Origin of the sequence: Streptomyces spiramyceticus, assembly GCF_028807635.1 — a bacterium.
GTDB lineage: Bacteria > Actinomycetota > Actinomycetes > Streptomycetales > Streptomycetaceae > Streptomyces > Streptomyces spiramyceticus.
Genome location: NZ_JARBAX010000001.1, coordinates 1,975,337 through 2,090,679 on the forward strand (window position 1 = coordinate 1,975,337; position 115,343 = coordinate 2,090,679).

Consider the following 115,343-nt stretch of genomic DNA (forward strand, 5'->3'; position numbering starts at 1 on the left):
CTCGTTCACCTACAACCTGGTGCACTACGTCACCGAAATGGGCGGGCAGCCCGTCGTGTTCCGCAACGACGCCACCACGGTGGAGGAACTCGCCGGGCACGACCTGCTGCTGATCTCCCCCGGCCCCTGTACGCCGTCCGAGGCGGGCATCTCGGTCGAGGCGGTCCGCGCGCTCAGCGGGCGGCTCCCGATCCTCGGCGTCTGCCTCGGCCACCAGTGCATCGCCGAGGCCTTCGGCGGGTCCGTGGTGCGCGGCGAGCCGGTGCACGGCAAGACGTCCCCGGTGCACCACGACGGCAGTGGTGTCCTGGCCGGGCTGCCCGAACCCTTCACCGCCACCCGGTACCACTCGCTGGTGGTCTCCCCCACCGGGCTGCCGGACGAGCTCGTCGTCAACGCCCGCACGGCGGACGGCACGGTGATGGGCCTGCGCCACCAGAGCCGTCCGACGTTCGGTGTGCAGTTCCACCCCGAGTCGGTCCTCAGCCCCGAAGGCAAGCAGCTGATCGCCAACTTCCTGGAGTGCAGCGGTGATTGAACACCTGAGAAAAGCGGCGCGGCGCCGGCTCACCGAAGACGAGTCCGCCACCGCCATGCGCACGATCATGCGCGGGGACGCGACGCCCGCGCAGATCGCCGGATTCGCCATGGCCATCACGGTGCGCGGCGAGTCGGTCGACGAGCTCACCGGAATGGCCCGTACGGCGCAGGAGTTCGCTACGCCGCTTCCGTTCGACGCGGATGTCCTCGACACGTGCGGAACGGGCGGCGACGGGCTCGACACCTTCAACATCTCCACCGCTTCCGCGATCGTCACCGCCGCCTGCGGGGTACGCGTCGCCAAGCACGGCAACCGCAGCGCCTCCTCGGCCTGCGGCAGCGCCGACGTACTCGAAGAGCTCGGGATCCGGATCGACATCGGGCCGTACGCCGTCGCCGAATGCCTGGCCAAGGCGGGGATCACCTTCATGTTCGCCCCGGTGTTCCATCCGGCGTTCAAATACACGGCGAGCCCCCGCAAGGAACTGGGCACCCGCACGGTCTTCAACCTGCTGGGGCCGTTGTGCAACCCGGCGAACGCGCGGCTGCGCACCCTCGGCGTCCCCAGCGCGGACCTGGTCGAGCCGATGGCGGAGGTGCTGGACCGGCTCGGCGTCACCCGCGCCCTGGTCTTCCACAGCGAGGACGGCATGGACGAGCTCAGCACCGGGGCGGCGGCCCGGGTCGTCGAGCTGCGGGACGGGAACCGTACGGCGTACCGGTTCGACCCCTCGAAGCTCGGGCTGCGCCCGTCCCGCCCCGCCGACCTGACCGGCGGCGACCGCACCGTCAACGCCGCGATCATCCGCCGGGTTCTGGACGGCGAGCCCGGCGCGGCGCGCGACGTCGTGGTGCTCAACGCGGCCGCCGCACTACGGGTCGCGGGCGCGGCCGACACGTGGCAGGACGGCCTGCTTCTCGCGGAATCGGCGATCGACAACGGCGAGGGGTCGGCCCTGCTGGAGCGGTGGGCCAAGGTCTCCTGGCAGCACGCGGAACTGGAGGCATCGGCATGAGCGACGTACTGGCCACCCTGGTGGCGGACGCGGAGCGGCAGACGGCCCGACGGCGGCGGGAGCAGCCGGAGTCCGTACTGTCCCACCTCGCCGCCACCGCTCCCCCGCCCCGCGACTTCGCGGCCGCACTGGGCGAACCGGGTCTCGCCGTCATCGCGGAAATGAAGCCGCGCAGCCCCTCCAAGGGCCCGCTCACCGACGACTATCGGCCCGCCGCACTGGCCCGCGCGTACAACAGCGGCGGGGCGAGCGCGATCTCCGTACTCACCCACGAGGAGGGCTTCGGCGGCACCCCCGAGCACCTGACCGTCGCCCGCGCCGAGTCGGAGATCCCCGTCCTGCGCAAGGACTTCATCGTCGACGAGTACCAGGTCCTGGAGGCCCGGGCGCTCGGCGCCGACGCGCTGCTGCTCATCGTGGCGGCCCTCTCCCCGCAGCGGCTGGCCGAGCTTCTCGCGTACACCCGCGAGCTGGGGATGGAGGCGCTCGTCGAGGTGCACGACGCCGACGAGACGGACATCGCGATGGCGGCGGACGCCAGGGTCATCGGCGTGAACCACCGGAATCTGCGGGACTTCACAATCGACCGGACACTGTCCGCCCAGCTGCGCGGCCGCGTCGGCAGGGAGCGGCTGATGGTCGGCGAGAGCGGCATCCGAGGAGCGCAGGACGCGCGTGAACTGGCGCAGGCCGGGGTGGACGCGATCCTCGTGGGCGAGCTGCTCATGCGGTCCGCGAACCCGGGCGCCACCGTCAAGGAACTGACCGGATGATCAGGACGAAGGAATCGGTGAGCGCCGTGCACACGATGGAACTCAAGCCCCCCGTCGGCTCCGCGGTGCACCGGGCGCCGTCGTCCTGGCGTCCCGACTCGTGGCGCGGTCACCGCGCCGAGCAGCAGCCGGACTGGCCCGACCTCCAGGCCCTGGAGCGTGTGGAGAACACCATCGCGCTGCAGCCCCCGCTGGTGCTCCCCGACGAGATTCTCGGCCTGCGGCGTTCGCTGGCCGATGTCGCGGCCGGTGAGGGGTTCCTGCTGCAGGCGGGCGACTGCGCCGAGCGGTTCAGCTCCTGCACGGAGGACGGCGTACGGAGCAAGCTCAGGGTGATCCTCCAGGTGGCCATCCTGCTCACCTACGGCTCGGGCATGCCGGTGGTCAAGGTCGGCAGGATCAGCGGCCAGTTCGCCAAGCCGCGCAGCAGACCCACGGAAGTGGTCGACGCCGTCGAGCTGCCGGCGTACCGGGGCGACATCGTCAACAGCCCGGAGTTCACCGCCGAGGCCCGGCGTGCGGACCCCGAGCGCCTGCTGCGCGCCTACCAGCACTCGTCGGCCTCGCTGAACGTGCTGCGGGCGCTGAGCCGGGGCGGCTTCGCCGACCTCGACCAGGCGCACGCCTGGAACCAGGAGTTCGTCCGGCGCAGCGACGCCGGGCGGCAGTACGAGAAGGCCGCCGACGACATCACCTGGGCGCTGCGCTTCATGTCCGCCTGCGGTGTGGACACGGGGTCGCAGTCTGCGCTGCATCAGATCGAGCTCTTCACCTCGCACGAGGCACTGCTGCCGCACTACGAGCAGGCGCTGACCCGGTACGACGAGAAGCGGGACGCCTGGTTCGACACCAGTGCGCACATGGTGTGGATCGGCGACCGGACCCGGCAGCTCGACGGTGCGCATGTGGAGCTGCTGTCCGGAATCACCAACCCGATCGGCATCAAGGTCGGCCCGTCCACCACCCCGGCGCAGCTCCGCGCGCTGTGTGAGCGCCTCGACCCGGAGCGCGCGCCCGGAAGGCTGGTGATGATCAGCCGGCTCGGCGCGGGGAAGGCCGCGGAGCTGCTGCCGCCGCTGCTGCGGGCCGTGAAGTCCACCGGTCACCACGTGGTGTGGGCGTGCGATCCCATGCACGGCAACACCTTTGTGTCCGAAAGCGGCTACAAGACGCGTCGGCTGTCCGACATCACCGCCGAAGTGGCCGAGTTCTTCGCCGTACACAAAGAGGAGGGCGTGCATCCCGGCGGAATTCATCTTGAGCTCACCGGGGACGACGTCACAGAATGCCTGGGCGGCGGCATGGACGAGATTCTCGACACCCATCTGGGAACGCGTTACGAGACGGCCTGCGACCCGCGTCTCAACGCTGGCCAGTCCATCGAACTCGCCTTCCGCGTCGCGGAGTTGTTGCGCGAGCACCACAGCGCCCGATGATGCCTGATCTGGGGTGCCGCGCGGTGAACAGCACTATTCGGCGCGGCCTTAATGACCTGGTGACGTAATTCCGCGAGTGAAAAAATTCAGTCCGAGGGACGTTGGTACGACCGGAAGGGACCGCTCCCATGTCGCTAGCGATCGAAGCCGAGGGACTGGTCAAACGGTACCGGGAGACGACCGCTCTGCGGGATGTCGACCTGGCCGTGCCCGCCGGTACGGTGCACGGCGTACTCGGGCCGAACGGAGCCGGTAAAACCACGGCGGTGCGCATCCTCGCCACGCTGCTGACCCCGGACGCGGGCCGTGCGACGGTCGGCGGCTTCGACCTGGTCCGCGATCCGGTGTCGGTGCGCCGCGTGATCGGGCTCACCGGCCAGTACGCCGCGCTCGACGAGGAGCTCAGCGCCCTGGAGAACCTGGCGCTGATCGGCCGCCTGCTGAAGATGTCCTCGTCCGAAGCGCGGTCGCGCGGCAAGGAGTTGCTGGCGAACTTCGGCCTCACCGACGCGGAGAACCGCCCGGTGAAGACGTACTCGGGCGGCATGAGGCGGCGGGCCGACCTGGCGGCCAGCCTGGTCGGCCGGCCCTCCGTGCTGTACCTGGACGAGCCGACCACCGGCCTCGACCCCCACAGTCGCAACGAGGTCTGGGAGACGGTCCGCAAGCTCGTCGCGGACGGCGTCACCGTGCTGCTCACCACGCAGTACCTGGAGGAGGCCGACCAACTCGCCGACGGAATCACCGTGTTCAACCACGGCACGGTGGTGGCCGAGGGCAAACCGGACGAGCTCAAACGCCGTGCGGGCGGTCAGACCCTGGAGGTACGCGCGGCGCTCGGGCACCAGGTGAACACGGTCGCGCAGATCATGCAGGCGCTGACCGGCCAGACGCCCGCGCGCGACGAGGACACCGGCCGGCTCACCGTGCCGGTGCACGACCCGATGATGCTGTCCGCCCTGGTCCACAAGCTGGACGAGGCGGCCGTGCCGTTCGACGAACTGGGCCTGCGGCTCCCCACGATGGACGAGGCGTTCCTCGCGATCACCAGGCCGGAAGAACAGGATCGACTCACGGAAGAGGCTGTGGGATGACGGGTACGGGGATGGCGGGGATGACGACTCCTGCGCGGGCGAGCCGGAAGATCGGCCCGATCGAGGCCATCGGGCAGGCGCTCTCACTGGCGTCCCGGAACATCACGAAGATCAAGAAGAACCCCGACGCCCTGATCGACGTGACGCTGCAGCCGCTGCTGATGCTGTTCATGTTCACGTTCCTCTTCAGCGGCGCCATCGCCGACGGGGACAGCGACAGCTACCTCCAGCAACTGGTGCCGGGACTCATGGTCTTCAGCCCCCTGTTCGTCACCATCGGAACCGGCGTCGCGCTGTGCTCGGACATCCAGAAAGGGGTGTTCGACCGGTTCCGCAGCCTTCCGATCGCACGCTCGGCCCCGCTGGCCGGAACCGTCATCGGCGATGTGGTGCGCTATCTCATCTCGGTGTCCGTGGTGCTCGGTGTCGGCATGCTGATGGGCTTCCGCGTCCATACCGATCCGCTCTCCGTGCTGCTCTCCATGGGGCTGATGATCGCGTTCGGGCTGTGCCTGTGCTGGATGGCCATCCTCGCCGGCATCATCGTGCGTACGCCCGCCGCCGTACCGGGAATGCTCATCGGCGCGGTCATGCCGCTCAGCTTCGGCAGCAACATTTTCGCCCCGGCGGAGACGATGCCGGGCTGGCTGCAGACCTGGGTGAATATCAACCCCGTGACGCTGATGACAGACGTCAACCGCAGCCTGCTGCTGGACCAGGGCTCCATCGGAACGCCGCTGATGGGCGGGGTGGCCTGGATGGTCGGATTCGTCGCGGTCTTTTTCCCGCTCGCCATGGTGGCCTACCGTCGTCGGCTGGGGAAATAGATACGCCCGGGTGAACAAGACGCCCGGACGCCCAGTAAAGGGGCCGATTCCGCATTTCCGGCCGGAAACTTCATACGGGGTGTTGAGTTCTTCATGCAACGCGTGCACTTGAATGGCCAGGATTTAGCCCGCACGATGGTGGGGGTCACTGCGAGGCCGGTGGCGGAGACTCTTTTCGCACTGGAATTGCTCGCCCGTCAGGGTGGCGGTGACCAGTTCGCCACCTGGCGCAGCCGGACCAAGAACCGGCTGGGCCGGCGTGCCCGTTCGCTGCTCACTCTGGCGCGCACGATCCGGCCGATCCCCGACCTTCTCAGCATGGTCGAGAGCCCGGCCGAGCTCGACTCCCACGGAGAGGCCGGCCTGAGCCTCGTCGGCTCCCGGCGGCAGAACGTGGCAGGCATGATCGAGGAGTTCCACAAGGTGGCGCTCGCGCCCTACTGGGAGCGCGTCTCCGCGCGCCTGGAGGCGGACTGCTCGGCCCGCGGCCGCCTGATCCTCAACGGGGGCATCGAGCGGCTGCTGTCCACGCTGCACCCGTCGGTCCGGTGGAGTTCGGGCGTACTGGAAATCCCGAGCCACCGCTCCCAGGACATCGACCCGGCCAGCCGCGGTCTGCTGCTGACCCCGTCGCTGTTCCTGTTCGACAAGCCCATCCTGATCGACAGCGCCAGCAGGGCCCGGCCGCCCGTCCTGGCGTATCCGGTGTCGCTCGACCGCGCCGCGGCGGCCACGCTGTGGTCGGCGCCGAGCGATCAGGACGCCGCCGACGCGCTCGGCGCACTGGTCGGACGGACCAGGGCGGCCATCATGAAGAGCCTCACCGTCAGCTGCAATACGAGCGAACTCGGCCGGCGGATCGGCATTTCGGCGGCGTCGGCCAGCCAGCACACCTCGGTGCTCCGCTCCGCCGGGCTCATCACGACTCAGCGCCGGCTCAACACCGCGCTGCACTCGCTGACCCCGCTCGGTGTGGCACTGCTGAACGGCCACCAGCACCAGGACCTGGCGCGAGGCGCCGCCGCGAGCCTGCGGCTGGCTCCCGAGTAGGCCCGGCTCCCAGAGGCCCGGCTCCCCGGGTGGGCCCAGAGCTGCGCGGTCAGGACGTCAGCCGGGCCAGGTGCTCCGCGATGTGCTCGGCCGGCATGCCGCACATCGCGTCGACCAGCCGCCCGCCGACCAGGAACAGCGTTACGTCGGCGGCGGCCGCGACGGCCGGGTCCGAGGTGGTCACGAGCATCGTCCTGCTGTCCTGATAGCCGATCGCCGCACACAGGTCCTCGGCCGATTCCAGGTCGTCGGCGACGAGCAGTTCGGGATGCGTCGCGGATGCGGGCGCCAGGGTGCCCCACGTCCGCGGATCCGGCATGGTGACGCGGTCATGTGTGCAGACGGTGCCCGTCGTCGGCGTTTCGCTGCCGGTGGCGCACGCGATCAGGGTGCTCTTCCCCGAGCCGGGGAGGCCGATCACGGCGGTTACGCTGCCCCGGACGAGCCCGACCGTCACCTCACGCAGCGCATTGACGGCTTCGTGGCCCGCGCCGTACCACTTCGTCACGGCGTCCATTTCCAGGGCGTACGGAGAGACTGGCTCGGCCGAAGAGCTGCCGTTCGTCGTGGCGTTCATCCAGGACATCTCCGGCGATGTGGTGTCGGGCAGGGCCGGAGCCGGCGCCTCGACACGGTTATCCATCACAGCTTCTTCAGTCCGCATTTCCGTGGCCTCCATGGCTCGCCGATACACAGAAGCTACCGATACGCCAGAGCTTCGGGAAGTACCCCAAGGTCACTTTCGGGGTATGGCCCACTGCACCAGGAATTGGGGAGTACACCGGAATGCGGCCCACCGCCCGGGCTGGGTAGCCTGTCATCAGGCGAAACGGAAAACCCCGAGTAGCCGGGCCTGTTGGTCCGGCTCCCCCATTCCCCCCGGCCCGTGGTGCGCAGAATCCCCCGATGCGCCCGCGGGCCGGGGCCGTTGTTTTTCCGTGCCCTTCCGTACGGCCCTTCCGTACGCGGCAATGCAAAGAAGACACCGCCCACACCCGAGGTGATGGCCCGGGTGTGGACGGTGTCGGGGGTCGCAATCAGCTGCGGGTGGCGCTGATTGCGACGATCTCCTGGAGCCGGCCGCGAAGCATGTCCGCCAGCCGCTCCATGTCTGTGCGGTCGTGGAGGGCCGTCGAGAAGGACAGCCCGACCGTCAGCCGCTCGTCCTGAACGCCGCAGACGACGTCAAGGAGATGGGCGCGCTCGCCGCTCTCGCCGTGGGTGCGCGAACGGTCGTCGAGCCGGCTCCGGTAGAAGCCCTGGTCGAAACCGTCGGACTTCCCCACGTAGTTGAAGCTGACGTCCGGTGCGTTCTGGTTGAGCGGGGCGTCCTCGTGCAGGTAGCGCAGAACGCCGTAGCCCAGGCCCTTGTTGGGAACGGCCCGCAGTGTCCGCTTCACGCTCGTGATGCGGCTCCGCCAGTCGGTGTCGATGGCCCGCTGTACGTCCCAGGCGACGGGGAACATCGTGGTGAACCAGCCGACCGTACGAGACAGGTCGACGCCGTCGACCAGCTCCTCCCGGCCGTGGCCCTCCATCGCCACCGCCACCCGGTCCTGGCCGCTCCACTCCGCCAGCGCGTCGCCGAGTGCGGCGAGTACCACCTCGTTGGGCCGTGCACGGTAGACACCGGGGACGGTCTGGAGGAGCACCTGGGTGTCGGCGCGGCCCAGCTGGAGCGAGACCGTCTCCTCCGACGCCACGGTGTTGGCGGGCGACCCGGATCCGGGCAGCCGGGGCACGCTCTCCGCGGCCCGCCAGTAGTCGATCTCGTCGTCGAACCGCCCCGAGCGCAACAGGGTGGTCAACTGCGCGGCCCACTCCTGGAACGAGGTGGTCCTGGCGCCCAGGTCCGGCTTCTCCCCCGCTTCGATCTGCCGGTACGCACGGGCCAGGTCCGGCAGCAGGATGCTCCACGAGACGACGTCCGTCACCAAGTGGTGGGCCACCAGGGCCAGTCGGACCGGAGCCTCCGCCCCCATGTCGAACACCAGGACCTTGATCAGCGGCCCTGTGCCGATGTCCAGACCGGCGTGCGCCTCGGCGAGGCGGCGGTCCATCTCGGCCTCCCGCGCCTCGGCTTCGGACTGGAAGAGGTTGTGCCAGGTGAACCAGTTCCCCGTCTCCCGCTCCACGACGTGCTGGCTCCACCGGTCTCCCGCGAGGGTGTACCTGGAACGCAGCCCGTCGTGGTGTTCGAGCAGGGCTTCCACGGCCCGGTTCAGGCTGTCGGGGTCGGGCCGGTCGGTCAGCTCCACGTAGGCCGACATGGCGAAGCGGTTCACCGAGGCGGCCTTGCGGGTCTCGAAGAACCACCGCTGGATCGGGGTGAGCAGAACCTCGCCCGTCACCGGCCCCTCGGCCACCTTGCCCTCGGTGACCTCCGTGCCCAGCTCGGCCAGGCCCGCGACCGTCGGCGCCTTGAAGAGGTCCTTCGACGAGATGCCCAGACCCGCTTCCCTGGCCCGGGACACCACCTGGATGCTGAGGATCGAATCGCCGCCGAGCTCGAAGAAGTTGTGGTGTACGCCGACCCGCTCCAGGCCCAGTACCTCGGCCCACACCCCGGCGAGCGTCTCCTCGCGCGGGGTGCGCGGTGCGACGTACTCCTGGCCGGTCGCCGCCTCCATGTCCGGTGCGGGCAGTGCCCTGCGGTCCACCTTGCCGTTCGCGGTCAGGGGGATCGCGTCGAGTGTGACCCACGCCGCCGGGACCATGTAGTCGGGCAGCGACCGCCCGGCGAACTCGCGCAGCGCGTCGATGCCGAGGCCGTCCCCGGGGCCGCCCCCGGTGACGTACGCCACCAGGCGCTTCACGCCGGGCTGGTCCTCGCGCACCACGACGACGGCCTGGCCGACCTCGGGGTGGCTCTCCAGTACGCCCTCGATCTCGCCCGGTTCGATGCGCAGGCCACGGAGCTTGACCTGGTCGTCCGCACGGCCCACGAAGTCCAGCTGCCCGTCCGGCAGCCACCGGACGACGTCCCCGGTGCGGTACATCCGCTCCCCGGAGAAGCCGGCCACGAACCTGCTCGCGGTGAGCCCGGGACGGCCCGGATAGCCGCGGGCCACACCCTCCCCGGTGACGTACAGCTCACCGGGAACACCGACGGGCACCGGACGCAGCCACGCGTCCAGTACGAAGACCCGCGTGCCGTAGTTCGGCCTGCCGATCGGCGGGACCGACCCCGGCGTGAGGCGCTCGCTGATCGTCGCGGACACGGTGATCTCCGTCGGGCCGTACGCGTTGAACATCTCGCGGCCCGGCGCCCACCGGCTCACCAGCTCCGCCGAGCACGCCTCGCCGCCGACGACCAGCGTGCGCAGTGCGGGCAGTTCGGCCTCGCCGGCGCTGGCCAGAGTCGCCGGGGGGATGATCGCGTGCGTGACGCCTTGCCGGGCCATGACCTCGACCAGTTCATCTCCTACGACGCGGCCCGCGGGCGGCAGTACGAGAGCGGCGCCTGAGCCCCAGGCCATGAGGATTTCCATGACGGAGGCGTCGAAGTTTGACGACGCCGCCTGGAGCACCCGCGAATCCGGCCGCAGCGTGAACCGGTCCACCTGGGTGGCCGCGAAGGCCGCCACACCCCGGTGGGTCACCCACACGCCCTTGGGCGTACCGGTCGAACCGGAGGTGTAGATCAGGTACGCGCCCGCGTCCGGGGACAGCGGCCCCGGCAGCGCGCCGGACGCCGTCGGCCAGGTCTCGGGAGCACCATCCACCGGCACCGTGCGTACGGGGGTGCCTTCCAGCACCTCGGCATGCTCGGCGTCCGTCACCACGAGCCGCGCGCCCGAGTCGGCGAGCATGAACGCCCTCCGGTCGGCCGGGTGTTCGGGGTCGAGCGGCAGGTACACACCGCCCGCCTTCAGGATCGCGAGCAGCCCGGTGAGCCACTCCACTCCTCGGGGCAGGCAGACGCCGACGACGACGTCGGGCCCCACACCGTTCGCGACGAGCCGACGGGCCAGGGCGTTGGCGCGGTCGTCCAACTCAGCGTACGACCAGGTGGAATCGGCGGATACGACGGCGGGTGCCCCGGGCCGGATCGCGACGTGCTTCTCGAAGATCGCGGACATCGAGAGCGGTGAAAGATCGTCCTGGCCGCTTTCGACGTCCGTGTCGTTCCAGTCGTCGAGAACCTGGCGCCGCTCGGCCGCGGACAGCAGTTCCATGTCCCGGAGCGGGAGCCGGCTCTCGGTGCCGATGGCCTCCATCACCGTGACCAGGTGCGACGCCATCCGGCGGATCGTCGCCGCGTCGAACAGGTCGGTGTTGTAGACGATCTGGCCGTGCATCTCGCCCTCGACCTCACCGAAGTCCATCGTGAGGTCGAACTGCGCGGTCGCGGACCGCATCGCGTAGTCCTGCCACCGCAGGCCGCCCGGAGTCTGCGGTGCGTCCGAGAGGTTCTCGTAACTGATCACTGCCTGGACCAGCGGGCTGCGGCTGGGGTCCCGTTCGGTGACGACCGCGTCCACGACCCGGTCGAAGGGAACGTCCGCATGGGCGAAAGCGTCCAGCACGGTCGCCCGTACGGAAGCCAGCAGTTCGGCGGCCGAGGCCCGCTCGTCGATCCGGGTCCGCAGGGCCAGCGTATTGACGAAGAACCCGACCACGTCTTCGAGTTCCGGACGCTCGCGGCCGGAGGTGACCGTGCCGACCACCACGTCGGCCTGTCCGCTGTAGCGCGACAGGAGCAATTGCACCGCCGCTGTGAGCCCCATGAACAGCGTCGCGCCCTGTGCCTTGCAGGCGTCCGCGAGCCGGTCCAGCACCTCGGCCGGGATCACCACGTCCTCGGTGGCGCCCGCGGTGGTGCGCTCCGCCGGGCGCGGGCGGTCGGTGGGCAGCTCCAGTACGGGGGCGTCCGCCAGCTGTTCGCGCCAGTAGCCGAGTCCACTCTCCAGTACTTCGGGCGTCAGGCGGTCGCGCTGCCATGCGGCGTAGTCGGCGTACTGGACGGGGAGTCCGGCCAGCGCCTCACCCTCATACAGCGTGCTCAGCTCGCGTGTGATCAGGTTCATCGACCAGCCGTCGGTCACGATGTGGTGCATCGACAGCGCCAGAACGTGCTCGTCCGGGGCGATCCGCACCAGGCTCGGACGCAGCAGCGGACCGGTGCGGAGGTCGAAGACCTGGCCCATCAGCCCGGCCACCACATCGGCGACGGGCCGCCCGGCCGGGTCGATCACCGGCAGTTCGACGGGGGCCGGCGGGTGGATCACCTGGACGCCCTGGCCGTCGACCGTGTCGAAGGTGGTACGCAGCGACTCGTGCCGGGCCACCAGCGCGTCCAGCGCGCCGCGCAGGGCGTCGATCCGGAGCTTGCCGCACAGCAGGAGTGCCGCGCCCGAGTTGTACTCCGTACTGTCCGGCTCGAACTGCGTGGCGAACCAGAGCCGTTGCTGTGCGAAGGACAGTGCCAGGTCGCCTTCGCGCCCGACCGGAACCACCGGCAGGTCGGTGTCCGACGTGGCCTTCACCAGTGCGGCGAGCCCCGCGACCGTGGGCTCGTTGAACAGCTCGCGCACGGACGTCTCGAAGCCCGCCGCCCGCATCCGGGCCACGGCGCGGATGCTGAGGATCGAGTCGCCGCCGATGTCGAAGAAGTTGTCGTACGCCCCGACGCGCTCGACGCCGAGCACCTCGGCCCACGCGGCGGCGACGGTCTCCTCCGCCTTGTTGCGCGGCGCGGTGTAGGCGGCCACCAGCCCGGTCATGTCCGGCACGGGAAGGGCTCGCCGGTCGACCTTGCCGCTCGAATTCAGCGGGAAGCCGTCCATCACGACCCATGCGGCCGGAACCATGTAGTCCGGCAGGGCGTCGGCGGCGAAGGCGCGCAGCTCTGCGGTCTCGATGGGCTCGATGCCGCTGCCCGCGCCGCTGCCCTGGACGTACGCCACCAGCCGCTTCACGCCCGGCTGGTCTTCGCGGGCCAGCACCACGGCCTGGGTGACCTCCGGGTGCCTGGACAGTACGTTCTCGATCTCGCCGAGCTCGATGCGGAAGCCGCGCACCTTCACCTGGTCGTCGCGGCGCCCGAGGAATTCGACCGTGCCGTCGCGCTGCCACCGCACCAGGTCACCGGTCCGGTACATCCGCGTACCGGTGAAGGGGCAGGCGACGAAGCGGCCGGCTGTCAGCGCGGGCTTGTCCACATAGCCGCGCGCCAGACCCGCGCCCTCGATGTACAGCTCGCCCGCCACACCCACCGGCACCGGTCGCAGCCACGGGTCGAGCACGAAGGCCCGCGCGTTCGTGACGGGCCGGCCGATGCGCGGCTGCTCGCTGCCGTCGGCCGTCCAGGTCAGGGAGTCGCAGGTGCACTCCGTCGGCCCGTACAGGTTGTAGGAGGCGACGTCGGTGTGTGCGCGCAGGGTCTCCCAGATCTGTCCGTCGACCGCCTCGCCGCCGAACACGACCACATCGGGCACGTGGACGTCGTTGTCCAGCAGGCCGTCGGCGATCATCTCCCGCAGGTAGGTGGGGGGTTCGTCGATGACGTTGATGCGGTGCTGTGTCAGATAGTCGCGGAAGGCGTTGAGGTCGATGTGGGTCTCGTGGTCGATGGCGTGCAACTGGTGTCCCGCGACCATCCACATGGTGGCGACGCAGGACGCGTCGAAGGAGATGGACGCGGTCTGCGCCACCCGCATCTGACGCCCGCGCGACGTCGGCCCGAACATCGCCGCCTGGTGGTGGGCGAACAGGTTGGAGAAGGCTCCGTGCCTGATCAGGGTGCCCTTGGGCCGCCCTGTCGACCCGGAGGTGTAGATGACGTAGGCGAGGCTGTCGGGGCCGAGTCCGGTGTCCGGGGCGGTCACCGGCCACTGGGACGCCGGCACCCGGTCGACATACAGCAGCGTGCCGTCGTACGAGTCGAACCGGTCGGCCAGGTGCCCCTGCGTCAGCACGATCGCCGTGCGCGAGTCGTCCAGCATGTGCTGTACGCGCTCGGCCGGATGTGCGGGGTCGATCGGCATGCAGGCGCCGCCGGCCTTGAGGATGCCCAGGATGGCGACCATCACGTCCAGGCCCCGGTCCGCGCAGATCCCGACGATGCTGTCCGGACCGACTCCCTGCGAGCGGAGGCTGTGGGCCAGCTGGTTGGCCTCCATGTCCAGGCGGGCGAAGGTCAGCCGCTCGTCGCCGTGTACGAGCGCGATCGCGTCCGGGGTGCTCGCGGCCCGGTCGGCGAAGAGGTCGGTGAGGAGGTCGGCCGGGACGTCACGGGCGGTGTCGTTCCAGCCGTGCGTGAGCCGGTGTTCTTCCTCGGCGGTGAGCATCCGGACCGCCGACAGGGCGGTGTCCGGGTCGGAGATCCCGGCCATCTCGGCCAGGACGGTCCGCAGGTGTGCGGCGAGCTGCTGGATGGTGGCCGCGTCGAAGAGGTCGGTGTTGTAGTTGATCAGGCCCGACAGCTCACCGCCCCGCTCGCTGAAGTCGACCGCCAGCTCGAACTGCGCGGTGTCGACCTCGAACGGGTAGTCCTGCCACGTCAGTCCCTCACCCTCCGTGGCTTGGGGCGTGTTCTCCATGCTGACCAGGGCCTGCACCAGCGGGCTGCGGCTCGGGTCCCGCTCGGTGACGACCGCGTCCACGACCCGGTCGAAGGGGATCTCGTCGTGGGCGAAGGCGCCGAGGACCGTCTCCCGTACGTCGCCGAGCAGTTCGGCGACGCTGCGCCGCTCGTCGATGCGGGTGCGCAGCGCCACCGTATTGACGAAGAATCCGACCAGGTCTTCCAGCTCCGTGCGGTCGCGCCCCGAGGTGACGGTGCCGACGACGACGTCCGGCTGGCCGCTGTAGCGGGACAGCACCAGTTGCACGGCGGCGACCAGGCCCATGAAGAGCGTGGCGCCCTGTGCCTTGCAGGTGTCCGCGAAGCGCGCCAGCACGTCCGCGGGTATCAGCAGCTCCTCGGTGTCACCGGCCCAGGTCCGCTCGGCGGGACGGGGCCGGTCGGTGGGCAGTTCGAGCACGGGGGCGCCGGCCAGCCGGTCGCGCCAGTACGCCAGGCCGTCCTCCATCGCCTCCGGCGACAGCCGGTGCCGCTGCCACACCGCGTAGTCGGCGTACTGGACCGACAGCTCGGGCAGATCGGCTCCCCTGTACAGCGAGGAGAGTTCGCGCATGATGACGCCCATCGACCACCCGTCGGTGACGATGTGGTGCATCGACAGGACGAGCACGTGCTCGTCGTCCGTGACGCGGAGCAGCGTGGGGCGCAGCAGCGGCCCCTCGCTCAGGTCGAACACGCGGCCCAGTTCGGCGCGTACCCGCCCGGGGAGCTCGGCGGCGTCGCAGTCGACGACCGGCAGCGCGACCGGTGACGCGGGGTGGATGACCTGGGCGGCTTCGCCGTCGACGGATTCGAAGGTCGTACGCAGCGACTCGTGCCGCGCCACCAGCGTGTCCAGTGCGCTCCGGAGCACGTCGACGCGCAGCTCGCCCCGCAGCAGCAGGGCGCCGCCGGAGTTGTATTCGTTGCTCTCCGGTTCGAGCTCCGCGGCGAACCACAGCCGCCGTTGCGCGAACGACAGCGGCACGTCCCCGTCTCGGCCGACGGGCACCACCGGGGCCGTGCGGTCGACGGTGGCCTCGATCCGCTCGGCGAGGCGCGCGACGGTCGGGTGGTCGAAGACGGTACGTACCGACAGCTCGTATCCCGCGCGGCGCAGCCGGGAGACGGCCTGGATGCTCAGCAGCGACTCGGCGCCCAGCTCGAAGAAGTTGTCGTACGCGCCGACCCGCTCCACCGCGAGTACCTCGGCGAAGACTTCGGCGACGGTCCGCTCGGCGGCCGTCGCGGGGGCGACGTACGCCTGGATCAGCGCCGACATGTCCGGTGCGGGCAGCGCCCTGCGGTCCACCTTGCCGTTCGCGGTGAGGGGGAACGCGTCGAGGCGGACGCACACGGCCGGGACCATGTACTCCGGCAGCGAGGCCGCCACGAACTCCCGCAGTGCGGCGGGGGTCACGTCACCGGCGACGACGTAGCCTACGAGCCGCTTGAGTCCCGGCTGGTCCTCACGTACGACGGCGACGGCCTGCGTCACCTCGGGGTGGCGGGCCAGCGTGGCCTCGACCTCGCCGAGTTCGATGCGGAATCCGCGCAGCTTGACCTGGTCGTCCACGCGGCCGAGGAACTCCAGCTGGCCGTCGGGCAGGCGGCGCACCATGTCTCCGGTCCGGTACATCCGGTCCCGGGTGAAGGGGTTCGCCACGAACCGCTCGGCCGTGAGACCGGGGCGTCCCGCGTAGCCACGGGCGACGCCGGAACCGGCGATGTACAGCTCACCGTGGACGCCGGGCGGCACCGGGCGCAGCCAGCCGTCCAGTACGAAGGTCTGCGTGCTCTCGATGGCCCTGCCGATGGGGGGCGCGGTCGCGGTCACGGCAAGCGGCTCGCTGATCGTGGCCGCCACGGTGGTCTCGGTCGGCCCGTAGGCGTTGACGAGTGTACGGCCGCCCGCCCACCTGGCCGGAACCTCGGCGGGCATCGCCTCGCCGCCGGAAACCAGGGCGCGCAGCTCGGGCAGCTCCACATCGGGCAGCGTCGACAGGGCCGCGAGCGGCAGCATGGCGTGGGTGATGTGCTGCGCCTTCAGTACCTGGGCCAGTTGGTCGCCGACGGTCTGCTCCGGGCCTGCGAGGACCAGGGTGGCGCCGGAGTACCAGGCGTTGACGAGGTCGCCGACCGCCACGTCGAAGCCGACGGAGACGCTCTGGAGGACGCGGGAGTTCTCGTCGAGTCCCAGTGCCCGCTGGTGGGCCGATCCCAGGGCTTCCAGGCCGCGGTGGGGCACGAGGACGCCCTTGGGGGTGCCGGTCGAGCCGGAGGTGTAGATCATGTACGCGGCTGCGTCGGGGGACGCGGTCCGGGCGGGCGGAGCGTCGGCCTGCGGGCTCAGGCCGCTGATGTCCTGCGCGGGCAGGCTCTGTGCGGTCTCGGTGTTCGCCAGGACGATGCTTGCGCCCGAGTTGTCGATCATGAAGGTCAGCCGGTCGACGGGGTGGCTCGGGTCGAGCGGCAGGTACACGCCCTGCGCCTTCATGACCGCGAGCAGCGTGACCAGCCAGTCCACCCCGCGCGGCAGGCATACGCCCACCACGACCTCGGGGCCCACGCCGTGCTCGACGAGCCAGTGCGCGAGGCCGTTGGCCCGCCGGTCCACTTCTCCGTACGAGAGCTCGACGCCTTCCGACACGACCGCGATCGCGCCGGGGCGACGTACCACCTGGGCCTCGAACAGGCCGGGCATGCTCAGCGTCGAAGCCATGTCGTTCTCGCCCCAGTCCCCGGTGATCCGGGTGCGCTCGTCGTTGGTGAGGAGCGGGATCTGCGCCAGGAGGTCCTGTGTGAGCATCGACCGCAGCAGCTCCGCGAGGCGGCCGGCGATGTCGCGCGCGGTGCTGTCCTCGAAGAGCGCCGGGTCGTAGGCCATGCGCAGGGAGACACCGGGGTCGTTGCCGCCGACGAGCTGGCGGCCGGTGAAGGCGGTCAGCGACAGCGGGTAGTTGCCGCCCTCCTCCTTCGCCCGGGTGTCGGTGATGGTGAGCCCGTGGCGGGCGGCAAGGTCGTCGTCGACGGGGTAGTTTTCGAAGACCAGCAGGCTTTCGAACAGGGCGGTTCCGGCCGGGAGGTCGGCGAGCGCGGTGAGCTGCGGCAGCGACAGGTACTCGTACGCGCGCGACTCCCACTGCTCGGACTGGAGTTCCTGGAGCCACTGGACGACGGGCGTCGACGGCTGGAGGCGGGTGCGTACGGGGACGGTGTTGATGAAGAGGCCGAGCACCGATTCGGCGTCCAGCAGGTCCGCCGGGCGGCCGGAGGTGGTGGCGCCGAAGACGACGTCGCTCTGCCCCGAGTACGCCGACAGCAGCAGCGCCCACGCGCCCTGCACGACCGCGTTCACCGTGAGCCTGTGGCGCCGCGCGAAGTCGGCCACGTCGGTCGGCAGCGAACCGGGGAGCTCCACGTCCAGGTGCCGCATCGGCTGGGGTTCGCGCCGGGACGACGTGTCGACGGGGAGGGCGACGGGCGTGTCGAAGCCGGAGAGTACGGAACGCCAGTACTCCAGGCCCGCTTCGGTGTCCTGGGAGGCCAGCCATTCGAGGTAGTCGCGGTAGGGGCGGCGCACGCCCGGACGGCCACCGGCGTACCGGGTGAAGACGTCCTCCAGCAGCTGCGGCGTGCTCCAGCCGTCGAGCAGCAGGTGGTGGAAGGTCCATACGACCTGAACGCGACCGCCGCCCAGGCCGGCCAGCGACACCCTCAGCAGAGGCGCCGTGTCGAGCCGGATTCCGGCGTGGTCCGCGTGCCGCAGGTGCTCCAGGCGCTCCGCGCGCTCGGCGTCGGTCAGCGCGGTCCAGTCCTCGGTGTGCACGGGCACGTCGACCTGCTGGTGCACCAGCGCGACCGGCTCGTCGACCTGCTCCCACACCACCGACATGCGCAGGGCGTCGGAGGCGTTCACCGCCTCGCGCCAGGCATCGGCCAGCCGCTCCAGGTCGTCCGCGCCTTCCAGCACGAACGACATCTGCTGTACGTACGCCTCGCCGGAGGCGTCCTCCAGGGAGTGGAACAGCATGCCCTGCTGCATCGGCGAAAGCGGATACACGTCCGCGACGCTCTCGCCCGTACCGACCACGCGGTCGACGGTCGCCCGGTCCCAGTCGACCAGCGGGAAGTCGGAGGGCGTACGGCCGCCCACACCGGGCGTGAGGCAGTACCGCACGGCCTCCTTCAGGGCGTCGCGGTAGCGGGTGGCAATTCCGCGGATTTCCGCGGTCGCGTGCACCGCCGTCGAATAGTGCACATCGACGTGCAACTGGCCGTCCTGAACGCGGCTCACCACATCCAGTACGTGAGGGCGTTCTTCGGCGGGCCCGTGATCTCCGGTCACCGGAAGCATTCCGGTGAATACGTCCGGATAGCCGCCCGCGTCGTAGCGGCCGAGATAGTTGAAGCTCACCTGCGCCGGATCGACGAGATTCGCACGTCCGAGATAACGCAGCGCCCCAAAGCCAATGCCCCGGTCGGGAATTGACCGCAGATTCTCCTTCGTCGAGCTGATCAATTCGCCCCAGCCGGCGCCGCCGCCCGATTCGAGGGCGACCGGATAGATGGAGGTGAACCACCCCACCGTCCGGGACACGTCCGCGCCCAGTACGGCCTCTTCGCGGCCGTGTCCCTCCACGTCCACCCACACGCGGTCGCGGCCCGACCACTCGCCGAGCACCCGGCCCAGTACGGCAAGCAGGACGTCATTGACCTGCGTCCGGAATACGCCCGGGACCTGCTGGAGCAGCGCTTCCGTGTCCTCGCGCGCCAGCACCACCGACACCACATCGGCGGAGCCCACGGTGTTCAGCCCGTCCGGCACCTCGCACAGCGGCTCGGCGTCCTCGACGACCGACGCCCAGTACGGGGCCTGATCGGCGAAACCGCCGCCGTCGACGAACTCGGCCAGCCGCGCCGTCCACGCCGGGAACGGCAGGGACACGGGGTCGAGCGACACCTCACCGCCGACCGTCAACCGGCGGTAGGCCACGGCGAGGTCTTCGAGCAGGATCCGCCAGGACACCCCGTCCACCACCATGTGGTGGACGGCCATCAGGAGCCGCACTCGGCCGTCGGTCTCGTCCTCGGAGATCACGCACCGCACCAGCGGCCCGCCCTCCAGACGGAACCCTTCCTGTACGCCCTCGAACCGGCCCGTCACCCGCTCGACGCTCACTTCGCCCGGCGCACCGGCGAACTGCCGCCACCCCTCGGCGCCCCGCTCGAACCGCACCCACAGACCCTCGTGGTGCGAGAACACCGCCGACACCGCGGCCGCCAATACGTCCACGTCCACGTCCGGCGCCATCTCGACACACATCGACATGCCGAAGTGATCGGGCTCGACCGTATGCGTCTGTACGAACCACTCCTGCACCGGTGACAGGACGACGGGGCCTTCCACCGTTCCCTCATCGGCGCCCGCAGAGTCCGCGGCCTCTTCACGGGCGACCGCCGCTACCCCCGCGACCGTCTGCCGTACCAGCACGTCCTGCGGCGACACCACCAGCCCCGCGCGCCGCAGCCGCGACACGACCTGAATGCTCAGGATCGAGTCGCCGCCGAGCTCGAAGAAGTTGTCGTGCACGCCGACCTGTTCCACGGCGAGCACATCGGCCCACACCTCGGCCACCAAGCGCTCGACCCGTGTCCTGGGGGCCACCATCTCGGAGTCGCGCTGGGACAGGTCCGGCTCGGGCAGCGCCCGCCGGTCGACCTTGCCGTTCGCGGTCAGCGGCAGAGTGCCCAGCACCACGAAGGCCGCCGGAATCATGTAGTCCGGCAGAGACTTGCCCACGAACTCGCGCAACCCGGCATGGTCCACACCCGACCCCACGACATAACCCACCAGCCGCTTCACCCCGGGACGCACCTCACGTACCGAGACCACTGCCTGCGTGACGTCCGGATGAGCCGCCAGAGCGGACTCGATCTCCCCGACCTCAATACGGAAGCCACGGACCTTCACCTGGTTGTCGGCCCGGCCCACGAACTCCAGCCGCCCGCCCGGCAGCCAGCGCACCACGTCCCCGGTGCGGTACATCCGGTCGCCGGAGAAGGGGCCGGCCACGAACCGGCTCGCGGTCATCCCGGGGTGCCCGGCGTACCCACGCGTCACGCCTTCACCGGCGACGTACAGCTCACCCGCGACTCCCACCGGCACCGGGCGCAGCCAGGAGTCCAGCACGTAGGCGCGGGTCCGCCCGATCGGTGAACCGATCGGCACCGTCGCCCCGAGCGACTCGGCGTCGACGGTGTGCACGGCGGCGAAGATGGTCGTCTCCGTCGGCCCGTAACCGTTGACGAGCCGGACACCGGGCAGCTGCTCGACCACGGTCCGGCAGTGCTGCGGCGCCAGCGCGTCGCCGCCCGCCATGAGCAGCCGCAGCCCGGAAAGCATCTGCACGTCGGTGTCGACGATCTCGTGGAACAGTCCCGCTGTCAGCCACACCACCGTCACGCCGTGCGCGCGCAGGAGCGAGCCGAGCTCCTCGACCGACATCACTCGGGCCGTCGAGACCACCAGCGTGGCCCCGTTGGCGAAGGCGCTCCAGATCTCCAGCGCGCTGGCGTCGAACGACAGCGTCGCGAACTGCCCGACCACATCGCCCGCCGTGCACCCGAGCCGCGCGTCCCGCGCCACCCGCAGCACCCCGGCGTGGGGCAGCACGATGCCCTTGGGGCGGCCGGTGGAACCCGAGGTGTAGAAGACGTACGCGGCGCTCTGCGGCAGCAGGGACACCGGGGGCGCGCTGTCCGCCCCCTCGGCGTTTGCAGGGTTCTCGGGGTTCTCGGGCTTCTCAAGGTCTTCGAGGAGTACGAGCGGTACGCCCGCGTCCGGCACCGTCCCGACCGTCGACGGCGAGGCCAGCAGCAGCTCGATGCCGGAGTCGTTCATCATGAACGACAGCCGCTCTGCCGGGTAGTTGGTGTCCAGCGGCACATACACGCCACCCGCCTTGAACACGGCGAGCAGCGCCACGATCGGGTCCATGCCCCGGGGCAGGCACACCCCGACCCGGACCTCGGGCCCCACTCCCCGGTCGCGCAGCGCGTGTGCGAGGCGGTTCGCCCGTACGTCCAGCTCGCCGTACGTCACCCGCTCTTCGCCGCACACCAGCGCGACAGCGTCCGGTGTGCGCGCCACCTGCTCGGCGAACACGTCGGTGAGCACCGCACCGGCGGGCCCGCAGTCGCCCTCGGACCAGTCGCCCAGCACCAGGGCGCGCTCGGGCTCCGAGAGCCTCGGCATCTGTGACAGCGGCCGGTCCGGGCGTTCGGCCATGACTGCGAGGACGGTCAGCAGGTGGTCGGCCATCCGCCGGATCGTGGCGGCGTCGAACAGGTCGGTGTTGTAGTTCAGCGACATCCGCATGCCCTGGGGCTTCTCCCAGAACTCCAGCGTCAGCTCGAACTGCGCGTCCTGGCGCGGCAGGTCCGATGCCGCGACCCGCAGGCCCGTGGCGTCGGCGTCCTTCTGCCACGGCATCGTCTGCAGCACCATCATGGCCTGGACCAGCGGCGTACGAGCGGGGTCCCGCTCGGTGACGACCGCGTCGACCACCCGGTCGAACGGCACCTCGGCGTGCGCGAAGGCGTCCAGCACGGTCTCGCGCACCGAGCCCAGCAGCTCGGCGCCGGTCGCTGCCTCGTCGATCCGGGTCCGCAGCGCCAGCGTATTGACGAAGAAGCCCAGCACATCTTCGAGTTCCGCCCGGTCACGACCGGTGGTGGCAGTGCCCAGGACCACGTCGGTCTGGACGCTGTACCGGGACAGCATCAGCTGCACGGCGGCCGTCAGCCCCATGAACAGCGTCGCGCCGTGGGCCTTGCAGACCTCGGTCAGCCGGTCGAGCAGGTCCGGGGAGATGTCGAAGTCGCAGGTGCTGCCGGCCCGGGTGCGCACGGCGGGACGCGGCCGGTCGGTGGGCAGGTCCAGGACGGGGGCGCCCGCCAGCTGGTCGCGCCAGTACCCCAGGGCGTCGTCGAGTGCCTCGGGGGTCATCGTTTCCCGCTGCCATATCGCGTAGTCCGCGTACTGGACCGGAAGGGCGGGCAATGTCTCGCCCGCGTACAGCGCTTCCAGTTCCCGCGCGATGACGTTCACCGACCAGCCGTCGGTGACGATGTGGTGCATCGAGAGGACGAGCACGTGCTCGTCGGGAGCCGTCCGGAGCAGGGTGGGGCGCATCAGCGGGCCGGTGCGCAGGTCAAAGACTGTTTCGAGCTCGGCCCGCATGAAGTCGGCCACTCGGTCGGACGGGCAGTCGATCAGCGGGAGTTCGACCGGGGTGGCCGGGTGGATGATCTGTACGCCCTGGCCGTCGACGGTGTCGAAGGTCGTACGCAGCGATTCGTGCCGCGCCACCAGTGCGTTCAGGGCGTCCCGCAGGGCCTGGACCTGCAACGAGCCGCGCAGCCACACCGCACCACCCGTGTTGTACTCCGTACCGCTGGGATCGAACTCGGCCGCGAACCACATCCGCTGCTGGGCGTACGACAGCGGCGACGTCTCACCCCTGCGCACCAGCACCAGCGGCGCCTCGACGGCCGCACTGCCCAGCTCGGCAGCGGCCAGGCTTTCGACCGTGGGGTGGTCGAAGAGGGTCCGTACCGGGATCTCCAGGCCCGCCCGGCGCAGCCGGGACACCGCCTGAATGGCCAGGATCGAGTCACCACCAAGGCGGAAGAAGCCGTCGTGCACGCCGATCCGGTCCGCACCCAGAACCCCGGCGAACACCTCCGCGATCGCCTGCTCCCGCGCAGTACGCGGAGCGACATACGCCTCCCCCAGAACCGAAAGATCCGGCTCCGGAAGCGCCTTGCGGTCCACCTTCCCGTTCGCCGTCAACGGAAGAGAATCCAGCACCACACACACCGCCGGAACCATGTACTCCGGCAGCCCCGCCGCCACAAACGCCCGCAGCCCGCCCGGGTCCACATCCGTACCGGCATCCACATCCGCATCCGCCACGACATACGCAACCAGCTGCTTCACACCACGCTGGTCCGCCCGTACCACCACCACCGCCTGCGCGACCGCCGGGTGGCCCGTCAGGACCGCCTCGACCTCACCCAACTCAATACGGAAACCACGCACCTTGACCTGATTGTCCGCACGGCCGACGAAGTCGAGCACTCCCTCGGGCAGCCACCGCACCACGTCCCCGGTGCGGTACATCCGCTCGCCCGCGCCGCCGAAGGGAGACGCGACGAAGCGCCCCGCCGTGAGGCCCGGCCGCCGGGCGTATCCGTGGGCGAGGCCGGTGCCCGAGATGTACAGCTCTCCGGGGGTGCCGACGGGCACGGGCCGCAGCCACGCGTCCAGCACGTACAGCCGCGTGTCCGGTGCCGGGCCGCCCAGCCGCACCGGGCTCTCCGCCGAGTGCGAACCGTTGAGGACATGGGTGGAGGCGGTGATCGACGTTTCCGTCGGCCCGTACGCGTTCACCAGACGCACGCCGGGGACTTCGTCCAGCACCTTCTGGCAGTGGCGCGGCGACAGTACGTCGCCACCCGACATCAGCATCCGGACGCCCGCGAGTATCTGCACATCGGCGTCGACGACCTCGTGGAACAGCCCGGCCGTCAGCCACAGCGCCGTCACACCATGGGTACGCAGCAGCGCACCCAGCTCCTCCACCGACAGCATCCGCTCCGGCGAAATCGCCAGCGTGCCGCCATTGAGCAGCGCACTCCACATCTCCAGCGCACCCGCATCGAACGACAGCGTGCTCAACTGCGAGACCACATCGGCGGAGGTGAGAGCGAAGCGAGGGTCGCGGACGACGCGCAGGAAGCCCTCGTGCGGCAGCACCGTCCCCTTCGGACGGCCCGTCGAACCCGAGGTGTAGAAGATGTACGCCGCGCTCTGCGGCAGCACCCCGGCCTCGGGCGCCGACTCCGGCCGGCCGGACATCTCCTCGGCGACTTCGTCCAGCAGCAGCACATGGGCGTCCGGGAGCGCGGACACCGTGGAGGAGTCGGCCAGCACCACCGCCACACGCGAGTCGGCGACCATGAATTCCAGCCGGTCCGCCGGGTATTCGGGGTCCAGCGGTACCGCCGTACCGCCCGACTTCAGAACCGCCAGCAGCGCGACGATCGGCTCGATACCGCGCGGCAGGCACACCCCGACCGGGACCCCCAGGCCGACGCCACGGTCTCGCAGCACATGCGCCAGCCGGTTCGCCCGTACGTCCAACTCCCCGTAGGTGAGGCTCTCTTCGCCGCAGACCAGAGCCACCGCCTCCGGCGCCCGCGCCACCTGCTCGGCGAAAACCCCCGGCAGCGTCACACCACCGAAGCCGCCGATCCCCGAAGCCCACTCCCCCAGCATCAGCCCCCGCTCGGAGGCCGACACCGACGGCAGCTCGGCCAGCGGCAGTTCCGTGTCCCGCGCGACCAGGTCGGCCGTCCTCCGCAACTCGCCCGCCATCGCCTCCGGCAGCGGGCCGAACGCATCGGGTCCGTACGCCAGCCGCACCTGCCGCCCGTCCACCAGAAGGTCGAACGCCGTCGGCTCCACACCTTCCGGCGCCGCGCCGTCAACCGCCCCGAAGACAACCTGCCCGTCGAACAACGACGCCTCGGCAGGCACCCCCGCCAGCTCCCGCAGCGCATCGACCGGCAGCGCCTCCTGCCGCTCGGAGGCAGCCATCTGCTCCCCGAGCCGCCGCAGCCACGCGCCCACCGGCTCACCGGGAAGCAGCAGCGCCCGCACCGGACGCACCACTCCCGCACCATCGGTCACGCCGACCAGCACATCGCGCCGCCCCCGCACATGCGAAAGCGTCAGGCACCACAGCCCGGCAGCGGCCACCTCGAACGGAACCCCGGCCCGCTCCGCGACCTCGGCAAGCGCCGGCACCTCACCGTCCACGACCGGCCCGTCCGCCCGGTCCTCCCGTACCGTCCCCGCGCCCTCGAATCCGGACAGGATCTCTTCCCAGTACGCCACCACAGCAGCCTCATACATCCCAGACACGTAAGTCACTCCCCCATACTGAGAATTCGAACCCATGCAGATCGCGGATCACAGATCACCTACGACAGATCACCGAGAGGGCGCAAAAGGAATTGACGAAATAGACCCGTGGACTCATCGGGAATCGGATGGATTCCGTCACCAATTCCGCCCAGGGACCAGGACGATCGCCCCTCAAGGCTAGCCAGCGGCCGATGGCGCCCACAACGAACTAAAGCCCCAGATAAAATCGCCAGGTGAAAAGGCGAACCTCATTCCGGCTCAGCTTCCGTCGATGATCTCGCTCAGTGCGGAGACGAAGTCCTCGGCGAGCGCGGTGACCGTCTCGGGGCGGTACGTGTCCGTCGCGTACATGAACTGGACCACGAGCCTGCCCGAGGAGACGATCGCCACGATGTCCAGCAGGTGGTGACGCTCCTCGGTGGCCGGGGCCGCCGGCGCGGTGTACGGGACCGGCGGGCCGTAGAAGCCCTGGGTGCTGTCCGCCGCGTCGTACTGGCCCAGGTAGTTGAAGCTGACCTGCGGTTCGGGCCCTTCCGCGATCGCACCCTTGACGTAGCGCAAAAGGCCGTATCCGATACCGCGCTGCGGGACGGCCCGCAGCTGTCGCTTCACCGTATTGATCTGCGGGCGCCATTCCCACGTGGTCGGAGCCGCGAGCCGCACCGGGAACTGCGTGGTGAACCAGCCGACCGTGCGTGACACGTCGACTCCGTCGATGATTTCCTCCCGGCCGTGGCCTTCCAGATTCACCAGGACTTCGGGCTGTCCGGACCAGTCGGTGAGCGTCCGGCCGAGAGCGGAGAGCAGTACGTCGTTGATCTGTGTCCGGTAGCGGCCGGGTACCTCCTGGAGGAGCAACTTGGTGGCGGCTTCGTCGAGTTCGGCACTGGCGACCGCACGGAAGCGGTCCAGGTTGGCGCCGTCGAGGTCGACGGGCAGGGCGGACCCTTCCGCCGGGGCGCCCGACGCGACCTCGTTCCAGTACGCGATCTCCTCGTCCAGCGCGCCGGCTTCCGTGTGGGCGGCCAGCGCCCGGGACCAGGACTGGAAGGACGTCGTCTTGGCGCCGAGGTCGACGGCCCTGCCGCGCCGCGCCTGTTCGTAGGCGGTCGCGAGGTCGGAGAGCAGGATGCGCCAGGACACGCCGTCGACAACCAAGTGGTGGATGGCTACGAAGAGTTGAGGCGCCCGGTCGTCGGACTCGAACAGGACGACCTTGATCATCGGCCCGTCCACCGGACTGAGCCCCGTCTGCGCCTCGGCCACGGCCCGCGCGACCACGGCTTCGCGGTCCGTCGCACCCGACAGGTCGTGCCAGGTGAGCACGTCAAGGGACTCCTCGCCCCTGACGTACTGCCGCCAGCCGCCCTCCTCCGGTACGTACCGCATCCGCAGGGCGTCGTGCCGGCGCAGAAGTGCCGCGACCGCCGCTTCGAGTGCCGTCCGGTCGACGTCCGCGAAGCCCAGTTCGACGAACGTCGCCATGATGAGGTTCTCGGGCGCGGTGAAGCTGTCGAAGAACCAGCGCTGGATCGGCGTGAGCGGTACGTCGCCCGTCACCGGCTGCTGCACCTCGGTCTCGGACTCCTCCTCGGTGACCAGTTCGGCCAGCCCGGCGATGGTCGGGGCTTTGAACAGGTTCTTCGGAGATATCCGAAGGCCTGCCTCCCTGGCCCGTGACACCACCTGGATGCTGAGGATCGAATCCCCGCCCAGCTCGAAGAAGTTGTCGTGCACGCCGACCTGCTCCAGGCCCAGCACCTCGGCCCACACCTCGGCGAGCGCCCGCTCGCGCTGCGTGCCCGGTGCCGCGTACTCCTGGCCGGTCGCCGCCTCCATGTCCGGTTCGGGCAGTGCCTTGCGGTCCACCTTCCCGTTCGCGTTCAGCGGGAGAGCGTCCAGCACCACGAAGGCGGTCGGCATCATGTAGTCCGGCAGCGACGCGCGGACGTACTCCCGCAGACCGGCCTGGTCGACACCGGTGCCGGCCGCGTAGGCGACCAGCCGCTTCACCCCGGGGCGTATTTCCCGTACGGCGACCACGGCCTGCGCGACGTCCGGATGGCTCGCCAGGGCGATCTCGATCTCGCCCAGCTCGATGCGGAAGCCGCGGATCTTGACCTGGTTGTCCGCACGGCCCACGAAGTCCAGCTGCCCGTCGGGCAGCCATCGGACCACGTCGCCCGAGCGGTACATCCGCTCCCCCGTGAAGGGGCAGGCCACGTACCGGCTCGCGGTCAGGCCGGGGTGTCCCGCATAGCCTCGGGTCACGCCCTCACCGGCGAGATACAGCTCGCCAGCGACGCCCACCGGCACCGGGCGCAGCCAGGAGTCGAGCACATAGGCGCGGGTCCGCCCGATGGGACGGCCGATCGGCATGGTCGGCCCCACGGTGTCGCCCTCGACGAGGTGCACCGTCGCGAAGATGCTGGTCTCCGTCGGACCGTACGCCGCAACCAACTGCACGTCAGGGGCCTGCTCCACCACCTTCTGGAAGTGCCGGGGCGACAGCACGTCACCGCCGGTCATCACCATGCGCAGGCCCGAGAGCATCCGCACATCGGCGTCGACCACCTCGTGGAACAGGCCGGTCGTCACCCACAGCACGGTCACGCCGTGGGCCCGTACCAGCGCGCCCATCTCCTCCACGGACAGCACGCGCGCGGTGGACACCGCGAGTGTGGCCCCGTTGGCGAAGGCGCTCCAGATCTCCAGGGCGCTGGCGTCGAACGACAGCGTGGCGGTCTGGCTGATCACATCGTCCGAGGTGAAGGCGAGCCGCGCGTCCCTCGCCACCCGCAGCACACCGGCGTGCGGCACGACGATGCCCTTCGGGCGGCCCGTGGACCCCGAGGTGTAGAAGACGTACGCCGCGTTCTGGGGCACGAGTGACACCGCGGGCGGGTCCTGACGGCCGGAGGTGGCGTCTGCCTCGCTCGCGAGATCCTCGATGAGGACGACCGGCACGCCGGCGTCCGGCACGGCATCCACGGCCGAGGCCGTGGTGAGCAGCAGCTCGATGCCCGAGTCGGCCGCCATGAACGACAGGCGCTCGGCCGGGTATTCGGGGTCGAGCGGCACATACACACCACCTGCCTTGAACACCGCGAGCAGCACCACGATCGGCTCGACACCGCGCGGCAGACACACCCCGACCCGTACCTCCGGACCCACACCGTGGTCCCGCAGGGTGTGCGCGAGGCGGTTCGCCCGTACGTCCAGACCGGCGTACGTCAGACGGTCGTCGCCGCACGCCAGCGCGACGGACTCCGGGGCGCGCGCCACCTGCTCGGCGAACACCTCGGTGAGCACCGCACCGGCGGGCCCGGCGTCACCCTCGGCCCACTCGCCCAGCACCCGGTCGCGCTCCGGCGCCGAAAGCCGCGGCATCTGCGACAGCGGCCGCTCGGCGCCGTCGGCGAGGGCCTCCAGCACGATCAGCAGGTGGCCGGCCATCCGACGGATGGTGCTCGCGTCGAACAGGTCGGTGTTGTAGACGATGTAGCCGCGCATTTCGCCCTCGACCTCACCGAAGTCCATCGTGAGGTCGAACTGCGCCGTCGTGGACCGCATGGCGTAGTCCTGCCAGCGCAGACCGGCCCGCGCCGTCTCCGGGGCGCCCGAGAGGTTCTCGTAGCTGACCGCTGCCTGGACGAGCGGGCTGCGGCTCGGGTCGCGCTCGGTGACGACCGCGTCCACGACCCGGTCGAAGGGCACGTCCGCGTGGGCGAAGGCGTCGAGGACGGTGCCCCGCACCGCGCCCAGCAGCTCGGCTCCGGTGGAGGCCTCGTCGATCCGGGTGCGCAGCGCCAGCGTGTTGACGAAGAACCCGACGACGTCCTCCAGCTCCTCGCGCTCACGGCCCGAGGTGACGGTGGCGACAACGACGTCGGACTGTCCGCTGTAGCGCGACAGCAGCAGCTGCACCGCTGCCGTGAGCCCCATGAACAGCGTGGCGCCCTGCGCCCGGCACATGTCGGCCAGCCGCTCCAGCACGTCGGCCGGGATCACCACATGCTCGCTGGCACCGGCCGTGGTCCGCTCGGCGGGACGCGGGCGGTCGGTGGGCAGCTCCAGGACGGGGGCGCCCGCCAGCTGTTCGCGCCAGTAGCCGAGTCCGCTCTCCAGTACTTCGGGCGTCAGCCGGTCGCGTTGCCATGCCGCGTAGTCGGCGTACTGGACGGGGAGTCCGGCCAGCGCCTCACCCTCATACAGCGCGCTCAGCTCGCGCTGGATCACGCCGAGCGACCAGCCGTCGGTGATGATGTGGTGCATCGCCAGCACGAGGACGTGCGCGTCGGGAGCCACCCGGAGCAGGGTCGGCCGCAGCAGCGGGCCGGTGCGCAGGTCGTACACGTCCATGAGGAGGGTGTGCACGGCGTCGTCCAGACCGGCGGGGTCGCAGTCGACCACCGGCAGGTCGACCAGGGCGGGCGGGTGGATGACCTGTACGCCCTGGCCGTCGACCGTGTCGAAGGTGGTACGCAGCGACTCGTGCCGGGCCACCAGCGCGTCCAGCGCGCTGCGGAGCGCGTCGGTCCGCAGCGCGCCACGCAGCCAAACCACACGGCCCGAGTTGTACTCGGTGCTCTCCGGCGCGTGCTCGGCGGCGAACCACATGCGCCGCTGGGCGGAGGAGAGCGGCATGGCGGCTTCGCGCGGTGCGAGCGGAATGCCCTCGACGCTGCCCCCGCTGTCTCCGCTGTCTCCGCTGTCTCCGCTGCTTCCGCCTCCGCCGACCACCCGCGGGCTCAGGCCGGCGACGGTCGGGTGGTCGAAGATCTCCCGCACGGACACCTCAAGACCTGCCCGGCGCAGCCGGGACACGATCTGGATGCTGACGATCGAGTCGCCGCCCAGCTGGAAGAAGTTGTCGTGTACGCCGATGCGTTCCAGGCCGAGCACCGCGCCGAACGCGTCGGCGATCATCTGCTCCTGCGGGGTGCGTGGAGCGACGTACGTCTCGCTCAGGCCCGACAGGTCCGGGGCCGGAAGCACCCGCCGGTCCAGCTTGCCGTTCGCGTTGAGCGGCAGCGCGTCGAGCACCGTCATGGTCGCGGGCACCATGTACTCCGGCAGCACCTCGGCGATCTCCGAGCGGACCGCGTCCACCGCCGGGGAGGCTCCGGCGGCCGGGACGATGTAGGCGGCGAGCCGCTTCACCCCGGGCTGGTCCTCGCGCGCGACCACCGCCGCCTGTGCCACGCCCGCACAGCGCGTCAACGCGGCTTCGATCTCGGCGAGTTCGATCCGGAATCCCCGGATCTTGACCTGGTCGTCGCTGCGACCCGCGTACTCCAGTACGCCGTCGGGCCGCCAACGTACGACGTCTCCGCTGCGGTAGAGCCGCTGACCAGGGGTGAACGGGTCGGCGACGAACCGCTCGGACGTGAGCCCGGGCCGGTTGTGGTAGCCGCGGGCCACGCCCTGGCCGCCGATGTACAGCTCGCCCCACACACCCGCTGGAACGGGCCGCAGCCACGCGTCGAGCACGCGCAGCGCCTTGCCCGCGACCGGACGCCCGATCGGCACCGAGCCCGCGGCGGGCGGCTGCTCCTGGTCGGAGAACCAGCCTGTCGCGTACACGGTCGCCTCGGTCGGACCGTAGATGTTCGCCACGACCGCGTCCGGCATGACCTCGCCGATGCGGTCGTACAGCGCGGTCGGGAACGCCTCACCGGCCAGCACCACATGCCCGGCCGAGACTCCGAGACCGTCCTCCGCGAGGACCGCGCCCAGCGCGGAAGGCACCGCAGAGATGAGACTGCCGGACCAGCCCTGCGTACGCTCAGCCAGCTCCAGGACGTCCCGCGCGATGTCGAGGGTGCCGCCCGCCGCCAGCGCACCGAACAACTCGAAGACCGACACGTCGAAGTTCAGCGACGTGGAGAACCACACCCGGGAGAACTTCTCCTCGCCCAGCGACACGGCCCACTGCACCAGTGAGGCCATCGCCCCGCGCGAGACCACGACGCCCTTCGGCCGTCCCGTCGACCCGGACGTGTAGATGACGTACGCCGCCGCCTCCGGGGAGGGCTGCGGGAAGGACGGGCCGGCGGGCGCGTCGGCCTGCACCGGCATCTCGTCCAGCAGCAGCTGCCGCACACCGTCGGCGTACGGCACGCGCCCGGACAGCGAACCGTGCGTCAGCACGACTTCGATGCCCGAGTCCGCGACCATGAACTCCAGCCGGTCCGACGGGTACTCCGGGTCCAGCGGCACATAGGCGCCACCGGCCTTCAGCACCGCCAGCACGGCCACGACCAGGTCAACCGACCGGGGCAGACACACGCCGACCCGCGACTCCACTCCGACACCGCTTGCCGTCAGCACGCGGGCGAGCGAATCGACCCGGGCGCCGAGCTCGGCGTACGAGAGCGCCTCCTCGCCACAGACCACGGCGAGCGCGTCGGGCTGCTCGGCGACGCGCGCCGCGAACAGCTCCGTGACGGACACGCCGGCAGGCGCTGCGACCCCCTCGGACCACTCGCCCGTGACCTGCGCGAGCTCGGATTCCGAGAGCCGAGGCAGCTGCGACAGTGGACGCTCCGGGGCGTCGGCCATCGCGGCCAGGGTGGTGGCCAGGTATGCGCCGAGCCGCTCGATCGTCGTACGGGTGAAGAGCTCGGGGCTGTACGTGAGCCGCAGCGCGATGTCTGCCGCCGTGCCGCCCAGGGCAACCAACTGGCGTCCCGTGTACGCGCTCAGGGTGAGCGGGTAGTTGGTCGCGAGAGCGCCCTGGGTGTCGGTGATGGAGAGCCCGTGGCGAGCGGCGAGGTCGTCGTCGACGGGGTAGTTCTCGAAGACGAGGAGGCTCTCGAACAGGGCGGTGCCGGACGGCACTTCGGTGACCTGGTTGATCTGGGTGAGTGACAGGTATTCGTGCGGGCGGGATTCCCACTGCTCGGACTGGAGCTGCTGGAGCCACTGCACGACGGGGGCCGACGGCCGGAGGCGGGAGCGTACGGGGACGGTGTTTATGAACAGGCCCAGCACCGCCTCGGCTTCCGGCAGGTCCGCCGGGCGGCCCGAGGTCGTCGCGCCGAACACGACGTCGGTCTGCCCCGAGTACGCGGACAGCAGCAGCGCCCACGCGCCCTGGATCACCGCGTTCACCGTCAGCCTGTTCCGCCGCGCGAACTCCCCGATGCGCGCGGACACTTCGGGGTCGAGCGGCACCTCGATGTCCTGCGGTGCCCAGGTCTGCCGGGTCGCGGAGGGGGTCGTGGGGAGGGCTACGGGCGTGTCGAAGCCGGCTAGTGCGGAGCGCCAGTACGCGAGTCCGGCCTCGTTGTCCCGGGAGGCCAGCCATTCGAGGTAGTCGCGGTAGGGGCGACGTATCTCCGGCGCTCCGCCCGCGTAACGGGTGAAGACGTCCTCCAGCAGCCTGGGCGTGCTCCAGCCATCCATGAGGAGGTGGTGGAAGGTCCATACGACCTGTATCCGGCCGCCGCCCAGGCCGGCCAGGGACAGCCGCAGGAGGGGCGCCGTATCGAGCCGGATGCCGGCCCGGTCTTCGTGCCGGCGGGCTTCGAGGCGCTCGGCGCGCTGCGCGTCGGTGAGCGCGGTCCAGTCCTCGCGGGAGACGGGGACGTCGACGCGCTGGTGCACGAGGGCGACGGGCTCGTCGACCTGCTCCCAGACGACGGATACGCTCAGGGCGTCCGAGGCGTTGATGGCTTCGCGCCAGGCCTTGGCCAGCCGCTCCGTGTCGTCCGCGCCTTCCAGCACGAACGACATCTGCTCCACGTATGCCCCCGGGTCCTCCAGGGAGTGGAAGAGCATGCCCTGCTGCATCGGCGACAGCGGATACACGTCCGCAATGCCCTCACCCGTGCCGACGACCCGGTCGACCGTCGCCCGGTCCCAGTCGACCAGCGGGAAGTCGGAGGGAGTACGGCCGCCCACACCAGGTGTCAGGCAGTACGCCACCGCTTCCCGCAGGGCGTCCCGGTACCGCTCGGCAAGGCCTCGTACTTCCTCGGTGTCGTGCAGCTCCTTCGAGTACTGCCACTGGATCTCCAGCCGACCGTCCACCACCCGGCTCAGGACGTCCAGGACGTGGGGCCGGTCTTCTTCCGGGCTGCGGTCGTTCTCCACGGGGAGCATTCCGGCGAATACGTCAGGGGCGCCGTCCGCGTCGTACCGGCCGAGGTAGTTGAAGCTGACCTGCGCGGGATCGGCCAGATCGGCGCCGCCCAGGTAGCGCAGCGCACCGAAGCCGATGCCCCGGTCCGGAATCCCGCGCAGGACTTCCTTCGTGGCGCGAATCAGCTCGCCCCAGTCGGAGCCGCCCGATTCCACCACCACGGGGTAGATGGAGGTGAACCAGCCGACCGTCCGGGACACGTCCGCGTCCAGCACGGCCTCTTCGCGGCCGTGCCCCTCGACGTCGACCCACACCCGGTCGCGGCCGGACCACTCACCCAGGACACGGCCCAGTACGGCGAGAAGCACGTCATTGACCTGGGTCCGGAACACGCCGGGCACCTGCTGGAGCAGAGCTTCGGTGTCCTCGCGGGGCAGCACGACGGACACGAGATCCGCCGATCCCACGGTGTTCTGCCCTGCGCCCACTTCGCACAGCGGCTCGGCGTTCTCGACGACCGAGGCCCAGTACGCGGCCTGATCGGCGAATCCGCCCTGCTGCACGTACTCCGCCAGCTTGGCCGTCCACGCCGGGAACGACATCGAGACCGGGTCGAGAGTCACCTGCCTGCCGGCCCTCAACTGCCGGTAAGCGACGGCAAGGTCTTCGAGCAGGATCCGCCAGGACACCCCGTCCACCACCATGTGGTGCACCGCCAACAGCAGCCGCACTCGGCCGCCGGTCCCGGCCTCGGAGATCACACACCGCACCAGCGGCCCGCCCTCCAGACGGAACCCCTCCTGCACCACAGGATCAAAGTCGCCCGTCACCCGCTCGACAACCACATCACCCGCCACACCGGCAAACTGCGCCCACCCCTCCGCGCCCCGCTCGAACCGCACCCACAGACCCTCGTGATGCCGAACCACCGCCGACACCGCAGCCGCGAGCACGTCCACGTCCACATCCGGCGCCATCTCGACACACATCGACATACCGAAGTGATCCGGAGCCACCGGATGCGTCCGTACGAACCACTCCTGCACCGGCGAAAGGACCACAGGCCCCTCCACCACGCCCACAGACGCACCAGCACCGACCTCCGCGTCGCGCGCGACAGCAGCCACACCCGCCACCGTCTGCCGCACCAGCACGTCCTGCGGCGACACCACCAACCCCGCACGCCGCAGCCGCGACACGACCTGAATGCTCAGGATCGAGTCGCCGCCCAGCTCAAAGAAGTTGTCGGACAGGCCCACACGCTCCACGCCGAGGACATCACTCCACACCTCGGCCACCAGCCGCTCGGCCTCATTGCGCGGCGCGACGTAGTCCTTCAGCAGGGCGGCCATGTCCGGCTCGGGCAGTGCACGCCGGTCGACCTTGCCGTTCGACGTCACCGGCAGGCTGTCGAGCACCACGCACATCGCCGGAACCATGTACTCCGGCAGCGACTCGCCCACGAACTCGCGCAGCCCAGCCTGGTCCACACCCGTACCCACGACATAGCCGACCAGCCGCTTCACGCCCGGCTGGTCCTCCCGTACGACGACCACCGCCTGCTCGACCGCGGGATGACTCGCGAGCGCCGCCTCGACCTCGCCGAGCTCGATACGGAAGCCGCGGACCTTCACCTGGTCGTCGGCGCGTCCGGCGAACTCCAGCACGCCGCCCGGCAGCCACCGCACCACGTCCCCGGTGCGGTACATCCGCTCCCCGGCGCCCCCGAACGGCGAGGCCACGAACCGCGCCGCCGTCAGGTCCTGGCGCCCCGCGTATCCCCGCGCGAGCTGCACACCGGTGACGTACAGCTCGCCCGCGACACCCACCGGCACCGGGCGCAGCCACGCGTCCAGCACGTACAGCCGGGTGTTCCACACCGGCCGGCCGATCGGCACGGTGGCGGTGTCCGGCTCGGCGTGGAAGGACGTGACGTCGACGGCAGCTTCCGCCGGGCCGTACAGGTTGGACAGCGTGGCCTGGGGCAGCACCTCCGCGATCTGGTCGCGCAGGGCGCCCTGCAGCATTTCGCCGCCGCTGAAGACGGTCCGCAGCCCGACGCAGTCACGCGTCGCCGGTTCGGCGACCAGCGCGCGCAGCATGGAGGGGACGAAGTGCACGGTCGTGACGCCGTACTCGCGGATCGTCTCGGCCAGGTACTGCGGGTCGCGGTGCCCGTCCGGGCGGGGCAGGACGAGCCCGGCGCCCGCGACGAGAGGACCGAAGAACTCCCATACGGCGACGTCGAAGCTCGACGAGGTCTTCTGGAGCACCCGGTCCTCGGGCGTCAGCGGGTACTCGGACTGCATCCAGAGCAGCCGGTTCGAGATCGCCGCGTGCGAGACGAGCACGCCCTTGGGGCGGCCGGTCGAGCCGGAGGTGTAGATCATGTACGCCGCGTGGTCGACCCGGGTGTCGATGCGCGGGGCGGACACGGGCTGCGACTCGGTCCCGTTGCCGGCACTGGCCGGGATCACCTCGATGTCCGTGTACGTCGCGTACGCCGACTCGTCGGCGGCGATCAGCAGGGCGGCTCCTGAGTCGGTGAGCATGTAGGTGATGCGGTCGGCCGGGTACTCCGGGTCGACCGGAACGTACGCGCCGCCCGCCTTGACGACGGCGAGCAGGCTGACGACGAGTTCGACCGAGCGCGGCAGGCTCACGGCCACCACGACGTCGGGCGCGACACCGCGCTGTTTCAACAGGTGCGCGAACTGATTGGCGCGCTCGTCGAGTTCGCGGTACGTCAGGGACTCGCCCTCGGAGACGACCGCGATCCCGTCCGGGGTCCTGGCGGCCTGCTCGGCGAACAGGTCGGGCAGCAGGCGGGGCGGGCAGACCTGGTCGGTGTCGTTCCACTCCTGCGTGATCCGCATCTGCTCGTCGTCGGCGAGAAGCGGGATCTGCGCAAGAAGCTCTGCTCTGAGCATCCACTGGAGCAGTTCCCCCAACCGGCCCCCGATGCTCCGCGCGGTGCTGTCCTCGAACAGCACCGGGTCGTACGACATCCGCAGTGACACTCCGGGGTCGGTGTCTCCCACCAGCCGCCCACCGGTGTACGCGGTGAGGGACAGCGGGTAGTTGCTGCCGCCCTCGCCGTACGTGTCCTTGACGCTCAGCCCGTGGCGCGTGCCCATCTCGTCGTCGACGGGGTAGTTCTCGAAGACCAGAAGACTCTCGAACAGGCCGGTGCCGTAGGGGACTTCACTGACCGAGTTGATCCGGGTGAGTGACAGGTACTCGTGCGGGCGGGATTCCCACTGCTCGGACTGGAGGTTCTGGAGCCACTGCACGACGGGCGTGGACGGGTCGAGACGGGTCCTGACCGGAACCGTGTTGATGAACAGGCCCAGTACCGACTCCGCCTCCGGCAGGTCCGCCGGGCGGCCCGAGGTCGTCGCGCCGAACACGACGTCGGTCTGCCCCGAGTACGCGGACAGCAGCAGCGCCCACGCACCCTGGATCACCGCGTTCACCGTCAGCCGGTGGCGTCGCGCGAACTCGCCCACGTCGGTGGACAGTGACCCCGGAAGGTCCACTTCGAGGTGCCGGGTCGCCCAGCGCTGGTGGTCGTGCGCGGGCAGGTGGTCGGTGGGGAGGGCGAGCGGGGTGTCGAAGCCGGCGAGTGCGGTACGCCAGTAGTCCAGGCCCGCTTCGGTGTCCTGGGAGGCCAGCCATTCCAGGTAGTCGCGGTAGGGGCGGCGTACCTCCGGCCGTCCACCGGCGTACCGGGTGAAGACGTCCTCAAGCAGCTGCGGCGTGCTCCAGCCGTCCATGAGGAGGTGGTGGAAGGTCCATACGACCTGTATTCGGCCGCCGCCCAGGTCGGCCAGGGACACGCGCAGGAGAGGCGCGGTGTCGAGCCGTACACCCACGGTGTCCGCCCGCCGGCGCTCTTCCAGACGCTCGGCGCGCTGCGCGTCGGTGAACGTGGACCAGTCCTCGCACGTCAGCGGAACTTCGACGCGCTGGTGCACCAGGGCGACGGGCTCGTCGACCTGCTCCCAGACGATCGAAACGCGCAGGGCGTCCGAGGCGTTGATCGCCTCACGCCAGGCGTCCGCCAGCCGCTCCATGTCGTCCGCGCCTTCCAGCACGAACGACATCTGCTCCACATACGCCCCACCCTCCGGGTCCTCCAGCGAGTGGAACAACATCCCCTGCTGCATCGGCGACAGCGGATACACATCCGCGATCTCCTCGCCCCTGCCGACCACACGGTCGACCGTCTCCTGGTCCCAGTCGACCAGCGAGAAGTCGGAGGGACTACGGCCGCCCACACCAGGCGTCAGGCAGTACGCCACCGCCTCCCGCAGGAGGTCCCGGTACCGCTCGGCGAGCTGCTGGGCTTCCTCGGCGGCGTGCACAGCGGTCGAGTAGTGCACGTCCACGTGCAGGCGGCCGTCCTGGACGCGGCTGACCACGTCCCAGACGTACGGGCGCTCCTCGGCGGGGCCGTGATCCCCGGCCACGGGCAGCATTCCGGCGAATACGTCCGGGTAGCCGTCGGCGTCGTAGCGGCCGAGGTAGTTGAAGCTGACCTGCGCGGGATCGGCCAGATCGGCGCCGCCCAGGTAGCGCAGCGCACCGAAGCCGATGCCCCGGTCCGGAATCCCGCGCAGGACTTCCTTCGTCGAGCGGATCAACCGGCGCCAGCTGCCGCTCGATTCGAGCGCCACGGGATAGATGGAGGTGAACCAGCCGACCGTCCGGGACACGTCCGCGCCCAGTACGGCCTCTTCGCGGCCGTGCCCCTCGACATCGACCCACACCCGCTCATGGCCCGACTTCTCCCCCAGAACCCTGCCGAGGACGGCCAGCAGTACGTCGTTCACCTGGGTCCGGAACACGCCCGGGACACGCTGGAGCAGGGCTTCCGTGTCCTCGCGGGACAGGGCCACGGACACCACGTCGGCGGAGCCCACGGTGTTCAGGTCGGCCTCCACCTCGCACAGCGGCTCGGCGTTCTCGACGACCGAGGCCCAGTACGCGGCCTGATCGGCGAATCCGCCCTGCTGCACGTACTCCGCCAGCTTGGCCGTCCACGCCGGAAACGACATCGAGACCGGGTCGAGAGTCACCTGCCTGCCGGCCCTCAACTGCCGATAAGCGACGGCAAGATCTTCGAGCAAGATCCGCCAGGACACCCCGTCCACCACCATGTGATGGACGGCCAACAGCAGCCGCACTCGGCCGCCGGTCCCGGCCTCGGAGATCACACACCGCACCAGCGGCCCGCCCTCCAGACGGAACCCCTCCTGCACCACAGGATCAAAGTCGCCCGTCACTCGCTCGACGACCACATCACCCGCCACACCGGCAAACTGCGCCCACCCCTCTACGCCCCGCTCGAACCGCACCCACAGACCCTCGTGATGCCGAACCACCGCCGACACCGCCGCCGCCAGTGCGTCCACGTCCACATCCGGCGCCATCTCGACACACATCGACATGCCGAAGTGGTCAGGCGCGACCGGGTGCGTCCGTACGAACCACTCCTGCACCGGCGAAAGGACCACAGGCCCCTCCACCACGCCCACAGACGCACCAGCACCGACCTCCGCGTCGCGCGCGACAGCAGCCACACCCGCCACCGTCTGCCGCACCAGCACGTCCTGCGGCGACACCACCAACCCCGCACGCCGCAGCCGCGACACGACCTGAATGCTCAGGATCGAGTCGCCGCCCAGCTCGAAGAAGTTGTCGTGCACGCCGACCCGGTCCACGCCCAGCGCCGCACCCCAGGCGTCGGCCACCAGCCGCTCGACCCGCGTCCTCGGCGCCACAAAGCCGCCGTCGCGCTGGGACAGGTCCGGCTCGGGCAGCGCCCGCCGGTCGACCTTGCCGTTCGCGGTCAGCGGCAGAGTGCCCAGCACCACGAAGGCCGCCGGAATCATGTAGTCCGGCAGAGACTTGCACACGAACTCGCGCAACCCGGCGTGATCCACACCCGACCCCACGACATAACCCACCAGCCGCTTCACCCCGGGACGCACCTCGCGCACCGAAACCACTGCCTGCGTGACGTCCGGGTGAGCCGCCAGAGCGGACTCGATCTCCCCGACCTCGATACGGAAGCCACGGACCTTCACCTGGTTGTCCGCGCGCCCCACGAACTCCAGCTGGCCGTCGGCCAGCCACCGCACCACATCGCCGGTGCGGTACATCCGCTCCCCGGCGTCACCGAACGGCGAGGCCACGAACCGCTCGGCCGTAAGTCCCGCCCGGTTCACATAGCCACGGGCCACACCGGAACCCGTGACATAGAGCTCGCCCGCGACCCCCTCCGGGACCGGGCGCAGCCACGCGTCCAGCACGTACACCCTGGCGTTCACGACGGGCTTGCCGATGGGCATGCTCTCGACGTCCGGGTCCGTCACCGGGTCGCTCGCGGTCACCGTCACGGTCGTCTCGGTCGGCCCGTAGACGTTACGCAGCCGACGGCCGGGCGCCCAGCGGGAGATGAACTCGGCGGTCATCGCTTCGCCGCCGCTCAACAGGCCTTGGAGGTCGGGGAGTTCCATGTCCGGCATCGTCATCAGGGCGGCCGGCGGAATCTCCAGGTGCGTGATCCGCTGCTCGTGCAGGACGTGTCCCAGCGCCTCGCCCGCGAGCGGGCCGGGCTCGGGCAGCACCAGGGTGGCACCGGCGTACCAGGAGACCATCACGTCGGCCATCGCCACGTCGAAGTTGGGCGACACGCCCTGCAGCATCCGGGAGCCTGCCGTGAGGCCGAGGGCACGCTGGTGCGCGGCGGCCATGCTGACGATGCCCCGGTGGGAGACCATGACGCCCTTGGGGCGGCCGGTCGATCCGGAGGTGTAGATCACGTACGCACCGGCGTCCAACGACTGGGTGCGGTCGCGCCGTACGGGCCGTACGGGGTCGTCCGCCCCGGGCTGTGCCGCATCAGCGTCGACCCTCATCAGGGGTACGTCCCCGCCCGGGATGCGCTCCACGGAAGCCGCGTCGGTCAGGACCAGAGCCATTCCGGCGTCGGCGACCATGAAGTTCAGGCGCTCCGACGGGTACTGCGGGTCCAGCGGCACGTACACGCCGCCCGCCTTCGCCACCGCCAGCAGGGATGTCAGCCACTCGACGCCGCGAGGCAGGCAGACCCCCACCACGACGTCCGTGCCGACGCCGTGCAGCGTCAGGCGGTGCGCCAGCTGCTCGGCTCGCGCGTCCAGTTCGGCGTACGTCAGCGTGACGTCGCCACTGGCCACGGCCGGCATGTCGGGGCGGCGCTCGGCCTGCGCCTCGAACAGCCCCGCCATGGTCAGCTCCGGCAGGTCCTCGCCGGTGTCGTTCCACGCCCACAGGACGCGCTCGCGGTCGTCGGCCGTCAGCATCGGGACGGCGGTGAGGGGCCGCTCGGCGGCTTCGGCCAACTCCGCGAGCACGACGACGAGATGGCTCGCGAGGCGGTCCATCGTGTCCGGGTCGAACAGGTCCGAGTTGTAGTTGATCATTCCGGCGAGTTCACCGTGGCCCTCTTCGAAGGCCACCAGCAGATCGAACTGGGCCGACTCGACGTCCAGCGGGTACTCGCGCCACTGGAGGCCGCCCCGGTCGCTGATGCCGCCCGGCATGCTCTGCAGCACCGTCATGGCCTGCACCAGCGGGCTGCGGCTGGGGTCCCGCTCGGTGACGACCGCGTCGACGACCTGGTCGAACGGCACCTGGGCGTGCGCGAAGGCGTCCAGCACGGTCTCGCGCACCGAGGCGAGCAGCTCGGCCCCGGTCACGCTCTCGTCGATGCGGGTCCGCAGCGCCAGCGTATTGACGAAGAAACCGACCTGGCTCTCCAGTTCCAGCCGCCCGCGACCGGAGTCTGCGGTGCCGACCACCACGTCCTTCTGGCCGCTGTAGCGGGACAGCACCAGCTGTACGGCGGCCACCAGGCCCATGAACAGCGTCACGCCCTGCGCCTCGCACATCTCCGCGAAACGCGACTGCACGGCTGCCGGGATCTCGAACCGCCGTGTGCCGCCGGCGGAGGTGCGTACGGCGGGGCGGGGACGGTCGGTGGGCAGTTCGAGAGCCGGGGCTCCGGCCAGCTGGTCGTGCCAGTACCCCAGTCCCTCCGAGAGGGCCTGGGGCGTCATCGTCTCCCGCTGCCAGACCGCGTAATCCGCGTACTGGACCGGCAGATCGGCGAGCTTTCTCCCCTCGTACAGCTCTCCCAGCTCACCTAGGAGTACGCCCATGGACCAGCCGTCGGTGACGATGTGGTGCATCGACAGGACGAGCAGGTGTTCCTCGTCGGAGACCCGCAGGAGGAGGGGCCGCATCAGCGGACCGATGCTCAGGTCGAAAGCCTCACCCTGGTGCGCACGCACCGTCCGGGCGACGTCGCCGGACGGGCAGTCGGTCACTGGGAGATCCACCGGGGTGGCCGGGTGGATGATCTGTACGCCCTGGCCGTCGACGGTGTCGAAGGTCGTACGCAGCGACTCGTGCCGCGCCACCAGTGCGTCCAGGGCATCCCGCAGCGCCTGGACCTGCAACGAGCCGCGCAGCCACACGCCGCCACCGGTGTTGTACTCCGTACCGCTCGGGTCGATCTGGGCCGCGAACCACACGCGCTGCTGGGCGTACGACAGGGGCAGCACCTCGCCCCGGGCCACCGGCACCAGCGGCGCCTCGACGGCCGCACTGCCCAGCTCGGCAGCTGCGAGACTCTCGACGGTGGGGTGGTCGAAGAGGGTCCGTACCGGGATCTCCAGGCCCGTCCGGCGCAGCCGGGACACCGCCTGAATGGCCAGGATCGAGTCACCACCCAGGCGGAAGAAGCCGTCGTGCACGCCGATCCGGTCCGCACCCAGAACCTCGGCGAAGACGTCGGCAATGGCCTGCTCCCGCGCAGTACGCGGAGCGACATACTCCTCCCCCAGAACCGAAAGATCCGGCTCCGGAAGCGCCTTACGATCCACCTTCCCGTTCGCCGTCAACGGAAGAGAATCCAGCACCACACACACCGCCGGAACCATGTACTCCGGCAGCCCCGCCGCCACAAACGCCCGCAGCTCCGCCGCGTCCGTATCCGCCTCCGCCACGACGTACGCAACCAGCTGCTTCACACCGCGCTGGTCCGCCCGTACCACCGCCACCGCCTGCGCGACCGCCGGGTGGCCCGTCAGGACCGCCTCGACCTCGCCCAACTCAATACGGAAACCACGCACCTTGACCTGGTTGTCCGCACGGCCGACAAAGTCCAGTACACCGTCCGGAAGCCAGCGCACCACATCGCCGGTGCGATACATCCGCTCCCCGGCGCCACCGAACGGGCACGCCACAAAACGCCCCGCCGTAAGCCCGGAACGCCCCGCATAGCCATGAGCCAGGCCGATACCCGCGACATAGAGCTCTCCCGGAGTACCCACGGGAACGGGCCGCAGCCACGCGTCCAGGACCATCACCCCGGTGTCCGGCGCGGGCCCGCCGAGACGTACCGGATTTTCTTCGGCAGGGGAGCCATTCAGTACGTGCGTGGAAGCGGTAATCGATACTTCCGTCGGCCCATAGGCATTGACCAAACGCACACCGGGTGCTTCCTCAAGTACCTTCTGGCAATGCTTCGGTGACAGAGCATCACCGCCCGACATCACCATGCGCAGCCCGGAAAGCAGCCGTACGTCGGCGTCGACGACCTCGTGGAACAGCCCGGCCGTCAGCCACAGCGCCGTCACACCATGGGTACGCAACAACGCACCCAGCTCCTCCACCGACAGCATCCGCTCCGGCGAAATCGCCAGCGTGCCGCCATTGAGCAGCGCACTCCACATCTCCAGCGCACCCGCATCGAACGACAGCGTGCTCAACTGCGAGACCACATCGGCAGAGGTGAGAGCGAAGCTGGGGTCGCGCGCCACGCGCAGGAAGCCCTCGTGCGGCAGCACCGTCCCCTTCGGACGGCCCGTCGAACCCGAGGTGTAGAAGATGTACGCCGCGCTCTGCGGCAGCAGCGGCACCTCCAGCGCGGGGGCGGACTCCGGCCGGCCGGACATCTCCTCGGACGCCTCGTCCACGAGCAGCACATGGGTGTCGGGCAGCGCCGAAACGGTCGAAGCCTCAGCCAGCACCACGGCCAGGCCCGAGTCGGCGACCATGAATTCCAGCCGTTCTGCCGGGTACGCGGGGTCCAGCGGTACCGCCACGCCACCCGACTTCAGGACCGCCAGCAGCGCAACGATCGGCTCAACACCGCGCGGCAGGCACACCCCCACAGGGACGCCGAGACCGACGCCACGGTCTCGCAGCACATGGGCCAGCCGGTTCGCCCGTACGTCCAACTCCCCGTACGTGAGGCTCTCTTCGCCGCAGACCAGAGCCACCGCCTCCGGTGCCCGCGCCACCTGCTCGGCAAATACCCCCGGCAGCGTCACACCACCGAAGCCGCGCTCGGCAAAAGCCCACTCGTCCAGAATCAGGGCTCGCTCGGCGTCGGACAGGGACGGCAAACCGGCCAACGGCAGTTCCACATCGGCCGCCACCGCCTCCGCCAGCCGGCCCATCTCCGCCGTCAGCGCTTCGTCGAACTCGTCAGCAAAAGCAGTAAGCCGCGCAGTACGCCGCGCTCCGTCAACCGCCGCAAAGGAAATCTCCCCGTCGAACAGCGCCGCGTCCGCAGGCACCCCCGCCAGCTCCCGCAGCGCCTCAACGGTCAGCGCCTCCCGAGCCCCGGAGGCGGCCATCTGCTCCTCAAGTCCCCGCAGCCACGCGCCCACCGGCTCGCCGGGAAGCAGCAGCGCCCGCACCGGACGCCGCGCCCCATCGCCACCGGTCACGCCGACCAGCACATCGCGCCGCCCGCGCGCGTGCGAAAGCGCCAGCGACCACACCCCGGTGACCGCGGCCTCGAACGAAACCCGCGCCCGCTCCGCAACCTCGGCAAACGCCGGCACATCGCAACTCAGCTCGCGCCCGGCCCCCCGGCCCGACGGCGCCGTCCCCTCGCTCTCGTACCCGGACAGGATCTCTTCCCAGTACGCCACGACAGCAGCCTCATACATCCCAGACACCTAATTCACTCCCCCATACTGAGAATTCGAACCCATCAAGATCACCGAGAGGACGGAAAGAGAACCCGCCGAAATGCATCAGCCCAGCAGGCCGATACCCTCCCTCACCTGCAAACGCCCCCCACTCAAATACATACCGCCGACCCGGCCCGACCCGGAATCGCGGACGAAGCAGTAAAGGTCCTTGGATTCGTCACTGCCATATCCGCCTTCCGGTGCGGAAAGGCTCTTCAAGCGGAAGGCGAGGTCGGAATAGAGTTCCAGACGAACCGGAACCAATTGGGCCCGTTCCATCAGCACACCTGCATCGGCCGCCCAGCGCACGGTGACGGTGTCCGGACCCGCGCGATACACCCCGCACACCTCGTCGGCGGCAATCCGCAGCTCTTCCCCCGAAAGCGGCTTTCCCAGGTCCGGCTCCTGATTGCGGCCCACGTCCCAGCCGAGCGAGGAAAGTTCCTCGAAGAACTGGTTTCCCATCTGGCGGCCCGAGGTGGCGTTCGTCATCAGCACCATGGCAATGCCGCGCTCGGGGTCCATGCGCATCGCGCACGTCGCGCCACCCGTGTTGCCCTCGTGCCCCAGCCACATCCGGCCGGCGCCGTCCGCATAGGCGGCAAGCCCGAGTCCCCAGCCGTCGGCCAGGCCGAAGGCGTGCGAGCCCTTCACCGGGCGGCGCATCTCCTCCAGCTGCTCCCGCTCCAGTACGCCGTGCCCGCCCGTCCCCACATGCAGCGCCGCGATGCGCAGCAGATCGGACGCGCTGGTCATCAGCGCCCCCGCCGGAACCAGCGCACGCGGCAGCCCCGGCTCTTCGACGACATGCACGGTGGCCGTCGGCAGGTGCACCGCGTGCTGGCCGGCGACCGCGAGGCCGGGCGCGGCACTGCCGAGGAATCCCGGCTCGACCCCGAGCGGATTCAGTACGAACGAGCGCGCCGCTTCCCACCACGTCATGAGGGTGACGGCCTCCAGCACCCGGCCCGCAAGGACGTAACCCAGGTTTGAGTACGAGAAGACCTGGCCGGGCTCGCACAGCGGCCGGGCGCCCGCCGACGCGGCCACGCACTCACGCAGGGGCAGGTCACCCTCGACGTCGGGCATGTCGGGCAGACCGGCGGTGTGGCTCAGCAGGCCGCGCACCGTCGCCGTGTACAGCGGGCTCGACGGCGTGCCCGCCAGCTCCGGCAGCAACGGGCCGACGGGCGCGTCGAGGTCCACGTCACCGTCGCTGACGAGCTGCATCAGCAGCGTCGCGGTGACGAACTTCGTCACGGAACCGAGCGGGAAGAGCGTGGACGGTCCGACCCGCGTCCCCGACCCGTGGACCTCTTCGCCGTGCGTGTACGACGTCACCTCGCCCCGGTCGTACACAGCGAACTGCACCCCGGGAATCAGGTATTCGCGCGCGAGCTTCTGCAACAGACCGGCCACATCACCCGGTGCGGGCAGTTCTCCGTGAAAGGAAACGGATTCCGTCATCAAGTCCACCCAAGTCTATGAACCCGCCCGATCCAATACGGCCACTGAACCGACGACCAGGACGATCGAACTGCAAGGCTATCCAGCACCCGTTGACACCCACAACGAACTAAAGCCCCAGATTAAATCGCCTGGTGAACGAAGGTATAGCCAGCCATACCTTGAATGCGGCACACAGGGGGTTCGCCGTACGCCGATGCTTCCCATACTGTGGTTCCGCTAACGACGGGAAGGGGCAAGAAGAATGACATCGGTATGGGACCGGTCCGCGGCCACCACCGGCACGGTGTCGCCTGCTATGCGGTTGGAGTCGGTGACCAAGACGTACGGCAAGGGCGACAACGCCGTCACCGCTCTGAGAGGCGTCTCCATCAGCGTGCCGCGCGGTACTTTCACCGCTGTCATGGGGCCGTCGGGCTCCGGCAAGAGCACGTTCCTGCACTGCATCGCGGGTCTCGACCGCCCGACGTCAGGCCAGGTCTTCCTCGGTGACACCGAACTGTCCGGCCTCAAGGAAGCCCCGCTGACCGCGGTTCGCCGCGAACGGATCGGCTATGTTTTCCAGGCGTACAACCTCATGTCGGCGCTGACCGTCGAGCAGAACGTGACACTGGTGCCCCGGCTTGCCAACACCCCTGTCGACAAGGCGTGGTTGCGGGAGGTCCTCGAACGCGTGGGGATGAGCGAGCACGTCAACCGCCGCCCGAACCAGCTGTCCGGCGGCCAGCAGCAGCGGGTGGCCATCGCCCGCGCGCTGGTGACCCGCCCCGACGCGCTGCTGGCCGACGAACCGACCGGCGCCCTGGACACCCGTACCAGCCAGGAAGTCCTGAAGCTGTTCCGGCAGATCGTCGACGAGACGGGCCAGACCGTGCTGATGGTGACCCACGACCCGGTAGCCGCGTCGTACGCGGACTCGGTGGTGTTCCTGGCGGACGGTGAGCTGGCGGGCCGGCTCGACCAGCCGACGCCCGAGCAGGTGGCCGACCGTATGACGCACCTCGGTAACTGGTGAGGTGAGCCATGTTCGACATCGCGTGGAGCACCATCAAGAACCGCAAGGGCGGTTTCATCGCAGCGTTCATCGCGCTGTTCTGCGGATCCGCGGTCGTCACGGCCTGCGGTGTCCTGTTCGTGTCCGGGCTGGAGTCCGGCGTATCGCCCGAGCGTTACGCGGCCGCGACCGTGATGGTCGGCGGCAAGCAGTCCAAGGACGTGCGGGAGAACTTCGACCCGCACTACGCGGAGCGGGTCACCCTGCCCGCCGGCCTGACCGGCACGGTCGCCAAGGTCCCGGGCGTCAAGACGGTGGTCGCCGACCGCTCGGTCGAAATGAGCATCGCGGACACCAAGGGCCGTACGGTCGCCCTGGACAATCCGCTGTACGGGCACGGGTGGTCGTCGGCTCCGCTGGCGCCGTTCCGGCTGGCCGAGGGGCGTGAGCCGCGCAGCGCCCAAGAGGCCGTACTGGACGGCGAGTTGGCCCGCCGGTCAGGTCTCGGGCTCGGAGACACGGCGCGCATCGCTACCGGCACAACTCCCGCCTCGTACAAGGTCGTCGGCATCGCCTCGCCCCCGCCGTCGGGCCTGGACCGGCAGTCGGCCGCTTTCTTCACCGACCAGCGGGCCGCGGAGCTCTCCCAGCGTCCCGACCGGCTCACGACGATCGGCGTCATCGGGGAGCCCGGCACGAGCGCCGGTGACCTGGCCGGGCGTATCGACGAGGCGCTGTCCGGCGCCAAGGACGGCACCGAGGTCGCCGTCTACACCGGTACGCAGATCGGTGACGTGGAGTTCCTCGACATGGGGCAGTCGCGCGGCTTCCTCATCGGCCTTTCCGCGTCCTTCGGCGGTACCGCGCTCGCCGTCGTGATCTTCGTGGTGTCGTCCACGCTGGGCCTCGCGATCCACCAGCGCCGGCGCGAGCTCGCGATGCTCCGCGCCATCGCGGCCACCCCGCGGCAGATCCACTCCCTCATCGGCAGCGAGATCCTGCTGGTCGCCACGGTCGGCGCCGTTCTCGGTGCCGCGCCCGGTTTTCTGGTGGCGGGCGAGCTGCGCGACGCGTTCGCCAAGATCGGTGTGCTGCCTCCGGACTTCGAGCTGTCGCTCAAGCCGTATCCGGCCATCGCTTCGGTGATTCTGTGCGTGCTCGGTGCGCGTCTGGCCGGATTCATCGCGGCGTACCGCACGGCCAGGATCAAGCCGGTGGAGGCACTGAGCGAGTCCCAGGTCGAGCCTCCGGCGCTCGGCCGCGTACGGATGAACATCGGCCGGGGCCTGATCCTTCTCGGCCTCTGCGCGGCCATCGTGACGCCGATGACCATCCCCGGTCAGCTGGCGATCGCGGGCGCCGCCGGTTCGCTGCTGATCCTGATGGTCGGCATGGCGCTGCTCGGGCCGAAGCTGGTGCAGCTCGCCACGGCCGTCATGAGCCCGGTCCTCAGATGGTCGCGGGTGAGCGGCTACCTGGCCGCCGCCAACACCAACGCGAACTCGCGCCGGCTCAGCAGCGCGGTCGTCCCGCTGGCCCTCGGCGCCGCCATGGCGCTGATGCAGCTGTCCACCCTGTCCACGGTCGAGGCCACCGCGAAGCAGCAGGCGGCGACCGGGGTTGTCTCGGACTACGTGCTGACCAGCGATGCGACGGGGCTCTCCCCGCAGCTCACCGCTTCGGTGCGCGAAGTGCCCGAGGTCGGGACGGCCACTCCGGTGGTGCGCTCGCAGGTGCTGATCAACCACATCGAGGTCGACAAGCCCGCGGCCGCACCCTTCGCCGCGCAGGGCGTCGACGCGTTGGATCTCGGCCGGACGCTCGATCTGGACGTACAGGAAGGCAGCCTGAACGAGCTGCGCGGCGACACGGTGGCACTCAGCTGGATGGCCGCCGGTACGGCGGGCCTCGGCGTCGGCGACAGTACGGAGATCAACCTGGGTGACGGGACGCTGAAGAAGTTCACGGTGGTGGCGATCTACGGAAACGGCCTGGGCTTCGGCGACGTCACACTGCCCCACGACGTCCTGTCCCGGCACACCACCAACCAGCTCGACACCGCGCTCCTGGTGACCGCCAAGAACCCGGGTGCGCGGGCACAGGTGCAGTCGGCCCTGGACAAGCTGGCCAAGGAGACACCGACGCTCCAGGTGCAGAGCCCGTCCGACTTCGCCGCCGTACAGCAGGGCCAGTTCGCCAAGCAGTCGTGGACGAACCTGATTGCCAACGCGCTGCTGCTCCTGTACGTGCTGATCGCCGTCGTGAACACGCTGGTGATGGCGACGACGGCGCGCAGCAGGGAGTTCGCCATGCTGCGGCTGATCGGAACGAGCAAGCGGCAGACCCGGCGGATGATGTTCATGGAGTCCTGGGTCGTGGTGGTCACTGCGATCGTCGTGGGCGCCATCATCGCCATTCCGCCCACGATCGGCAGCAGCCTGGCGATGACGGGCCAGCCCGTGCCCGCGCTCACCACGCTGCACTGGGTCGGCATCGCCGCCTTCACCGCGGTCCTGGGGTGGCTGTCCATCAGCATCCCCACCCGTTCTGCACTGCGTACCCGCCCGATCGAAGCGGTGTACACGGGTGAATGACGATGAATAACCTCGCGCCGGGCGGGAAGGCTGGGGCCGACATGAGCACGCCCAACGTCGCCCCGGAAGACGACCGGTACCCGTGGCTCAGGAAGCTGTTCGACGGGTACCGGTATCTGTTCATCGGCGGCGCCACCGGCATCGCGTCCCTGCTGACCGGTCTTGCCTGGCTCCTGGTGTGCATCGCGACCGTGCCCAAGCTGGGCCTGGCGGCGTGGAAGCCGCTGGCCGACTGGACCAAGCGGCTCACCGCGCACGAACGCGAGCGGGCCGGCGCCCTCCTCGGTGAGCCGGTCCAGGGGGCGTTCGACCCGGTCACCGACGGCGGGCGGATGTACCGGTTCCGGCTGAACTTCACCAGCCCGGGATTCCGGCGCACCCTAGCGTGGCTTCCCGCTCACGGCTTCGCCGCGCCCATCACCCTGATGCTGACGGCGGGGCATCCGTGGAGCACCCTGTGGTCGGTGGTGCTGTCGGTCAAGTGGCTGTTCACGGACGGCGGCGAGCCCTACAGCTCGTCGTTCTTCTACACGGTCGACTCGGCGCCGCTGGCGATCACCACGATCGTCCTGACGCTCGCGGTCACCGCCGTCATCGTGGCGGCGGTGCCGTGGTTCGCCCGGCTGCAGGCCCGGCTGACGAAGGTGCTGCTGTCCCCCCTCTCCTCGCCACGGCTGGCTCAGCGCGTGGTCGAACTGACCGCGACGAGAGCCGCCGCACTGGAGGCGCACGGCGCGGAACTGCGGCGCATCGAGCGGGACTTGCACGACGGTACGCAGGCGCGGATGGTCGCCGTGGTGATGCAGCTGGGCATCGCGGAACGCTCCATGCACAGCGACCCCACCCGTGCCCTGGAGCTGATCCGGCAGGCCAGGGACTCGGCGACCAGCTCGATCTCCGAACTGCGTGAGGTCGTACGCAGCATCTATCCGCCCATCCTGGACGACCGCGGCCTGGACGGCGCGGTGTCCGCCCTGGCCGCCCGCTGCCCCATCCCGTGCACCGTGCAGGTCGACGACATCCGGCGGGCCCCCGCAGCGGTCGAGGCGGCGGCGTACTTCGTCATCGCGGAATCCCTGACCAACGCGGCGAAGCACAGCTCCGCCAACGAGGTCCACGTACGCCTGCGCACCGAGAACGGCTCGCTGCTGATCGAGATCAGCGACGACGGCAAGGGCGGTGCGGAGGAGGGCGCGGGCACGGGGCTCATGGGGATCCGGCGTCGCGCCGAAGCGTTCGACGGGCGCGTCCACCTGTCCAGCCCGGTCGGCGGACCGACCACGATCACCACGGAGCTGCCATGCGAGTCGTAATCGTCGAGGACGATGCCCTCCTGCGCCAGGGACTCGTACTCCTGCTGGAGACCGAGGGCATCGAGGTGCTCGCCGCGGTCGACAACGCGGACGACTTCCTCGCGGCCATCAGTGACGTACGCCCCGACGTGGCGGTGATGGACGTCCGGCTGCCCCCCACTTTCCGGCACGAGGGGCTGCGCGCGGCGGTCGAGGCACGCAGGCTGTACGAGAACCTGCCGATCCTCGTCATCTCGTCGTACGTCGAGGACAGTTACGCCTCGGAGCTGCTGTCCGACGGCAGCGGGGCCATCGGTTACCTCCTGAAGGAGCGCGTCGGGAAGGTCGAGGACTTCATGGACGCGCTGCGCCGGGTGGCCGACGGCGGGACGGCGATGGACCCGGAGGTCATCGCGCAGTTGCTGGTACGGCGCAAGGCGAACGACCCGCTGCGGACCCTCACCGCCCGGGAGAAGGAAGTGCTGGGGCTGATGGCGGAGGGCCACAGCAACGGGACGATCGCGGAGCTGTGCTTCATCACCGAAACGGCGGTCAGCAAGCACATCCGCAACATCTTCAACAAGCTGGATCTGCCGCCCGCCGACACCGGACACCGGCGGGTCCTCGCCGTCCTCGCGCACCTGCGCAAACACGAGTCCTGACGCGCCGCACCCTCCCGGAGTGTGAAGCACCTGGCCGCCCCCGCGAAGACGCGGGGGCGGCCAGGTCCGTTCTTGTGTGCGTGCTGCCCCTGTCAGGCCGCGGCGGCCATCTCCGTCAGCGGGTCCGAGAACGTCGTACGCGTCACCGCAGGGACCGTCGCCTTGGCCAGTCCGGTCAGCGTCTTGCCCGGGCCGATCTCCAGCAGATGATCACAGGCCAGGTCCGCGGTGAGCGTCCGGAGGCTGTCCGACCAGCGGACCGGGGCGGTGATCTGCCGGCGCAGCAACGACGCCCACTCCGGGCCGCCCCGGTGGGCCGTGGCATCCACATTGGAGACGACCGGGGTACGTCCGGGCATGAAGCGGACCGAGGCGAGCGCCTCCTCGAAGCGTTCGGCCGCCGGGATCATCAGCGGGGTGTGGAAGGCCCCGCCGACCGGCAGCCGCACCACCTTTGCCGCACCCGCCCGTTCCGCCGCCTCGGCGCAGCGCTCCAGGCCCTGCTCCTCTCCGGCGATCACGGTCTGCTGCGGCGAGTTGACGTTGGCGACCCAGACGCGGGCGCCCGAGGCGCGGAGCCCGACGGCCAGTTCCTCCAGGCGTCCGGCATCGAGGCCGAGCACGGCGGCCATGGCTCCCGGTGACTGGACGCAGGCGGCGTGCATGGCCTCGCCGCGCGCCACGATCAGGCGTACGGCGTCCTCCGTGTCGAGGATTCCGGCGGCCACGAGCGCGGTGTACTCGCCCAGGCTGTGTCCGGCGCAAGCGCCGGGGAACGTGGCCAGCGGGTATGCGGTACGCAGTTCCGTGAGCGCCACCAGCGCGAGGGCGAACGTGGCGAGCTGCGCGTTGTCGGTACGCCGCAGCGTCGCCGCGTCGGCGTCGAGGAGCAGGGTGGCGATGTCGCGGCCTGCCGCCTCCGAGGTCTGTTCCACGACCGCCCACCCCGGGCGGCGCACCCAGGGCAGTCCCATTCCCGGGCGCTGACTCCCCTGTCCCGGGAACATCAGGGCCAATCGGGGACTTGTCATCTGGTCTCTTCTCCTTTCTTCGCTGTTCTCAGCAGCCGACGCCGCCGCCGCCGGTCACCGGGACATTGGCGCCGGTGACGTAGCTCGACCCGTCGCTCGCCAGGAAGCGCACCACCGCGGCGACCTCCTCCGGGGTGCCGACCCGCTTGAGGGAGGTCTCGCTGAGGAGCTGGTCCATCCGGTTGCCGGTGACGCCCTCGGCCATGTCGGTGGCGATGATCCCGGGGGAGACGGCGTTCGCGGTGATGTTGCGGGGTCCGAGCTCCTTGGCGAGCGAACGAGCAAGGCCGATCAGAGCGGCCTTGGAGGCCGCGTAGTTGGTCTGCCCCGGCGCTCCCGCCGTGCCGGTGGTGGAGGAAATGAAGATCAGCCGGCCCCAGCGGGCCTTCAGCATCCCGGGGATCACCTGCTGGGCGACGCGTACGGCGCCGAGCAGATTGGTGTCGATGACGGAGCTGAAGTCCTCCTCCGCCATGGAGAGCAGCAGACCGTCCCGGGTGATGCCGGCGTTGGAGACCAGCACCTCGACCGGGCCCTGCTGGACGGCGACCTCCTCGACGGCGGCGGCGACCGCGGCCGAGTCGGTGACGTCGCAGCGTACGCCGAAGAGACCTGCGGGCGGCTCGCCGGAGCGGTAGGTGACGGCGACCTTGTCGCCGGCCTCGGCGAGGGCGCGGGCGACGGCGAGGCCGATTCCGCGGTTGCCACCGGTGACCAGTACGGAGCGACTCATGCGAACTCCCTTGTAGGGCTTGCGGAGAGGGGTGCGATCAGGGCGTCCAGGCGTGCGCTCGCCTCGGCCGTGTCGGTGAAGTGAATGGCCTGCCAGCCGGCGGCCCGGGCGCCGGCGCAGTTGACCTCGATGTCGTCGACGAGCAGGCAGTGCTCGGCGGGGACTCCCGCACGGGCCGCGGCCAGTTCGAACATGGCGGCCGACGGCTTGCGGTGACCGACTTCGAAGGAGAGCAGTACGTCGTCGAAGAGTTCGTCCGGGTCGGTCATCCGGCGCCAGTGGGTGTCCCAGGTGGGCACCATGTTGGAGATCAGGCCGACGAAGACGCCCCGGCGGCGTGCGCCGAGTAGGGCCCGTACCCAGTCGTGGTTGGTCTCACGGCCGTCGAACCAGTCGTCGGCGAGGGTGGTCAGGCCGAGTGCGATGCCGTACTCCTGGGTGAGGACGGCGTCGATCCGGCGCAGCCACTCCGCCTCGGTGATCAGCGGGGTGTCGATGGGCTCCATGACGTCGTCGGTGCCGAAGGACGCGGTGACCTTGCCGATGGCGTGGCTCAGCCGGTCGACGGCGATGCCCTTGCGTGCGCAGAAAGAGCTGAGGGTGTGGCTGATCGGCGGTGTGAGCACGCCGCCGAAGTCTGTCCAGACGGCTCGTACGGTCATCGGGTCTCCTCCGCTGCGTGCAGGGTGGTGGCGATCTGCGCGACAGGTGAACCGCCCTGCGAGAAGGCGACGTCCACCATCTGTGCGTCGACCTGTGTCGCGGTGGCGGTCAGTGGCTCGTCGAGCTCGGCGTACCGCTGGAAGGAGGCGTCGATACCGACGAGCCGGGTCGTCTCGGGGCGCTTCGCCAGGGTGAGCAGGGCCAGTTGGTGCGCGGCCTCGGTGAGCAGCATGGCCGGGAGGTGGTCGTAGGCGTGGTCGAAGAGCGAGCGGTTGCCGAAGCGCGGGGTGACCTGGGCGCAGACGCTGTCCTCGGCTCGTACGGGCTGGGAGAGCAGTACGTTCAACGGGTGCACGCGGCCCACCGATCCGGGTTCGACCTGCTGGCTGTCGGGGGTGTCGGCGCAGTCGGCGCTGGACGGCGCGGGGGTGCCGCGCTGGGCGTGCCGGAGCGCCTCGTGGGAGTGGTGGGTGAGAAAGGCGGCGTACATGGTGTGTGTGCCGACGTGCTCGCCGCCGAGGTGGAAGTCCTGGGTGACACTGCCGCGGCGCCAGACGCCGGTGCGGGTGGGACGCCCCTCGAAGCGGCTGTCGATCACCAGCTCGCCGGGGCGGTCCCCGACCAGCAGGGCCGCCGAATCGGTCAGCTCCAGACGGAAGTTGTCCACGATCATCGCGGTGTCGGACCGCACGCCCAGATGGGTGTGGGAGCCGTGGATCGCGGCCTGCCGTGCCGCTTCGAGCAGCAGAAGCGGGTCGTGCCGGGCGGGCTTGTGGGTGTGGTCGTTGTAGTAGGCGTGCGAGAGCGGCAACTGGGCCGCGGCGAGCACCCGCTTCAGCCCCAGGGGGCGTACGTCCGTGAGGAACACCTCGGAGACGGCGGCGCGGTGCACGAGGGAACGCTCCACCGTGCGCCCGAAATCGAGTTCTGTGCCTCCTGCGTGGTCTGCGAGTTCTACGGGTTCTACGGGTTCTTCAAGGGCGACATCTTCCACGTCTGCCCGCATAAGCCATCCTCCCCGTTCTGATTTCCGGAATCGGGTTTCGATCCGGACCCTGCCAGCGATGAAAACACCAGAAGTGCCGGAAAGAGCAGGAACATTGCACGTCAGTGGTGCTCCGATACGCCTTTGGAAAGGGGGCGTACCCCTTTCGTGCATTCCCCCTTGTTGCCCGGCGCGAGCCCTGCCTACGTTTACGCCGGGCCACCGAACGTGGCGCAACCAGAAGGGGATTCAGGAAATGACGCAGCAGCAGAACGCCGGTTACGACGCTTCGTACTACGAGGAGAAGATCTCCGAGATCGTCACCGAGGAGCTGGAGCTGGAGCCCGGCGACCTGACCGTCTCCGGGGAGTTCATAGAGGACTACGACAGCGACTCGCTCGCCCTCATCACCGTCGTTTCCCGGATCGAGAAGGAGCTGGGCGTTGCGCTGCCCAAGGAGGGCCTGGAGGAGCTGAAGACCCTCGGTGACCTCCTCGCCGCGGTGCACACCAAGCTCACGGAGGCACTGCAGGATGCCTGAGCGAAGCCCTGGGCGCCGAGTCGTCATCACCGGCCTGGGCGCCGTGAGCAGTGTCGGCATCGGGGTGGAGGCGTTCACCGCCGCCATCAGGGCCGGCGCGAGTGGCATCAGTCCCATCCAGTCCTTCGACACCACCGGCTTCCCGTACGTACGGGCGGGTGAGGTCCACGACTTCGAGCCCCGGGACATCCTGCTCAACCTCGACCCGGGGCAGTGGGGGCGCAGCAGTCTGCTGGCCGCCGCCGCGTCCCGGCTGGCTGTGCGGGACGCGGGGATCGACCCGGCCGTGCTGGCCCGCAGCCGGGCCGGGTCGGTCATGGGCACCACCAGCGGTGAGTCGGTCGTACTGCAGGAGCTGAGCGAACAGTGGGTCGGTGACGGGCTGAAGAGCCTCGACCCTTCGCTGGTGGCGCAGCTGCCCGCGAGCCGCATCGCGGCCGCCGTCAACAGCGAACTGCTGCTGACCGGTGACGCGTTGACCATTCCGACGGCCTGTTCGGCGAGCAATTACGCACTGGGCCACGCCTTCGACCTGGTGCGCAGCGGCGAGGCGGACGTCATGCTCGCGGGCGGCGCCGACGCCGTGAACCGGCTGACACACGCCGGCTTCTACCAGCTGGGCGCGATGGCCGAGGAGACTCCGCGGCCGTTCGACACCAACCGAGAGGGCATCCTCGCGGGCGAGGGCGGCGCCGCGCTGCTGCTCGAACCGCTGGACGACGCCCTGGACCGGGGGGCCCGTATCTATGCCGAGGTGCTCGGTTCGTGGGCCAACTGCGATGCGCACCACATGGTTCACCCCGACTCGGGCTCCATCGCCGAGTGCATCAGGGCGGCTCACGAGGCGGCGGGTGTGACGCCCGGGCAGATCGACTACGTCTGCGCGCACGGCACCGGCACCCCGACCAATGACGCGACCGAGGTACAGGCCGTGCGAGAGGTCTTCGGGGACCGGCTGCCGCCCGTCAGCTCCATCAAGTCGATGATCGGCCACACCATGGGCGCGGCCAGCGGCTTCGGCGCGGTCATCTGCTGCAAGGCCATCGAGGAGGGCTTTCTGCCGCCGACCGCCAATGTGGTCGAGGTGGATCCCGCTCTCGGGCCCGGCCTCGACCCCGTACCGGGGAAGGCCCGTCCGGCGCGCGTGGACATCGTGCAGAACCACGGGTTCGCGTTCGGCGGCAACAACGTCATCACCATCCTGGGGAGGGTCTCGTGACGACAGCGCAGGCACCGGCGCAGCCACTCGCGCGGGCGGCCACCGCCGTACGGCCGCTGGTGATCACCGGCCATGGTGTGGTGTCGGCGGCCGGACTCGGCCTGGGCCCGCTCGGCGAGCTGCTGGCCGCCGGCGGACCGGGCCATACGGGACCGCAGGGCGACGACGCGGCGGACTACCCGCCGCGCGCGGTGCGTACGGTGCCCGATTTCAAGGCTGCCGACCATCTCGGGCGCAAGGGCACCCGCCATCTCGACCGGCTCACCGGCCTCGGCCTGGTGGCCTGCAAGCAGGCGCTGGACGGCCTCGGCGCATCCGGCGCCGCGGTCACCGATGCGGACAGCAGGCGTACGGGTGTGGTGATGGCGACCAGCACAGGGTCGATCCAGAGCCTGAGCGAACTGGCCAGGGACACCCTGGTGCAGGACGCGCCGTACATGGTCAACCCCAGCCGCTTTCCCAATACGGTGATGAACTGCTGCGCGGGCCAGATCGCCATCCGCAACGGACTGCGCGGCCTGAACGCCACCGTCGCCGGCGGCCGTCTTTCGGGGCTCTTCGCCTTCCGGCACGCCAGGGTCGCCCTCTCCCAGGGGCGCGCGGAGCGGCTCCTTGTCGGAGGTACGGAGGAACTGAGCGCCCCCGCCGCCTGGGCCTGGCACCGTACGGGCGTACTGCGGGAGCAGGCCGCCGTCGGTGAAGGCAGCGCCGTCTTCATGGTCGAGGACGCCGAGCGCGCGGCGGGACGCGGGCACACCGCGCTCGCCGAACTGCTGGCCTGCGAGGTCGGGTTCTACGGTGCGACGGCCGAGCGGCACAGCCTCGCCACCGGCCTCGCCGAGTGTGTGGAGCGTGCGCTGGTACGCAGCCGGGTGGCCGTGGAGGAGATCACCACGGTGGCTCTGGGCGCCACCCATCACGTCGGCCTGGACCGCGTCGAGGAGCTGGCAGTGGAATCGGCGCTCGGCGGGCTGCCGGGGGCGGTACGGATCGCCGAGGCGCTCGGAGAGACGTACAGCGCGGCCGGTGCCTTCCAGGTCGCGGCGGTGCTCGCCCAGTGGCACCGCGATCCGGCGCCTTCCGGGTCCGTACGTACCGCTCTGATCACCTCGGTCGGCCAGGACGGCAACGCGGGCGCCCTGGTGCTCCGCGACGTCGCGGGCCACTGAGGCCTACGGGCCGACGCTCCCCACAGACGTGCCTCCGGCCGAATCCCCCGCGGGCCGGGGCACAACAGGAGGCCGGCCGGTCAGCTCCCCCGCGACCGGCCGGCCGACTGGCTCCCTCGACACACAGAACCTCGACACACAGAACCTCGACACACAGAGCCTCGACGCTCAGAACCGCGACGCTCAGAACGCCGTCTGGCCGAGCAGCGAGACATGAGCGAGGTGCTGGGTGACCATGAACATCCGGTACGGGCGACGGCGTACCGCACGCGAGGCGCCCGGCCGCTGCCCGAGGGTCACCACGGCAACCCCCGCGCCGCCCACCAGCACCACCACGGCAGCCGGAGCCAGATCCGGTGCCCACAGCGCGGCCGCAGCGGCGAACCCGCAGCCGACGGCGAGAGCTCCGGCCGCGATCAGCGCACGGGTGCGCCTCTCGCCCAGCGTGACGGCCCAGGTGCGGCGGCCGACCGCGGCGTCTCCGGCGATGTCGGAGAGGTCCTTGGCGACCGCGCCGACGAGTGCCATCCACAGGGACATGGCCACGCTGAGGACGATCAGGTCGGCCGGGCGGCCCGTGGCGCCGAGCGCCACCGGGCCCGCGCAATAGGTGAGGATGCCGGAGACGAGCACCACGGCCATCGCCGCGGACGTGCGGTTCTTCAGGGCGAGGCCCGGCGCGGAATAGGCATGTCCGAGCAACAGCAGCGCGGAGACGAGCAGCAGCATGCCCTGGCCGACCAGTGCGCCCGCCAGCAGCGCGACGCCGAATGAACAACGGGCGATGAAGAGCGCCGTACGCTCCGGGAGCGCTCCGACGGCTATGGGCCGGAGCGAACCGTTGAGCCGGTCCTCGCGGGAATCCGTACAGCCGTTGTAGAGATACGTGTAGAAGATCGCGCAGAACCATGCGAGTGTGCCGAGACCGACCGTCCCTAAAAGCTGCGTACCGCTGAAGGAAACAGTGGAAGCCGCAAGCCCGACCCCCGCCAGAAAACGCAGCTGAAATGCTGCCTGAACTGCTGGACGCGATTCTTTGAGACTCAGCAGGAGGAGTCGAGGCGCGCTCTTTTCGGGAGAACCGGCGGGGACAGTACCAGTGGACGGAATTACGGACCGAGATCGCGTCGTCACATTCGGCATGTCCGGATTGTAGGCAGGCTCAACCGGCACTGGCTGCACTGCCAATGAGTCACTCATGGCACTAAAGGAGTATGGAAAAAGGGGCGGTTGAGCCCCATGGGGCCGCTGGGCCGCCGTCCGCCTCGAATCGGCGCGACGGCGGCCCTTTTCGCGTGGCACGTGGCCTGGTCCGTAGCGCGTTACGCCGCCCGGCCGGTCGCGTGGTACGTCGCACCGCGCCCCAAGTGGACCACTGCCCCGGGCCCCCTCTGCGATTGAGTTTCCGCAGGCGGGCGCCGCTTCCGGCACCCCGCTTCCCGTGAAGGGCCGTTGGCAGCCCTGGTCCGTTTCCGACCTCCGGGAAGCCTCATGCGCACCCCTGTCCTGGATCCTGAAGAGATCCATGTCTGGTTCGTGGCCCTCGACCGCATACGCGTCACCGAGGCCACCGACATCCTCGACGACTCCGAGCTCCGCCGGGCGACGGGCATCCGTCACCGGGCCGGCCGGTTCCGCTATCTCTCCGCGCACCTCGCGCTGCGCACCCTGCTCGCCGGGTATCTCGGCGTCGCCCCACAGCTCCCGCGCTTCGAGCGCCGCTGCCCCGACCCGGACGAGTGCGGCGGGTGCGGCACCGGCAAACCCGCGCTGCGGGCAGGCCCTTGGCCCGAGTTCGACATCAACCTCTCGCACTCCGGCTCCGCCGCCCTGCTGGCGCTGTGCCGTGCGCCCGGCGCGGTCGGTGTGGACATCGAACGGATACGCAGCCACTTCGACTGGAGCCGGGTGCCGGCGGTCGGACCGAGTGCCCGGGTGGCCGGATTCCGTACCTGGACCGGGATCGAGGCGGTCGGCAAAGCCGCCGGTACGGGACTGCGCGACATGGCCGCCATCGGCCCGCCCGGGCCCGGTGGAATTCGGCGGGCCCGCCTCCCCGGCGACGTATCCGACTGGTACGTGTCCGAGGTCGAATGCCCGGACGGATATGTCGGTTCTCTCGCAACCAATCGACCCGGAGTAACCGTGAGGACATACCACTGGCCGCCCATTGATCCATAGGCGTATACGAACAGCCACGCACGGTAGTTCAATATGTGGGACATCGGGCTCATCGCGTTGACACTGGTCACAGACCCGGCCATGATCCCCGAGGACGAGCTCGGGGGGAGTGGGGTGAGCTCCGATGACACACCAAATAGATGCCACGGATGCAACGTTCGGACCGACAGCGTCGACGGCCGAAAAGTTCTTGAGCCGTAAACCACAATTGCTGAAGCAGTACCGGCTCCGGCTGGAGCAGATCAAGAGCCCGCTGGTGACCGACGAAGGCGCTTGGAAAGGCTGTGCGCTGCAGGCCGAGCGGATCATCACCGACTGCGCGGACAGCCTTCTGCACGACAAGGCGCAGGTTCGCGGTTCCCTGATCCAGCAGGTGCAGGGACTGGGGATGGAACGCGCCACCCAGGGTATTTACGGCGTCCATTCCATCCGAGCGGGCGTCATCCTCTTCGAACTCGCCTTTGACGCACTGGCCGAGGTCGTCACGGACAGTCCCGGTGACCTCGGGCGGTTCGGCGCGGCGGTCCGGTCCCTGCAAATGGGCATCGGAGAGCGGCTGGAGGCCGGGGCTCTCGGCCACGACATCTACCTGCTCAATACCGTACGAGAGGTGAATGCGGCCGGACACCGGCAGCTCGCCCGCGAGATCCACGACCATCTCGGCAACAACGTCAGCCTCGCGCTGCGGCAGTTGGAGCTGTACGAGATCGCCAGGGACAAGCGGCCCGAGCACACCGAAGCCCGCATCGCCGCAGTCAAGGCCACTCTTACCGAATCGCTCGGCATCATCCGCGATCTCGTCGGACAGCTGCGCAGATCGGAGAGCGAGGGCACGCTGCAAGGTGCCTTCACCGCCTTCCTGGAGTCCATGGCGATCACCCGTCCCGAGGTGCGCGTCCAGGTCAACGGCAGCGAGGAGTGGGCCCCGCAGCAGGTGCTCGACGAGATCTTCCTCGTGGTACGGGAGTGCCTGCGCAACGCACTCGCCCACGCGGACGCGCAGCAGGTCCTCGCGGTCGTCGACATCGCGCCGTTCGGCGTGCACGCGCTGATCGAGGACGACGGGTGCGGCTTCGACCTCGCGGCGGTCGGGGACGCCGGCCTTGCCAACGGCATCACGTCGGCCACCGAGCGGGTCGAACTCCTCGGCGGAACCATCCTGATCTCCAGCAATCCCAGGGCCGGCGGAACCCGCGTCACGGTCTCCATCCCACTGTCGGAGCACTCAGGTGACACTGAATCCGGGTCCTGAAACGATCCGCATACTCGCCGCGGACGACCACACACTGTTGCGTACGGCGCTGTGCGAACTGCTGCGGGCCGAGGACGACTTCGAGGTGGTCGCGGAGGCGAGCAGCGGCCGTGACCTCCTCGCACTCGTCGAGAAGAACCGGCCGCATGTGGTGCTTCTCGATGTCGAGATGCCGCACAACCATCCCAAGACGACGGTCCGCAGACTGCTGGAGCACTTCCCCGACCTGCGCGTCATCATCCTGTCGATGTTCGACGACCCGCCCCTGGTCCAGGAGTTGCTCCAACTGGGGGCGCGCGGCTTTCTGCACAAGAGCGTGCCGCGCGAGGCGCTCCTGTCAGCCATCCGCAATGCCGCCCAGGACGACCAGCAGGTCACCATCTCCGTCTCCCGGCAGAGCTTCACCGGGGGCGTGGAGCGGGGCCGGGAGCACTCGTCCGGGGCGGTGTCGCCGCGCGAGCGCGAGGTGCTGGTCTGCGTCTCGGAGGCGCTGAGCAACCGGCAGATCGCGGTAAGGCTGGGCATCACCGAGGGTACGGTCAAGCGCCACCTGCGCAATATCTTCGACAAGCTGGGCGCGGTCTCCAGGATCGACGCCGTGAACAAGGCGATGGCTCTGTCGCTGATCGCCGCGCCGCGGGGCCGTTCCGTGCGCTAGGGGGTGTCCGGTCGATCTCCGTGGGAGAAGGAGCGGGGCTTGGTGCGTGCAGCTGCAAGGCGGAGGAGGGAGTCGACGCGATGGGGGTCCCCCCTGTTCGAGCGCAGTCGAGAACTTGGGGGAGTCAGCGACCGACGACAACGCCGCAGATGTGCGTGCCAAGCCCCGCGACGCCGCGGAGATCGACCGGACACCCCCTAGGCGCCTGCGACCGAACGCCCCGCCCCGCCCGGGGCCCGTGCCGGCCGCCTCAGCGCAGTTCGTCGTACGCCTCGCCGATCGCGGCGACGGCCTCCGAGATCCCGCTCAGCGGCAGTGATCCGTAACCCAGCAGCAGGGCGGGGCGGCCGGCCGGGCCGCCGAACCTGAACTGCTGGCCGCCGCGCACCAGTACCGACCGGCGCAACGCCCCCTGTACCAGGGCCGCTTCGTCGGTGCCCTGCGGCAGCAGCGCATAGCTGTGCAGACCGGCCGCCGAACCGCTCATCCTGGCGTCCGGCAGATGCTCCCGTACGGCCGCGGCCATCGCCTCGCTGCGGGAGCGGTACCGGGAGCGGACCCGGCGCAGGTGGCGGTCGAGCAGGCCGCCGTGCATCAGGTCGGCGAACGCCAGCTGGGTGAGGGTGTCCGAGCCCTGGTCCTGGCGGGAACGGACCCGGTCCATCAGCGGGAACAGCTTGGGCGGGATCGCCAGCCAGCCGAGCCGCAGGCCTGGCACCAGCACCTTGCTGGTGGTCCCGGCGTAGATGACGCGCTCCGGGTCGCCGTCCTGCACCGCGGGCGGTCTGGCCTGGCGGTCGAACCAGAACTCGCCGTCGTAGTCGTCCTCGATGATCCAGCCGTCCACCTCCTCCGCCCAGCGCAGCAGCTCCTCCTTGCGCTTGGCCGACATGGTGACGCCCGTCGGGAACTGATGGGCCGGGGTGACGAGGACGGCCCGTACACCGGTACGGGCCAGTTCCTCGACGACCAGGCCCTCCTCGTCGACCGGCACCGGGAGCGGGCGTATGCCGGTGTCCAGGATGAAGCGGCGCTGGCTGTTGTGGCCCGGCTCCTCGATGGCCAGCTCGTGGATGCCCAGATGCTGGAACGAGGAGCAGAGCAGAGCGAGGCCCTGGGCGAAGCCCGCCGTCACCATCACATGGGCCGGCTCGGTACGGACCGAACGCACCCGCCCCAGGTAGCCGGAGAGTTCATTGCGCAGCTCGGGGATGCCTGCGACCGGCGGATAGTCCACGCCTTCGCGGCCCACGTTCTGCAGCACCTTCGTATAGGAGCTGAGCCACTCCTGCCGTGGGAAGTTGGACAGGTTGGCGATGCCGACGCGCAGATCCCAGCGGACCGCCGGGGCCGGCCGGGGGTCCAGGAGCGAGGGCGAACCGGCGCCCTCGGGCAGCTGGCGGGTGACATGGGTGCCCGATCCGCGTACCGCGTCGAGATACCCCTCGGCGATCAGCTGCTCGTACGCCTCGACCACCACGCTGCGGGAAAGCCCCAGGTCCTGGGCGAGCTGACGGCTCGAAGGCAGCCGGGTGCCGGGGTGCAGCACCCGGTCCTCGACCATGCCCTTGATGGCGTCCTGGAGCTGCGTCGTGAGCGACACCGCCGAGTCCCGGTCCACTTGGACCGCCAAGTGCCAAGCCATCTGGTCTGCTCCATCCCCCACTTAGTGGTCTGGGTGCTCCCCCTTGCCGACTGGCCTACTTGATCACGCCAACGGCCCTTATTTATAGCAACTTGAGGGGAGAACACGATGACTGACGTACTCGTTCCCGCACTGGTCCGCCGGCCCGGTACCGACACCTTCGACGGCCTGGTGGAGAGCCGAACGCTGCGGGTGGGGATCGTCGGACTCGGCTACACCGGGCTGCCGCTCGGCCTCGGTTTCGCCGCCGCCGGATTCCCGGTGCGCGGTCTGGACACGGACGCGGCCCGTGCGGCGCAGGTGATGCGCGGCGAGTCGTACCTGCCGGATGTGAGCGACGCCGAACTGGCCTCGGTCAACAGCCGGCTGAGCGCCACCACCGAGCCCGGCGAGCTGGCCGGTTCGGACGTACTGATGATCTGCGTGCCCACCCCGGTCACCGGCTCCCAGCAGGCGAACCTCGACTACGTCGACGCCGCGCTCGCCTCGGTGGCGCCGCTGCTGCGCCGCGGGATGCTGCTGGTCGTCCAGTCCACGGTGCCGCCGGGCGCGACGGCGGCCGCTGTCGCGGCGGCCGTGGCCGGCACCGGCCTGGAGCCGGGCATCGACTTCCATGTGGCGATGGCGCCGGAGCGCGTCGACCCGGCCAACACCGACGGCTGGAACCTCGCCAACACCCCGAAGGTGGTCGGCGGGCTCACCCCCGAGTGCACCCGGCGCGCGGCCCTGCTGTTCGGGCAGGTCTGCCGGACGGTGGTGCCGGTGTCCAGCCTGGAGGTCGCCGAGCTGGCCAAGGTCTTCGAGAACACCTTCCGGCTGGTCAACATCGGCCTGACCCTCGAACTCTCCGACCTCTGCCAGGAGCTGGGGATTCCGGTACGGGAGGTCATCGACGCCGCCGCCACCAAGCCGTACGGCTTCCTCGCCCACTACCCCGGCCCGGGCGTCGGCGGCGAGTGCATACCGGTCGACCCGCTCTTCCTGCGCGAGGCCGCGGCCCGCGCCGGTACGGACATGGAACTGGTCGCCGCCGCCCACCGGCGCATCGAGCAGCGGCCGCAGCAGGTCGTCGAGCGCCTCGGCGCTCTGCTCGACCGGCGCGGGCGGTCTCTGCGGGGCGCGAAGGTGCTGCTCGTCGGGGTGAGTTACAAGACCGGCGTCGCCGATCTGCGCAACGCCCCCGCCCTGGACATCGTGCGCGGACTGCGCGCGGCCGGCGCCCAGGTCTCGTACCACGACCCGCTGGTGCCCGAGCTGGAGATCGACGGCGCGGCGGTGCCCGCGGCCGGCTGGACGGCTGTCGAGCTGGCGCAGCAGGACGCTGCGGTCCTCGTCACGCCGGTGCGCGGGCTTGAGGACGATGTGCTGTGGGGTGTGCCGCCGGTGGTCCTGGACACCCACAACCGGCTCTCCGCCGCGAGCAATGTGGCGGTGCTCTGATGGGCACCGGGGTGCTGACCGCCGCGACGCGTGACGTCGTCGCGGGCCGGGAGCTGCCGGAGGAGGCAGCCACGCAAGCGGTCGCCGCGCTGCTCGACGCGTCGACGGACCCGGTCGACGCGGCGGCCTTCCTCACCGCGCTGGCGACCGGCGGCGTCTCCGCCCAGCTGGTGGCGGCAGCGGTACGGGCCGTGGTCGCGGCTGCCCGGCCGGTCGCCTGGAGCGGGCCCGCCGTCGACGTGGTCGGCACCGGCGGGGACGGCAGCAACTCGGTGAACATCTCGACGCTGGCCGGGCTGATCGCCGCCGCCGCCGGGGCCACGGTCGCCAAGACCGGCAACCGGGCCGCGACCTCGCGGTGCGGCAGCGCGGATCTGCTGGAGGCACTCGGCATCGACATCGACGCCGGCGAGCGCATCCCCGCGCTGCTGGCCGAGCACCGCTTCGCCTTCCTCTTCGCGCCGTCGATGCACCCGGCGCTGCGCCGCATCGCACCGCTGCGCCGCCGGCTGGGATTCCGCACCCTGTTCAACCTGTCGGGGCCGCTCGCCAGCCCCGTACCGCTGAACGGCCGGCTGATCGGCACCGCCGACCGGCGCGACCAGGAAGTCCTGGCCGAGGCGGCGTCCCTGCTCGGGTACCGGAAGACCTGGGTCGTCCTGGGCGCCGAAGGACTGGACGAGCTGACGACCCGGGGCGCGAGCAGCGTACTCGCGGTCGACGACGGCCGGGTCGCCTCCTTCGACGTCGACCCCGCCCACCTGCTGGTCCGCCCCGCAGGACGCACCGACTTGGCAGGCGGCGACCCGCGCCGCAACGAGACACTCGCCCGCCAGGTCCTGGCAGGCGCGGCAGCGGGCCCCCTGCTCGACACGGTCCTGCTCAACGCGGCTGCGGCGCTCCATCTGGCCGGTCGGGCCGAGGACTTGGGCGCCGGCCTGACCCTGGCCCGCGAGGCCGTCTCGGACGGCAGGGCGCAGGCCCTGGCGACGCGCCTGGCAGCGGCAACGACAGCGGGCCGCCTTCAGCCGGCGGCGCTGTAACCCGCACGCCCACACGCCCGTACGCCCCGAACCACCGCAACTGAAAGGAGTGACCACCATGCACCTCGACGAGATCATCACCGCCAAGCGCGCCGCCTGGAGCGCCCCCCGGGCCGCCGATGCCGCCGCGCGCGGCCGCCGCCACGCCGTCGAGCCCGGCAGCTTCGCCGCCGCGCTGAGCGGCCCGGACGTGTCGGTCATCGCCGAGATCAAGCCCAAGTCCCCGTCCAAGGGAGACCTGCTGGATCCGGTACTGGCTGTCCCGACCGCCCGGCAGTACGTCGCCGGGGGCGCCGCCGCCGTCTCCGTGCTCGCCGACACCCCCTACTTCGGCGGCTCGCCAGAGCTGGTCCGTACCGTCGCCGAACACCCCGACGTCACGGTCCCCGTCCTCTTCAAGGACTTCCTGGTCGACATCCGCCAGGTCCAGCTCGCCCACGACAGCGGCGCGGACGCCGTCCTCGTCATCGTCAGGGCCGTCGACGACGCCCTGCTGCGCGACCTCGTACAGACCGCCCACGGCCTCGGCCTCGGCGCCCTCGTCGAGACCTTCACCCAGCACGAGGTGGACCGCGCGCTGAGCGCCGGTGCCCGGATCGTCGGGATCAACAACCGCGATCTGGCGACCTTCTCGGTCGACCTCGACAACTCCGCGCGGCTGCGCCGCGACATCCCCCGCGGTGTCCTCACCGTCAGCGAGAGCGGCCTCTCGGGCCGCCCCGACATCGAACGCATCGCCGCCCACGGCTTCGACGCCGCACTGATCGGCGAATCCCTGCTCAGCAGCCCGACCCCCGCCCGCCAGGTGCGGTCCTACACCGGGGTTCCCATTCTGGAGGTGGCATCGTGAACGGCCGATTCGGAGAGTACGGCGGTCAGTTCGTCGCGGAGACCCTGGTCGGTCCCCTGGAGGAGCTGGAGGCCGAGTACGAGAAGGCGCTCGCCGACCCGGAGTTCCTCGCCGAACTCGACCGGCTGCTCAAGATGTTCGTCGGGCGGCCCACCCCGATCACTCCGATGCAGCGGCTGGGAGCCACTGAGAACGGCGTGCAGCTGTGGCTCAAGCGCGAGGACCTCACCCACACCGGCGCCCACAAGATCAACAACTCGATCGGGCAGGCGCTGCTCGCCCGCCGCCTCGGCAAGAAGCGCATCATCGCCGAGACCGGCGCCGGCCAGCACGGTGTCGCCGTCGCCGCCGCCTGCGCGTACCTCGGCCTCGACGCCACCGTCTACATGGGCCGGGTCGACGCCGAGCGGCAGGCCCCCAACGTCCAGCGCATGAAGCTCCTCGGGGCCAAGGTCCGCCTCGTCGACCTCGGTACGGCCACCCTCAAGGACGCCATCAACGAGGCGATCCGCGAGTGGATCGCCCACCCCGACACCACCCACTATCTGCTCGGCTCGGTCGTCGGACCGCATCCCTTCCCGACGATCGTGCGCGGCTTCCAGTCGGTCATCGGGCGCGAGGCCCGCGCCCAGTTCCTCGACGAGAACGGCGCGCTGCCCGACGCGGTCGTCGCCTGCGTCGGCGGCGGCTCCAACGCGGCCGGTATGTTCAGCGCCTTCCTCGACGACCCGGTCCGCCTGGTCGGCGTACAGGCGGCGGGCGAGGGCAAGGGCGGCCAGGGCGGCCATGCCGCGCCGCTGCTCTACGGCGACCCCGGGGTCCTCCAGGGCACCCGGACGTACCTCCTCCAGGACGACGACGGGCAGATCCAGCTCACCCACTCCATCGCGCCGGGCCTCGACTACGCCGGAGTCGGCCCCGAGCACAGCCACTTCAAGGACACCGGCAAGGTCGAGTACATCTCCGCCTCCGACGACGAGGCACTCGACGCCTTCGCCGCGCTCAGCGCCCAGGAGGGCATCGTCCCGGCCCTGGAGTCCGCGCACGCGGTCGCGGGAGCGCTGAAGGTCGCCCGCGAGTACGGGCCCGGTTCCACCATCCTCGTCAACCTCTCCGGCCGCGGCGACAAGGACCTGACGTCCGCCATGGCCGCCCTCCAGCAGCGTGAGGAGCTCCGCAATGAAGCGGCTTGAGCAGACCTTCGCGGACAACCGCATCAAGGGCGAGACCACCCTGGTCGCCTATCTGACCTCCGGCTACCCGAACCTCGGCGAGACGGTCGGCCTGATCTCCGCGGCCGCCGAGGCCGGCGCCGATGTGATCGAGCTGGGTGTGCCGTTCTCGGACCCGCTGGGCGACGGCCCGGTCATCCAGGCGACCGGACAGATCGCGCTGGACACCGGCACGACCGCCGCCGCCACACTCGACATCGTCGCCGAGGCCCGCGCCGCGGGTGTCGAGGTGCCGATCGTGCTGATGGGCTACTGCAACCCCTTCCTGCGCTACGGACTGGCGCAGCTGTACGACGACGCCAAGTCCGCCGGGGCCGACGGCTTCGTCGTCCCCGACCTGCCGGCCCGCGAGGGCGCGGAGTGGGTGAAGAACGCCGAGGCCGCCGAGCTGGGCCAGGTCTTCTTCGCGGCGCCCGGCAGCTCCACCGAGCGGATCGCCGAGTCCGCCGCCGCCTCCCGCGGCTTCCTGTACGTACTGGCCGCCAACGGCGTCACGGGCGTACGGGCCGAACTCGATCCGGGCGTGCCCGCCTATCTGGACCGGGTCAGGTCGGTGTGCGAGGTCCCGATGGCCGTCGGTTTCGGCATCTCCCGCCCCGAGCACGTCGCCGCGCTGCACGGCAGGGCCGACGGCGTGATCGTCGGCAGCGCGCTGCTGCAGCGGATCGGCGAGGCGAAGGATGCCGCGGGGCGGCTCCGGGCCACCACCGGGCTGATCGCGTCCCTGAAGGCGGCCACCCGATGAATGCCACGACCGCCCCCATCCCCTTCTTCAGCGGCGCACAGTCGGTACGCCGCGACTGGCCCCGGCTTGAGGCCCGGATCCGCGAGGTCGCCGCATCGGGACAGTTCACGTCGGGCCCGGTGACGGCGGAGCTGGAGGCCGCCGTCGCGGAGCGGACCGGCGCACGGCACGCGATCGCCGTCGCCAACGGCACGGACGCCCTGGTGATCCTGCTCAGGGCGGCGGGGATCGGCCCCGGCGACGAGGTGATCGTTCCGGCGTACACCTTCTTCGCGACCGCGTCCGCGGTGCTGCACGTGGGTGCCGAGCCGGTACTGGTCGACGTACTGCCCGGGTCGTACGCCATGGACCCGGAGCGCGCCGAGGCCGCCGTCACCGAGCGCACCAAGGCGATCATGCCGGTGCATCTCTTCTCGCAGATGGCCGACATGGAGACGCTGCGGGAGCTCTCCGACCGCCGCGGTCTGCTGCTCCTGGAGGACAGCGCCGAGGGCATCGACATGCGGGCCGGCGGCATCCACGCGGGGCTGTGGGGAAGCGGGGGCGTGCTCTCCTTCTTCCCGACCAAGACACTGGGCTCGCTCGGCGACGCCGGGATGCTGCTGACGAACGACGACGACATCGCGGGGCACGCACGCCGGCTGCGGTGCCACGGGCAGGACACTGACGGCGAGTACCTCTACCACGAGATCGGCTACAACAGCCGCTGCGACGAGCTCCAGTCGGCGTTCCTGCTGCACAGGCTGGAGCGGCTGAGCGAGGAGATCGAGCGGCGCTCGGAGCTGGCCGCCCGTTACGACCGGGCGCTCGCCCCGCTCGCACCGCAGGTGACGACGCCCTGGATGGCGCCCGCCAAGACCCCGAGCAACCAGGTCTATTACGTCTATCTCATCGAGTGCGACCGGCGCGACGAGCTGGTGGCCTTCCTGGACGCGCACGGGGTGGGCACCGAGGCGTACTACCCGCGCCCGCTCACCGAGCAGCCCGTACTCGCCCCCCTGGACGGCGCCCGCCACCCGGTCCCGGTGGCGGCCGCCGCGAGCCGGCGGGCCCTGGCCCTGCCGCTCTACCCGGACCTGGCCGACGAGCAGGCCGACCGGGTCTGCGCACTCCTTCACGCCTTCTACGGAGACCAGTCGTGACCGCCAACTCAGCCCAGACCGTCCCCTACTTCGACTGGTCGTCCCGGTTCGACAACTGGGCCGACGACATCGTCGAGGTGTTCCGCGAGGTCGCCGAGAGCGACGAGTTCATCCTCAAGTCCCGGGTGGAAGAGCTGGAGACCCTGGTCGCGCGCCGCACCGGAGCGGCCCACGCCGTCGCCGTCGCCAGCGGCACCGGCGCCCTGACGGTGATCCTCACCGCGATGGGAATCGGCGCCGGCGACGAGGTCGTCACCCCGGCCTTCTCCTTCATCTCCACCGCTTCCACCGTCGCCCTGCGCGGCGCCACTCCGGTCTTCGCCGATGTGGACTACGAGACCGGGCTGCTCGACGCGGCCGCCGCCGAGGCCGCCGTCACGGACCGCACCCGGGCCCTGCTGCCCGCGTACCTCTTCGCCAACTCCCCCGAGATGGCCGCCTTCACGGAGCTGGCCGGCCGCCGCGGTCTGCGCGTGGTCGAGGACAGTGCCGTCGCCCTCGGCGCGAGCGTCGACGGCCGACCGGCCGGCCGCCACGGAGACGCCGGTGTCTACTCCTTCTTCCCCGCCAAGCCGTCGGGCGGCATCGGTGACGCCGGAATGATCGTCACGGACGACGACGAGCTCGCCCGCACCGCCCGGATGCTCCGCAACCACGGCCAGCCCGCCGGCAAGCGCTTCTACCACGAGCTGGTCGGCTTCAACTGCCGGATGGACGAGCTCACGGCCGGCTTCCTGCTGCGCAAGCTGCCGCACCTCGACCGCCTCCAGGCCGAGCGCCGCCGCATCGCCGACATCTACGAGGCCGGTCTGCGGCCGCTGGCTCCCGCGCTGCTGCCGCCGCCCGCCGGATTCGACGGCCGCTCCGTCTATACGTACGTCGTCCGCGCCCAGGAGCGCGACGCGCTCCGCGCCCACCTCGCCGCCGAGGGCATCGAGACCACCGTCTACTACCCGCGCCCGCTCCACCTCCAGCCCGCCTTCGCCCACCTCGGCCACGGCCCCGGCGACTTCCCGGTCGCCGAACGCCTGAGCCGCGAAGCCCTGGCCCTGCCGCTGCACCCCGAGATGGCGCCCGGCGCGGCCGAGCGGGTCGTGGACGCGGTCACCCGGTTCTACGCGGCCGGGCGGTGAGCGCCGTGACCACCGGGACTGTCGAGTACGCCCGGCTGTGCGGCATCGGCGACGAGGCCGCCCCCGGCCTCACCGAGCAGCTCACCATCCACCACGAACTCGGCCTGACCGGGCTTGAGCTGCGTACCGTCGACGGCGGTCGCGCACTGCACGAGCTGCCGCCGGGCGAGGCCGCCGACGTGGCCCGCAGGACCATCGTCGCCGGGCTGACGGTGCCGGTCGTGGACACCCCGGTCGGCAGCTGGTCCACGACCGTCGCCACCTCCCTGGATGCCGAACTGGCCGTGCTCGAAGGCTCGGCGCACGCCGCCGCCCTCCTCGGGTGCGACCGGCTGCGCGTGATGTCGTACCCGAGTGACGGGCGCCCCGCCGCCGAGTGGCGTGCGGAGTCGCTGCGCCGGATGCGGGTCCTCGCCCGCGAGGCCGAGCGCCTCGGGGTGACTTTGCTGCACGAGAACTGCCAGGGCTGGGCGGGCCAGGGCGCCGAGGAGACCGTACAGATGCTGGAGGAGGTCGGCAGCCCGCGGCTGCGGCTGCTCTTCGACACCGGCAATGGTCTGGCGTACGGCTACGACGCGGTGGAATTCCTGGAGCGGGTGCTGCCCTGGGTGGACCACGTGCACATCAAGGACGGGTTCGTACGGGCGGACGGCGCCGCCGAGTTCACCCTGCCCGGCCGGGGCACGGTCCGGCTCACCGAGTGCGTACGGCTGCTGGAGGAGTACGGCTACCGCGGCTGGTACAGCCTCGAACCCCATCTGGCCCGCATTCCGCACCTCGGCGTGGCCGGCGACCCGGCCGAACTGGCCGCCGGATACCGGGCCTACGCCCGGGCCCTCACCCAGCTCCTCGGAATTCAGAAGGAGGCTTCCCATGTCTGAGCGGACCAGGGCCGCCGAGCCCGCCACCACTCTCACCCGGGACGACCTGGGGTGGCTGACCGAGCTGATGGACGTCGACTCCGTCTCCCCGCTGGAGGGCGGTCCGCTCGACGGCGCGGCCCGCGCCCAGCGGGTGTTCGTGGCGGGCGCCGAGGCCCGCGGTTTCAAGGCCGTGCTCCACGAGGCCCCGCAGCCCGAGCTCCTGGAGCGCCCCGAGGTGCCCGCACCGGTGCGCGAGGCGGCCCGCAGGGATCTGGCGGGCTTCCTGGCCGGCCAGCCGTCGGCCGTCGTGGCGCTCGGAGCCCCGCAGCCCGAGGAGCGCCGGCTCGTCATCAACTTCCACATGGACACCGTAGGACCGCACGTGGCACCCCGTCTGGACGGCCGGGTGCTGTACGGCCGGGGCGCCGTCGACGACAAGGGGCCCGGCATCGCGGCGCTGGCCGGAGTCGCCGCCGCCTTCGCCGAGGACCCGTCGCTGGCCCACCGGATCGAGGTGCAGATCGCCTCGGTGCCCGGCGAGGAGGGCGGGGCGATGGGAACGTACGGCACCCGCGCCCTGGTCGACGCCGGATACACCGGGCGGCTGATGGTCTTCGCCGAGCCCACCGGCGGCCGCTTCATGGACGCGTGCACGGCGGCGATGACGCCTCGGATCACCGTGACGGGCGAGGACTCCACCGACGACCACCCGGGCGACGGCCACAACGCCACCGTGGCTCTCGGCTTCCTCGCGGACTTCCTGGCCCGCAGGCTCGGCCCGCTGGCGCACGGCATGGGCGCGAAGCTGTGCGTCGCGGGTCTGCACACCGGCCATGCGCACAACCGGGTGTACGGCGGCGGGGAGCTGCTCCTCAACATCGCCTACCCCTCCGCCGAACAGGCCGAGCTGCTCGCCGCCTCGCTGGAGGTGCTGCTGGAGGAGGCGCGCAGCGAGTTCACCGCCGCCCACGCCCAGGACCCGTTCAACCGGCGCACGGTACGGGACTGGCGGCGGACGGTACGGCTGGACTGGCTCAAGCGGGGCCTGCCGACCCTCGACAACCGTGACGCCGAGGCCGAACTCCTGCTGGGCCGGGCCGGGTTCGTACGCCACGACGGGATGGCCGACGGTTCTGCCTTCACCTGCGACGCCATCTGGGCCCCGGCGCCCGGCCGTTACGTGGCGGTGTGCGGCCCCGGGCGGCTCGACGCGAACGGCGCGCACACCCCCGGCGAGCACGTCCACCTCGACGACCTCGACGACTACGCACACCGCATCAAAGCGCTGGTCCACGCCTTCGCGACCAGCACTGACTGACGGACTGACCGACACCATCGAACGAGAGAGAAGGACCGACCATGACTGTCACCGTTCCGCTCACCGACCTCACCGAGTTCGTCCAGCAGATACTCCTGGAGTGCGGACTCGACGGGGACTCCGCCCGTACGGCAGCCGACGTCATCACCTACGCCGACGCGAACGGCTTCACCACACACGGCACGAACGGGCTGGTGAACATCTACGCGCCACGCCTCCTCGACGGCCGTATCTCCGCCTCCGCAGAGCCCCGCATCGTCCGGGAGACCGCCGCGACCGCCCTCCTCGACGGCGACCGCGGACTCGGCCTGGTCACCATGGACCGGGCCATGGACATCGCCATGGACAAGGCCCGCCAGACCGGCATCGGCATGGTCGCCGTGCGCAACAGCACCCACTTCGGCAGCGCCGGCTACTACACGCAGCGGGCCGCGGCCGCCGGGCTGATCGGTATCGCCATGACCAACTGCGGGGCGCAAGGCGTCGCACCGCCACTGGGCGGCACCGTCAGGATGCTGGGTACGAACCCACTCAGCGCGGCGGTCCCCGTCACGCACGGTGCGCCCTTCGTACTGGACATGAGCACCACGGTGGTCGCCACCGGCAAAATCAAGGCAGCCCACAAGCAGGGCCGTCCGGTGCCCGAGGAATGGCTGGTACGCCACGACGGCACCCCGACAACCGATCCCGGTGCCTTCATGGACGAGGAGGCGGACGTCGCCTGGCTGGGCGGCCCCGCCGCCACCGGTGGGGCCAAGGGCTTCGGGCTGGCGCTGCTGGTCGACCTGCTGTGCGGGCCGCTGTCGGGGGCATCGTACGGACCGCGCCCGGGGGTGCTCAACGGCGAGCCGGCGGGCGACGACAACGTGGGCCACACGGCGATCGTGATCGACCCGGCCGCCTTCGGGTCGGCCCCGCACATCGCCGCCGAGAACCGCACGCTGCTCGACACGGTGGCCAACTCACCCGTAGCGGCGTACGCGAACGGCGTCACCTATCCGGGTGCGCCGGAGGCCGCCCGCTACGAGCGCTCCGTCCTGCACGGAGTCGAACTGCCCGACCCGGTCGCCGAAGGCCTCGTGAGGCTGGCCGAGCAGCTGTCCACCGAGGCCCCCGTCGAGCTGACCGAGCGTGTCCTGGAGGTGGCGGCATGAGCACCGTGCGACCCATGCGTATCGGAGTGATCGGTCTGGGTGTGATCGCGCCATTCTTCTACCGGGCTGTCGACGACGACCCCTCGCTGACCCTGACGGCGGTCTGCGACCTCGACACCGCCAAGCTCGACGGCTTCGCCCCCGGCGTCGCCACCTTCACCGACCACCGCGAGCTGCTCGCATCGGGCCTGGTGGACGGTGTGGTGGTCACTTTGCCCAACCATGCGCACGCGCCGGTCGTCGCCGACGTCCTGCGGGCCGGCATCCATGTCTGCTGCGAGAAGCCGCTCACGGTCGCGTCCAGCGACGCCCGCGAACTGACGGCGCTCGCCGAGGAGTACGGCGCGACCCTCTTCACCGCGTTCCACCGCCGCTACAACTCCCACGTGCGGCGGCTGGCCGCCGAACTGCCCGACCCGGCCGGGATCGAGCGCGTCACCAGCCGCTATCAGGAGCGCATCGAGGAGCACACGGGCAGCGACCGCTGGTATCTCGACATCGACCGCTGCGGCGGCGGCTGCATCATCGACAACGGACCCAACGCACTGGACGCCCTGGAGACCGTGCTCGGCCCGCTGACGCTGCTGGACGCGACGATCGGGGACGTACGGGCGGGAGTGGAGTTCTGCGCCACCCTGGAGCTGGCCACCGCCGACGGCATTCCGGTCGGTGTGGACCTCGACTGGGCGCTGGAGACCGGGGAGCGGAAGGACATCACCGTCCATCTCAAGGACGGGCGTGTGCTGCACGCCGACATGCTCGACGGCTACACGGCGTTCAAGTCGTCCCTCGACCACGAGTACGCGGGCATCATGGCCGACTTCTTCGCGACGGTACGCGGTGGCAGGGACGAGCCGGACCGGGGCCCGCACATCGTGGACCTGGTCGAGGAGGCGTACGCCGTCGGGCGCACCAAGGAGAGCCGGATGCGGATGGCCGCGAAGGATCCCGTGACGGCCCGGATGGTGAAGCTGCTCTTCCACCGCAGGACCGACCGTGGCATGACGCTCTCCCCGTGGCAGTCGCGCTGTGTGCGCGCCGGCGACGTTCATGAACTGGTGACCACCACCAACCGTCCGGCCACTCCCGGCGACCGGGTCGACCGGGTCGGCTTCCTCGGCTTCGCCGAGTTCCCGGTGGGCGCGGTGATCGAACGCGGCGACCGCGTCCACGGACCGGACGGCCTGATCGGAGTGGTGGCCGGATTCGACGAGAGCCACGCGCCCAACCACTACAACATCCTTGTCGACACAGACCGGGTCGTCTCCGCGGAGGATCTCGACCTGCGGACCACCGACCGGCTCACCTTCTCCGGAGGCACCCAGTGACCACGACTCCCCCAGGCACCACCTTCCGCCGCATCACGGTGTCGCCCGCCGCCCGTGACCTGATGCCGGGCGTCGAAGTACTGACTCTGGCGGCCGACATCACCGCCGGCACCGCGTCGCTGGCCGCCTCCACCGAGCGGCTGTGGAGCGAGGCGCACGCCGTATGGCACCGGGCGAGCCGCAGCGAGGTCAGGAACGCCCCGCACACCGCCGCCTACCGCGACCTCTCCCGGATGCTGGGCGCCCACCCCGACAAGCAGCCCCCGTCCGTCCAGGCCCTGGTCGACCGGGGACTGCGCGGCAAGCCGCTGGGCGCCTGGCCTCGGATCAACCCGGCGGTCGACGCGGTGAATGCCGTGGCGGTCAGCTCTCTGGTGGCGCTCGGCGTCTTCGACCGGGACAAGCTGGACGGGGACGTGCGGCTCGAACTGACCGTAGGGGACGAGGAGTTCACGGCCCTGGGCGCGGACGGTCCCGTGCCCCTGGAAGCGGGACGCCCCGTCCTCGCCGACGACGGGCGTGTCCTCTCCCTCTTCGCCCACCGCGACGGCGTGCACCAGGCCGTCACAGCGGAGACCAGGCGGGTGCTGCTGCTGGCCTGCTCGGTCCCGGGCGTGGACGCGGACACCTGCAGGGACGCCCTGGTGGCGGCGCAGCGGCTGCTCACCGGCCAGGAGTAAGTGGTCCGGCCGTCACACCGGTTGGTGGTCTGGGCCGGGTACGGGCGTCGTTGATTGGCTTGCGGTACGCCGCCGGTCGAGGTGCGGCGACATACCGATCCGTACCGGAAGAAGGACCACCGACGATGACCGTGACTGCCCCGGCTCCGGCCCCGGCGCCGGCCGCCACGCTGATGCGGGTGCGCGTGGCACGTGACGAACTGCCGCCGCACGAACCGCTCGCGCTCTATGCGGATCTGCGCGAACGCCTAGGCTCCGACCAGGTGTTCCTCTTCGAGAGCCTCGCCGGACCGGACCAGGACTGCCGCGCCGCGGTGGTCGGCGCGGACGTGCTGGCACGGATCACCGTGCGGGACGGGCGGGTCTCCTTCGACGGGCTGCCGGAGCTGGTGCGGCACCTGGAGACGGTGGCGGCCCAGCACCCGGACGTGTGGGATCTACTGCGGGCCGTCGACGCCTCCTTCGCGGTGGAGAGCGAGGTGGGCCCCGGGACGTACGCCTTCGGTTTCCTGGCCACTTTCGGCTATGAGGCCGCCTGGTACATGGAGGAGCTGCCGCCGCGCAGACCCGGCGCGGCGCCCGAGATCACACTGACGGCCTTCCGGCACACCGTCTGGTACGACGTGCTGGGCGGCGGCGCCCGCCATCTGCGGGCGGAGGCGGCGGAGTTCGGTGGCAGCGGCCCGCTCGGCAGCGGACTGGACGTCCTGGTACGGGGGCTGCCCGCCCGCCGGTACGCCGCCGTGCCGACCGCGCCGCGCCCTCGCGCCGTGCGCCGCACCGTCGGCCGGAAGACCTTCGCCCAGCGGGTGAAGCGATGCCTCGCGCACATCAGGGCCGGTGACGTCTACCAGATCCAGATCGGCCACCGCATCGAGGTGCGCACCCCGCTGGGGGTCCTCGACGCCTACCGCCGGCTGCGGCACCGCAATCCGTCGCCGTACATGTACCTCGCGCCGTGGGCGGGCCGTACCCTGATCGGCGCCAGCCCCGAGCTGCTGTTCCGCATCGAGGACGGCAGGCTCACCATGCGGCCCATCGCGGGCACGGCGGCCCGGTCCTCGGACGGGGGAGAGGAAGACGCCCGGCGCGTCGAGGCACTGCGCGCCAGCGAGAAGGAGCGCGCCGAGCACGTCATGCTCGTCGACCTGTGCCGCAACGACGTGGCGAGGGTGACACGGCCCGGCACACTCTCGGTCGATTCGATGATGAGCGTCGAGGCCTTCTCCCATGTGCACCACCTGGTCTCCACGGTCGGCGGACAGCTGGCACAGGGCGAGGACGTCTGGTCCGCACTGCGTGCCGTCTTCCCCGCCGGGACCATGACCGGTGCGCCGAAACTGCGGGCGATGGAGCTGATCGACGAGATCGAGCGGCAACCACGCGGCGCCTACGCCGGGGCCATCGGACTGATCGATGTGCGGGGCTTCGCGGTGCTCGCGCTGTGCATCCGTACCGCCGTGCACGAGGGCGACACCTACGCGCTCCAGGCCTCCGCCGGGATCGTCGCCGACTCGTCGGCGGACGGCGAGTGGCGCGAGACGCTGATCAAGATGAGTGCGGTGTACGGCGCCGTGACCGGTGAGGAGCTCACCGCATGAAGGTCCTGCTCATCGACGCGTACGACAGCTTCGTCCACATCATCGACCACTATTTGCGGCAGCAGGGCGCCGAGACCGAGGTCGTCAGGTCACGCACCCGCACCCCGGCCGAGCTGGCCGCGGCCCGCCCCGATGCGCTGGTGCTCGGCCCGGGGCCCGGTCACCCGGCCGACTCGGGCCACGTCGAGCTCGTACGCCGCTTCGCCGGCCGGGTGCCCATCCTGGGCGTCTGCCTGGGTCATCAGGCCATCGGCCTGGCGTACGGCGGGCGCATCGAGACGGCGGCCCGGACCGTGCACGGCAAGACCAGCCGGATCGATCACGACTCCACGGGCGTCTTCGCCGGGCTGCCGGACGGGGCGGAAGTCACCCGGTACCACTCGCTGGCCGTCTCCGAGCCGCTCCCCGACGGGCTCACCGTGACTGCGCGGGCGCGCGAGGACGGCTGTGTGATGGGTCTGCGCCACCGCGAACTGCCCGTCGAGGGCGTGCAGTTCCACCCCGAAAGCATCACGACGCAGCACGGGCTGCGCTTCATCGACAACTTCCTTGGAGGTACGAAGAGATGGACAGAAACGGCGACAGCCCCGGCCACTGGGCGACGATAGCGGCGCTGAACGGATCGGAGCGCCCGGACGGACTGACCGCCCGCGTGCTGCGGATGCTCGGCGAGGCGGCGGCCGAGCACGGGGTGCATCTGGACGTGATCCCGCTCCGGGAGTACGAGATCACCCCCTGCGGGCCCTGCGGGGACTGCAACATCCGTCCGGTCCCGTGCGGGATGCCGGACGACACGGCCTCCCTGGTGGACCGGCTGATCCGGGCGGACGGGGTGCTGTACGCGGCGCCCGTGCACGGCTTCGGGCTCTCCAGCGTGATGCAGACCTTCATCGAGCGGGCCGGGGTGGGCCACCTGCGCTTCGAGCGGCCGCTCGCCAACAAGGTGGCGGGGGTGGTGGTCACGGGCCGCCGCTACAGCCACGACCGGGTGTACGGGCAGCTGGTCGACAATGTGCTGCTCAACCGGATGATCCTGGCGGGCAGCGGCTTCCCCGCCTTTGTGCACGACCAGTTCGCGCCGGAGGAGGACCGGGAGGGGCTGGCGGCGGCGCGCGGCCTGATCGACCGGATGATCGACATGCTCCGGGTCCTGCTGCTCCCCCACGGCGGACGCGAGGACACAGCCCGTCTGCTGGCCTCGCTCCCCCGTAACGAACGCGCCGCCCTCCTCACCCCGGCGGCGGCCTGAGCCGTCCCCGGGCCCCGGGCCCCGCGCGTCAGGCGGTGGGCGGGGCCGCCGGGCCCGCCACGTGGCGGCCGCCCAGCAGGACCGTGCGCAGCGCCGTGCGGTCCTGGAGGACCGTGAGATCGGCGGCCGGGTCGCGGTCCAGGACGACCAGGTCGGCGAGGCGCCCCGGCTCGACCGTGCCCGCGTCGTCGCCACGCCCCGCGAGGGCGGCCCCGTTCGCGCAGGCCCACTTGAGGACCGTCGCGGGGGAGATGCCGGCCCGCTCGACGTACATCACCAGCTCGTCGGCGTACGTGCCGTGCGGGGTCCAGGCGAAGCCGAAGTCGTCGCCCGGCACGATCCGCAGGCCCAGCTCCTCCGCCTTCGGCAGGAAGCGCAGGGTGTTGGCGATCTCGTCCTTGAAGTCGAGCGCCTCCAGGTAGTCGGGGGCCTTGCCGAACTTCTCGCCCAGTTCGAGGAGCTGGGTGGGCTGGAAGAGGCTCGGCACGACGAAGATCCCTCGCTCGGCGATCTGATCGAGAGCGGCGTCGTCGGCGTACGTCGCGTGATCGATGACGTCGACCCCCGCGGCCAGTGCGTTGCGGATGCCGCCGAGGCCGCGCGAGTGGGCCCGTACCCGCGCACCGCGGGCATGGGCGACGCGTACGACCGTCGCCAGCTCCTCCCGGGTGAAGAGGAGTTCTTCGGAGCGGGCGTTGGGGAAGGTGTCGTCGCCGGACGAGAAGACCTTGATGATCTCCGCGCCCTGGTCGATCTCCTCCTCCGTGTACGTCACCAGATCCCCCAGCTCGTCCACGACCGGCATCAGCTCGCGCGGCATGCGCTGCTTGAGCCCGGGATTGCGGCGGCCCTCGGGCCCCGACACCATCAGATCGCGGCTGCACGGGGTGACGCGGGGCCCGGCGATGACCCCGGCCTCGATGGCATTCTTGAGCGCCATGTCGATTCCGGCCACCGAACCGGCCCCGACGAAGGCGGTGTAGCCGCAGGTGAGCAGGTCGGCCGCGTGCCGGGCGGCGTGCAGCGCAACCTCGGGGACGCGGTACTTGAAGAGCGTCTCGCGGCCGTTGGTGACGTTGACGTACGCGATGTGGGTGTGGCCGAGGGTCATGCCCGGCATGACCGTGGCACCGCCTTTGCCGCCACCTTCGCCCGGTTCCCAGCGGACGAAGTCGCCCTCCACCGGGGCCTCGGCGGCCGGCAGTACGGCTTCGATACGGTCCCCGTCGATCAGCACCGATCGCGCGGGCAGGGAGGCATACCCCTTGCCCTCCTGGACCGTGACGTCGTGCAGCAGCAGACGGGGTCGGTGGGCGGTGGTCACTGGTGCGCTCCTGTCGGTCGTGCGTGGGCGGCGGGGCCGAAGATCATCCAGACCATGGGGACCCCAGGTCTGGACACGTGGAACCTCAACCGGTACGTCGCGCGCCCCGGTTCATTGGTGATGGCAGCGTCCGCGCGCCCCGCAGCCGCGAGCTGCGCCGCGTGCATCGTCGACTCGGCGGGGACCCAGTCGATGTCGTAGCCGTCCCTGCCGCCCGCAGTCCCGTCGAGCAGCTCGGCAAGGCGCTGCGTCTCGTGCAGTGTGGCGAGCCGCAGCCGCCCCTCGGGCAGCCGGGGCGCGCGCGAGGCGATCCCGTACTCCGGTGTGGGTGTGGAGAAGGATGCCTCCAGACGCAGCTCGGGCGACCAGAAGAAGCGGGTGGCGCACTCGGCTGCGCCCGGTACGAGCGCGTACGACGGGCCACCGCGCCGGCCGACCGCTGCGAGGAGCTCCTCGAAGGAGTCGCAGGGCACCGGCCGTACGTCCGGTCCGCCCAGATGTGCCAGCCGGTGCCCGAGCCGCTCCAGGGCGACCATCGATGTGGTGCCGCCGGGGCCGAGCGTGCCGATGCGCATCGTGCCGGGCCGCAGCAGTGGCGATCCCGGTATGCGGTCGGGCTCCCAGAGCAGCGGAAACGGCGTCGGGTCGACCTCGGCCGTACCGGCCGCCGGTGTGTGCAGCAGGCTCTCGGTCATGACTGGTGCCCCCGGGCTCCGGCGAGACGGCGGGCCGCCTCGGTCTCGTGGTCGGCGGCGGTGCGCCGGTCGTGGATGCGGGCGGCCTTCCAGCTGACGAAGGCGCCGGTGGTGGTCACCGGGTCGAGCTCGTCGAGGAACTCGACGTCGCAGCGCACGCCGAGGGCCGCCGCGACCCGCCCCGCATGGGCCTGCCGGAGCTCCCGGCCGGGCTCGCCCGGCAGGTCGAGCCGTACGGTCACCCGGTCCTCGCCGGCCTCGTCGCAGTCGATGACGACCTGGTATCCGAGGCTTCCGTCGATGCCCCGCAGTACGGCCTGCTCGATCTCCCAGGCCTGGAACGAGCGTCCGCCGAGCCGCAGCCGGTCGCGGGTCCGCCCGACGACCTTGAGCACCGGGCCCTGGATGCCGCAGCCGCAGTCGTTGCGGCGCAGATCCACCAGATCGCCGGTGCGGTAGCGGATGAGCGGCTTGATCCCGTCGATCAGCATGGTGATGACGAGTTCACCGGTGCCGTACCGACCGAGCTCCTCGCCCGTGTCCGGATCGACCACCTGGGCCGCATAGTTGGGCCGCGCCAGATGCAGTTGCCCACGGGCGCAGGCGGATGCGATGACCAGCGACTCCTGTGCTCCGTACAGCGCGTTGTAGGTACGTACTCCCCAGGCCTGGTCGATCTGCCTCGCCAGGTCGGGGGTACACATCTCGCCGGTGACGAGGAAGACCTTGACGGCGAAGTCCCGGCGCGGGTCGAGGCCCTGGGCGCGGGCGGCCTTGGCGAGGGAGAGCGCCACGTTGGGCGTGCAGAACACCACGTCCAGGGCGAGGTCGCGCATCAGCTGGAGCGCCTTCGGGAAGCCGATGACCGGGGAGTACGGCCAGATCTTGGCGACGGCGGAGCCCAGGTTGCGGGCCACGTCGCCCAGTGTGTCGCCGAGCGAGTGCACCTCGGTGGGCCCCATGATGCCGACGCGCGGGGACCGCTCGGGGAAGTGCTCGGCGAAGATGTTCCGCCAGCCCTCCGTGACATGGGCGTTGGAGGCGATCACCTCGCGCTGGTCGCGCGGGCAGGGTGTGGCGGGCCCGGTCGTTCCCGTCGTCTCGTAGAAGAAGCACGCCTCGTCGAGATCACGGCTGAGGATGGCGTGCATGGCCTCCCGGAGGTCGTTCTTCGTGGTGAAGGGGAGGTCCGGGAGGGCGGCGAGGGTGAGCGATGCGGGGTCGACCCCTTCGAGGCGGCGGGCGTAGAAGGGCGAGCCGGACTGCGCGAGCGCGACGACGCGCCGCAGCTGCCCCTCAGCCCACAACTCCCATTCGCCCTCGGTGAGTTCACCGGCGACATAACGGGCATGGAGTGGCAGGTACCGGTCCAGGAACTCTCGGTACTTCTCGGATGTGGGCAGCCACATGGATCCTCCACGACGTATCGGGTGCGAGTGCGCAGTGCGCCCGTACGTGTCCGGGCACCGGGCAGTCCGATGCTGCTATCCGCCCGGTGGCCGCCTCAATCCGCCTTTGGAGGCAGGGGGCCTGTTCCCTTCGCGGCAGCGATGAACCTTTCGATCAACCCGATGTCCTTCACGCCCCGGCTGATCTCCACCCCGCTGGACACATCCACGCCCCAGGGCCGCAGGCCGGTGACGGCGTCGGCGACATTGTCCGGGGCGAGCCCGCCGGCGAGCATCCAGGAGCCGGTGGGGCGGGTGCCGAGCGCGGCCGGGTCCCACCGCTCGCCGGAGCCGGGCCGGGGCGAGTCGACGATGAGCAGGTCCTCGCCGTACGCACCGGTCTCCAGCGGAGCGCCGGTCGCGGGCGAGGTGGCGCGGATCAGCCGCAGCCCCTCGGCGCGGAGGGCCGCGAAGGCCTCCGGCTCCTCCTCGCCGTGCAGCTGGACGGTGTCGACGCCGGCCAGGGCCGTCGCGCGGCGCACCTCGTCCAGCGGCTCACCGCGGAAGACGGCGACGGTCGCGGCGGTTCCGGACGGGACCAGGGCAGCGAGTTCGCGGACCGCCTGCGGGGTCAGCTGCCGGGGGCTGGGGGTCAGTACGAAACCGATGGCGTCGGCTCCGGCGGCGACCGCCGCCTCCACCTCGGCGGCCTTCCGTAGACCGCAGACCTTGACGTACACACGTACTCCTCGGGAACTCGGGGACTCGAAAACTCGGGGACTCGGGGGACTCGGGGACTCGGGGACTCGGGGGACTTGGTGATCAGGACTGCTTGGCGGTGCGCGACAGTACGAAGGCAACCGCGCCCACGCCCAGTCCGACGCCCGTCACCAGCAGCGCCGTGCGCGGCCCGAAGACCGTCGCCAGGAGACCGCCGAGCAGCCCGCCCGCCGGGATCACCGCCCAGGTGACGAACCGGAAGGTCGCGCTGACCCGGCCGATGAGATGGCCGGGGACGGTCGCCTGGCGCAGCGTAATGGAGTGGATGTTGAAGACGGCGATACCGAAGCCGTTCAGCACATAGCCGGCGACGAGTACGGCGATCCCGGTGGCGCCCGGCCCCGGCGCGAGCGGCAGCAGCAGGGTCGCCGCCGAGGCCACCGCCATCCCGGACACCATCGCCCGCCCGACTCCGAGCCTCGCCCCGAGGCGGCCGGCGGCAAGTGAACCGCCCAGAGCGCCGATGCTGCCCGCCGCGACGACCCCGCCGAGGCCTGCCGGGCCCAGGCCCAGGACCCGGATCCCGTACAGCGGGAAGACGACGAGCACCACGTCCCACAGCAGGTTGTACCAGGAGGCATGGAACATGATCACGCGCAGCAGTCTGCTGCGCAGTGTCACCCGCAGCCCCTCCGCCACGTCTTTGCGGACCGAGGTGCGCCCCGCCCTGACCGGACGTACCTCCGGAGTACGGATCCGCAGCAGCGCCGCGGCCGCGACCAGATACCCGAGACAGTCGACCAGGATCGCGACGGGCGCGGTGAGCCACTGGATCAACGCCCCGCCGAGCCCCTGCCCGGCGGTCTCGGCCACCGAACGGCTGGCCTGGAGCTTGCTGTTGCCCTCGACCAGCTGTTCCTTGGGGACGAGGGCGGGCAGGTACGCCTGGTACGCGACGTCGAACTGCGCGGTGAGCACGCCCGTGAGGAAGGCGATGACGCACAGCGCGCCGATGCTGAGCCCCTGGGTCCAGGCGAGCAGCGGTACGAGTGTCAGTACGGCGGCCCGGCCCAGATTGGCGCCGATGAGCAGCGGCCTGCGGCGGGCCCGGTCCGCGATCACCCCGGCCAGCAGGGTGACGCAGAGCACCGGCAGATACTGCGCGGCGTTGAGGAGTCCGAGCTGCGCCGGGGAGGCGTCGAGCAGCACGATCGCGGTGAGCGGCAGGGCGAGTTCGGTGACCCGGGAGCCGAGCAGGGAGACGGTCTGGCCGCCCCACAGCCTGCGGAAGTCCCGGTTGCGCCACAGGCCGGGGACTTCCTCGGCCTTGGTCAGCAGGTCAGACGAGGACATCGTGGTCCTCCCTGAGCGGACTCCACTCGATGCGGTACGCGGCGAGGGTCTGCCGGATCGCGGTCTCGACCAGCTCCGCACCGGTCGCGCTGAAGCGGAAGGTTCCCGCAGTGTGGACGGCACCGCCGTGGCCCTGGAGGACCGTGCCGCGCGGCGGCAGCGTCTCGGCGTACATCGCCGGAATCCGTGCCACCAGCGACTCCACGCTGTCGACGACACAGGGCCGTACCGGCGGCTCGGGCATCATCAGATAGCCGGCGACAGGGCCGTTCAGGTCCATCGGCTCGATCTTCGGTACGTCGCCGAGCTGGACCTGTGCGGATGCGGCGACCAGGTCGACTCCGTACACCTCTTCCCAGACGAAACGGACCTGGCCGCCGCCCGCACGGGCGCCGATCTCCAGGAAGACAATGTCGTCGTCGGCGGGGTCCGCCGTGCGGAACACCTCCAGGTGGAAGACGTCGTCGGTGATCCCGAGTGCCTCGCAGACCCGTTCGGCGAAGACCGTGACGCGGCGCTCGAAGTCCGGGTCGTCATTGGCGACGGAGCTGAAGGCGGTGCCGGTGGCGAAGTCCAGGCAGTTGCCGCCGCACCGCCAGCTGCGTACGACGAGCAGCTTTCCGCGGGCCATCACCCCGTCGACCTGGTACAGCGTCCCGTCGATGAACTCCTCGCACTGCGCCTCGCTCAGGTCGGCCCCGTTCAGCAGCGCCTCCAGCTGCCCGGCGCCGCGCACCACATGCACGCCCTGGCTGTCGGCGCCGGCCCGCGGCTTCAGTACGAACGGGAAGCCCGACCCGGCGGCGAAGGCCCGGACGTCCGTTGCGGTGGGAGTGGCCCGGAAGCCGGGCACCCGCAGACCGGCATCGGCGACCTTGCCCTTCATCACCACCTTGTCGCGGACTGCGGCGACCTCCTCGGGGCCACGGCCGGGGACCGAGAAGCGGCGGCGCAGCTCACCGGCGAGCTCCAGGTCGAACTCGGAGAGCGCCAGGATGTGGGTGAACCGGCCGTGGTGGTCGATGAGTTCGGCGGTGACGCGGACGGCGTCCTCGGTGTCGGAGAGGTCGGGCAGGACCCGGATCTCCTCGGCGAGCGCCGCGTCCAGCGGACCGCTGCCGCTTTCGGTGGTCAGGTACGAGACCCGGTCGGCGGTGTGGTCGACGTAGCGGTGGTACTCGGCGAAGGCGTTGGTCCAGCGGTTGATGACAAGGACGTGGCGGTTCACGGTGGCTCCTGGTGGTCCGGTTCGGGTCAGCTGAAGGTCACGGAGGTGTCGGCGAGCCGCAGCAGCCCCGCCGTCTCGTCGTACGAATCACCGGCGGCGAGCACGTAGCCGAGCCGTCCCGCCGAGCTGCCCGGGTCCGGCAGCTCGGTGCCGGGCGGCAGCAGTACGCCGATCTCCCTGACCCGCGGATCGGACTCCAGCAGCGGGTCGACGCGGAAGTCCTGATAGCCGCGCAGTCCCGGCCGCAGGAAGTAGCGGATTCCGGCGCGGCCGCCGCCGGGGGCGGGCCGCGGCTGCGGGTTGGGCTGCCCGAGGTGGGCGCGGAGCATGATCTCGTACAGATCCACTCCCTTGGCCAGCCGCAGCAGATCGGGGATGCGGTCGCCGGGCAGCCGGGCGGCGATCTCCATCAGCAGCGGGCCGCGTTCGGTCATCCTCAACTCGGCGTGGAACGGCCCGAGTCCGAGCCCGAGTACCCGGGCGACACCGGTGATGTACTCCTCGATCTCGCGGGCCGGGGACGGCGGCAGCTGCGCGGGGACGATGTGGCCGACCTCGACGAAGTGCGGTTCCAGCCCCAGGACTTTCTCGGTGATCGCGAGGACGTGGATCCGGTCGCCCTCGGCGTACCCCTCGACGCTGTACTCGGGCCCCTGGACGTACTCCTCGACGACGGCCAGGCGCAGCCCGCCCGGTCCGGACCGGGCGGCGGGGCGCAGGGCGTGGCGGAAGGCTGCCAGCGCTTCGGCGGCCGTCGACACCTTCCGTACGCCGAGGCTGCCCGACTGGTCGACGGGCTTGACGACGCAGTGCGGGCCCAGTTCGGCGTACGCGGCGGCGAGCGCCCGTTCGCTGGAGGCGGCGCGGAAGGCGGGCTGGTCCAGGCCGGCGGTGGCGACCGCCCGGCGCATCAGATGCTTGTACCGCAGGCCGTCGACGGACCGCGGATCGATGCCGGGCAGCCCGAGGGCAGCGGCGGCCCGGGCGGCGATCGGCACGTAGTGCTCGAAGCCGGGGAGTATGGCGTTCAGCGGCTGTTCCTGGTGGAGCGCGCCCAGCAGTGTGGTGACGGCGGCCGGGTCGTCGGTGTCGGTCCGCACAACCCGGTGGGCGTGGGCGAGTTGGCGCTCCGGGATGGCCCGCGCCCCTGATCCGCCGGTCAGTACGAGGACGGTGTGGCCCAGTTCGCGGGCCCGCACGATCAGCTCCGCACCGGACGAACGCGGTTCGATGATTGCTACGACGCTCATGCCGCCTCCGTGGCGAGCGCGGGCACGAGCGGGGGGACGAGCGCGGGCGAGATCCCCGCGGCAGCCGCGGCGCGGGCCGCCTCCAGGAGTTCCATCGACTCCAGGTGCAGGGCGAGATCGCCCTGAGGGGCGGGCCCCGCGCCGTCGAAGTGGGCGTACGCCTGCTCGATGAACCGGGTGAGCGGGGCGTCGGCGACCACCGTGTGCGTGCTCCGCCCGGCGATCCTGACCTGGCCGAAGTCGTCGTCGCCGCTGACCGGGTAGTCGGCGACGAGCGTTCCCTCGGTGCCGCTGATGTGCAGGCGTCTGCGACGGACGGGCGATGCGAGGTCGGTGAGGAGGGTGGTGACCGCGCCCGAGCTGTGGCGCATCCGCACTTCGGCGCCGCCCATCCGGGGCAGCCGCCCGACGGGCAGCGGCATGTCCCAGCCGCGCGACCCGGTCAACTCCGCGACAGGGCCCGCGAGATGGAGGGCGAGCAGAAGCTGGTGCGGCAGCTCCACCTCGAAGGCACTGCCGTGGCCGCGGGTGTCCACGGAGCGGCGGAAACGCGGCTTGCTCTGTTCCATGTGGAAGCTGACCGGCTCACCGATCGCACCCGAGGCCACCAGCTCCTCCGCGACCTCGGTGACCCGGCTGGCCAGCCAGACGCTCATCGGCAGCACCGAACTGCCGGTCACATCGGCCACGTCGGCGATGTGCCTGGCCTCGGCGGCCGAAGGAGCGAGCGGCTTCTCCAGGATGAAACGACGCGCCCCGGCAGACACGAGCCGCTCCATGCAGTCGAGGTGTACGTCCGGCGGCACCGCGACGTGGAAGACCGCGGCGGACACCTCCTGCCCCTCGGCCCGCAGCACTGCGACGGCGTCCTCCACCGTGGCCGCCCAGCGCCCGCCGGGGACGTCGGCCGGCCGCGGGTCGACAGCCAGAACCGGCCGCTGCGGGCGGACCGCGTCCCGCAGGGCGCGGTGATGCAGTCCGCTGCCCGCTCTCCCGTATCCGACGATCACCGAATACGATTCACCTGCGCTTTCCGAATTCTTCATGGCACGAGCGTCACCCATGGCCGTACAACTCTCCAGACCATTCACCGGATCCTGCGGCAGTCCACTTTCCCGCAGCCATTTGTAGGCAATCCACTGGCCTGAAGAGCCATTCCGTACCTCTAAAGTGACACTCCTTCACTTGCCCTCGGGATTGAAATTCTCGCTACCGTTGAGCGGTGCACTGCAATTAATTCAATCCCCTTTGGAGGCGGAACGGAATGTCGCAACGCGTAAGCCCGTTGTGGGCGGTCGTGGTGACTGCGGTCCCGATGTTCATGGTGTCGCTGGACAACCTGGTGGTGACCAATGCCCTGACCGACATCAGCGAGACCTTCGACGTCGGCCAGGCGGATCTGCAGTGGGTGGTCAACGGCTACGTGCTGGCCTTCGCCGGTCTGCTGCTGGCGGCCTCCGCGCTCGGCGACCGCTTCGGCCGGCGCCGGGTCTTCGCCTGGGGCGTCGCCCTGTTCACCGTGGCCTCGGTGGCCTGCGCGCTCGCCGACTCGGCCGCTCTGCTCGTCGCCGCCCGCATCGTCCAGGGCGCGGGCGCCGCCGCCATCCTGCCGCTCTCCCTGACTCTGTCGGCGGCCGCCGTACCCGAGGAGCGGCGCTCCATGGCCATCGGCATCTGGGGCGGCGTCAACGGCCTCGGCATCGCGGTGGGACCGCTGGTCGGCGGGGCGGTCACCCAGGGCATGGACTGGCACTGGATCTTCTGGCTCAATCTGCCGATCGGCGTGCTGGCGCTGCCCGCGCTGCTGTGGGCGGTGAAGGAGAGCCGCGGCCAGGACAGCAAGGTGGATGTGGTCGGCGCCGTGCTGGTGTCGGCGTCCGTGGTCGCTGCCGTCTGGGCCATTGTGCAGGCGGCGGAAGGCGGTTGGGGACAGACGTCCGTACTGGGATCCCTCGCCTTCACCGTGGTGACCATGATTGCCTTCGTGGCCCGGGAACAGCGCACGGATTCCCCGCTCGTGCCACTGCGGTTCTTCCGTAACCCTGCCTTCGCCCTTTCGAATCTGATTTCGCTGACGATGTACTTCGGCGTATTCGGCTCGATCTACTACCTGGTGCAGTTCATCCAGGGCCCGATGGGATACACACCCGTCGAGGCCGGGCTCGCCACCCTTCCGTGGACCTTCGCCCCCATGGTCGTCGTGCCGCTGGCCAGCGCCTTCGTCGACCGGATCGGCGGCGGGCGGCTGATGGCCGCGGGTTCGCTGCTGCAGGGCGCGGCGCTGGGCTGGATCGCCTTTGTCGCGGAGCCCGGGATGTCGTACGGCCCGCTCGCCCCGGCCATGGTCGCCGCCGGCATCGGCATGGGCCTGGTCTTCGCCTCCAATCCGGTGGTCGTCCTGGCATCGGTCGCCGAGCACGAGCAGGGCAAGGCGTCCGGAATCAACAACACGGTGCGGGAGTTCAGCGGCGCGCTCGGTGTTGCCGTACTGACCACGGTCTTCCTCTTCGCGGCGGGCGACGGCGTCGGCACGGGCGGCGCCGCGTCCGCGCAGGCGTTCGTGGACGGGATGCGACCGGCGATCTGGACCGGTGTGGCGGTGGTCCTCGTAGGAGCGGTGGGCGCGCTGTTCATCAAGCACCCGCAGCGGCCGGCGCCGACCGCGGACCCGGCCCCCGCACAGACCCCGGCCGGCGCCGAGCCGGTGGCGGTGTCCGCCGCCAACTGACCGCACGGGCCCCGCCCACAGCCCCGTCCACCGGAAGGCCCACCAGCCCCGTCCCCGGAAGGAACCCCGTTCATGACCACCGAGAACACCAGCCGCCCCGCGCGGGAGTCGTACGGCCCCGTCCCCGGCGGCCGCCCCGGCGACACCCACCGCCCGCATGTCCTGCGGGTCGGCCCCGACGACGCCTCCACCGTGCTCGTCCTGCTGGGCGGGCGGGAGGGCTCCGCCGGGGTGTTCCGCCCGGCCGCCCGTCACCTCGCCGCCCGGATACCCGGCCTCCAGGTGTGGGCCGTCGACCGGCGCGAGCAGACGCTCTCCGACCTGAGCGGATTCACCCTCACGCCGGAGGCCGCCCGCGCGTACTACCTGGGCGGCACCTACCAGCAGCAGAGCGCCGAGACCGCCCCCGAAGCCGGCGAGTGGGGCCTGGCCGTACTCCTCGACGACGTCCGTGACACCGTGCGCGCCGCGTCCGACGGCGGCCGCCGCAAGGTGGTGCTCGGCGGGCACTCGCTGGGCGCCGCCGAGGCCCTCCTCTACGCTGCCTGGGACTTCGACGGCCACCCCGGCCACCAGGACATCGACGGCCTCGTCGCCATCGACGGCGGCGTCCACCACGCCTTCACCGGCGCCGGATTCTCCTTCGAGCTGTCCCTGGAGAACGCCAAGGGCTGGCTCCAGCAGACGAAGTCCGGCGCCTACTTCGAGAACGCGTCCAGTACGGGCGCGGGATTCGGTGAGCTGCCGGAGCTCGCCGCGCTGTGGTTCCAGCTCGCCGCGGTGCACGCGGTGGAGGAGCCCGACGCCCTCTCGCCCCTGGCTGCCGTCGCCCCCGAGCCGTACCGCAGCGGCGAACCGCTCACCAACCGCGGCTTCTTCGGCCACCTCGTCGACGCGTCGATGCACCACCCCGGCTTCAAAATCAACTCCGGCCGCCCGGACGGCAGCGGCGGCTGGACCGACGACGGGCCGACCCCGCTGGACCGGGCCGCGCGCGCCTTCGCCGCCACCCAGCCGGGCAGCTGGGTCTGGTACACCCTGAACCGCCTGATGATCGACCTCGTCGGGGCCGTCGACTTCACCAGCGACGGCGACCTCGCACAGCTCCTGGGCCTGCGGGTGCAGCACGGCCAGGAGATCCAGCTCCCCTTCTACGCCGTCCAGTCGGGCTTCTCCAACGGTACGGTCGGCCAGGCCGCGGCCAAGGTCGCCGCCGAGTCCCGGATCGGCGAGTTCGAGCTGCACACCGACACGGCAATCTCCCACCAGGACCTGCTGCTCGCCGAGCCGGACAGCAACATCCTGCTGCGTACGCTCCCGTCCTTCCTGCGCCGCATCGCCTCCGGGGAGCCCCGATGAGCGCCCTGATCGTCGGAGCGGGCCCGGTCGGCCTGACGGCCGGTATCGAGCTCCTGCGCAGAGACGTACCGGCGCGGATCGTCGACCGCGTGGACCACCCGCACCCCCACTCGAAGTCCATCGTGCTGTGGCCGCGGGCCATAGAGGCGTTCGCCCGCTTCGGCGCGGCCGACGAGATCCTCGACCGCGGCCTCAGGCTGACCGCCCAGAACTACTACTCGGGCGGCCGCCGCAAACTCCGCCTGGGCTTCGGCCGGGTACGCGGTACGAGCTACCCGTACGCCGTCTCGCTCCCCCAGCAGGACACCGAGGACGTACTGCGCGGAGCGCTCCGGCGCTTCGGCGGCAAGATCGAGTTCGGTGTGCGGCTGACCGCCCTGAGCCAGGACGCGGACGGCGTACGCGCGGAACTGGCCACGAGCGACACCACTTCCACCTTCGGCGCCCCGTGGCTCATCGGCGCGGACGGCTCACGTTCCACCGTGCGCGAGCAGCTCGGCGTCCCCTTCGACGGCGCCACCTACCCCCAGCAGTTCCTGCTGGCCGACGGCGAGTGCGACACCCCGCTCGCGCACGACGAGGCGCACTACTTCATGACCCCCAAGGGGGTGCTCGTCGTCGTCGGCCTGCCCGGCGGCCTCTACCGGGTCTTCGTCAGCGTCGCACCCGGCGTGGACACCACCGACGCCCGCGAGGTGATCCAGGCGGCCGCGACAGAACGCTCGCCCGTGCCTGTGCGACTGGTGGGCGAGCAGCGCACCGGCCTGTTCCAGGTGCAGCGGCGGATGGCGGGCCGGTTCCGCGAGGGCAGGGTGCTGCTGGCCGGCGACGCCGCGCACATCCACAGCCCGGCCGGTGCGCAGGGCCTCAACACCGGTATCGAGGACGCCTCGGCCCTGGCGTGGCGGCTCGCCCGCACCGGAGAGGGCCCGGCCGCCGCCGCTCTCGACGTCTGGGAGCGCGAGCGTATGCACATCGCCGAGCGCGTCGTCACCGACACCGACCGGCAGACCAGGATGTGGATGCTGTCCGGCTGGCGCCGTACGGCCCGTGACCTGGCCCTCGCCGCCGGACAGCGCACGGGCTTCACGGACCGGGTCGTCGCTCCGCGTCAGGCCCAGCTGGACCTGACGCTGCCCGGCCGCGCGGAACGCCTGGGCAAGCTGGCCGCGGGCGCCCGCGTGCCCGATCACCCGCTGGGCAGCGGCGGCACCCTCCACGACGAACTCCGTTTCGGCGAGCCGGTGCTGCTGGTCCTCACCGCCGCGTCCGCCCACCCGTCGGCCCCGGAGCGCGCCCGCCGTTTCCTCGCCACGGCCCGGGTCCCGGACGGCGTACGGACGGCGGTGATCGGCCAGGCCGAGGACCCGGACGGCCGCCTCCACAAGGAATTCGGCATCCGCGAGCCGAGTACCGTACTCGTCCGCCCGGACGGCGTGATCGACTTCCTCGCGCCGCTGTCCGAGGAGCCCCGGATCACGGCGGCGCTGCGCAGCTGGTCGACGGGGGCCTGATCCGTAAAGCCCGCAGGGCCGCACGAGGCGGCGGGTGTCCCGGACAGCTGTCTGTCCGGGCACCCGCCGTTTGGGCACATCCCGACATCACGTCAGGCGGCGTCGGCCTCGGCCTCCATGGCCTTGATGAGGCTCGCGGGCCGCATGTCGGTCCAGTTCTTCTCGACATAGTCGAGGCACGCCTGGCGGCTGTCCTCGCCGAAGACGACCGTCCAGCCCGCCGGCACCTCCGCGAATACGGGCCACAGCGAATGCTGGTTCTCGCTGTTGACCAGTACGTAGAAGGTGCCGTTCTCGTCGTCGAACGGATTGTCCATGAGTTTCCCCTTCGCTCATGTGCGGGTCCGGAACCCTTCTCCGGGCCCCTGGGGATGCTCTCCCGGCCGCTTCGGCCCGTACAGCCCTTTTACCGAGGACTGAATGACCTGGGCGGGCTGTGGCCGGTGAATTGCCGCTGCAGCTATCTTGCGAACCAGTCGACGGAGAGAGAGCCGGCCGTGCCGATCAGCAAAGTCAACGGGATCAACATCAGTTTCGACGTCACAGGCCGGGGAGAACCCGTCGTCATGGTGATGGGATCCGGATCGAGCGGCCGGGCGTGGCACCTGCACCAGGTTCCGGCGCTGGTCTCGGCCGGATATCAGGTCGTCACCTTCAACAACCGTGGCATTGCCCCCACCGACGCCTGCGCCGACGGATTCACCGTCGACGACATGGTGGCGGACACGGCCGGACTCGCCGAACATCTGGGGCTCGGCCCCTGCCGCTTCGTGGGCACCTCGATGGGCGCCCACGTCGTACAGGAACTGTGTCTGGCACGACCGGAATTGGTGAGCCAGGCGGTCCTGATCGCGACCCGGGGACGAAGTGACGTCATGCGCAGGACCCGTTCACAAGCGGAACGGGAATTCCACGACAGTGGCCACAAGATACCGCCGCTGTACGCGGCGACCCAGCGTGCCATGGAATATCTCTCACCCGCGACTCTCAATGAGGACAAGGAGATTCAGAACTGGCTCGACATCTTCGAGGTCGCGCCGGTCGCACGGACACCCGGATACCGTGCCCAGATGAATGTGGGCATCACCGCAAGCCGCTTGGACGCCTACAGAAGAATCCGTTCGGAGTGCCTCGTCATCGGATTCGCCGACGACTTGGTGCTGCCGCCGCATCTCAGCCGTGAGGTCGCCGACGCGATCCCCGATTCCCGCTACACGGAAATCGGGGACGCGGGTCATTACGGCTACTTGGAGCGGCCCGACCAGGTCAACGCCGCACTGCTGGAATTCTTCGCATCCACGACCGCGGTGTAGCCGAGCTTGTTCTTCACCTGGGAAGCGTCTCCGACTGTGGCAGGAACAAGGACCTCGACAATCCTCATTCTTGCTGGTCATAGGCACTTTTTACGTTCGTGATCACGATCCGGACAGCCCGCCACGCGAAAGCCCGAGACCAGAGCCCGGTGTCGGGATCGGTCAGTTGTCGCGGGGTTTGCCGAACTCTTCAATCAGCACGGGATACTGCTCCCCACCGTGTCCGGCGGCGATCGAGCGGTCGGCCATCGCCTTGATCAACTTCGGCAGTTCGGCGTTGACGCCCGCCGCCTCGCTCTCCTCGATCAAGTGTGCCATCGCCCGTGCGTCGGTCTCCAGGGCCGACACCTCGGCCGGGAAGGAGCCGCTGTCGATCTGCTCGGCATACCCCGGCAGCCATGCGGCCACACCGGCAGCGATCTGCTGCGCAAACGGCGCATACGTTGCGGCGTCAACACCGGCCGTCCTGAGCAGGGCAGTGCCCTGGAGCCAGGCGTTCAGGACGCTCCACATCATGGCCAGGCCGGCCACGTCGTACAGAGACGCCAGCCCATGGTCCGCGCCAAGGTAGGTGACGGTACCGAGCGCATCGAGTGCTGACTTGTGTGCCTCGAAGTCCGACTGCGGCCCGCTGTGCAGGATCACCGCCTCGGCGGTCCCGATCGCCGGCGGGATGGCCATGATGGCGCCGTCCAGGTAATGGGCGCCGCGCTGCTCGGCCCATTGGGCGGCTTCCCGGGCCTGGGCCGAGTCGCCGAGGTCAGATTGATCAACATCGTGCCGCCCAGCTCGACATCGCTCGCGCCGAACAGCTCGTGCATGGCCTGGTAGTCGCTGACGCAGATGATCGTAAGAGAACCTGCCTTGAGCGCGTCGCCAACCGTTGTCGCCAGCCGTGCGCCCTCGGCCACCAACTGGTCGGCCTTGGAGGCCGTACGGTTCCACACGGTTGTGGGATGCCCGGCTTTCAGGAACGCGCCGGCGAGTGCCTGGCCCATCAGTCCGAGTCCGATGACTGTCACGGGTGTATCGGTTTTGTTGTTCATGGCAGCATCGTCAACGTTGATACCGGTGTGAAGGTCAAGCGAGGTTTCGATGCGTATCGGGGAACTGAGTCGCCGGACGGGCGTCAACGCCCATCAGTTGCGCTACTACGAGGCCCAGGGCCTGCTGGAGGCAGACCGCGGCGCGAACGGTTACCGCGAGTACGACGAAAACGCCGTGCTGCGGGTGAAGCAGATCCGGCACCTGCTTGGTGCCGGTTTGTCCTCCGAGGACATCGCGTACCTGCTGCCCTGTGCGGTCGGAGAGGCCCCGGAGCTGCCCGGGTGTTCCGAATTGCTGGCCGCGATGCGGTCACGGCTGCGGCGACTGGACGATCAGATGGACAGGCTCGCTCAATCCCGCGACGCTCTTGCCGACTACATCGATGCGGCCGAGCGAATGGGCAACGAGAGCTATCCACCCTTTGACGATGCTGACGTGGAGCCCGTCCCCGCCTGAGCAGCCGGGGTGCCCCGTCTTGCGGAACCGTCTCGACCAGCGGCACCCGCCGGCCTGCGAGACCACCGCCGACGCCCCGGCCGGGACGGCATCCGGGACGCCCAACACCGTGAAAGCCCCAGCTTGGGCCCGGATCACCCTGCCGAGCCGAACTTGCATCCATCTTTCATCGCTCCAACGTCGAACCCGGACGCCTGCTGCTGGTTGCGTGGACAGGCACGTGACGACCGATCAGAGGTGCGCACTGTGGCGAAGGCAGCCGCCGTTCCCACGTGGCACAAGCTCGCACAGCCGACCGCACTTCGGCGGGCCGCGTGGGCCCGAGGCGATGACCGCACCGCTGGGCCCTCCTGCTCCCCGGTTCCGGCCGCCCCTTGGTCGGCAGCCCCATGAGCCGACAGTGCCCCGCCGCGCATCCCCCGCGGCGGGGCACTGCCTTTTCCCGTGGAGGGTCAGCGGTTGAACTGAACGATGCGGGAGCAGTCAGCTCCGTACACGCCTCACCAGACACCCGGCCCCGCCAAATGGTTGCCCTCGGGTTAATTCCCGCCGACGACACCGGAACTGGCGACAAGGACGAACCCGGCGGTGACGAGCAGTGTCCGTACGAGGTGCAGCCGGTTCCACCGCACCTCGAACGGTTCACGCACCTGGCGATCCCCGGTCCCGGCCTGCTCGGATGCGGCGAGGGCGTTGTTGAGGGGAATGTTCCCGGCGACGGTGACGAGGTGATTGACCAGCACGCACGCGAGCCCGGCCCCGAGCAGTCCCCATTGCGCAGCGGACCGGTCGTCGCCGGGTACGGCGAGGGCGGCGACCGGAAAGACCACCGAGGCGAGCATGACGCTTACGAACACCGCACCCGGTACTTCCTCGTTGATGCGCCGCATGGCAGCCACGAACTGCTCGTCCGTGAGCCGCGCGAGGGCGGGCATGATCCCGGTGAGGAAGATCAGCATGAATCCGGCGTAGAGCCCGGTGGCAACGACGGCAAGGACGAGCAGCAGAGTGGCCATGGCGCACATCATGGCGCGTTCGGCCCCCACGGTGGCTCAATTCAGTCCGTGGGGGTCCCCCCTGGACGCAGTCCTTTGGGTGAGTTTGAGGACCGCACCGTTTGAGAACCGCACCCGCAGCCGCACCGCCACCGGCCTCAGGACACAACGTCCTTACGCCCGAACCCCCTGAACGCGAGAGCGAAAAGCACCACCGCATACGTAACCGAAACCGCCGCCCCCTTGAGCATCCCGCCCCACTCCAGCTCCGGCTGAAGCGCATCCGCCCAAGCGAACTGCCAGTGCGCCGGCAAGAAGTCACGCCAGGCCCCGAGCGCCGTCACCGCATCGAGCACGTTCCCGACGATCGTCAGACCCACAGCGCCACCGACCGCCCCCAGCGGGGCATCGGTCTTCGTGGACAGCCAGAACGCCAGCCCAGCAGTGACCAGTTGCGAGACAAAAATGAACGCGACAACGAGCGCGAGCCGAGGCACCGCATCCCCCGCAGCCAGCGACCCGCCGGTCGGCAGTTCCAGCGCCCCCCACCCGTACGCGATGGACCCCGCAGCCAGCGCCACGACCGGCAGCAGCACCATCGCCGCCAGGCTGAAGCCCAGCGCCACCGCGAGCTTGCTCCACAGCAGCCGGGCGCGCGGCACGGGCGCCGCCAGCAGGTAGCGCAGCGACGACCAGTTGGCCTCGGAAGCCACCGTGTCGCCGCAGAACAGCGCCACCGGCACCACCAGCAGGAACCCCGCCGACACGAAGAGGCACGTCGCCGCGAAATTGGCACCCGACGCCGTCGCGGTGTCCATCAGAGTCACCCGGCCGCTGTCCGCACTGGGCGTGCCGCCGATCGCGAACGCCGCGATCAGGACGAGGGGCAGGGCGCCCAGCACGAGGGCCATCACCATCGTGCGCCGCCTGCGCCACTGCCGCATCGCTTCGACGCGCAGCGGCAGGGTGCGCCCTGCCCGGTAACCGGACGCGGCCTCAACGACGTTAGTGCTCATGCGGAAGAGCCTCCGATCAGAGTGAGGAACGCATCCTCCAGGCGACGGTTCGGCCCGACACCCGTCAACGGGACGTCCAGCCGGACCAGTTCGCCAATGAGCTCGGCCGGCGACGCGCCTTCCAGCCGTACCAGCAGGCCTTCCTCCGTCCGTACGGCGGACCCGATGCCCGGCAGCGCGCCGACCTTCTCGGCCAGCGCCTCCGACACCTCGCTCTCCGTCGTCACGAGCAGGGTGTCTCCCCCGCCGGTGATCTCGTCGACGGGACCGGCCTGCATCAGCCGCCCACGGTCCATGACCACCAGATGGGTGCAGGACTGCTCGACCTCCGAGAGGAGGTGACTGGAGACGATGACGGTCCGGCCTGCGGCGGCGTATCGGATCATCACGTCCCGCATCTCGCGGATCTGTGGCGGGTCGAGACCGTTCGTCGGCTCGTCGAGTATGAGCAGGTCCGGCAGCCCGAGCATGGCCTGGGCGATGGCGAGGCGCTGCCTCATGCCCTGCGAGTACGTCCGTACGGCCCGCTCCAGAGCATCGCCGAGCCCCGCGATCTCCAGGGCCTCCTCCAGATGGGAGTCCTCGACGGGCCTTCCGGTCGCCTGCCAGTACAGGTCGAGGTTGGCCCGCCCGCTGAGGTGCGGCAGAAAGCCCGCGCCCTCGACGAACGAACCGACACGCGACAGCACGGGGGATCCCGGCCTGATGGCGTGCCCGAAGACCCGGATCTCGCCGCTGTCGGGCGTGATGAGGCCCATCAGCATGCGCAGGGTGGTGGTCTTGCCCGCGCCGTTCGGCCCGAGCAGCCCCAGAACCTGCCCCTTCTCCACCCGGAACGAAAGGTCCCGTACGGCATACCGGTCGGCGGACTTGGCGTACCGCTTCGTCAGGTCCGTGATCTGCAGCGGCACCTCGGCGAGCGCCGGATCCGGCGCGGGCGCGGCGGCCCGCCGTCGTGCGGTGAGCAGCAGCACGGCGGCCAGGGCCGCGCCACCGGCCGGGAGCCCCCAGACCCACCAGGGCAGCGCGGCCGCCTGGGTCTTCACGCCGGGCGCGGTCGGCACGGTGAGCGCCCCGTCCCCTTCGAGGGAGACGGTGTACGCCGCCGGGTCGGCCGGGGACGCGTACCCGAGGTCGGTGGCGGCGAGGACGAGGCGGAGCCGGTGCCCAGCCCTGACCTCGTGGTCGACGGCCGGAAGCTTCAGCTCGACGGTGGCGCCGTCCTTGGCACCGGCACCGGTGACACGGACGGGTACGACGAGCTGCGAGGGCAGCACCTGCCGGCGCCCGTCCGCACTCACGTCGTACACCTTGCCGAACAGCACGGCATCGCCCCGGTCCGACCGCACCTTGACCCGTACGGTCGGTGAGCCGGTGATGCGCAGATCGGAGGCAAGGGCCCCGGTTTCGAAGCGTGCGTACTGGCCGGGGAAGTCTAGGGAAAGCCCCACCCCGAGCCCGGACAGCTGGGAGAGAGCGCCGATGCCCGGTACGGCGGAGATGGCGGGCGGATTCGCCCCGGCCGGATTCTCGAAGGTCTGCTCGCGCTTGCCGGCGAGCTTCAGTTCCCGCTCGCCGCCACCGAGGCCCGGGTAGCGATCACTCGTGGCGCCTCTCAACTGGGCGGCGCCATCGGTGGAACTGACGCCTCCGGTGCGGGTGACGCGGAAGGCGGGCCCGGTGTCCGCGCCTTTGTCCCCCTTCAGGTAGCGGTCGAACCAGTCGGTGATCCGCCCCTCCACCCGGGAGGTCTCGCGGTCCCCGCCGTCGTGCCCGCCCGCGATCCAGTCGACGGCGACGGGTGCGCCGTTGCCCTTGATCGCCTGCGCCATGGCGTCGGCCTGGCCGAGCGGGAAGAGCGAGTCGTTCTGCCCCTGCACGATGAGCGCGGGCACCTTGATGCGGTCGCCGACGGCGGAGGGGCTGTGCGCTTCGAGCAGCTCACGGGCGGCGGTGTCCGGCGTTCCGGCGACCGCGACCCGCTCGTACATCTCGCACAGCTGCTTTTCGAACCTCTCGCACCCGCCACCGGTGTTGATGAAAATCCCGGCCCAGAGTTTCTTGAAGACCCCGTCGGGGAAAAGCGAGTCGGCCAGGTTCCAGTAGGTGATCTGCGGCGCGATGGCGTCGACCCGCTTGTCGTGACCGGCGGCGAGCAGCGACACGGCACCTCCGTATGACGATCCGCTGACGCCGACGCGCGGGTCGCCGTCCGCGTCGAGCCGCACCTCGGGGCGGTCCGCGAGCCAGTCGATCAGCCGCGAGACGTCCTTGACCTCGCCGTCCGGATCGTTCAGCCCGATCTTCCCGGTGGACCTCCCGAAGCCGCGCGCCGACCAGGTCAGCACGGCGTACCCGTCTCTTGCCAGCTGTTCGGCCTGCGCCTGTACGTCGCGCTTGCTGCCGCCGAAGCCGTGCCCGAGCAGCACGGCGGGCCGCTTGGCGTCGACGCCGCTCCCGCCGCCCGCGGTGAAGAACGAGGTGTCGATCTTCACCCCGTTCATGCGCATGATCCGTTCCTCGCGTTGCACAGTGGGTGCGCTGTCGGAGGCGGCAGCCGTCCATGTGCCGGCCCCGACCAGGACGGCACACGCGGCGGCCGCACCGGTGAGCACCCGGCTGCGGGGAATGCGTAGCTTCATGTCTGAACCCTAGGTCCCGGGTATGACAGCCGAAGCTGCCCCCAGATGGAACTCTCTGGAGTACGCAAGGAGTACGAGGCCTTCGCCCCGTACCGCGGCAGGAGTAGTGAAGGGCAGTACCCATGGACATCCGGATGGACATCCGACGCGCGACGACCGTGGCCGAGCTGACCGCCGCCGAGCACCTCTACGACGGCCCGGCCCGCCCCGAATGGGCCGAGCGTTTCCTGGCGGCGCCCGGCCATCTGATGCTCATCGCGTACGTCGCCGGGGTGCCGGCCGGAATGGTCTCGGGCATCGAGATGACCCACCCGGACAAGGGCACCGAGATGTGCCTGTACGAGCTGTCGGTCGACGAGCCGTACCGGCGGCGCGGCATCGGCCGTGCCCTGACCCGGGCGCTGGCGGCGGTCGCGCGCGAGCGCGGCTGTTACGACATGTGGGTCGGGGTCGAGCGCGACAACGACGCGGCGCTCGCGACGTACCGCTCGGCGCAGGCGCAGGACGACGGCGATTTCGCCATGCTGACGTGGCCGCTGGCCTGACTCCCCCTACCTCCTCTTACCTCCGGTAATGCCTTCATGTGCACCCGTCCACCACACGGGCCCCTGACCTGCACATCCGCACCACGTATCGGCACCGTCCAGACCGTAAGTTGCCCGGGATCCGGTCAACGAAAGGTCAGGTGCACACGTATGAGACTCACCTTCCGCCGCGCGGGGACCCTGATACCCGTCATAGCCCTCACCACCGGTTTCCAGCTGGCGGGCCCGCCCGCCGCACAGAGCGCACCGCTCATCGACCTTCGCCTGGCGCCTGCCTCAACCGCCGTCGAAAACAGCTGGATTGTCGTCCTGAAGGACGGCACGACCAGCGCCGCCGACCTGGGCGTAACCCCGCATCACGTCTACCGCAGCGTCCTCACGGGCTTCTCCACCACCATGTCGAAGGCTCAGGCTGCCGAGCTGGCGGCGGACCCGAGGGTGGCGTACGTCGAACAGGACGCCCGGGTACGGCTCACCGAGACGCAGACCAACGCCACCTGGGGCATCGACCGCATCGACCAGCGGAACCTCCCGCTCTCGACGACGTACACGCACGACACCACCGCGTCGAACGTCTCCGCGTACATCATCGACACCGGTATCCGCACCTCCCACAGCGAGTTCGGTGGCCGCGCAAAGATCGGCACGGACACGGTGGGCGACGGCCGCAACGGCCAGGACTGCCAGGGCCACGGCACACACGTGGCGGGCACGGTGGGCGGCAGGAAGTACGGCGTGGCCAAGGCCGTCAACCTGGTCGGCGTACGCGTCCTGAACTGCGCGGGCTCCGGTACGACGGCGGGCGTCATCGCCGGCGTCGACTGGGTGACCGCCAACGCCAGGAAGCCGGCCGTGGCGAACATGAGCCTGGGCGGCGGCGCCAGCACGGCCCTGGACAACGCGGTGAAGCGGTCCGTTGCGTCCGGCGTCAGCTACGCGGTCGCGGCGGGCAACGGCAACATCCTCGGCTGGCCCGCGAACGCGTGCAACTCCTCCCCGGCGCGCGTCCCCGAGGCCATCACGGTGGGCGCGACCGACAGCGCCGACCGCCGGGCGTCCTTCTCCAACTACGGGACGTGCCTGGACCTGTTCGCCCCCGGCGTGAAGGTCACCTCGGCCTGGAAGGACAGCGACACGGCCACGAACACCATTTCCGGTACGTCGATGGCCGCCCCGCACACAGCAGGCGTTGCCGCCCTCTACATCTCGGCACACCCCACCGCAACCCCGGCGCAGGTCCGCAACGCGCTGGTGAACAACGCAACCCCGGGCAAGGTCCAGGACCCGCTCACCGGCTCCCCGAACCGGCTGCTGCACTCCCTCTTCTGACCGGCTCTCCCGCACTGTGACGGGTGACCGGCCGCCACTGAGCCGAGTGGCGGCCGGTCGCTGTGCGTAGCCCGCGCCCCTACTACTGGCAGCGGAGCTGTCCGCGGATGGCTCCGTCGGGGAAGCGGAGGTTGTGGACGTTGACGTAGAAATTCTTGGGCGCGAAGGCGATCAGCGACAGTTCATGGAACGTCAGGACCTTCTCGGCGTTCTTGGACGTCTGATACTTCTTCGCCTTGATGCAGTCCTTCGACTTCCCGCCCTTGGGGTACTTGGACAGGGGGGTCTTGAGGGTGACGACCACAGGCCCGGCCTTACCGCGCTTGCCGGCGTGGATATGGGCGCCGTTGGGCTTTGCGATCTTGCGTACGTTGAGCGCGTAGCAAATGGTGCCGTGCTTGATCCGGAACCAGAACTCACCGCTGCCGTTGCGGTCGCCCTTGCGGGGCACTTCCTGTGCGCCGGTGAGGTCGGCTCGTCCTTTGATGACGGCATGGCGGCCGCCGTTGTCGCGGTCGGTACTGGCCGCGGCGGCCGGAACGGCCAGGGCGGCGACGGTGGCCGTACACGAAACGGCCGAGACCATGAGGGTGGTCAGAACACGCATGGACGTCTCATCTCTCTGTTGGGCGATCGGAGCAGGGCGAAGCCCGTTGGCCCGCACTGAAGTGGGATCGCTGGTTCCCAACACAAAGCCACCGACGGGGTTCCCTCAACATTTGCGCGGCTGGATGGGCGGCAACGCGCACAGACGCTGACAAGCCAGGTCAGGCGCCGTCCCCCTGACCGTCCCCCTCACCGTCGCCGCCGAGATGGCCGAGGAGCTCCTTGCCCGCGGGACAGGGCCGCCCGTCCGGCAGCAGCCGCGCGGCGGCGTCCAGGTAGCCGCTACGCACGAGGGCGTGTATCTCGCGCGCGAGAGGCGTGACGTCGCTGATGGACACCGTCCACTCATCGGCGTACCGCCCCGCGGCATCGCCCGCCAGGCCAGCTGGACCGAGCAGAACTGCAACGGGTTGCCGCACGTCACGCTCGGGATCCCACTGCACCGTTGCTATGCGAGTTGGCCGGTGTTGGCCAACTCGCCATGAACCGGGCCAGACGCTGGGCGTCTGGCACCGGGTGTCTCCCGAACGGTCTTGGAGGCGGGGAACAGCACAAGCTGGTCGCTTCGGTCCCAGCAGGTCCTGTCGCCCTGGTGGGGCGTGCCTGTGGTCCTTGGCGGGCTTGTGGTCCCGCGTGCCCTGGGGCGGGGGACGGTCTGGCCGGTAGCTCTCCGCACAACGATCCTCTGGTCGTGTGCGGTCACACCTGGCCGACGCCGTATCCCGTGTCCGAGGGCGCGCCTGCCGATCGCCACCGAAGCCGCATGATGCCCGGTGACGGTGGTCTTCGACTGCTGCTGAAGAGGTTCCTGCCAGTGCCGGGCACCCCAGCGGGAGGTATAGGCAGGATCGACGGCGATCACGACGAGCCCGGCGTGATAAGCCATGCCGCGCAGTCGTTCCCGGAAGCGCGCGGTCGGCAGTCCTGCGACGGTGCGGCGGAACGTCTTGCCGCGTTTGCCGCGTCCCATGGTTTCCCGGCCGGTGGCACGGGCGTCGTCGAAGCCGAGGTTCTCAATTGCGAGACCGGTGCAGCCGTTCGCCTTTGCGAGGCCGATCAGTTCGCTGATCGCGGCCCGCAGACGCCCGTCGCGCTGGGATGCGGGTCCGGTCAGCTCGGTGCGTACAGTGACCGGCTCACCGACCGGGTTGCCATGCGCGTCGACGACGCAGGCGGCGAGGTGGTCGGCGTTGAGGTCCACGGCCAGCAGCCGGGCGCCGGTGGCGGCCAGCTCGTCCGGGGTGGGCAGCGCATCTTTCGCGGTGGACCAGGAAGCGTCGAGGTACCAGCGGCCACGCACGGGGTCGCGTGTGATGTCGTAGCGGACAGCTTGGCTGGTGGTGATCCGGTCGAGCCATTCGTCCCGGCGGTGGGTGAACGTCACCTTCGCGGCGAGCCGGTACCGGCCGCGTGGGGCGTTGGCCAGGTGCCGCAACGGCTCGGGCAGGACGATCGTGAGGCTGCCGTCGGCCGGGTCCACGGTGATCGTGTAGTTGCCGTGCGGTGCGCCGGACTCGCCGTCGGCGGTCAGGAACATGCGGGTCGCTTCCCACCGCTCCCGCCACTCGGGCTCGGTAAGCCCGGCGTCAACGAGGCTGTGCCGGGTCTTCGCCAGCCGCCTGCCGCCGACGACGATCGCCGGATGCCCGGCCTCGATACGCGCCTCCACCTCGACCAGGCGCGCCGTGAGTACCCGCAACCGGGACTGCTTCTGTGCACGCTCAGCCCGGTCCCGGTATCCGCGGACACCGCCCACGCGTTGCCCGCACGCCACCGCCACACGCTTACCGATCTTCGCGATGGCCCGGCGTAGGGACGCCCGCTCATCGAACAGGCATCGCAGGCTGAGCTGGAACTGGTCCTCATTGGCCCGGGTGATCGCACCCGCCCAACGTGAAGACGACACCTTCGTCAGCGCCCGCTTACGCTCCGCCCGCCGATTGTCCTTGACCGGCACACTACCGATACGGACACGCTCCGCCAGATCGACACGGGCGTGATGACCGAGGTGTCCACCGAGGAGCGTCAGGACGTGCTCATCGGCCGAACTCAGGCGCAGCCGGTCACGGATACGCGCACCGGCAGGCGCCGCGATCGTGAACGGAGCGGCCAGCGTACGCAGTTCGCGCCTCTTCCTCCGTGCACCGAGTGCCACCAGCCACCTCCTCCCCACTCGCCCACAGCGCCATAGCCACCCCCCTCACAGGGAACAGCCCAGCAAGAACACAAGCCCTGCGATGCCGTACCGTTCACCCAAACGAGGTATCCGACGGCCAGCAATGGCCTACAACCACATCAACAGCCGTCAACCCGCCGCCCAGGACTGTCTCAACTTCCGCTTCCAGAAGGCCTGGTGCAGGTGCAGTCCCCGCAGGAATTGCGCAGGGCCACTCGAAGCCGTCGCAAGCGATCTCGACGGCCAGGACGGCCTCCTGGTCCATGCTTCATCCCCAGCCGCAGCGGTACGTCATCCAGAGAAACGACGGCTTGATCCAAGTCAAGCGTCCTTCACGCTCCTTGAGATCAGGGCGAATTGGTCGGGGGAGTCGTTCGACCACCTTGGCCGGCCCGAGCGCGACGGAGGCGTCGACGTAAGACTCCGCTGCGACAGCTCCATGCAGGCCCCGCCCAGTGCGAAGCCGCCGACGGCAAGGCCAGTCCTCCAAGTTTGACCGCAACGGCCGCGAACCGCGCCTGAAGCGTAGGGGCCGCAAATCGTCGCTGTCCGCCCACTCCGCGCTGACCCAACTCCCGGCAGCTCAGCGCCAGAAGGCATCACCCCTCAAATGACCGCCCAGCGGGCAATTCGGAACCTCAAGAACAGATCCCTCCAAACACCTCCAGCCAAGCTCAATTTATGCTCAGTAAGTCTTCGATTTCATCGGGCTAGACCAATTACCCGCATAGGTTTCACGCATCGGCCGCCCAGGGGGGGCGGCTCGAAAGAGAGGTGCCTCGTGGGCATCGCAACAAGGAAGTGCCTTCTCGCTTCGGCGGCTACTGCGATGATGCTGACGGGTCTGACCACCCCGGCGCTAGCAGCAGGCACGGACGCTTCGCCGTCACTCAGCACTTCCGTCGACTCGGAAGAGTCTGTGATTAACACCGCTCCGCCCGCCGAACCGGAAGAGGACGTGACAGACGTCCCCGAAGAGTCCGTCAGTCAGGAACCTACTGACCCTGGGAACCCTGACGGTGAGACGCTCCCCACCCAGAAACCGTCAGATTCACCGGCTGCGGAGTACTGCGGTCCCACACGCGGCGTGTACCGGGCCACCAGCAAGGGCGGCAACAAGCACAAGGGCGTCGGCCCCACCTTGTCCAATTACAACAACACGAGCCGGACAGCAGAGTCGAGATTCGAGTCCGAAATGACGGGCGAAGTCGGTGTTGCTGTCAGCGCAGGCCTCAAGGTGAGCGCAAGCGCCATGGTGGCTGAGATCGAAGGGACCTACAACGTCGATCTCTCAATGAAAATTACAGCGAAGATGGGCGTTTCGGTCAGGGTTGACACGCCTCCGAGGAAGACCACGAACGCGAAGTTTGGCGTTTTCCGCTTGAAGAACACGGGCAAGAGTTACACGCAATACAGCAACTGCAGCACCTCGGAGAAGAAGACGATCACCAGCTATTCTCCGATCAAAGTCGGGTGGTACTTGTGGGAGTCGTAAAGATCCCACGCGGCCTGATCGCATTCGCAGTGGTGACCGGAGCTTCCGGTTTGCTGGCAAGCTGTACTGACGGCACCCCCAAGGGTGCTCCACGTTCCAGCGCGTCACCCTCGGTTAGTTCATCGGTGACAGCTGAGGCTGGCGCAGAAGGTCCGAAAGAATCGGTAACCAAGGCGCCCGACATCTACGGTGGAAAGGTCCTTGCCTCTGTCGCTAACGGCAAGGGCAATCAGTCCCTCCCCCTGGAGGGAGGTGTCGGCTCCGGCGAGTTGGCGATTGCTGTGAACTGCCAGGGCAAGGGGCTCATCAAGATCACCCTGGAACCCGTGGGGTTGAGCTTCCCTCAGGAATGCAAGGCCGGAGAAGTCACAAGCACTTACAACGAGTTCGCGCTAAAGCGTTCACGCAAGGACGCCTCGGTGAAGGTCGAAGTACCGTCCACGGTCCGCTGGTCCATGACCATCGGGCAGTGACCCAACTGCTCCGTGCCCGATAGTTCGACGAATGTAAGGGCGTCCGTAAGAACATCTGCAAGAGGCGCGTCGCCCAGTGCACGGCAGGTCCCCGGTTCATTCGGGTACCTGCCGTGTTCAGACAATCTCGGTAATCAGAAACGGTTGGTCTTCTGTATCTCTGCGGCCGTCTTCAGAGGGCCTTACTCTCGGTGCTTCGTGTGCTTTAGATAGCCATATGCATGATGTGCAGGCCGACGTATCCCTGCTTGGGGTGGTTGAACCCTTCGGGAAGAGTCCCGATCACGTCGAAGCCGATCGACCGGTAGAGCTTCACGGCGTACACATTCGTCTCGACGACCGCGTTGAACTGCATCGCCCGGAACCCGGCGCCACGCGCCCATTCCACGCTGTGCTCACACAACGCCCGCCCCACGCCCTGCCCCGAATGCTTGGGGTCGACCAGGTAGGTGGCGCTCGCGATGTGGGAGCCGTTGCCCATGTGGTTGCGGTTCATCTTGGCGGTGCCGAGAACGGTGCCGTCGTCGTCGACGGCGACGACCGTACGGTTCGGAGCGGCCAGATACCACCACTCGCGGGCATCGTCCTCACCGAGCTGCAGCGGGTACGTGAGGGTCTCGCCGGCGGCGACGATCTCGTGGAAGAACGGCCAGATGGCGGGCCAGTCCTCGGGGGTGGCTTCCCTGATCAGCATGCGGAAAGAATGCGGTATGGGCAGGCGGAGTGCCAAGTGCCAACAGTTTTCCGGCCAACCCACCGCTCGTTGAGCCGCACGACGAAAAGCGCTGGGCGGGCCCGCGTCCGGCGTGGCAGCATCGCGCGTATGACTACGAAGAGCTTTGGGGGCCGTGCCACGTAGGCGCCCCGGTCAGGTCCGCGCCGATCTTGCCGTGCGGTTGCGGTGCCGGAAGAACAACCGGAAGAACAAGCTGTATCCGATCAACGGGGTCTCACGGAGCACGCTGTACGCGATCGTCCGCATCGAGGAGACCCGCAACTACCTCTGGGCCGGAGCTGTGCGCGATTCGCTGCGGCGGTGGCGGAGCTTCGTACACGACCCAGCTCACCGGCTCTGGGATCCCGACTACCCCGGCTGCATCGAGTGGCTGTGCTGCGGGGATCCGCGCGATTCTCGCGAGAACCTGGAGGGCGCCATGCTGGCGCTGCCGCGCCCCGCAGCTCGCGAACTGCGTGCGATCGTCATGAGATTGGACGAGCTGTACTGATCAGCCGACAAGTCGTGTCGAGGACAAGGCGTGGCGCTGCGACCGGGAGCGCCACTGTGTCCGGCAGGAGCGGTCGCTACCGAGCGGGGCAACGCTGTCAGGCCGTGGTCCGCCGCGACCCGGGTTCCGGCCTCGTGTCGGCGTCCCGTGGGCGCCGCTCAGGAGGATTCGAACACCGCGCCTTTGCCCGGGCAACCAGTTCTTCGGCGGTCAATTCGCCGTTGACATACGCCTCCGCGTCGCGGTCTGACTCGGCTGACGTGCGGAGGCCGTCCATCGCTACGGAGGCAGTGGCGGATTTGACCGCTGCGGGCCGGGAACGTCCGGCACGGGCATTGCTCACTGGTGACTCCCTTCGCCATAAGCTCCGCCGGGGGCCCGTACGGAATCAAGCGTCCGTACGGGCCCCAGCGCGCCCCGCGTATCAGTGGTTGCGGGGAAAGCCCAGGTCCACGCCTGCCGGGGCGTCTGCCGGGTCCGGCCAGCGGGTCGTGGTGACCTTGCCGCGGGTGTAGAAGTGGATGCCGTCGGTCCCGTAGATGTGGTGGTCGCCGAAGAGCGAGTCCTTCCAGCCACCGAAGGAGTGGTAGCCGACCGGCACCGGGATCGGGACGTTCACGCCGACCATGCCGGCCTCGACCTCCAGCTGGAAGCGGCGGGCCGCGCCGCCGTCGCGGGTGAAGATCGCGGTGCCGTTGCCGAAGGGCGAGTTGTTGATTACGGCGAGGCCGTCCTCGTACGTGGCCGTGCGCAGGACGCAGAGGACCGGGCCGAAGATTTCGTCGCGGTAGGCGTCGGAGTCCGTGGAGACCTCGTCCAGGAGGGAGAGGCCGATCCAGTGGCCGTCCTCGAAGCCTTCGACCGTGTGGCCCGTGCCGTCCAGGACGACCTTCGCGCCCTGGGCCGCCGCGCCCTTGACGTACGAGGCGACCTTGTCGCGGTGGGCCGCGGTGATCAGCGGGCCCATTTCGGACGCCGGGTCGTTGCCGGGGCCGATCTTGATCTTCTCGGCGCGCTCGCGGATCTTGTCGACCAGCTGGTCGGCGATCGCGCCCACCGCCACCACCGCCGAGATCGCCATGCAGCGCTCGCCCGCCGAACCGTAGGCGGCGGAGACCGCCGCGTCGGCCGCCGCGTCCAGGTCCGCGTCCGGCAGGACCAGCATGTGGTTCTTGGCGCCGCCCAGCGCCTGGACGCGCTTGCCGTTGGCGGAGGCGGTGGTGTGGATGTAGCGGGCGATCGGGGTCGAGCCGACGAAGGAGACCGCCGCGACGTCGGGGTGATGGAGCAGGCCGTCGACCGCGACCTTGTCGCCGTGCAGGACGTTCAGTACGCCGTCCGGCAGGCCCGCCTCGGAGGCCAGCTCCGCGAGGCGCACCGAGGCCGACGGGTCCTTCTCGCTCGGCTTGAGTACGAAGGTGTTGCCGCACGCGATGGCCAGCGGGAACATCCACATCGGCACCATGGCCGGGAAGTTGAACGGGGTGATGCCCGCGACCACGCCCAGCGGCTGGCGGATCGAGGACACGTCCACCCGGTTGGAGACCTGCGTGGACAGCTCGCCCTTCAGCTGCGTCGTGATGCCGCACGCCAGCTCGACGATCTCCAGGCCGCGGGCGACCTCGCCGAGCGCGTCCGAGTGCACCTTGCCGTGCTCGGCGGTGATCAGCGCGGCGATCTCGTCGCGGTGCGCGTCGAGCAGCGCCCGGTAGCGGAAGAGGACCGCGGTGCGGGCCGCGAGCGAGGACGTGCCCCACGTCGCGTACGCGGCCTTCGCCGACGCGACGGCGGCGTCCACCTCCTCGACGGAGGCGAGCGCGACCTTGGTGGTCACGGCGCCGGTGGCCGGGTCGGTGACCGGGCCCCAGTTGCCCGACGCGCCCTCGACGGCCTTGCCGCCGATGAAGTGGTTGACGGTCTTCATCCCAGAACTCCTTGTATTGCAGCGGGTCGGTCAGAGATGGCGGCGTCGCGCAGCGGCTTGACGGTCGTACTCCTCCCGGGCCTTGACCGTCGACGGGCGGGTCGCGGTCTCGGCCACGGGAACATCCCACCACGCCTGGGCGCCGGGCGCGCCCGACACTGTGTCGGGCGTTTCCGTCTCGACGTAGACACATGTGGGGAGGTCCGACCATCGCGCCTCCGCAAGAGCTTCTCGCAGGTCACGCACCGTCTTGGCGCGAATGACGTGCATCCCGAGGGACGCTGCGTTGGCCGCCAGGTCCACGGGCAGCGGGGCGCCGGTGTACGAGCCGTCGGCCGCCCTGAAGCGGTACGCCGTACCGAAGCGCTCGGCGCCGACGGACTCCGAGAGGCCGCCGATGGAGGCGTACCCGTGGTTCTGGAGGACGACGACCTTGATGGGGAGGCGCTCCTGGACGGCGGTAACGATTTCGGTGGGATTCATCAGGTACGTACCGTCGCCGACCAGGGCCCAGACCGGGCGGTGCGGTGCCGCGAGCTGCACGCCGATGGCCGCCGGGATCTCGTACCCCATGCAGGAGTAGCCGTATTCGACGTGGTACTGGTCGCGGGAGCGGGCCCGCCACAGCTTGTGCAGGTCGCCGGGGAGCGAGCCCGCGGCGTTGATGAGGATGTCGTCGTGCGTGACGAGGCTGTCCAGTACGCCCAGGACCTGGACCTGGGTGGGCCGCGCGTCCTCGTCCGGCGCGGCGTACGCGGCGGTGACCCGCTCCTCCCAGCGCGCCTTGGCCTCGCCGTACTCGGCGGCGTAGGCGTCGGGGACGCGGTGGCCGCGCAGGGCGCCGGTGAGGGCCTGGAGTCCGGCGCGGGCGTCGGCGACCAGGGGGAGGGCGGCGAGCTTGTGGGCGTCGAAGCCGGTGATGTTGAGGTTGACGAAGCGGACGGCCGGGTTCTCGAAGAGGGTCGCGGATGCGGTGGTGAAGTCGGAGTAGCGGGTTCCGACGCCGATCACCAGGTCTGCGCTGCGGGCCAGCTCGTCCGCCGTCGCCGTGCCCGTGTGGCCGATGCCGCCGACGTCCGCCGGGTGGTCGTACGGAAGTGACCCCTTGCCCGCCTGGGTGGACGCGACGGGCGTGCCGGTCGCCTCGGCGAAGGCGGCGAGGGCCTGCTCGGCGCCGCTGTGGTGGACGCCGCCGCCCGCGATCAGCAGGGGGCGCCGCGCGGTCCGGAACGCCTCTGCGGCCGCGCCGAGTTCATGCCGGTCCGGCTCGGGCGCCCGTACATGCCAGACGCGTTCGGCGAAGAACTCCTCCGGCCAGTCGTACGCCTCGGCCTGCACATCCTGCGGCAGCGCGAGCGTTACGGCGCCGGTCGCGGCGGGGTCGGCGAGGACGCGCATCGCCTGCAGAGCCGCGGGGATCAGGGCCTCCGGGCGGGCGACCCGGTCGAAGTACCTGGACACCGGGCGCAGGCAGTCGTTGACGGAGACGTCGCCCGCGTACGGGACTTCGAGCTGCTGGAGCACCGGGTCGGCGGGGCGGGTCGCGAAGGTGTCGCCGGGGAGGAGCAGGACCGGGAGGTGGTTGATCGTGGCGAGGGCGGCGCCGGTGACGAGGTTGGTGGCGCCGGGGCCGATGGAGGTGGTGACGGCGTGGGCGGAGAGGCGGTCGCTCTGGCGGGCGTAGCCGACGGCGGCGTGGACCATGGCCTGTTCGTTGCGGCCCTGGTGGTACGGCATGTCGCCCGAGCCGGGTTCGAGGAGCGCCTGGCCGATGCCGGCGACGTTGCCGTGGCCGAAAATGCCCCAGGTGGCGGCGATCAGGCGGTGGCGGGCGCCGGCGCGCTCGGTGTACTGGCGGGCGAGGAAGGCGACCAGGGCCTGGGCGGTGGTCAGTCGGCGCGTACTCATCGCTGCTGCTCCTGGGGTCCGGTTCCGTACAACGGCAGTCGGGGGTCCACGGGCTGCGACGGCCACGTGTCACGGATCCAGCCGTGGTCGGGATGGTCGCGGATCAGCCACTCCCGCTCGTCCCCCGCCCCCGGGCCCGCCATGACATTGAGGTAGTAGAGGGTGTGGCCGGGCGCGGCGATGGACGGGCCGTGCCAGCCGTCGGGGATCAGGACGGCGTCGCCGGTGCGGACTTCGGCGAGTACGTCCATACCGCCGGGGCGGGACGGTGAGACCCGGTGGTAGCCGAAGCCGCCTTCGCCCTCGGTCTCGAAGTAGTAGATCTCTTCGAGCTCGGACTCGGCGCCGGGGTGGTGCTCGTCGTGTTTGTGGGGCGGGTACGAGGACCAGTTGCCGCCGGGGGTGAGGACTTCGACGGCGATGAGCCGGTCGCACTCGAAACTTCCTCCTGATTTTCCGCCTCCGGCGGGGGCTGCGGCGGCGAAGTTGTTGACCTGGCGCGAGCAGTTGCCGGTGCCGCGCAGTTCGACGGGTACCTCCGGCGCGGGGCCGTAGCGGGCGGGGAGTCGTCGCTCGCACCTCGCTCCTGCCAGGGCGAAGCGGCCTCCCGCGCCGGAGGCGATCTGGGCGTGGGCATCACGGGGCACGTACGCGAAGTCGGTGACCGCGCTGAACACGCTTCCCCTGCCCAGCAGTTCAAAGCTCTCGCCTTCCACGTGCACCGTACAGCCACCGCTGAGAGGCAGCACGATCCATTCGCTGTCGCCGGCGGCGAGGGTGTGCGAGCCGCCGGGCGGCAGATCGAGCACGCGCAGGGCGGAGTAGTCCCATCCGGCCCGCTTGGGCCCGATGTCCAGGGAGTACGGGCCGTGCGCGGCGGCCCCCGCCCGTACGTACATCCCGTTGTCGCTGCGGCTGCTGCTGCTGTCGCTGTCCGTCATGACACTGTCCCTACCCCTCGCTCGCCCATCCGCTACAGCAGTCCTACGGCGGTGTCGACCGCCCCCGCCACATCCCCGTCGGCCGGATAGAGCAGCGACCGCCCGACGACCAGACCCTGGACGGTCGGCAGCCGGAGCGCCTTGCGCCACTTCTCGTACGCGCCGTCCTGGTCGTCGCCGACCTCGCCGCCCAGCAGGACGGCGGGCAGGGTCGACGTCTCCATGACCTTTGCCATGTCGTCCGGGTCCTCGGTCACGGGGACCTTCAGCCAGGTGTACGCCGATGTGCCCGCGAGGCCCGAGGTGATGGCGATGGAGCGGGTGACGGCCTCGGCGCTCAGGTCGTTGCGCACCTTTCCCGCCACGCGGCGGGAGATGAACGGCTCGACGAAGACCGGGAGCCGGCGTTCCGCCATGTCGTCGATCGTGCGGGCGGTGGCGTGCAGGGTCTCCAGCGAACCGCTGTCCTCGTAGTCGATCCGCAGGAGCAGCTTGCCCGCGTCGAAGCCCCGGCGCTCCAGGTCCTGGGCGCGGTGGCCGGTGAAGCGGTCGTCGAGTTCGAAGGCGGCGCCGGCCAGGCCGCCGCGATTCATGGAGCCGACGACGACCTTGTCGTCGAGGGCTCCGAGGAGGAGCAGGTCGTCGACGATGTCGGCGGTCGCGAGTACGCCGTCGACGCCGGGCCTGGACAGTGCCAGGCACAACCGCTCCAGCAGGTCGGGGCGGCTGGCCATGGCGAGTTCGCGGTCACCGACGGCGAGGGCGCCGCGGGCGGGGTGGTCGGCGGCGATGATCATGAGCCGCCCGCTTTCGCCGATGAGGGGGCGGCGTCGGCGTCGGGCGGCGGCCTCGGCGATCGCTTCGGGGTGCCGGGTCCGTACCCGTACCAGCTCGGAGATGGAAACGCCGTCGGTCACGACGCCCCTCCTGGCGCCTGTACGGGGACTTCGCCGGCGGCGAGTACCTGTTCGACCTCGGCGGGGTGCGGCATCGCGGAGGAGCAGGCGAGGCGGGAGGCGACGATGGCCCCGGCGGCGTTGGCGTACCGCATGACGCGCTCAAGGTCCCACCCTGCGAGCAGTCCGTGGCACAGGGCCCCGCCGAACGCATCGCCCGCGCCGAGCCCGTTGAGCACCTTGACGGGTACGGGCGGCACTTCGGCCGTCGTACCGTCGCGGTGCATGGCGAGTACGCCCTTGGGGCCCTGCTTGACGACGGCGAGCTCGACGCCGGCGGCGAGGAGCGCCTGGGCGGCGACGTACGGTTCGCGCTCGCCGGTGGCTACTTCGCACTCGTCGAGATTGCCCACGGCGACGGTGGCGTGGCGCAGGGCGGCGGCGTAGTGGGGGCGGGCCCGGTCGGGGTCGGCCCGGTCGGCGTTCCAGGTCGCGTCCGCCCAGAACACGGGCCGCCAGTCGAGATCGAACACGGTGATACGGGGAGCGGGCGCAGCCTCCGGCGACCGCTCCGCCGCCGACGCCGCGCTCCGCGCTTCCAGGGCTGTCAGTGTTGCTGTGCGGCTCGGGTCTTCGCACAGGCCCGTGCCCGTCATCCAGAAGATCCGGGCCGAACGGATCGCGTCGAGGTCGAGTTCGTCCGCGTGGATCTCCAGGTCCGGCGCCTTCGGCTGCCGGTAGAAGTAGAGAGGGAAGTCGTCGGGCGGGAAGATCTCGCAGAACGTCACCGGTGTCGGCAGGCCCGCGACCCCTGTCACCCAGCGGTCGTCGACCCCGAACTCCCCCAGTTCCTGGTGGAGATAGTCGCCGAAGGGGTCGAGCCCCGTGCGGGTGATCACGGCGGTGCGCCGCCCCAGCCTGGCCGCCGCGACCGCCACATTCGTGGCCGAGCCGCCGAGGAACTTGCCGAACGTGTCGACCTGCGCGAGGGGCACCTCGGCCTGCAGCGGATAGAGGTCCACGCCGATGCGGCCCATCGTGATCAGGTCGTACGCGGCGTAGGGAGCGTACGAGTCGTGCGATTCCTGCGAGTCGTACGAATTGGACTGCATGCGCGTCCTCTCGGTTCGGCGACTGCACCCAGGTCTAGTCGGCCCCGCCGAGCCCTGTCAACATTTTGTCCTTACATTCGGACGAACTCTTGACACCTTTCTCCGGCGGCCGGAAAGCTGGCGCCCATGACCTCTTCCGTACCCGCGTCGACCCGCATCCGGGTCGGTTCAGCCCCCGACTCCTGGGGAGTGTGGTTCCCCGAAGACCCGCGGCAGGTCCCCTGGGAACGTTTCCTCGACGAGGTCGCGGAGGCCGGTTACCCGTGGATCGAGCTCGGTCCGTACGGCTACCTCCCGACCGACCCGGCCCGCCTCACCGACGAGACCCGGCGCCGGGGTCTCTCCGTCTCCGCCGGCACGGTGTTCACCGGACTGCACCGCGGGCCGGAGGTC

At 70.3% G+C, this 115,343-nt stretch carries 76 protein-coding genes and 1 pseudogene (2 of these 77 running past the window's edge); 43 read left to right on the plus strand and 34 right to left on the minus strand.

Annotated features, from left to right (window positions below):
- The 7 genes from PXH83_RS08985 to PXH83_RS09015 form a co-directional block, all read left to right on the plus strand.
- Positions 1-538 carry the 3' portion of an anthranilate synthase component II gene (locus tag PXH83_RS08985; protein WP_274558621.1) on the plus strand. The gene continues 35 nt to the left of window position 1, outside the view, so the window shows 538 of its 573 coding nt (coding positions 36-573); its start codon lies beyond the left edge, outside the window; it ends in the stop codon at positions 536-538.
- Complete coding sequence (trpD, locus tag PXH83_RS08990; protein WP_274558623.1) at positions 531-1,556, plus strand: anthranilate phosphoribosyltransferase; 1,026 nt, start codon at positions 531-533, stop codon at positions 1,554-1,556. Before PXH83_RS08985 ends, trpD (PXH83_RS08990) begins: the two co-directional genes overlap by 8 nt.
- Positions 1,553-2,329, plus strand: coding sequence for an indole-3-glycerol phosphate synthase TrpC (gene trpC / locus PXH83_RS08995; protein ID WP_274558625.1), 777 nt, complete (start codon positions 1,553-1,555; stop codon positions 2,327-2,329). The genes trpD (PXH83_RS08990) and trpC overlap by 4 nt, the downstream gene beginning before the upstream one ends.
- A gap of 35 nt (positions 2,330-2,364) precedes the next feature.
- Entirely contained in the window at positions 2,365-3,765 is a 1,401-nt protein-coding gene (locus PXH83_RS09000; RefSeq protein WP_274562735.1) for a class II 3-deoxy-7-phosphoheptulonate synthase, read from the plus strand.
- 128 nt (positions 3,766-3,893) lie between these two features.
- Positions 3,894-4,859: an ATP-binding cassette domain-containing protein gene (locus PXH83_RS09005; RefSeq protein WP_274558627.1), complete on the plus strand. Its 966-nt coding sequence runs from the start codon at positions 3,894-3,896 to the stop codon at positions 4,857-4,859.
- A gap of 20 nt (positions 4,860-4,879) precedes the next feature.
- Positions 4,880-5,686, plus strand: coding sequence for an ABC transporter permease (locus PXH83_RS09010; protein ID WP_274558629.1), 807 nt, complete (start codon positions 4,880-4,882; stop codon positions 5,684-5,686).
- A 159-nt stretch (positions 5,687-5,845) separates the two neighbouring features.
- On the plus strand, positions 5,846-6,736 hold the full coding sequence (locus PXH83_RS09015) for an ArsR/SmtB family transcription factor (protein WP_274558631.1): 891 nt from the start codon (positions 5,846-5,848) through the stop codon (positions 6,734-6,736).
- A 49-nt stretch (positions 6,737-6,785) separates the two neighbouring features.
- On the opposite strand, the gene PXH83_RS09020 is transcribed toward PXH83_RS09015, so the two are convergent.
- The 4 genes from PXH83_RS09020 to PXH83_RS09035 all read right to left on the minus strand — a co-directional run bounded on the left by PXH83_RS09020 (position 6,786) and on the right by PXH83_RS09035 (position 45,894).
- Complete coding sequence (locus PXH83_RS09020) at positions 6,786-7,379, minus strand: ATP-binding cassette domain-containing protein (RefSeq protein WP_274558633.1); 594 nt, start codon at positions 7,377-7,379, stop codon at positions 6,786-6,788.
- Between the two features lie 394 nt (positions 7,380-7,773).
- On the minus strand, positions 7,774-25,287 hold the full coding sequence (locus PXH83_RS09025) for a non-ribosomal peptide synthetase (protein ID WP_274562736.1): 17,514 nt from the start codon (positions 25,285-25,287) through the stop codon (positions 7,774-7,776).
- A 270-nt stretch (positions 25,288-25,557) separates the two neighbouring features.
- A complete protein-coding gene (locus PXH83_RS09030) occupies positions 25,558-44,403 on the minus strand; it encodes a non-ribosomal peptide synthase/polyketide synthase (RefSeq protein ID WP_274562737.1) in 18,846 nt (6,281 codons plus the stop codon).
- An 87-nt stretch (positions 44,404-44,490) separates the two neighbouring features.
- On the minus strand, positions 44,491-45,894 hold the full coding sequence (locus PXH83_RS09035) for a serine hydrolase domain-containing protein (protein WP_274558636.1): 1,404 nt from the start codon (positions 45,892-45,894) through the stop codon (positions 44,491-44,493).
- Positions 45,895-46,138: 244 nt separating this feature from the next.
- Here PXH83_RS09035 and PXH83_RS09040 point away from each other — a divergent pair, with 244 nt between their 5' ends.
- Genes PXH83_RS09040 through PXH83_RS09055 form a run of 4 tightly spaced genes read left to right on the plus strand, consistent with a single transcriptional unit; the run spans position 46,139 to position 51,436 of the window.
- Positions 46,139-46,909, plus strand: a complete 771-nt coding sequence (locus PXH83_RS09040; protein WP_214928264.1) for an ABC transporter ATP-binding protein — start codon at positions 46,139-46,141, stop codon at positions 46,907-46,909.
- An 8-nt stretch (positions 46,910-46,917) separates the two neighbouring features.
- Positions 46,918-49,482 (plus strand): FtsX-like permease family protein, encoded by a 2,565-nt coding sequence (locus PXH83_RS09045; RefSeq protein ID WP_274558639.1) that lies wholly within the window; start codon positions 46,918-46,920, stop codon positions 49,480-49,482.
- A 41-nt stretch (positions 49,483-49,523) separates the two neighbouring features.
- Positions 49,524-50,795 carry a sensor histidine kinase gene (locus PXH83_RS09050; protein WP_274558641.1) on the plus strand — a complete coding sequence of 424 codons (1,272 nt, stop codon included), beginning with the start codon at positions 49,524-49,526 and terminating at the stop codon, positions 50,793-50,795.
- Positions 50,783-51,436: a response regulator gene (locus tag PXH83_RS09055; RefSeq protein ID WP_214928261.1), complete on the plus strand. Its 654-nt coding sequence runs from the start codon at positions 50,783-50,785 to the stop codon at positions 51,434-51,436. The genes PXH83_RS09050 and PXH83_RS09055 overlap by 13 nt, the downstream gene beginning before the upstream one ends.
- 92 nt (positions 51,437-51,528) lie before the next feature.
- Here the strand turns inward: PXH83_RS09055 and PXH83_RS09060 are convergent, their stop codons facing one another.
- The 4 genes from PXH83_RS09060 to PXH83_RS09075 are packed head-to-tail and all read right to left on the minus strand — an operon-like array spanning position 51,529 to position 54,869.
- A complete protein-coding gene (locus PXH83_RS09060) occupies positions 51,529-52,467 on the minus strand; it encodes an ACP S-malonyltransferase (RefSeq protein WP_274558644.1) in 939 nt (312 codons plus the stop codon).
- Between the two features lie 28 nt (positions 52,468-52,495).
- Entirely contained in the window at positions 52,496-53,200 is a 705-nt protein-coding gene (gene fabG / locus PXH83_RS09065) for a 3-oxoacyl-ACP reductase FabG (protein WP_274558647.1), read from the minus strand.
- A complete protein-coding gene (locus PXH83_RS09070; protein ID WP_274558652.1) occupies positions 53,197-53,862 on the minus strand; it encodes an HAD family hydrolase in 666 nt (221 codons plus the stop codon). Before PXH83_RS09070 ends, fabG begins: the two co-directional genes overlap by 4 nt.
- The gene (locus PXH83_RS09075; protein ID WP_274558654.1) at positions 53,859-54,869 is read right to left on the minus strand and encodes an AfsA-related hotdog domain-containing protein; all 1,011 of its coding nucleotides are present in this window, start codon (positions 54,867-54,869) and stop codon (positions 53,859-53,861) included. Before PXH83_RS09075 ends, PXH83_RS09070 begins: the two co-directional genes overlap by 4 nt.
- Positions 54,870-55,104: 235 nt before the next feature.
- On the opposite strand from PXH83_RS09075, the gene PXH83_RS09080 reads away from it, so the two are divergent.
- From PXH83_RS09080 to PXH83_RS09090, 3 genes are read left to right on the plus strand one after another with little or no spacing between them, the layout of a single operon-like run.
- Positions 55,105-55,389, plus strand: a complete 285-nt coding sequence (locus PXH83_RS09080; protein WP_274558657.1) for an acyl carrier protein — start codon at positions 55,105-55,107, stop codon at positions 55,387-55,389.
- A complete protein-coding gene (locus PXH83_RS09085; protein ID WP_274558659.1) occupies positions 55,382-56,608 on the plus strand; it encodes a beta-ketoacyl-[acyl-carrier-protein] synthase family protein in 1,227 nt (408 codons plus the stop codon). The genes PXH83_RS09080 and PXH83_RS09085 overlap by 8 nt, the downstream gene beginning before the upstream one ends.
- Positions 56,605-57,777: a beta-ketoacyl synthase N-terminal-like domain-containing protein gene (locus PXH83_RS09090; protein ID WP_274558661.1), complete on the plus strand. Its 1,173-nt coding sequence runs from the start codon at positions 56,605-56,607 to the stop codon at positions 57,775-57,777. The genes PXH83_RS09085 and PXH83_RS09090 overlap by 4 nt, the downstream gene beginning before the upstream one ends.
- A 183-nt stretch (positions 57,778-57,960) precedes the next feature.
- Here PXH83_RS09090 and PXH83_RS09095 read toward each other — a convergent pair whose 3' ends face one another.
- Positions 57,961-58,920, minus strand: a complete 960-nt coding sequence (locus PXH83_RS09095; protein ID WP_274558663.1) for a UbiA family prenyltransferase — start codon at positions 58,918-58,920, stop codon at positions 57,961-57,963.
- A 348-nt stretch (positions 58,921-59,268) separates the two neighbouring features.
- Here PXH83_RS09095 and PXH83_RS09100 point away from each other — a divergent pair, with 348 nt between their 5' ends.
- From PXH83_RS09100 to PXH83_RS09110, 3 genes are all read left to right on the plus strand, one after another.
- The gene (locus PXH83_RS09100) at positions 59,269-59,958 is read left to right on the plus strand and encodes a 4'-phosphopantetheinyl transferase family protein (protein WP_274558665.1); all 690 of its coding nucleotides are present in this window, start codon (positions 59,269-59,271) and stop codon (positions 59,956-59,958) included.
- 190 nt (positions 59,959-60,148) lie between these two features.
- Positions 60,149-61,210, plus strand: a complete 1,062-nt coding sequence (locus tag PXH83_RS09105) for a sensor histidine kinase (protein WP_274558667.1) — start codon at positions 60,149-60,151, stop codon at positions 61,208-61,210.
- Positions 61,188-61,868 carry a response regulator transcription factor gene (locus PXH83_RS09110; protein WP_274558669.1) on the plus strand — a complete coding sequence of 227 codons (681 nt, stop codon included), beginning with the start codon at positions 61,188-61,190 and terminating at the stop codon, positions 61,866-61,868. The genes PXH83_RS09105 and PXH83_RS09110 overlap by 23 nt, the downstream gene beginning before the upstream one ends.
- A gap of 250 nt (positions 61,869-62,118) precedes the next feature.
- On the opposite strand, the gene pdxR is transcribed toward PXH83_RS09110, so the two are convergent.
- The gene (gene pdxR / locus PXH83_RS09115) at positions 62,119-63,513 is read right to left on the minus strand and encodes a MocR-like pyridoxine biosynthesis transcription factor PdxR (protein ID WP_274558671.1); all 1,395 of its coding nucleotides are present in this window, start codon (positions 63,511-63,513) and stop codon (positions 62,119-62,121) included.
- A 108-nt stretch (positions 63,514-63,621) separates the two neighbouring features.
- On the opposite strand from pdxR, the gene PXH83_RS09120 reads away from it, so the two are divergent.
- The 15 genes from PXH83_RS09120 (at position 63,622) to PXH83_RS09190 (ending at position 79,291) form a co-directional block, all read left to right on the plus strand.
- The gene (locus PXH83_RS09120; protein ID WP_274558673.1) at positions 63,622-64,953 is read left to right on the plus strand and encodes a nucleotide sugar dehydrogenase; all 1,332 of its coding nucleotides are present in this window, start codon (positions 63,622-63,624) and stop codon (positions 64,951-64,953) included.
- Entirely contained in the window at positions 64,953-65,996 is a 1,044-nt protein-coding gene (gene trpD, locus PXH83_RS09125) for an anthranilate phosphoribosyltransferase (RefSeq protein WP_274558675.1), read from the plus strand. The genes PXH83_RS09120 and trpD (PXH83_RS09125) overlap by 1 nt, the downstream gene beginning before the upstream one ends.
- A gap of 58 nt (positions 65,997-66,054) precedes the next feature.
- Complete coding sequence (locus PXH83_RS09130) at positions 66,055-66,846, plus strand: indole-3-glycerol phosphate synthase TrpC (protein WP_274558677.1); 792 nt, start codon at positions 66,055-66,057, stop codon at positions 66,844-66,846.
- Complete coding sequence (trpB, locus tag PXH83_RS09135; RefSeq protein WP_274558679.1) at positions 66,843-68,039, plus strand: tryptophan synthase subunit beta; 1,197 nt, start codon at positions 66,843-66,845, stop codon at positions 68,037-68,039. Before PXH83_RS09130 ends, trpB begins: the two co-directional genes overlap by 4 nt.
- Positions 68,026-68,823, plus strand: coding sequence for a tryptophan synthase subunit alpha (gene trpA / locus PXH83_RS09140; protein WP_274558681.1), 798 nt, complete (start codon positions 68,026-68,028; stop codon positions 68,821-68,823). Before trpB ends, trpA begins: the two co-directional genes overlap by 14 nt.
- Positions 68,820-69,965: a DegT/DnrJ/EryC1/StrS family aminotransferase gene (locus PXH83_RS09145; protein WP_274558683.1), complete on the plus strand. Its 1,146-nt coding sequence runs from the start codon at positions 68,820-68,822 to the stop codon at positions 69,963-69,965. The genes trpA and PXH83_RS09145 overlap by 4 nt, the downstream gene beginning before the upstream one ends.
- On the plus strand, positions 69,962-71,098 hold the full coding sequence (locus tag PXH83_RS09150) for a DegT/DnrJ/EryC1/StrS family aminotransferase (RefSeq protein ID WP_274558684.1): 1,137 nt from the start codon (positions 69,962-69,964) through the stop codon (positions 71,096-71,098). The genes PXH83_RS09145 and PXH83_RS09150 overlap by 4 nt, the downstream gene beginning before the upstream one ends.
- Before the next feature lie 5 nt (positions 71,099-71,103).
- Positions 71,104-71,979, plus strand: a complete 876-nt coding sequence (locus PXH83_RS09155) for a sugar phosphate isomerase/epimerase family protein (protein WP_274558686.1) — start codon at positions 71,104-71,106, stop codon at positions 71,977-71,979.
- Positions 71,972-73,279 (plus strand): M20/M25/M40 family metallo-hydrolase, encoded by a 1,308-nt coding sequence (locus tag PXH83_RS09160; protein ID WP_274558689.1) that lies wholly within the window; start codon positions 71,972-71,974, stop codon positions 73,277-73,279. The genes PXH83_RS09155 and PXH83_RS09160 overlap by 8 nt, the downstream gene beginning before the upstream one ends.
- A gap of 41 nt (positions 73,280-73,320) precedes the next feature.
- Positions 73,321-74,433, plus strand: a complete 1,113-nt coding sequence (locus tag PXH83_RS09165; RefSeq protein WP_274558691.1) for an Ldh family oxidoreductase — start codon at positions 73,321-73,323, stop codon at positions 74,431-74,433.
- The gene (locus PXH83_RS09170; protein ID WP_274558693.1) at positions 74,430-75,761 is read left to right on the plus strand and encodes a Gfo/Idh/MocA family protein; all 1,332 of its coding nucleotides are present in this window, start codon (positions 74,430-74,432) and stop codon (positions 75,759-75,761) included. Before PXH83_RS09165 ends, PXH83_RS09170 begins: the two co-directional genes overlap by 4 nt.
- Complete coding sequence (locus PXH83_RS09175; protein ID WP_274558695.1) at positions 75,758-76,441, plus strand: B3/B4 domain-containing protein; 684 nt, start codon at positions 75,758-75,760, stop codon at positions 76,439-76,441. Before PXH83_RS09170 ends, PXH83_RS09175 begins: the two co-directional genes overlap by 4 nt.
- A gap of 125 nt (positions 76,442-76,566) precedes the next feature.
- On the plus strand, positions 76,567-78,042 hold the full coding sequence (locus PXH83_RS09180; RefSeq protein ID WP_274558698.1) for an anthranilate synthase component I family protein: 1,476 nt from the start codon (positions 76,567-76,569) through the stop codon (positions 78,040-78,042).
- A complete protein-coding gene (locus PXH83_RS09185; RefSeq protein WP_274558700.1) occupies positions 78,039-78,650 on the plus strand; it encodes an anthranilate synthase component II in 612 nt (203 codons plus the stop codon). Before PXH83_RS09180 ends, PXH83_RS09185 begins: the two co-directional genes overlap by 4 nt.
- Positions 78,608-79,291 (plus strand): flavodoxin family protein, encoded by a 684-nt coding sequence (locus PXH83_RS09190; protein WP_274558702.1) that lies wholly within the window; start codon positions 78,608-78,610, stop codon positions 79,289-79,291. Before PXH83_RS09185 ends, PXH83_RS09190 begins: the two co-directional genes overlap by 43 nt.
- Positions 79,292-79,319: 28 nt before the next feature.
- On the opposite strand, the gene PXH83_RS09195 is transcribed toward PXH83_RS09190, so the two are convergent.
- The 8 genes from PXH83_RS09195 to PXH83_RS09230 all read right to left on the minus strand — a co-directional run bounded on the left by PXH83_RS09195 (position 79,320) and on the right by PXH83_RS09230 (position 88,295).
- Entirely contained in the window at positions 79,320-80,615 is a 1,296-nt protein-coding gene (locus tag PXH83_RS09195; RefSeq protein WP_274558704.1) for an amidohydrolase family protein, read from the minus strand.
- Positions 80,612-81,310 carry a hypothetical protein gene (locus tag PXH83_RS09200; protein WP_274558706.1) on the minus strand — a complete coding sequence of 233 codons (699 nt, stop codon included), beginning with the start codon at positions 81,308-81,310 and terminating at the stop codon, positions 80,612-80,614. The genes PXH83_RS09195 and PXH83_RS09200 overlap by 4 nt, the downstream gene beginning before the upstream one ends.
- The gene (locus PXH83_RS09205) at positions 81,307-82,719 is read right to left on the minus strand and encodes a phenylacetate--CoA ligase family protein (protein WP_274558708.1); all 1,413 of its coding nucleotides are present in this window, start codon (positions 82,717-82,719) and stop codon (positions 81,307-81,309) included. Before PXH83_RS09205 ends, PXH83_RS09200 begins: the two co-directional genes overlap by 4 nt.
- A 95-nt stretch (positions 82,720-82,814) precedes the next feature.
- Positions 82,815-83,438: a phosphoribosylanthranilate isomerase gene (locus PXH83_RS09210; protein ID WP_274558710.1), complete on the minus strand. Its 624-nt coding sequence runs from the start codon at positions 83,436-83,438 to the stop codon at positions 82,815-82,817.
- A gap of 82 nt (positions 83,439-83,520) precedes the next feature.
- Positions 83,521-84,771, minus strand: coding sequence for an MFS transporter (locus PXH83_RS09215; protein WP_274558712.1), 1,251 nt, complete (start codon positions 84,769-84,771; stop codon positions 83,521-83,523).
- Positions 84,758-85,999: an ATP-grasp domain-containing protein gene (locus tag PXH83_RS09220; protein ID WP_274558714.1), complete on the minus strand. Its 1,242-nt coding sequence runs from the start codon at positions 85,997-85,999 to the stop codon at positions 84,758-84,760. The genes PXH83_RS09215 and PXH83_RS09220 overlap by 14 nt, the downstream gene beginning before the upstream one ends.
- Before the next feature lie 26 nt (positions 86,000-86,025).
- The gene (locus PXH83_RS09225; protein WP_274558716.1) at positions 86,026-87,249 is read right to left on the minus strand and encodes an ATP-grasp domain-containing protein; all 1,224 of its coding nucleotides are present in this window, start codon (positions 87,247-87,249) and stop codon (positions 86,026-86,028) included.
- Complete coding sequence (locus tag PXH83_RS09230; protein WP_274558718.1) at positions 87,246-88,295, minus strand: Gfo/Idh/MocA family protein; 1,050 nt, start codon at positions 88,293-88,295, stop codon at positions 87,246-87,248. Before PXH83_RS09230 ends, PXH83_RS09225 begins: the two co-directional genes overlap by 4 nt.
- 218 nt (positions 88,296-88,513) lie before the next feature.
- On the opposite strand from PXH83_RS09230, the gene PXH83_RS09235 reads away from it, so the two are divergent.
- From PXH83_RS09235 to PXH83_RS09245, 3 genes are all read left to right on the plus strand, one after another.
- Entirely contained in the window at positions 88,514-89,977 is a 1,464-nt protein-coding gene (locus tag PXH83_RS09235) for a DHA2 family efflux MFS transporter permease subunit (protein ID WP_274558721.1), read from the plus strand.
- A 72-nt stretch (positions 89,978-90,049) separates the two neighbouring features.
- Positions 90,050-91,336 (plus strand): alpha/beta hydrolase, encoded by a 1,287-nt coding sequence (locus PXH83_RS09240; RefSeq protein WP_274558723.1) that lies wholly within the window; start codon positions 90,050-90,052, stop codon positions 91,334-91,336.
- Positions 91,333-92,850, plus strand: coding sequence for an FAD-dependent monooxygenase (locus PXH83_RS09245; RefSeq protein WP_274558725.1), 1,518 nt, complete (start codon positions 91,333-91,335; stop codon positions 92,848-92,850). The genes PXH83_RS09240 and PXH83_RS09245 overlap by 4 nt, the downstream gene beginning before the upstream one ends.
- Before the next feature lie 92 nt (positions 92,851-92,942).
- Here PXH83_RS09245 and PXH83_RS09250 read toward each other — a convergent pair whose 3' ends face one another.
- Complete coding sequence (locus PXH83_RS09250) at positions 92,943-93,167, minus strand: MbtH family protein (RefSeq protein WP_274558727.1); 225 nt, start codon at positions 93,165-93,167, stop codon at positions 92,943-92,945.
- 180 nt (positions 93,168-93,347) lie between these two features.
- Between PXH83_RS09250 and PXH83_RS09255 the strand changes: the two genes are divergently transcribed.
- A complete protein-coding gene (locus PXH83_RS09255) occupies positions 93,348-94,163 on the plus strand; it encodes an alpha/beta fold hydrolase (protein ID WP_274558729.1) in 816 nt (271 codons plus the stop codon).
- A 162-nt stretch (positions 94,164-94,325) separates the two neighbouring features.
- Here PXH83_RS09255 and PXH83_RS09260 read toward each other — a convergent pair.
- Positions 94,326-95,209, minus strand: a pseudogene (locus tag PXH83_RS09260) (NAD(P)-dependent oxidoreductase).
- 49 nt (positions 95,210-95,258) lie between these two features.
- Between PXH83_RS09260 and PXH83_RS09265 the strand changes: the two are divergent.
- Entirely contained in the window at positions 95,259-95,666 is a 408-nt protein-coding gene (locus PXH83_RS09265; protein WP_274558731.1) for a MerR family transcriptional regulator, read from the plus strand.
- Positions 95,667-96,205: 539 nt separating this feature from the next.
- On the opposite strand, the gene PXH83_RS09270 is transcribed toward PXH83_RS09265, so the two are convergent.
- The 3 genes from PXH83_RS09270 to PXH83_RS09280 form a co-directional block, all read right to left on the minus strand.
- The gene (locus PXH83_RS09270) at positions 96,206-96,682 is read right to left on the minus strand and encodes an anthrone oxygenase family protein (RefSeq protein ID WP_274558733.1); all 477 of its coding nucleotides are present in this window, start codon (positions 96,680-96,682) and stop codon (positions 96,206-96,208) included.
- Between the two features lie 137 nt (positions 96,683-96,819).
- Entirely contained in the window at positions 96,820-97,677 is an 858-nt protein-coding gene (locus PXH83_RS09275) for an ABC transporter permease (protein WP_274558735.1), read from the minus strand.
- Positions 97,674-100,319, minus strand: a complete 2,646-nt coding sequence (locus PXH83_RS09280; protein WP_274558737.1) for an alpha/beta fold hydrolase — start codon at positions 100,317-100,319, stop codon at positions 97,674-97,676. Before PXH83_RS09280 ends, PXH83_RS09275 begins: the two co-directional genes overlap by 4 nt.
- A 134-nt stretch (positions 100,320-100,453) precedes the next feature.
- On the opposite strand from PXH83_RS09280, the gene PXH83_RS09285 reads away from it, so the two are divergent.
- The gene (locus tag PXH83_RS09285; RefSeq protein WP_274558740.1) at positions 100,454-100,864 is read left to right on the plus strand and encodes a GNAT family N-acetyltransferase; all 411 of its coding nucleotides are present in this window, start codon (positions 100,454-100,456) and stop codon (positions 100,862-100,864) included.
- A 150-nt stretch (positions 100,865-101,014) separates the two neighbouring features.
- Complete coding sequence (locus PXH83_RS09290; RefSeq protein ID WP_274558742.1) at positions 101,015-102,193, plus strand: S8 family peptidase; 1,179 nt, start codon at positions 101,015-101,017, stop codon at positions 102,191-102,193.
- Between the two features lie 82 nt (positions 102,194-102,275).
- Here PXH83_RS09290 and PXH83_RS09295 read toward each other — a convergent pair whose 3' ends face one another.
- From PXH83_RS09295 to PXH83_RS32445, 4 genes are all read right to left on the minus strand, one after another.
- On the minus strand, positions 102,276-102,800 hold the full coding sequence (locus tag PXH83_RS09295; protein ID WP_274558744.1) for a CHRD domain-containing protein: 525 nt from the start codon (positions 102,798-102,800) through the stop codon (positions 102,276-102,278).
- Positions 102,801-102,960: 160 nt separating this feature from the next.
- Positions 102,961-103,242 carry a DUF4291 family protein gene (locus PXH83_RS09300; protein ID WP_338054705.1) on the minus strand — a complete coding sequence of 94 codons (282 nt, stop codon included), beginning with the start codon at positions 103,240-103,242 and terminating at the stop codon, positions 102,961-102,963.
- Between the two features lie 5 nt (positions 103,243-103,247).
- Positions 103,248-104,954: a hypothetical protein gene (locus tag PXH83_RS09305; protein WP_274558746.1), complete on the minus strand. Its 1,707-nt coding sequence runs from the start codon at positions 104,952-104,954 to the stop codon at positions 103,248-103,250.
- A gap of 289 nt (positions 104,955-105,243) precedes the next feature.
- A complete protein-coding gene (locus PXH83_RS32445; RefSeq protein ID WP_420803137.1) occupies positions 105,244-105,357 on the minus strand; it encodes a DUF4291 family protein in 114 nt (37 codons plus the stop codon).
- 399 nt (positions 105,358-105,756) lie between these two features.
- Between PXH83_RS32445 and PXH83_RS09310 the strand changes: the two genes are divergently transcribed.
- Together PXH83_RS09310 and PXH83_RS09315 are read left to right on the plus strand one after the other, a co-directional pair.
- Positions 105,757-106,470 carry a hypothetical protein gene (locus PXH83_RS09310; protein WP_274558748.1) on the plus strand — a complete coding sequence of 238 codons (714 nt, stop codon included), beginning with the start codon at positions 105,757-105,759 and terminating at the stop codon, positions 106,468-106,470.
- Positions 106,471-106,595: 125 nt separating this feature from the next.
- A complete protein-coding gene (locus tag PXH83_RS09315) occupies positions 106,596-106,943 on the plus strand; it encodes a hypothetical protein (RefSeq protein ID WP_274558750.1) in 348 nt (115 codons plus the stop codon).
- A gap of 205 nt (positions 106,944-107,148) precedes the next feature.
- Here PXH83_RS09315 and PXH83_RS09320 read toward each other — a convergent pair whose 3' ends face one another.
- Entirely contained in the window at positions 107,149-107,637 is a 489-nt protein-coding gene (locus PXH83_RS09320) for a GNAT family N-acetyltransferase (protein WP_274558752.1), read from the minus strand.
- Positions 107,638-107,791: 154 nt separating this feature from the next.
- On the opposite strand from PXH83_RS09320, the gene PXH83_RS09325 reads away from it, so the two are divergent.
- Positions 107,792-108,169: a hypothetical protein gene (locus PXH83_RS09325; protein ID WP_274558754.1), complete on the plus strand. Its 378-nt coding sequence runs from the start codon at positions 107,792-107,794 to the stop codon at positions 108,167-108,169.
- Positions 108,170-108,266: 97 nt separating this feature from the next.
- Here the strand turns inward: PXH83_RS09325 and PXH83_RS09330 are convergent, their stop codons facing one another.
- The 6 genes from PXH83_RS09330 to iolC form a co-directional block, all read right to left on the minus strand.
- Positions 108,267-108,512, minus strand: coding sequence for an antitoxin VbhA family protein (locus PXH83_RS09330; protein WP_274558756.1), 246 nt, complete (start codon positions 108,510-108,512; stop codon positions 108,267-108,269).
- An 81-nt stretch (positions 108,513-108,593) separates the two neighbouring features.
- Positions 108,594-110,093, minus strand: coding sequence for a CoA-acylating methylmalonate-semialdehyde dehydrogenase (locus PXH83_RS09335; RefSeq protein ID WP_274558758.1), 1,500 nt, complete (start codon positions 110,091-110,093; stop codon positions 108,594-108,596).
- A gap of 30 nt (positions 110,094-110,123) precedes the next feature.
- Positions 110,124-112,001 carry a 3D-(3,5/4)-trihydroxycyclohexane-1,2-dione acylhydrolase (decyclizing) gene (gene iolD / locus PXH83_RS09340; protein WP_274558761.1) on the minus strand — a complete coding sequence of 626 codons (1,878 nt, stop codon included), beginning with the start codon at positions 111,999-112,001 and terminating at the stop codon, positions 110,124-110,126.
- A complete protein-coding gene (iolB, locus tag PXH83_RS09345) occupies positions 111,998-112,942 on the minus strand; it encodes a 5-deoxy-glucuronate isomerase (protein WP_274558763.1) in 945 nt (314 codons plus the stop codon). Before iolB ends, iolD begins: the two co-directional genes overlap by 4 nt.
- A gap of 32 nt (positions 112,943-112,974) precedes the next feature.
- Positions 112,975-113,859, minus strand: coding sequence for a Cgl0159 family (beta/alpha)8-fold protein (locus tag PXH83_RS09350; RefSeq protein WP_274558766.1), 885 nt, complete (start codon positions 113,857-113,859; stop codon positions 112,975-112,977).
- Positions 113,856-114,950, minus strand: a complete 1,095-nt coding sequence (gene iolC / locus PXH83_RS09355) for a 5-dehydro-2-deoxygluconokinase (RefSeq protein ID WP_274558768.1) — start codon at positions 114,948-114,950, stop codon at positions 113,856-113,858. Before iolC ends, PXH83_RS09350 begins: the two co-directional genes overlap by 4 nt.
- Positions 114,951-115,076: 126 nt before the next feature.
- On the opposite strand from iolC, the gene PXH83_RS09360 reads away from it, so the two are divergent.
- Positions 115,077-115,343 carry the 5' end (the start) of a sugar phosphate isomerase/epimerase family protein gene (locus PXH83_RS09360; protein WP_274558770.1) on the plus strand. 645 nt of this gene lie beyond the right edge of the window, so 267 of the gene's 912 nt are visible here — the first part of the coding sequence; the start codon lies at positions 115,077-115,079; the stop codon falls past the right edge of the window.

What these genes read in the sequence shown, in the direction of transcription:
- PXH83_RS09120 (WP_274558673.1), top strand. Translation starts at nt 63,622, where the DNA reads ATGACTGACGTACTCGTTCCCGCACTGGTCCGCCGGCCCGGTACCGAC.
- PXH83_RS09020 (WP_274558633.1), bottom strand. Translation starts at nt 7,379, where the DNA reads ATGGATAACCGTGTCGAGGCGCCGGCTCCGGCCCTGCCCGACACCACA.
- iolC (WP_274558768.1), bottom strand. Translation starts at nt 114,950, where the DNA reads ATGCAGTCCAATTCGTACGACTCGCAGGAATCGCACGACTCGTACGCT.
- PXH83_RS09075 (WP_274558654.1), bottom strand. Translation starts at nt 54,869, where the DNA reads ATGCGGGCAGACGTGGAAGATGTCGCCCTTGAAGAACCCGTAGAACCC.
- PXH83_RS09080 (WP_274558657.1), top strand. Translation starts at nt 55,105, where the DNA reads ATGACGCAGCAGCAGAACGCCGGTTACGACGCTTCGTACTACGAGGAG.
- PXH83_RS09320 (WP_274558752.1), bottom strand. Translation starts at nt 107,637, where the DNA reads ATGCTGATCAGGGAAGCCACCCCCGAGGACTGGCCCGCCATCTGGCCG.
- PXH83_RS09280 (WP_274558737.1), bottom strand. Translation starts at nt 100,319, where the DNA reads ATGAAGCTACGCATTCCCCGCAGCCGGGTGCTCACCGGTGCGGCCGCC.
- PXH83_RS09335 (WP_274558758.1), bottom strand. Translation starts at nt 110,093, where the DNA reads ATGAAGACCGTCAACCACTTCATCGGCGGCAAGGCCGTCGAGGGCGCG.
- PXH83_RS09285 (WP_274558740.1), top strand. Translation starts at nt 100,454, where the DNA reads ATGGACATCCGACGCGCGACGACCGTGGCCGAGCTGACCGCCGCCGAG.
- PXH83_RS09225 (WP_274558716.1), bottom strand. Translation starts at nt 87,249, where the DNA reads ATGAGCGTCGTAGCAATCATCGAACCGCGTTCGTCCGGTGCGGAGCTG.
- PXH83_RS09035 (WP_274558636.1), bottom strand. Translation starts at nt 45,894, where the DNA reads ATGACGGAATCCGTTTCCTTTCACGGAGAACTGCCCGCACCGGGTGAT.
- trpC (WP_274558625.1), top strand. Translation starts at nt 1,553, where the DNA reads ATGAGCGACGTACTGGCCACCCTGGTGGCGGACGCGGAGCGGCAGACG.
- PXH83_RS09045 (WP_274558639.1), top strand. Translation starts at nt 46,918, where the DNA reads ATGTTCGACATCGCGTGGAGCACCATCAAGAACCGCAAGGGCGGTTTC.
- PXH83_RS09055 (WP_214928261.1), top strand. Translation starts at nt 50,783, where the DNA reads ATGCGAGTCGTAATCGTCGAGGACGATGCCCTCCTGCGCCAGGGACTC.
- PXH83_RS09205 (WP_274558708.1), bottom strand. Translation starts at nt 82,719, where the DNA reads ATGTGGCTGCCCACATCCGAGAAGTACCGAGAGTTCCTGGACCGGTAC.
- PXH83_RS09180 (WP_274558698.1), top strand. Translation starts at nt 76,567, where the DNA reads ATGACCGTGACTGCCCCGGCTCCGGCCCCGGCGCCGGCCGCCACGCTG.
- PXH83_RS09040 (WP_214928264.1), top strand. Translation starts at nt 46,139, where the DNA reads ATGACATCGGTATGGGACCGGTCCGCGGCCACCACCGGCACGGTGTCG.
- PXH83_RS09265 (WP_274558731.1), top strand. Translation starts at nt 95,259, where the DNA reads ATGCGTATCGGGGAACTGAGTCGCCGGACGGGCGTCAACGCCCATCAG.
- PXH83_RS09275 (WP_274558735.1), bottom strand. Translation starts at nt 97,677, where the DNA reads ATGAGCACTAACGTCGTTGAGGCCGCGTCCGGTTACCGGGCAGGGCGC.
- PXH83_RS09235 (WP_274558721.1), top strand. Translation starts at nt 88,514, where the DNA reads ATGTCGCAACGCGTAAGCCCGTTGTGGGCGGTCGTGGTGACTGCGGTC.
- PXH83_RS09130 (WP_274558677.1), top strand. Translation starts at nt 66,055, where the DNA reads ATGCACCTCGACGAGATCATCACCGCCAAGCGCGCCGCCTGGAGCGCC.
- PXH83_RS09295 (WP_274558744.1), bottom strand. Translation starts at nt 102,800, where the DNA reads ATGCGTGTTCTGACCACCCTCATGGTCTCGGCCGTTTCGTGTACGGCC.
- PXH83_RS09270 (WP_274558733.1), bottom strand. Translation starts at nt 96,682, where the DNA reads ATGGCCACTCTGCTGCTCGTCCTTGCCGTCGTTGCCACCGGGCTCTAC.
- iolB (WP_274558763.1), bottom strand. Translation starts at nt 112,942, where the DNA reads ATGACGGACAGCGACAGCAGCAGCAGCCGCAGCGACAACGGGATGTAC.
- iolD (WP_274558761.1), bottom strand. Translation starts at nt 112,001, where the DNA reads ATGAGTACGCGCCGACTGACCACCGCCCAGGCCCTGGTCGCCTTCCTC.
- PXH83_RS09245 (WP_274558725.1), top strand. Translation starts at nt 91,333, where the DNA reads ATGAGCGCCCTGATCGTCGGAGCGGGCCCGGTCGGCCTGACGGCCGGT.
- PXH83_RS09095 (WP_274558663.1), bottom strand. Translation starts at nt 58,920, where the DNA reads ATGCCGAATGTGACGACGCGATCTCGGTCCGTAATTCCGTCCACTGGT.
- fabG (WP_274558647.1), bottom strand. Translation starts at nt 53,200, where the DNA reads ATGAGTCGCTCCGTACTGGTCACCGGTGGCAACCGCGGAATCGGCCTC.
- PXH83_RS09160 (WP_274558689.1), top strand. Translation starts at nt 71,972, where the DNA reads ATGTCTGAGCGGACCAGGGCCGCCGAGCCCGCCACCACTCTCACCCGG.
- PXH83_RS09010 (WP_274558629.1), top strand. Translation starts at nt 4,880, where the DNA reads ATGACGACTCCTGCGCGGGCGAGCCGGAAGATCGGCCCGATCGAGGCC.
- PXH83_RS09200 (WP_274558706.1), bottom strand. Translation starts at nt 81,310, where the DNA reads ATGACCGAGAGCCTGCTGCACACACCGGCGGCCGGTACGGCCGAGGTC.
- PXH83_RS09230 (WP_274558718.1), bottom strand. Translation starts at nt 88,295, where the DNA reads ATGAAGAATTCGGAAAGCGCAGGTGAATCGTATTCGGTGATCGTCGGA.
- PXH83_RS09185 (WP_274558700.1), top strand. Translation starts at nt 78,039, where the DNA reads ATGAAGGTCCTGCTCATCGACGCGTACGACAGCTTCGTCCACATCATC.
- PXH83_RS09005 (WP_274558627.1), top strand. Translation starts at nt 3,894, where the DNA reads ATGTCGCTAGCGATCGAAGCCGAGGGACTGGTCAAACGGTACCGGGAG.
- PXH83_RS09165 (WP_274558691.1), top strand. Translation starts at nt 73,321, where the DNA reads ATGACTGTCACCGTTCCGCTCACCGACCTCACCGAGTTCGTCCAGCAG.
- pdxR (WP_274558671.1), bottom strand. Translation starts at nt 63,513, where the DNA reads ATGGCTTGGCACTTGGCGGTCCAAGTGGACCGGGACTCGGCGGTGTCG.
- PXH83_RS09290 (WP_274558742.1), top strand. Translation starts at nt 101,015, where the DNA reads ATGAGACTCACCTTCCGCCGCGCGGGGACCCTGATACCCGTCATAGCC.
- trpD (WP_274558675.1), top strand. Translation starts at nt 64,953, where the DNA reads ATGGGCACCGGGGTGCTGACCGCCGCGACGCGTGACGTCGTCGCGGGC.
- PXH83_RS09145 (WP_274558683.1), top strand. Translation starts at nt 68,820, where the DNA reads ATGAATGCCACGACCGCCCCCATCCCCTTCTTCAGCGGCGCACAGTCG.
- PXH83_RS09085 (WP_274558659.1), top strand. Translation starts at nt 55,382, where the DNA reads ATGCCTGAGCGAAGCCCTGGGCGCCGAGTCGTCATCACCGGCCTGGGC.
- PXH83_RS09250 (WP_274558727.1), bottom strand. Translation starts at nt 93,167, where the DNA reads ATGGACAATCCGTTCGACGACGAGAACGGCACCTTCTACGTACTGGTC.
- trpA (WP_274558681.1), top strand. Translation starts at nt 68,026, where the DNA reads ATGAAGCGGCTTGAGCAGACCTTCGCGGACAACCGCATCAAGGGCGAG.
- PXH83_RS09070 (WP_274558652.1), bottom strand. Translation starts at nt 53,862, where the DNA reads ATGACCGTACGAGCCGTCTGGACAGACTTCGGCGGCGTGCTCACACCG.
- PXH83_RS09000 (WP_274562735.1), top strand. Translation starts at nt 2,365, where the DNA reads ATGGAACTCAAGCCCCCCGTCGGCTCCGCGGTGCACCGGGCGCCGTCG.
- PXH83_RS09030 (WP_274562737.1), bottom strand. Translation starts at nt 44,403, where the DNA reads ATGTATGAGGCTGCTGTCGTGGCGTACTGGGAAGAGATCCTGTCCGGG.
- PXH83_RS09190 (WP_274558702.1), top strand. Translation starts at nt 78,608, where the DNA reads ATGGACAGAAACGGCGACAGCCCCGGCCACTGGGCGACGATAGCGGCG.
- PXH83_RS09170 (WP_274558693.1), top strand. Translation starts at nt 74,430, where the DNA reads ATGAGCACCGTGCGACCCATGCGTATCGGAGTGATCGGTCTGGGTGTG.
- PXH83_RS09060 (WP_274558644.1), bottom strand. Translation starts at nt 52,467, where the DNA reads ATGACAAGTCCCCGATTGGCCCTGATGTTCCCGGGACAGGGGAGTCAG.
- PXH83_RS09050 (WP_274558641.1), top strand. Translation starts at nt 49,524, where the DNA reads ATGAGCACGCCCAACGTCGCCCCGGAAGACGACCGGTACCCGTGGCTC.
- PXH83_RS09025 (WP_274562736.1), bottom strand. Translation starts at nt 25,287, where the DNA reads ATGTATGAGGCTGCTGTGGTGGCGTACTGGGAAGAGATCCTGTCCGGA.
- PXH83_RS09215 (WP_274558712.1), bottom strand. Translation starts at nt 84,771, where the DNA reads ATGTCCTCGTCTGACCTGCTGACCAAGGCCGAGGAAGTCCCCGGCCTG.
- PXH83_RS09100 (WP_274558665.1), top strand. Translation starts at nt 59,269, where the DNA reads ATGCGCACCCCTGTCCTGGATCCTGAAGAGATCCATGTCTGGTTCGTG.
- PXH83_RS09240 (WP_274558723.1), top strand. Translation starts at nt 90,050, where the DNA reads ATGACCACCGAGAACACCAGCCGCCCCGCGCGGGAGTCGTACGGCCCC.